The following is a 115343-nucleotide window of genomic DNA, read 5'->3' as shown; positions in this document are numbered from 1 at the left end:
GGTGTCGAACCGGTGGCGGAGGCGACGTGGACGCTGGCGCTCTGGGAGGGTCTGCGGATCCAGACGTTCTACCTGCCCATGGAGGGCGCCGCCGAACTGATCCGTACCGAGATCAACCGGGCGCTGGTGCCGTCGCGGCACCTCACCTGACCACGAGACAACATTTTCTCGACCAGGTATTAACTTTGTGGTCGAACCTTGCTACATTCACGAGGCAAGCTCGATTAGACGGGGTGTAGGGGCCGCGGAGATCGAGTGACGGCCGATTCGGGTTCGGCCGTCGCACCCGCACAACTGCAAGGCCCGCCGTCTAGTTCGGGGACGACGGGCCTTCTGCGTGCGAGGCCGGTTCGGCGTCAGTCGGCGTTGCCGACGGCCTCGGCCTCGGCGAGGTGCTCCTCTTCGGCGGTGGCGGGCAGCGCCTCCTCGCCGCGGTCGGCTGCGGTGAGCGCCTTGTGCGCCGTGCTCAGGACGATCGCCGCGGCCACCAGGGTCGCCGTGCCCAGCAGGAAGGGGACGTGCTCGCTGAACGCGGCAGCCAGGATGCCGGCGACGAACGGCGCCATGCCGCCGCCGATGAAGCGGACGAAGCCGTAGGTCGCGCTCGCGACCGGGCGCTCGACCGGCGAGATGCTCATCACGGCCGTGGTCACGAGCGTGTTGTTCACGCCGATGAACGCGCCGGCGATGATCACGCAGACGATTACCGCGACGTGGTTCGACGGGACGATGCCGATGACCGCGAGGTCGACGGCCATCAGCACGAAGTTGACGTAGAGCGTCTTCGGGGTGCCGAACCGGCGCTGCAGCCAGGGCGCGCCCCAGACGGCGAAGACGGCGACGAGGATGCCCCAGCCGCAGAAGACGAAGCCGAGCTTGATCGGGCTGTCGATGCCCATCAGGAAGGGCGAGTAGCCGAGCAGCGTGAAGAAGGCCCAGTTGTAGAGGAAGCCCACGATGCTCGTGGTGCGCAGGGCCTTGTGCTTGAGGGCCGTGAGCGGCTCGGAGAGCTTCTGCTTGCGCGCCGGTCTCGGGAGCGGCGGCAGGAGGAAGACCGTCGCGAGGAGGGCGATGAACATCAGGGCCGAGACGCCGAAGAACGGCCCGCGCCAGCTGATCGAGCCGAGCACGCCGCCGATCAGCGGGCCGAGCGCGATGCCGACGCCGAGGGCGCTCTCGTAGAGGACGATCGCTCCGGCGAAGCCGCCGCTCGCCGAGCCGACGATGACCGACAGCGAGGTCGCGATGAAGAGCGCGTTGCCGAGGCCCCAGCCGGCTCGGAAGCCGACGATCTCGCCGATCGAGCCGCTGGCTCCGGCGAGGGCGGCGAAGACGACGATGATCGAGAGGCCGCCGATGAGGGTGCGCTTTGCGCCGATTCGGCTCGAGATCCAGCCGGTGCCGAGCATGCAGACGGCAGTGACGACGAGGTAGCTGGTGAAGAGCAGCTCGACCTGCGACGGGGTCGCGCTCAGCTGGCCGGCGAGGGTCTTGAGGATGGGGTCGACGAGGCCGATTCCCATGAACGAGACCACGCAGGCGAACGCGACGGCCCACACCGCTCGCGGCTGCTTGAAGGGGCTCGGCGCCTTCTCGTGGGGGCCGGCGGGGGAGTGGTGCGACATGTGATCAGTCCTGTTCTGTGACGAATCGGCGCAGGGCGTCGGTTGCCTGGGTGAGTGCGAGCTGCGACTCGGGGTCGAGGCGCTCGAGTCGCGCCGCGATCGTGGCGGTCCGCGAGACGCGGTACTCGGTCAGCCGCGCGACGCCGGCTCCGGTCAGAGCGACGAGCACAGCCCGGCCGTCGTCGGGGTCCGAGAGGCGCTCGGCGAGACCCTGGCCGACGATTCGATTGACGAGCGTGGTCATGCCCGGCTGCGTGATGCCCTCGCGCACGGCGAGGTCCGTGATGCGAAGCGGGCCGAGCGCGTCGAGGCGCGCCAGGACGCTGAGGGCGCTCTTCGACATGTCGGCGGGCTCGCGCGAGTCGCGGAGCCAGGTGATGACCGCCTCGAGGGCGTGCGCCGTGTCCTGGGTGGTGACGGGGCTAGGCATAAGCCAACTATATAACCGGCCTATGCAAAGCGTCCAGACTCTCGCGAAGGATCACGGTTGGATAACCGGTTCGCCAATTTGTGCGAAAACCTATGTACCGCTCGGTTTTTGTGTTAGCTTCCTCGATCAGAGTCGCTCCAACGGTGGAACGACCCGACCAGCGAGGATCAAAGATGTTCCGATGGAAGACGCTGACGGCGATCGCCGTTGTCGCCGGGCTGGCCCTGACGGGCTGCTCGTCGAACTCAGGCAGCACTGACAGCAGCAACTCCGGCAGCGGCACTCTCACGCTCGGCGTTCTCGCCCCGGCGACGAGCTTCGCCGCCCAGAGCATGAGCTGGGCGAACGAGTCGCCCTACGGCCAGGCCGTCTACGACGGACTCGTCCACGCCGACCCCGACGGCACGGTCGTGCCGTGGCTGGCGACCAAGTGGAGCTACGACTCCTCCAAGACCAAGCTCACGATGGACCTCCGTACCGACGTGAAGTTCTCGGACGGCACCAAGTTCGACGCCTCTGCCGCCGCGCAGAACGTGCTTCGGTTCCGTGACGGCGACTCGGCGAACAAGTCGCTCCTGGCGCTCGTGAAAGACGCGAAGGCGGTCGACTCCTCGACCCTCGAGATCGACCTCACGGCTCCCGATCCGGCTCTGCTCACGTCGCTGACGCAGAACGCCGGCCAGATCGAGTCGCCCGCGGCCTTCACGAGCTCGACGCTCAAGACCGTTCCGGTGGGCTCGGGCCCCTACACGATGGACGTGAAGAACACCGTCGTCGGCTCCAGCTACGCGTTCACCAAGAACCCCGACTACTGGGCTCCCCAGGACCAGCACTACGCCAAGCTCGTGCTGAAGTACTTCGCGACGCCGACCGCCCTGCTCAACGCCATCCGCGGTGGCCAGGTCAACGGCGCCAACGTCTCGGACATCACCACCGTCGACCAGATCAAGGCGGCCGGCTGGACGCTGAACGACCAGGAGTACAACTGGGCCGGTCTGATCCTGTTCGACCGCGGCGGCACCGTCGACAAGCCCCTCGGAAACGTCAAGGTCCGTCAGGCGATCAACTACGCGTTCGACACCAAGGCGCTCCTCAAGACGGTCGGCTACGGCTACGGCACGACGACGACCCAGATCTTCCCGACCTCGTCGCCCGGATACGACAAGTCGCTCGACTCCGCCTACGCGTACAACCCCACGAAGGCCAAGGAGCTCATGAAGGAGGCCGGTTACGCCGACGGCTTCACGCTCTCGCAGCCGAGCTCGGCGCTCCTCGGAACGGCCACCTACACGCTGCTCGCGCAGCAGCTCAAGGCCATCGGCATCACCGTGAAGTTCACCGACCCCGGCAACAACTTCATCGCCGACGTTCTCGCCCCGAAGTACACGTCCTCCTACTTCCAGCTGCAGCAGGATCCCACGGCGTGGCAGATCCTGAACTTCGAGCTGCTTCCGACCGCCACGTTCAACCCCTACAAGTACAACGACCCCAAGGTCGTCGCGTGGGGCAAGACCATCCAGAGCGGCTCCGAGTCCGAGGCCGCCGCGGCCACCAAGGAGCTGAACGCCTACATCGTCCAGCAGGCCTGGTTCGCTCCCTGGTTCCGCCCGAAGGGCGAGTACGTCACCGACGCCAAGACGAGCGCGATCGTCCAGGTCGGAAACGCGTACCCGTACCTCTACAACATCAAGCCGAAGTCCTAGCGGGCCGACGCCGCACCGCACCTCGGCGAGCCGGCGGGACTCCCCGCCGGCTCGCCACCCCCTCCGCACTTTCTCGAGTCACAAGGGAACCAACGATGCTGACCTTCATCATCCGGCGTCTTCTCGCCGGCGCCGTCCTGGTCGTGGTGATCACGACGGTGGCCTTCTTCCTCCTCTATGCCGGCAGCGGCAACGTGGCCAGGAAGATCCTCGGCAACAGCGCCACACAGGCGGGCGTCGCTGAGAAGAACCACCAGCTCGGCCTGGACCGGCCGATCCTCGTCCAGTTCGGCGACTGGCTGACCAATGCGCTCCACGGCAGCTTCGGCGACTCGTGGTTCACCGGCCAGCCCGTCAACGACGCCATCGCCAGCCGCCTCGGCGTGACGCTCACCCTCGTCATCGGCGCCACCGTCATCACTGCGGTGTTCGCCGTGGTCCTCGGCGTCTGGGCGGCCACGCGCCGCGGCTGGGTGGACCGCATCGTGCAGTTCCTCTCCGTCCTCGGGTTCGGCATCCCCGGCTTCCTCATCGCGCTGGCGCTCGTCCTGGTGCTCGCGATCAACCTCAAGCTCTTCGCTCCGACGGGATACACCTCGTTCTCGGACTCCCCGTCCGAGTGGATCAAGACCGTGACCCTGCCGGTCATCGCCCTCGCGATCGGCGGCGTGGCGGGCGTCACGCAGCAGGTGCGCGGCTCGGTGATCGACGCCCTGCGTCAGGACTACGTCCGCACGCTCCGCTCGCGCGGCCTCTCCACCACGAGCGTCGTCTTCAAGCACGTGCTCAGGAACGCCGGCGCTCCGGCCCTCGCGGTCCTGGCAGTGCAGTTCGTCGGCCTCCTCGGCGGCGCGGTCATCGTCGAGCAGGTCTTCGCCATCCCCGGCGTCGGGCAGGTGGCGGTCACCGCCACCAGCCAGGGCGACATCCCCCTGGTGATGGGCCTCGTCCTCGCCACCGCAGTCATCGTCGTCATCGTGAACCTGGTCATCGACCTGGCTCAGGGCGCTATCAACCCGAAGGTGCGTCTGTCGTGATCGAGCTTCCCACCGTCCTCGCCGACGAGGCCCCCAAGGCCACCGGCACATCGCTCTTCCGTCGCCTCACGAAGAACCCGGTCGGCCTCGGCTCGCTGATCTGGCTGGCACTCCTCGTCCTGACGGCGATCTTCGCGAACGTCATCGCGCCGATGGACCCGAATGCGGCCGACATCAACGCCGTGCTCGCGAAGCCGGGCGGCGCCCACCCGCTGGGTGCGGACAGCGCCGGGCAGGACGTGCTGTCGCGCCTGTTCTTCGCCAGCCGCTACAGCCTCCTCGGCGCCATGCTGGCCCTCGCCGTGGCCGCGGTGTTCGGAATCATCGGCGGCCTCATCGCCGGCTACTACGGCAAGTGGTTCAACGCCGTGTCGTCCTGGCTCACCGGCCTGCTGATGGCCCTCCCCGGCATCGTCGTCCTGCTCGCAGCCCGGTCCGTCCTCGGCCCGTCGCTCTGGGGCTCGATGGCCATCTTCGGCGTGCTTCTCAGCCCGGCCTTCTTCCGCCTCGTCTTCGCCGCGGTCTCGGCCGTGCGAAACGAGCTCTACGTCGACGCGGCACGCGTCTCCGGTCTGTCGGACGCCCGCATCATCGGCCGCCACATCCTGACCGTCGTCCGGGCGCCCGTCATCATCCAGGCCGCCATGATCACCGGAATCGCGATCGCCATCCAGGCGGGCCTCGACTTCCTCGGCCTCGGCGACACCTCGATCCCCACCTGGGGCTCGATGCTGTCGGACGGCTTCCAGCAGATCTACTCGAACCCGCTGCTCATGATCTGGCCCAGCCTCGCGATCGCACTCACGTGCGTCGCCCTCACGCTGCTCGCCAACGCGATGCGCGACGAGCTCGAGCGCTCGGGCGGCAGGAAGCGCCGTCGTCGCGGCGCCGTGGAGCTCTCCCCGGCCGAGGCCGAGCCGATCATCGTCCACGACGAGATCCCCGACACCGAGGGTCGCTTCGGCGAGGAGCTCCTCCGCGTCGACCGGCTCGCAGTCGGCTACGACCAGCCCGACGGGTCGGTCAAGCGCGTGGTCCACGACGTGTCGCTGGTCGTCAAGCGCGGCGAGGTCCACGGCCTGATCGGCGAGTCCGGATCCGGCAAGACCCAGACGGCCTGGTCCGTCCTGCGCCTGCTCCCCGAGGGCGGCCGTGTCGTCGGCGGCGCCATCTCGTTCGAGGGCGTCGACCTCGCCGATGCCAGCGAGAGGAAGCTCCTCGGGATCCGCGGAAAGAAGATCGCGTACATCCCGCAGGAGCCCATGTCGAACCTCGACCCGTCGTTCACGATCGGGTACCAGCTCGTCGAGCCGATCCGCAACAGCCTCGGGCTGTCGAAAGACGAGGCGAAGGCCAAGGCGATCGGCCTCCTCACCCGGGTCGGGATCCCCAACCCGGAGCGCACTTTCACGGCGTACCCGCACGAGGTGTCGGGCGGCATGGCCCAGCGGGTCCTCATCGCGGGAGCGATCTCATGCGATCCCGACCTCCTGATCGCCGACGAGCCGACCACGGCTCTCGACGTGACGGTGCAGGCCGAGGTGCTCGACCTCCTGCGCGACCTGCAGCGGGAGCTCCAGATGGGCGTCATCCTGGTCACGCACAACTTCGGCGTCGTCGCCGACCTGTGCGACCGCGTCTCGGTGATGCGGAACGGCCGGATCGTCGAGACCGGGCCCGTCCGCTCCCTCTTCGCGAACCCGCAGCACGAGTACACCCGGGCCCTGTTCGATGCGATCCTCGAGGAGGGACCGCCCCGAGGTGAGCTCAAGGAGCCCGACCTCGTTCCGATCATGACCGAATCGGTATTCCTGCCGTCGAACATCAACAAAGGAGTCGTCCTATGAGCACCTCAGCCGTGTCGGAGAAGCCCCTCGTCTCCACCCTGCTCGACGTCAAGGACGTCACGGTCGACTACCCGATCAAGGGCTTCCGCAAGGAGCCGTTCCGGGCGCTGAAGGGCGTGTCGCTCGACATCCGACCCGGTGAGACCGTCGGCCTCGTCGGCGAGTCGGGCTCGGGCAAGACCACCCTGGGTCGCGCTGTGCTCGGGCTCGCCCCGGTCACCGGCGGCAGCATCACCTACCGCTCGCAGGAGATCTCGCAGCTCGGCCGCAAGGCCCGTCGCGCTCTCTCGAGCGAGATCCAGGTCGTCTTCCAGGATCCGTACACCTCGCTCAACCCGTCGCTGACGATCGAGCAGATCCTCGCCGAGCCGCTCACCGTGCGGAACGTTCCGGCCAAGGAGGCCGGGAAGCGTGTCCGCGAACTGCTCGACCAGGTCGGCCTGCCGAGCGGCTCCGTCGACCGCCTTCCCCGCGAGTTCTCGGGCGGTCAGCGCCAGCGCATCGCGATCGCCCGCGCTCTCGCCCTCGACCCGCGCCTCATCGTCTGCGACGAGCCCGTCTCGGCGCTCGACCTGTCGACCCAGGCCCGCGTGCTCGAGCTGTTCAAGGAGATCCAGGAACGCACCGGCGTCGCCTACCTCTTCGTCTCGCACGACCTCGAGGTCGTGCGTCACCTGAGCCACCGCGTCGCGGTCATGTACCACGGCGAGATCGTGGAATGGGGCGACGGCGATCAGGTCACAGCCCGCCCGGAGCACCCCTACACGCAGCGCCTCTTCCTCGCGGCACCCGTGCCGGACCCCGTGCGACAGGAGCAGCGCCGCGCCGAGCGACGACGGCTCGAGCTGGAGCAGCGCGAGGCCGACCTGCAGGCCGGCGCCGTGGCGTAGCCGTTCCTCTCACCTCACCTCTTCCCGAACACCACCAGAACGGCTCAACGATGACGGACACCCTGGCGACCATCGACGCACGGCTCCAGCCCCTGCTCGATTCGCTCACCCTCGAAGAGAAGGTCCAGCTCCTCACGGGGCGCGACTTCTGGACCACCTGGCCGATCCAGAAGATCGGGCTGCGTCGCCTGCTCATGTCGGACGGCCCGTCGGGCGTCCGCGGCGAGGTGTGGGACGAGCGCTCGCCGTCGCTGAACCTGCCGTCGGCCACCGTGGTCTCTTCGTCGTGGGACACCGCGATCGCCGCGCGCTACGGTGCCGCCGCCGCCGTCGAGGCCCGCCGCAAGGGCGTCGACGTGGTGCTCGGACCCACCATCAACCTGCACCGCTCGCCCCTCGGCGGCCGGCACTTCGAGGCGTTCTCGGAAGACCCGGTGCTGACGGCCGAGCTCGCCGCCTCGTATGTCGACGGCATGCAGGAGAACGGCGTCGCCGCGACCCCCAAGCACTACGTCGCCAACGACTCCGAGACCGACCGCTTCACCGTCGATGTGAACGTCGCCGAGCGTCCGCTCCGCGAGCTCTACTTGCTCGCCTTCGAGAAGGCCGTCACCGAGTCGAAGACCTGGGCGATCATGAGCGCCTACAACTCGATCAACGGAGTCACCGCCACCGAGAACGAGCTGCTCGAGACCCCGCTCGCCACCGAGTGGGGCTTCGACGGAGCGGTCATCAGCGACTGGACCGCCGTGCGCAGCCTCGAGAGCGCGAAGGCGTCGCAGGACATCGTCATGCCCGGGCCCGACGGCCCGTGGGGCGAAGCGCTGGTCGCCGCGGTCCGAGCCGGCGAGATCGCGGAGGAGGCGGTGGATCGCAAGGTCCTGCGGATCCTGCGCCTCGCCCAGCGGGTCGGCGCCCTCGAGGGCTTCGACCCGGCGGTGGCCGAGCCCGCCCTCGTCGAAGACGGCATCGCCTTCGCCCGCGAGGCGGCGGCGGCCGGCAGCGTGCTGCTCGTCAACCGTGACGAGCTGCCCTGGGCCGACGCGGTCCCCGCCAGCATCGCCGTCATCGGCCACAACGCCGAGTTCGCCCGGAGCCAGGGCGGCGGCAGCGCGACCGTGCTGCCCGAGCACGTGGTGTCGCCGCTCGAGGGGCTCCGGAGCCGCTTCGGCGCCGACCGCATCACCTACTCCGTCGGCGCGGTCGTGCAGGAGGGCATCGCCGAGCTCGCCCGCGAGACCATCGCCAACCCCGTCTCGGGTGGTCCGGGCCTCCGTGCGGCCTTCCTCGACGCCGACGACGTCGAGCTCTTCGGCGAGGACCGCCTGGCGACGGCGCTGGTCTGGTTCGGCGGCGACGCCCCGATCGCGGAGTCGTCCACGCTCCAGCTGTCGACGGTCTACACGCCGACCGCCACCGGCACCATCAAGCTCGGCTTCGCCGCGGCCGGCACCGCCACGATCGTCGTCGACGGCGTCGAGGTGCTCCACGCCACCGTCGTGCCCGAGGGCACCGACCTGGGCGCGGCCTTCCTGTCGCCGCCGACGCGCTCGGTGCCCGTCGCGGTCACCGAGGGCGAGAGCATCGCCGTCACGATCCGCGTCGACCTGACCCAGCGCGACGCCGGCGCCCTCGGCAACGCCATGTCGTTCGCCTTCGGCATCGAGCCGAACGACGACGACCCCGAGGCCCTGATCGCCGAGGCAGCGGAAGCGGCCGCCGCGGCCGAGGTTGCCGTGGTCGTCGTCGGCACCAACTCGCGCGTGGAGTCCGAGGGCTACGACCGATCGAACCTCGACCTTCCGGGCCGTCAGGACGACCTCGTCCGCGCCGTCGTCGCGGCGAACCCGCGCACCGTCGTGGTCGTGAACTCGGGCGCCCCGGTGCTCCTGCCGTGGCGCGACGAGGTCGCCGCCGTCGTGATCGGCTACTTCGGCGGCCAGGAGATCGGCAACGCCCTGGCCGACGTGCTCTCGGGCGACTCCGAGCCCGGCGGTCGCCTCCCCACCACCTGGCCGGCCGCGCTCGCGGACGTCCCCGTGATCGACGTCACCCCCGAGGCCGGCGCGCTCCACTACGACGAGGGCATTCACATCGGCTACCGCGCCTGGCTCCGCGCTGGCACGGAGCCCGCCTTCCCGTTCGGGTTCGGCCTCGGCTACACGACGTTCGAGCTCTCGAATGCGGCGGCCACCTCGACCGCTGCCGTCGGCGACACCGTCACGGTCACCGTCGACGTCGCGAACACGGGGGAGCGCCGCGGCAAGCAGGTCGTCCAGGTCTACGCCTCGAAGACCGATTCGGCGATCGAGCGCCCGGTGCGCTGGCTCGTCGGCTTCGCTCCCGTCGTCGTCGACGCGGGCGCCACCGAGACGGCCACGGTCGAGTTCCCGGTGCGCCTCCTCGCCGACTGGCAGGGCGGCTGGCACCAGGAGCCCGGCGAGTTCGAGCTGCACGTGGGCGCGTCGGTCGTCGACCTGCCCCTGACGCAGACGCTCGTCATCTCCTCCTGAGACACCGCCCCGGACGCGCCGATCGGCCGTCCGGGGCGGTGGGCCCCCTCTCTTCTCGCATAGGATCACGACATGTCCGTCCCCGGGGCGCAGCGCGGCGCATACGCGAAGACGGCCCAGCGTCGCCGAGAGATCCTGATGGCAGGATTCGCGGTGTTCGCGAGCTCCGGCTACCGCTCCGGCTCCATCCGCGAGATCTCCGACCGGGTCGGCATGAGCCAGGCCGGCCTGCTCCACCACTTCCCCTCGAAGAGCGACCTGCTCGCCGGTGTCCTCGAGCTCCGAGACGAGGACGCCCGGAGTCGCGTGCCGCTCGACGTCGACGCCGGGATCGAGACGATCCGCGGCCTCGCCGAGCTGACCGACTACAACGCCACGATCCGGGGCCTCGTCGAGCTGCACTGCGTGCTGTCGGCGGAGGCGACCTCCGCCGAGCATCCCGCGCACGCGTACTTCGTGAACCGCTATCAGTGGAGCGTCGGCATGGTCACGACCTCCCTCGAAGTCATGCAGCGCACCGGGCAGCTCGTCGACGGCGTCGACCCTGCGGGGTCGGCTCGTGCGCTCATCGCCCTGATGGACGGCCTCCAGGTGCAGTGGCTGCTCGACTCGGACTCGGTCGACATGGGCGTCGAGGTGCGCCGCTACCTGCAGTCGCTCATGACAGTGCCGCTGGAGCCGTAGCCCTACGCCGTGCTGTCCCGCACCACCAGCTCCGGCTGGAACACGATCGCCTGCCGGTCGGCCGGGTCGCCTGACGCCGCCTCGGCGAGCACCAGGTCGATGGCGGTGCGGCCGATGAGCGCGCTCGGCTGGCTGATCGACGACAGCGGCACGACGGCCGTCGCGGCGAAGCCGATGTCGTCGTAGCCGATCACGGCGATGTCACGCGGCACAGCCACCCCGGCGGCGAAGAACGTCTGCAGAAGGCCGATGGCCACGAGGTCGTTGGCGGCGAAGACCGCGTCGGGGCGCCGGGCCGGCTCGCGGACGAGGAGCTCCGACGCGACGCGGCGCCCCTCCGGGATCGACAGCGCGTCGGTGGCGATGATCTCGAGGGGGACGCCGAGTTCCTGCGCCACAGTCGAGGCGCCGGCCGCACGGTCGGAGACCTGCCGGATGCCGAAGGGCCCGCCGACGAAGGCCACCCGGCTCGCCCCCTGCTCGATGAGGTGCCGCACCGCGAGGCGGCCCCCGGCGACGTCGTCGACCGACACAGAGCTCGCCACGGCATCGGGGATGATCCGGTCGACGAGGACGGCCGGGATGCCCCGCGACCGCAGCCGCTCGAGCCGGGACGTCACCTCGCCGACGGGGGAGAGGAGCACGCCCAGCACCCGCTGCTCTTCGAAGAGGTCGAGGTACGAGCGCTCGAGGTCGGGCTTCTCGTCGCTGGAGCCGAGGATCACGGACTTGCCGAACGAGGCGGCGTGCTGCTGGGCACCGCGGGCGACGTCGGTGAAGAACGGGTTGGTGACGTCGAGGATCACGAGGCCGATCGCGTTGCTGTGGCCGGCGCGGAGCTGGCGCGCGGCGTCGTTGCGGATGAAGCCGAGCTCGCGGATCGCGCTCTGCACTCGGGACACCGTGGTCTCGGACACCTTCTCGGGGTGGTTGAGCACGTTCGAGACCGTGCCGACGGAGACCTGCGCGAGCGCGGCCACGTCGCGGACGCTCGCGGACTCCATCATGGCTGTGAGCGTAGGGCACGATTCGCGATTGCGGCGAACCCTGTCGGCGGCTATGGTTATGAAACGATTCAACTGCCGTCGTGAACAGCAGCGGATCGAACCCGAGCTCCCGGGGCGACCGCCCCGGGCCACAACCCGTGAACTGTCAACGACGATGGACGGAGGGGCCGATGACGGTCCGAATCGGAAGCACCAGTACCACCGGCTGGAAGGCGACCGTCTCGGTCGCCATGTCGAACTACATCGAGTCGGGGTCGATCATCGCGATCGCGACCAGCCTCGCGCTCTGGCAGGCCCAGTTCCACATCGGCGACCTCGCGGTCGGCCTGCTCGCGAGCCTCAGCGCCAACGCGTTCGGCGCGGCCGCCGGCGCCATCATCGGCGGGCCGCTCTGCGACCGCTACGGCCGCAAGTTCATCTACACCTACGACCTGCTGCTCTACATGCTCGGCATCGTGCTGGCCGTCTTCGCCGGCAGCTACGCCATGCTGCTGATCGGCTTCATCCTCACCGGCATCGCCGTCGGCGCCGGTGTCCCGGCGTCATGGACCTACATCGCCGAGCAGGCCCCTCCCGGCAAGCGCGCCGCCCACGTCGGCACCGCCCAGCTCGCCTGGTCGGTCGGCCCGATGGTCGGCTTCGCCCTCGCCATCGCGGCGGCGCCCCTCGGCCTCCTCGGCAGCCGCCTGATCTTCGCGCACCTCTTCGTCGTCGCGGCCGTCGTCTGGTGGCTGCGACGAGGCCTCCCCGAGTCGACCCTCTGGAAGGAGGAGCGAGCGAAGACGACCGCCACCGCCCCCTTCTTCAGCGGGTTCAAGCTGCTCTTCACCAACAGGAAGAACCTCACGGCGCTCCTCTTCCTCTTCGGCGTCTACGCGCTCTGGAACACCGTGGCGGGCCAGGCGGGCATCTTCCAGCCCCGCGTCTACAGCGCCACCGGCGTCACGAGCGTGACCGAGCAGTACCTCCTGCAGATCCTCGTCTGGGCGTGCACGGTCGCCGTCACCTACTTCGGCTTCATGCGGTTCGCCGACCGGATGAGCCGCCGGGTGCTCTTCGCCATCGGAGCCGCTCTCGCGATCATCGCCTGGGCCGCCCTCATCTACGCACCCGCGAACCTCGGCACGCTCCTCTTCTTCGCCATCGCCTGGGGCATCTCGTCGGGCATCGGCGCGCAGGCCTTCTACGGTCTCTGGACGAGCGAGCTCTTCGCCACCCGCTACCGCGCCAGCGCGCAGGGCGTGCTGTTCCTCGCCGCCCGCGTCGCCGTGGGCCTGCTCAGCATCTGGTTCCCGCTGCTGCTCGCCGACATCGGCCTCCAGGCGCTCGGCGGCCTCATCATCGGCCTGCTCGCCGTGTCGTTCCTCGTCGGCACGATCTGGGCGCCGGACACCCGCGGCAAGACGCTGGACGAGATCGAGGCCGAGCGCTACGGCACGGCGACCACCGAGACCGGCACCGTCCGCCCGATCCGCGACCGCGCCGGGAGCCGACGATGACCCGCGTGTGCTTCCGGCTGCGGGTCGCACCCGAGCGCATCCCCGAGTACCGCGCTCGGCACGAGGCGGTGTGGCCCGACATGCTCCGTGAGATCGAGCGTGCCGGCCGCCGCAACTACTCGCTCTTCCTCGACCCGGACGGCCTGCTCGTCGGCTACTACGAGGTCGACTCGGTGCTCGAGGCCGACCGCTACCTCGCGCACTCCGAGGTCGCCGCGACCTGGGAGCGCCACATGGGCGACCTCTTCGACGGCCTCGACGGCCGTGCCGACCAGACCGCCACCGAACTCGCCGAGGTCTTCCACCTCGAAGACCAGCTCGCCGCACTCATCCCATCCACCCCGTCTTCGCACCAAGGAGAAAGCGCATGACAACCTTCGCTGACATCACCTCCACCCTCGAGCGGCAGGCCATCGAGCTGCCGTCCTGGGCGTTCGGCAACTCGGGCACGCGCTTCAAGGTCTTCGGCACGCCGGGCACCCCGCGCAGCCCCGAGGAGAAGATCGCCGACGCCGCCACCGTGAACGAGCTCACCGGACTCGCGCCGAGCGTGGCGCTGCACATCCCGTGGGACCTCGTCGACGACTGGTCGGCACTCAAGGCGCACGCCGAGTCGCTGGGCGTCAGCCTCGGCACGGTCAACTCGAACACCTTCCAAGACGAGGAGTACAAGTTCGGCTCCCTCGCGCACTCCGACCCGGCAGTCCGCCGCCGTGCGATCGACCACCACCTCCGCTGCCTCGAGATCATGACCGAGACAGGATCGCGCGACCTGAAGATCTGGCTGGCCGACGGCACCAACTACCCCGGCCAGGACAGCCTCCGCACCCGCCAGGACAACCTCGCCGCAAGCCTCGCCGAGATCTACTCGCAGCTCGGCGACGAGCAGCGCCTCGTGCTCGAGTACAAGTTCTTCGAGCCGGCGTTCTATCACACCGACGTTCCCGACTGGGGCACCAGCTTCGCCCAGGTGAGCGCCCTCGGCCCGAAGGCCTACACCTGCCTCGACACGGGCCACCACGCGCCCGGTACCAACATCGAGTTCATCGTCATGCAGCTGCTGCGCCTCGGCAAGCTCGGCTCGTTCGACTTCAACTCGCGCTTCTACGCCGACGACGACCTGATCGTGGGCGCCGCCGACCCGTTCCAGCTCTTCCGGATCCTGTTCGAGGTGATCCAGGGCGGCGGCCTCGAGCCCGACTCGCCCGTCGCGTTCATGCTCGACCAGTGCCACAACGTCGAAGACAAGATCCCCGGCCAGATGCGCTCCGTGCTCAACGTCCAGGAGATGACGGCCCGCGCCCTGCTCGTCGACCGCGTCGCCCTCGCCGCAGCGCAGGCATCGCACGACGTGCTCGGCGCCAATGGCATCCTGATGGACGCCTTCTACACCGACGTCCGCCCGGCACTCGCCGAGTGGCGTGAATCGCGAGGCCTGCCCGCCAACCCGATGAGGGCGTACGCCGAGTCCGGCCACGCCGAGAAGATCGCCGCCGAGCGCGTCGGCGGCAAGCAGCTGAGCTGGAGCGCCTGAGGCCATGACGACGACCACACCCGACAGCACGACGGGCACCACCACGACCGCCGCCGACCTGATCGCGCGCTCCAACCGCCTGGGCTCCGACCCGGCGAACACCAACTACGCCGGCGGCAACACCTCTGCCAAGGGCACGGCCGTCGACCCGGTCACGGGCGAGCCGGTCGAGCTGCTCTGGGTGAAGGGCTCGGGCGGCGACCTCGGCACCCTCGCCGAGAAGGGCCTGGCGGTGCTCCGGCTCGACCGGCTGCGCTCGCTCCGCTCCGTCTATCGAGGCGTGGACTCCGAAGACGACATGGTCGCCGCCTTCGACTACGCCCTCCATGGCAAGGGCGGCGCGGCGCCGTCGATCGACACGGCCATGCACGGCCTGGTCGACGCGGCGCACGTCGACCACCTCCACCCCGACTCGGGGATCGCCATCGCGACCTCCGCCGACGGCGAGGCGCTCACGAAGCAGATCTTCGGCGACCGGGTCGTCTGGGTGCCGTGGCGTCGGCCGGGGTGGCAGCTCGGCGAAGACATCGCCGCCATCAAGGAGGCCAACCCGCAGGCGATCGGCACGATCCTCGGCGGCCACGGCATCACGGCCTGGGCCGACACCTCCGACGAGGCCGAGGCGAACTCGCTCTGGATCATCGAGACCGCCGCCGCCTACATCGCCGAGCACGGACGCCCCGAGCCGTTCGGCCCCGAGCTCGACGGCTACGCCGATCTGGCGCAGGAACTCCGCCGAACCCGTGCGGCCGCCCTCGCGCCGGCCCTCCGCGGTCTCGTCTCAACCGACCACCCGCAGGTCGGCCACTTCACCGATGCTCCCGAGGTGCTCGAGTTCCTGCGCTCCTCGGAGCACCCGCGTCTCGCCGCCCTCGGCACGTCGTGCCCCGACCACTTCCTCCGCACCAAGGTCAAGCCGCTCGTGCTCGACCTCCCGGCGTCCGCGACGCTCGACGAGTCGTTCGCGCGCCTGAAGGAGCTGCACGCCGAGTACCGCGCCGACTACCAGGCCTACTACGACCGTCACGCGACGCCGGACTCGCCGGCGATCCGCGGGCAGGATCCTGCGATCGTCCTGATCCCGGGCGTCGGGATGTTCTCGTACGGCGCCGACAAGCAGACCGCCCGCGTAGCGGGGGAGTTCTACCTCAACGCGATCAACGTGATGCGCGGAGCCGAGGCGATCTCGACGTACGCCCCGATCGACGAGTCCGAGAAGTTCCGGATCGAGTACTGGGCTCTGGAAGAGGCGAAGCTGCAGCGCCGCCCGGCGCCCAAGCCGCTGGCCACCCGTATCGCGCTGGTCACCGGCGCGGCGTCCGGCATCGGCAAGGCGATCGCGACCCGACTGGCCGAGGAGGGCGCCTGCGTCGTCATCGCCGACCTCGACCTCGCCAAGGCCCAGGCCGCGGCCGCCGAGCTCGGATCGACCGACGTCGCGATCGGAGTCCAGGCGAACGTGACCTCCGAGCACGACATCGCGGCCGGCATCCAGGAGGTCCTCCTGGCCTTCGGCGGCCTCGACCTCGTCGTCAACAACGCCGGCCTCTCGCTGTCGAAGTCGCTGCTCGAGACGACGGTCGCCGACTGGGACCTCCAGCACGACGTGATGGCGAAGGGGTCGTTCCTCGTCTCCCGGGCGGCGGCGAAGGTGCTGATCGACCAGGAGCTCGGCGGCGACATCATCTACATCTCGTCGAAGAACTCGGTGTTCGCCGGCCCGAACAACATCGCGTACTCCGCGACGAAGGCCGACCAGGCGCATCAGGTGCGCCTGCTCGCGGCCGAGCTCGGCGAGTACGGGGTCAAGGTCAACGGCATCAACCCCGACGGCGTCGTCCGCGGCTCGGGCATCTTCGCCGGCGGCTGGGGCGCCAAGCGCGCAGCGGTCTACGGCGTGCCCGAAGAGGAGCTCGGCGCCTACTACGCGCAGCGCACCCTGCTGAAGCGCGAGGTCCTGCCCGAGCACGTCGCCAACGCCGTGTTCGTGCTCACCGCCGGCGACCTGTCGCACACGACCGGCCTGCACATCCCGGTCGACGCCGGGGTGGCCGCAGCCTTCCTGAGATGACGACGCGGTCGGGGATGACGACCCCCTCGGGCGGCTCGGTGGCCGCGGTCGACCTCGGTGCGACCAGCGGCCGGGTCATCCTCGGGCACATCGGGGCGCACGGGCTGCGGCTGCAGCACGTCGCGCGCTTCCCCAACCGCCCGGTGCGCCTCACCGAAGGCCCCGGCGCGGCGTCGCTCCACTGGGATGTGCTCGGGCTGTGGGCGGCCATCGAGGAGGGGCTCGCGAAGGCGGTGGCCGGAGTTCCTGCGCTCGCCTCCATCGGGGTGGACTCGTGGGCGGTCGACTACGGCCTGCAGCGCGGGGGACGCCTGCTGGGCGTGCCGTACCACTACCGCGACGCGCGCTCGGAAGCGGGCGTCGCGGCGGTGCACCGGGCCGTGCCGGCCGACGAGCTGTACCGGCGGACGGGCCTCGCGCACCTTCCGTTCAACACGGTCTTCCAGCTGGCGGCAGACCGGGAGGCAGGGGTGCTGCCGCTCGCCGATCGGGCGCTGCTGGTGCCCGACCTGATCGGGCACTGGCTGACCGGCGTCGACGTGACCGAGCGCACCAACGCGTCGACGACGGGGCTCCTCGCCGCCGAGACCGGCGAGTGGGATGCCGAGCTGTTCGACACGCTGGGGCTGCCGACGTCGCTGTTCGCGCCGCTGGTCGACCCGGGCACGGCGATCGGCGCCCTCACACCGGAGCTCGCGGCGTCGATGGCCGGCGGCCGGGAGATCCCGGTCACAGCCGTCGGCTCGCACGACACCGCCTCGGCGGTCGTCGGGGTGCCGCTCGCCGACGAGCACGCGGCCTACATCTCGAGCGGCACCTGGTCGCTCGTCGGGCTGGAGCTCGAGCGGCCCGTCATCACGGAGGCCGCGCGTGCCGCGAACTTCACGAACGAGGGCGGCGCCTTCGGGCGGATCCGCTTCTTGAAGAACATCTCGGGGCTCTGGCTGCTGAGCGAGTCGATGCGCACCTGGGATGCCGCCGCGGGCACGGACGCCACGCGGTCGAGCGACCTCGCGTCGCTCCTCGCCGCCGCGGCCGAGGTCACCGGGCCGGTCGCCGTGTTCGACGCGTCGGACGACCGCTTCACCGCGCCCGGCGACATGCCGGCGCGGATCCGAGGCTGGTGCGAGGAGCACGGAATCGCGGCGCCGACCACGCGCGCCGAGGTGGTCCGCAGCATCCTCGAGTCGCTGGCGGCTGCGTATGCGGCGACGCTCGATGAGGCGGAACGGCTCTCGGGGCGCACCATCACGACGGTGCACGTCGTGGGCGGCGGCTCGCAGAACGAGCTGCTCTGCCGGCTGACCGCCGACCGCACCGGACGCACGGTACTCGCCGGGCCCGTCGAGGCCACCGCTATCGGCAACGTGCTGGTGCAGGCGCTGGCTGCCGGGCTGGTGCCGGCAGGGTCGTCGTTGGAGGCGCTGCGTGACCTCGTGCGGCAGGCGTTCCCGCCGGTGCGGTACGAGCCGTCGGCTGCGGCTGCGGCTGCTGCTGCTGCGGCTGCCCGCTGAAGCCTCTGGCGGCTGAACCCTCCGTGTCGGCCTATCCGTCAGTCCGCGGGCTGTCGGATAGGACGATCGCGGGGGTCGAGCCGGCGCCGCCCCGGCGTCAGCTGCGCGCGCGGGGCGCCAAGCGCTCGAGCTGCGTCACGTGCGCGGGCGTGAGCTCCTCGAGCGAGTGCGCCCCGAGCAGCTTCATCGTGCGGCGGATCTCGTCGGAGAGGATCGCGATCATGCGGTCGACCCCGGCGCGGCCGCCGGCCATGAGGCCGTAGAGGTAGGCGCGCCCGACGAGCGTGAAGCTGGCGCCGAGCGCGATCGACGCCACGATGTCGGCGCCGTTCATGATGCCGGTGTCGACGACGACCTCGACGTCGCTCCCGACCTCCTTCACGACCTCGGGCAGCAGGTGGAACGGGATCGGCGCGCGGTCGAGCTGACGCCCGCCGTGGTTGGACAGCACGATGCCGTCGACCCCGAAGTCGGCGAACTTCTTCGCGTCCTCCACGCTCTGCACGCCCTTGATCGCGAGCTTGCCCGGCCACATGTCGCGGATGATCTTGAGGTCGTCGAAGTCGATCGTGGGGTCCATCGCCGAGTCGAGCAGCTCGCCGACGGTGCCGCCGGTGGAGGCGAGCGAGGCGAACTCCAGCTTGGGCGTGGTGAGGAAGTCGAACCACCACCACGGGCGGGGGATCGCATTCAGGACGGTGCCGGGCGTGAGCTGGGGTGGGATCGAGAAGCCGTTGCGCTTGTCGCGGAGGCGGGCACCGGCCACGGGAGTGTCGACGGTGAAGAAGAGGGTGCCGAAGCCGGAGGCGGCGGCGCGCTCGACCAGGCCGTACGAGATCTCGCGCTGGCGCATCACGTAGAGCTGGAACCAGTTGGTGCCGGTCGGGTTGGCGGCCTTGACGTTCTCGATCGAGGTCGTGCCGAGGGTCGACAGGGTGAAGGGGATGCCGGCGGCACCCGCGGCCCCGGCCCCGGCGGTCTCGCCCTCGGTCTGCATCAGGCGGGTGAAGCCCGTCGGGGCGATGCCGAACGGCAGCGCGGAGGCGGCGCCGAAGGTGGTCGTCGTGGTGTCGACGTCGGCGACGTCGCGGAGCACCTGCGGGTGGAACTCCACGTCTTCGAACGCCTGCCGGGCGCGGCTGATCGAGATCTCGCCCTCGGCCGAGCCGTCGGTGTAGTCGAACGCCGCCTTCGGGGTGCGGCGCTTCGCGATCGTGCGGAGATCGGCGATCGTCAGAGCCGACTGCAGGCGGCTGCGCTTGAAGTCGAGGTCGGGCTTCTTGAACTGCATGTACTCGAGGAGCTCTCTGGGCTTCGGAACTTGTCGCTGCGTCATTGCGGTGCCTCCAGGGTGTGGGTGGTGTCAGCGGGTGCGGTCGACGTGATCGATGAGGCGATCGCGCGAGGTCAGGATGTGCTCGCGCACGAGGCGGGAGGCGAGCTCGGGGTCGCCGGCCACGACGGCGTCGAGCACCCGGGCGTGCTGGGCCGCGATGTCGGCCGGGCGCCAGAGGGAGTTCGCGGCGACCTGCCCGATGCAGAGCTCGATCTCGCCCATGAGGCTCTCGTGCATGCGGCTCAGTCGCGGGCTCGACTGTCCCGTGACGAGCGCCCGATGAAAGGCGATGTCGTCGGCGGCGAACGGCGCCTCGTCAGGAGCGTCCGCGAGGGCGCGGTTGTGGAAGACCGCATCGGCAGGAACTGCCCCACCCTCGGCGAGCGCCCGAAGAGCGGCGCCCTCCACGAGCGCGCGGTTGTCGTACAGGTCGACGATGTCGGCGCGGCTCAGTGCCGGCACGCGCGCGCCGCGGTTGGCCTCGCGGCGCAGCAGGCCCGCGTTCACGAGCTGGTCGATGGCCAGCCTCGCCGTGGGCCGCGAGACGTCGAACCGGCTCGCGACGGACGCCTCGGTCACGGCGTCGCCGGGTCGGATGCGCACGGCGAGCACTTCGGAGCGCAGCGACTCGGCCACCGAGGCCGGTACGCGCGCGATCGATACGTCTCTGTCCATTGCCAGGCAATCTAGCAGATTGCTAGACAATCTGCGGGCGGTGACCGCCTCGAGTTCCTGCGCCCTCTTTTGCGGCTCGAACACGCCAGAAAGGCGGCGGGGCCGAGCCGATTCGGCGGGCCTGGCGGTGTCTGGCATCCGGCAGCTGACAGCCGGCAGCGGGCGCCGTCAGCCCCAGCGCAGGCTCGACCCGGCGAAGCTCGCCACGACGGCGCCCGACGAGCGGTCGACGACGAGGGTGGTCGCTCCCACCGGCGCCGGATCGATCGTGGAGCGGTCGGAGGCGGCGCTCGCGGGGGCGCTGACGACCGTGACGAACTGCCCGTTCGGCGACGACCCGAGCTGCGACAGCCGGGCGCCCTTCGGGGCCGTGTAGACGGTCCGCCCGCTCACGACGACGGAGCGCGAGTCGGCCGCCAGGCTCGGCGCCGCGCCCTGGCTCGCGTCGTCCGCGGGCAGCGTCGAGCCCTCGTAGGGCGCCGACGTGTGGACTCCGGTGAGCGAGATCGTGTACAGCTTCGTCGCCGTGCCCCGCGCCGTGAACCGGAACACGAGCACTCCCGTGGGCGCGTCGAGCGCGAATCCGGTGACCAGCCCCGGGCCGGGCAGCAGGAGGTCTTCGGTCGTCCCGTCGCTCGAGACGACGGTGATCCGCGACGTGCGGCGGTCGTCTGAGACGACGACCAGGTCGGAGCCGATCGGCGCGTACGCCTGGATCCGCCGCGCCTGGTAGACGACCGAGCGGCCGACGGCGTTCACGGAGGCGCGGACGATGCGATCCTGCCCCGCCGGATTCCGGTCGAGTGTCAGCACCTGAGCCCTGCCGGTCGTGAACTCCGTCGAGATCGTCGTCGCGCGCGAGCCGAACACGCTCGTGACGCCGCGGATGGTCACCCGGTACCGGGTGTCGTAGTCCAACCGGTGCAGGAACTGCACGGCCACCACCGTGCCCTGCGTGGTCACGGCGAAGCGGGCCGCCGGCGACACGGCCACCTGCTCCGCCCTCACCGTCGCGACCGACTCGTCGAGGAAGACCCGCGCCTGCTGGTCGGCCCGCAGCGTGACGGCCCGGCCGTCGACGATCGTCTCGCTCAGCCTCGGCCCCTGGCTGTGCGCGACGGCGACGAGGCCCGCGCAGAGCAGGGCGAGCACGGCGATCGTGACCGCGAAGGTCCGCACGAACGAGCGGTTCGACGGAGCCTCGTCGGTGCGCGGCTCAGTAGAGGTACGGGTCATGCGGCTGGTCGATCTTCGAGACGGCGCGCGGGACGAGCGCGATCGTGGCCGACGACGCGGCGCTCGGGTTCGTGGCGAACGCCCCCTGGATGCGCACCCACTGGTTCGCCTCGAGGGAGTCCTTCCAGGCCGGCGCGTACACGGGCACGCCGACCGGCTGCGCGTCGACGGCGCAGCAGGTGATGACGAAGCGGGTCACGTAGAAGGTGTCGTCGGGATCGTCGGGCGACGGGCTCACGAACCCGGTGACGTCGACGCTCTCGTTCTCGTACGACCCGATGTCGGTCGAGGCGCGGAGCTTCGACGCCCAGTCGAGCACGGTGTACTTCGTCGTGGCGCCGTCGGTGCGGACGCTCCCGGTCGTCGTGACGGCGGCGCCCAGGCCGCGGGTGGAGGCGGTGGCGCTGCTCAGGACGGCGGGCGGCAGGACCACGAGGGCGACGGCGACGAGGGTGACGACGAGGGCGGCGCCGAGTGCGACGGGGGAGGGGCGGCGGGATCTCGGGAGGTCGGCGGCGCCGGCCCCGCCGCCGTCGGCTGCGGCGTGCTCGTCCTGCTCGTCGGAGTCGCCGCTGCGGGCCAGCGCCACGAGGGCGAGCCCCATGCCGCAGAGCGTCATGACGACGGTGAAGACGACGTAGCGCGGGTGGATGTAGAGGACGAGCTGACCGGTGGCGGCGAGCCACAGGGTCGCAGTGCCGATCACGAGGGTGAGGGCGAGGCCGGGCCAGTTCCTGCGGCTACGCAATCTGGTTCACCACCAGGCCGAGCACCGCTGCCACGAGCCCCACGACCACGCCGATCTGCGCCAGCACCGCCGGGCGGTACGTGGTGCGCAGCAGCGTCAGCATCTTGATGTCGACGATCGGCCCGAACACCAGGAAGGCGACGATCGAGCCCGGCAGGAAGGTCGAGGCGAACGGCAGCACGAAGAAGGCGTCGACGTTCGAGCAGATCGAGATCACGAACGCGAGCGCCATCATCGCCAGGATCGACCACACCGGATTCGATCCGAGGGTCAGGAGGACGCTGCGAGGCACCAGGGTCTGCACGCCTCCGGCTACCGCCGCGCCGACGAGGAGCGCCGGCAGCATGGTCGTCATCTCGCGCCGGAACAGCCCCGCCGACGACCCCACCCGCGAGTGCGAGTGGCCGTCGTGGCTCCCGGCGGGCATCCGGCACTCGCGCGCGAACGCCGTCGTCAGCAGGGCGTCCTGGTCGCGGTGCTTCGAGTACAGCCAGCCGAGCAGGTTCGCGACCAGGAAGCCGCCGACGATGCGCGACACCAGGATCCCGTCGCTCCAGCCGAACGCCTGGTACGTCGTCACGATGGTGATCGGGTTGACGATCGGAGCCGCGATCAAGAAGGTCATCGAATCGGACACCGAGAACCCCTTGGCGACCAGCCCCCTCGCCAGCGGCACGTTGCCGCACTCGCATACCGGCAGGAGCACCCCCAGCAGCGACACGACTGCCCGACGCGCCATCGGGTTGCGGGGCAGCCACGCGGCGAAGAACCCCGCCGGCAGCCACACCTGGACGACGATCGACAGCAGGATCCCGAGCACGACGAACGGCATCGACTCCACGACGACGCTCACCGTCAGCGTCACGAAGTCCTGCAGGCGGTCGGGCAGGATCCCGGCCGGAAGCGTCGCCGTCCCGATCCGCGCCAGCGCGATGACGACGATCGCGCCCACCCCCGCCACCAGCAGCCGCCCGCCGGCCGCGCGGGTGCCGTGCGCGTGCTCGCGGTGCGCCTCGGTGGTGGTCACGCCCCGACGGTAGCCGTCAGCGCCGCTCGGCCCCGGTCGCAACACGCGGCTCACTTTCGCCTGGTGCGGCGCGGTGGGGCGGGGCCGGGTCCGCACATGTGCGGACTCCCCTAGTGGGGATTGATCGACACCTGTCGTGGCGAGGACAGTGTGAACCGTGCAGTCGATCCTTCATCACGCGGTCCTCCCGTTCCTCCGCAGCCGCTACGGCGCCGTCGGCGGACGCCTCTCCATGCCGCGACCCGACGATGCGCCTCGCGCGCACGCCCCCGGAATCGACCCCGACCGCATCCTCGTCTTCGGTAACGGCGCCGCCGTCGGCTGGGGCGTCCGCAGCCACGACCTCGCGCTGCCCGGCCAGCTCGCGCGGAAGATCTCGGCGCACACCGGCCGCGGCGTCGACGTCGACGCGGTCGCCGACCCGAAGCTCACCATCGAGTCGGCGGCGTCGGCCCTCCCCACCGAGCGCCTCGGAATCTACGATGCGATCGTCGTGATCCTCGGCGTGAGCGACGCCCTCCGCCTGGTGTCGCCGACCCGCTGGAAGCGCGGCCTCGCCGAGCTGCTCGACACGATCCAGGCGCACGCGCACGAGAACGCCGAGATTCTCGTCGTCGGAATCCACCGCCCCAGCTCCATCCCCGCCTTCAGCGTCAGGGAGGGCGGCATCGTCGATCGTCACGCCGCGCAGCTCGACCGCGTGTCGCGCCACCTGTGCGAGGAGCGCGAGCGCATCCACTTCGTGGTGCCGCCCGAGCTGCCCGTGTTCGACGGGCCGGCGCACGGCACCGGGGCCGGCAGTCGTGCCGCAGCCGGGTTCCGGCTGTGGGCCGCCGCGCACGCCGACCTGCTCGCGCCGCTCCTCGACCAGCACGTCGTGCGAGGCCGCACGGCTCGCGGCAACCGCAACCAGCCGCAGAGCGACGACCTGCGCCTCGCCGCGATCCGCTCGCTCGGAATCCTCGACACCCCGCCCGAGAAGCGCTTCGACGACATCACCGAGCGCGCCCGCATCCTGCTCGGAACGGCCGGCGCGGCGTTCTCGATCGTCGACGAGGACCGCCTCTTCAACAAGTCGTACTCGGGCGTCGGCATGACCGAGGTCCCGCTCCGGGGGGCCATGTGCGCCGTGACCATCACCAGCGGCGTGCCGTTCGTGGTGCCCGATGTCTGGCACGACGACCGCTTCGTCACGCACCCGGCCGTGCGCTTCTACGCGGGGCACCCCGTCGAGACTCCCGACGGCGTCCGCATCGGCGCCCTGTGCGTCACCGACCCGAATCCGCGCACCGCCGACAGCGTCGACCTCGTGCTGCTGCGCGAGCTCGCCCTGTCGGTGCAGCGTGAGCTGGCGATGCCGGAGCCCGTCGGGGTGTGAGCCGTGGGCGGGCCCGCGGCGAGATGGCCCAGGGCGTCGCGGCGGCGGCTCGGACCCGACGGCGCGGGCCACCTCGCGAGAGGTGCCGCCCGCGCCCGCACCGCCCCGACTCCACGAGATGGCCCGGGGCGTCGCGGCGGCGGCTCGGACCCGACGGCGCGGGCCACCTCGCGACTCGGGGCCAGGCGCGCGACCCGCGACCTCTACGAAGCCGCCGCCCGCTCCGCGATGATCGCCTTGAGCGCCACGTCGAGGTACGGGTACTCGAACCGGTACCCGGCCTGCTGAAGCCTCTCCGGGACGACCCACCGGCTCTTCAGCACGAGCTCCACCTCGGTGCGGATCGCGGCAGACCCGAGTTCCAGCATCCATCGCGTCGCCGGCAGGCCGAGGCGCACGCCCAGCGCGTGGCGGAGATCGCGCATCATCGAGCGGTTGTCGCTGGGGTTCGGCGACGACACGTTGACGACCCCGTCGATGTCGGCGTGGTCGCGAACGAAGTCGATGCTCCCGACGACGTCGTCGATGTGCACCCAGCTGAACTTCTGGCGGCCCCGGCTCGCGCCGAACGCGTGGTGGGTGCCGGCCTTCGTCCGCGCCGCCGACGCGGGCCAGCGGCCGTCGATCTGCGGGCCGCCGAGGCCGAACCGGGCGAGGTTGATCAGGGGCACGAGCGCGCTGCCGTCGCCGAGCACGATGGCCATGCGCAGGGCGACGCGTCTGGTGCCCGGCAGGTCACCCGAGAAGAACGCGGACTCCCAGGTCGTGGCGATCGACACCGAGAAGCCTGATCCGATGTCTCCGGTCGCCTCGGTCATCGGGCGGTCTTCGGCATGGCGGTAGATCGTGGCGGTCGACGAGTTCAGCCAGAGGGGCGGAGGCGTGGCGGCGGCGCGGATCGCCTCAGCGAGCTCGAGGGTGGTGTCGATTCGCGACTGCAGGATCTCGCTCCGGTTCTCCTCGTCGTACCGGCAGTTGACGCTCTTGCCGGCCATGTTGACGACGAGGTCGGCACCGTCGACGAGCCGCGTGATGGCCGCCGTGTCGCCCCAGCGCGCATCCGGACCGGATCGGCCGATCAGCTTCACGTCGGCGCCGCGGCTGCGGTACACCTCGGCGAGGTGCCGCCCGATGAAGCCCGACGCGCCCGCGATGACGATACGTTCTCGATATGTGCTCATGTAAATAGATCCCCCGTTGCTATGACGTTTCCGGTACCACGGCGTACTCGAAATACCCGCTGTACTCGTAGATCTTTCCGATGATCGGCATCGTCAGCACGATCGACACGTGCTGCTGCTCGCGGTCGTCGTCGAAGCGCTCGGTCAGCACCACCGTCGGTGCAAGAGGGCGCAGGAACTCGAGGCGCGCGCGTCCCCCTCCGACCCCCACGCCGACGCTGCGCATCGTCAGCGCGCCATCCCGCACGCCGGCCTCCAGGTCGGCACTCACCAGGCCGTGCGGGCCGAGGTGGTCGACGAGCCCACGCGCCTCGGCCGTGATCGCGTCGACCATGCGCCGCGTGCGGCCGGGCAGGTGGAACGTCCGCACGGCAGCCACCCCGATCGTGCCGTCGGCCAGCCGGATCGGCCGGTTCTCGACATCGAACGGGACGTCCGTCGCCCAGACCGGGAAGGCGACGCCCTCGAGGCCGAGCAGCGCCAGCACGGGCCACAGCCACCGCCGCGGCGTCCCGACGGCGTCGAACACCCCGTGGCCGCGCCCGACGGACCCGTCCGGGATCGCGCCGAAGTACGCCCGAAGCCGCGGGTGCAGCGCACCGAGCTCGGCTCCCAGGACCATCTCGTAGGGCGACGCCATGCCCCGACGGTAGCGCTGCGGGAGCTCGAGTGGCGCAGGCGTCCTTCGGCGTCGAGAGTCAGCGGTCAGAAGCCGCTCAGTTCGACCCGGTCTGGTCATCGACGATGGCGTCGGCGGCCGCCCGGCGTACCGAGTCGATGCCGTTCTGAGCGCCGCCCTTCGTCGAGTACATCTCTGACGACGCGATGACCTCGCCGTTGGAGGCCACGAGGGTGAAGTGGAACGCGCCGGAGTCGGATCTGGTGAGGACGAACTTGCTGGCCATGGCGCACCTCTCGGACGATCTCACCGACCGCCGTGGCCGGCTGGCCTCAGCCTAGGGCCGGCGGGGGTGCATCGGAAGGAGCAGAACTACTCCGAGAGCAGGACGGCCAGAGCGCTCTTGAGAGTCTCGCGATCGCGGCGGAGCTTGGCGACCTCGGCCTCGAGCTCGGCCACCCGGGAGTCGGCAGCCGCGCTGGCCGGCGGACGGCCGCGGCGCACGGGCGCCTCGGGCGCGGCGACAGCTTCGGGAGCAGGCTCGTCGGCAGCGGCGGCCGCCTCCGGAGCAGCCTCGGGCTCCGGCGTCGTCAACTTCTCGTGGACCCGGATCCAGCCGCGGAGCGACTGCTCGCCGACCTCGAACTCCTCGGCGGTCTCGCGGATGATCGCGCGGTTGCCCGGCTCGGCCTCGCGGCGCTCGAGGACGCGGGCCAGCGAAGCCTCGCGCGTCTCCGGCGTGTACTTCTGTTCGAACGGCATGGGACTCCAAGTCATCTACATGTACGGGGCGAAGTCGGGTTTATATGCGCATATTAGCCTACGAATCGATATGTAAACGATCACCGTCGTGTGCTCGTCGGGCTCGGCCTGGCAGAAACCCGCCCGTCCTCCCGGCATTCCCCAGCGCGACGCCTTAAGGTCGAGGTGTGTGGCGTGCTGACAGTGAGCAGGATGGCGGCGACGGAGAAGAGTCCGGTGCGCCGTCCGCTGGTCCTGCCACGATGCCCCACACCCTGAGCCTCGGCGACCCGACGCTGTCGGTCGGCAACGTCGCCCAGCCCACGTGGGACTCCTGGCGGTCGCGCCTCGCCGACGTCGGCGGCGAGTCCACGCTCCTCCACTTCCGCGACGCCCCGCGCACCCGCATCGAGCTGAGCACGACGCACCCCGGCGGCCTCGCCCAGTTCATCACCGGCAAGAAGACCTTCCTGTCGAGCCTGATCCGCGACGACCTCGCGCTCCGCTCCGCCCGCGTCGCCGCCGGCGAGATCGCGGCGAAGGGGCTCGAGCTCTCCACCGTCCGCGGCATCGACTCGGTGCACCTCGCCATCGGCATCGCGCAGTGGGTGTTCGCGGGGGAGTCGTACCGGGCCCCGCTGCTCCTGCGTCCGCTCGCGATCCGCCGATCCGGCCGCGACTTCGAGGTCAAGCTGCTCGGCTCGCCCTTCCTCAACCCGGCGCTGGCCGACGCGCTCCACGACCAGTTCGGCATCTCGCTCGACGCCGGAGCGTTCGTCGCGCTCGCCGACCGCGAGGGCTCGTTCACGCCGAACCCGGTCATCGACCGCCTCCGAGGCCTCACCGCCCACATCGACGACTTCACCGTGCAGCCCCGCCTGGTCGTCTCGTCGTTCGCCGCCGTCGCCGACCTCATGGTCGAGGACGCCCGCGAGCTCAGCCACCCCGTGCTCGACGCGCTCGCCGGCAACCCGACCGCGCAGCAGCAGATCCGCTCGTCGTACCGCCCCGTGTCGCCGACGCCGCAGGACGAACGCAGCCCCGAGACCGACACGCTCCTGCTCGACGCCGACCCCGAGCAGGAGAGCGTGGTCGCGCAGATCACCGCCGGCAACTCCGTCGTCGTGAAGACGCTGCCCGGCACCGGCGGCACCCAGACCATCGTCAACACCATCGGCACGCTCGTCGCGCAGAACAAGCGCGTGCTCGTGGTCAGCGCCCGCCGCGCCACCCTGCGCGGCATCGGCTCGCGCCTCACCGAGATCGGCCTGCCGGGCGTCGCCGTGTCGCCGGCCACGCTCCGTCGCGACGTGATCCGCGCCATCGGCCGCAACGAGAAGGCGAAGCAGGCCGGCATGGCCGAGGTCGACGACGCCCTCGTGCGCCTTCGCCGCGTGCTCGTCGACTACCGCGGCGCCCTCTCGCGCCAGGACCCCGTGCTCGGCGTCTCGGTGCTGGACTGCCTCACGGAGCTCGCGCGCCTCGCGCTCCTGCCCGCGGCGCCGGCCACGACGGCGCGCCTGAGCCGCCACAGCGTGGAGTCGATGGTGGAGGGCCGAGGCCGGGTCGCCGAGACCATGGTGGGTGCGGCGAACCTCGGCGAGTTCCTGTACGGACCGGGCGACTCGCCCTGGTACGGCGCGCGCTTCGACGACGGCAGCTCCGGCGGAGTCACGGCCGGGCAGGCGCACCAGCTCGCCAAGAACCTCTACCACCGCGACGTGCCGCACCTGCTCGAGCGCGCCAACGAGGTCGTCGGGTCGACGCGGATGCGGCCCTACGTCAGCATCCACGAGCTCGGAATCTACCTGCGACTGCTGGCCGACGTGCGCGACACCCTCGACAAGTTCCTGCCCGTGGTCTTCGAGCGAAGCGTCACCGAGCTGATCGAGGCGACCAGCGGCCGCACATCGTCCGACCGGATGTCGGGCGGCGATCGCCGACGCCTCAAGAAGCTCGCCCGCGAGTACGTCCGCCCGGGAATGCACGTGCCCGACCTCCACGAGGCCCTCCAGAAGGTGCAGCAGCAGCGGATCCTCTGGCAGCGCTACGTCGCCGCGGGCACGCCGCCCGAGGTGCCGACCGGCGTCACCGACACCATCGCGCTCTACAAGCACGTCGCCGACGATCTCGCCCAGCTCGACAAGCCGCTCGGCCTCTCCGGCGAAGACCTGCTCGAGGCCATCGGCATCGACGAGCTGCGACAGAAGCTCGAGGTGCTCGCCGCCGACAGCGACGTTCTGAACAACCTGCAGGAGCGCACGGAGCTGATGACGACGCTCCGCGACCTGGAGCTCGCGCCGCTCGTCACCGACCTCGCCAACCGCCACGTGCCCGAGACGCAGGTCGCGGCCGAGCTCGAGCTCGCCTGGTGGCGCTCCGCCCTCGAGTCGCTGCTCGAGGCCGACCGGGCCCTGCTCGGCGCCAACACCGCGATGCTCGACCGCCTCGAGGCCGACTTCCGTCTGGTCGACGAGGCCCACGCCGCCGGCAGCGCGCAGCAGCTCGGGTGGCAGCTCGCCGAGAACTGGAAGCTCGGCCTGGTCGACTGGCCCGAGGAGGCCACCCAGCTCAAGCAGCTCCTGCGACACGACCACGTCACCAGCCGCCTGCTGCAGGACGCCGCGCCGCACCTCGCGCGCTCGGTCGCGCCGGTCTGGCTGGCCTCGCCGTACGAGGTGCACCACATCGCCGACACGGTCCCGTTCGACACGGTGATCCTGGTCGACGCCGGAGCCACGACCCTGGCCGAGAACGTCGGGGCCATCCGCCGCGGCCGGCAGACGGTGGCCTTCGGCGACCCGGTGACCGAGACGCCCTCCGACTTCTCGATCGCGATCCCGCCGTTCGTCGACGAGGCTCCCGTGGCGCGCAAGCCGCACGCCGCCGACTCGGCCGACGACTTCGACGCCGTCGCCACCGCCGAGTCGCGACTCGAGCGCCTCCACGAAGAATCGGCGCTCGCCCGCCTCTCGACCCTGCTGCCCACGCTGTCGCTCACCCGCAGCTACCGCGCCGGCGGCGAAGACCTCGCCGAGCTCGTCAACCGCCGCTTCTACGGCGGACGCATCGAGTCGCTTCCCTGGGCCGGCAGCTTCCTCGGCCACGGCAGCATCTCGCTCGACTACGTCAGCGGCGGCACCGCCGTGCCCGACCCCGAGTCCGGAGCCGTCGAGAGCGTCGAAGCCGAGGTCGACCGCGTCGTCGCCCTCGTCGTCGATCACGCCCGCACGCGCCCTGCCGAGTCGCTCATGGTCATCACCGCCAGCGCCAAGCACGCCATCCGCGTGCAGCAGGCCGTGCTGTCGGCGATCTCGGGTCACAAAGACCTCACGGAGTTCGTCATCGGAGAGCGCCGCGAGCCGTTCACGATCGCGACCCTCGAGCAGAGCGTCGCCCAGAGCCGCGACCACGTGATCTTCTCGATCGGCTACGGCCGCACCCCGCACGGCCGCGTGCTCAGCGACTTCGGCTCGCTCGGCCAGCCCGGCGGCGAACGGCTCCTCGCCGTCGCCATGACGCGGGCCCGCCGGTCGATGGTCATCGTCACCTGCTTCCAGCCGAGCGACATCGACGCCGGGCGCATGGGCCACGGAACCGTCGCCCTCGCCGAGATCCTGACCGAGGTCCAGGTGCGCACGTCGGCCGAGCACGTGCCCGACGACTCCGACCCGATGCTCGTCGACCTGGCCCGCCGCCTCGAGGCCAAGGGCATCCCGGTCGCCCTCGGGCACCGTGGCAAGCTCGGCCTCGTCTGCGCCAACGACGGAGTCTGCGTCACCATCGAGACCGACTCCACCCTCGTCGAGTCGAGCCTCCGCGAGTCGCTGCGCGAGCGACCCGAGATCCTGCGCCGCCTCGGCTGGCACTACGTGCGCGTGCACGCCTTCCAGCTGTTCACCGATCCCGACGCGGTCGCCACACGGATCGCGGACGTCCTCGGCATCGGCGCCACGCACACCCAGCCCGTCCCCGTCGTGTCGGCTCGCGGGCACGTCAACCACGCCTGAGCCCGTGTCACCCGACGAGAGGCCTGCCGAGGGCGATCGGGCGCAGGAACTCCCCGCCCCCGCCGTCCACGGCCTCCGCCGGCGCGGCCGCCGCGTCACGACCCAGCCCGCCCCGGGCACCGACCCCACGCCCGCGCCGTCCGACCGCCGCGTCGACAGCTCGGCCAACGACGAGCGCTTGAAGGCGGACAAGCCTCCCCACTGGTAGTCCTGGCGGCTGGCGCCGCGGGGTCGGCCTCAGTGCCTGCCGCTCGTGAGATCTGTCCTGCGGACGGTCGCACCCACGGGGGACGCGGCGAGATGGCCCTGCGCGTCACGTCGCCGGCAGTGAGGCGACGGCGGGAGCCATCTCGAGGCGTTCCGCACCGACGAAAAGCCCCGATCGGGGCGTTCTCGGGGTCGAGAACGCCCCGATCGGGGCATTTGGCGCGAAGGGGCGTGGCTATGCCGACGGCATCCCGGGGACTCCGGTGGTGCCGGTCGCCGTGGGCGGCGTCACCTCGGCGGCGTGCGTGCCGTGCGTGTCGCTGAGCGACGTGTTCTGCGCGCGGAGCAGGTCGCGGATCTCGCTGAGGATCTCGACGTCGGTCGGCGGGGTGTCCTGAGGCTTGCCCTCCTCCTGCTGCTGCTTCGCGAAGGCCCGCTTCAGAAGCGAGTTGACCGGCAGGACGAGGCAGAAGTAGACGACCGCCGCGATGATGATGAAGTTGATCGCCGAGCCGATGACCGCGCCGAACATCAGCGTCGCCGGCTTTCCGCCGGCGACGGTGGGGATGTCGACCTTGAGGGCCTCGTCGAGCATCGACGCATTGAAGAGCGCGCCGATCAGCGGATTGAAGATGTTCGTCACGAGCGAGGTGACGATGGCGGTGAACGCAGCGCCGATGACCACGGCGACGGCCAGGTCGATGACGTTGCCGCGCAGGATGAACTCTTTGAAGCCCTTCACGGGTGCTCCTTCGGGTCGGGGATCAGGACGCGAATCTCCGTCGACTCAACCACGAGGAGCGTATCGGTGTCAGGACGACGAAGTCGAACCGCCGGAGGAGGAGGCCGAGCCCGAGGGCTTGGAGGCCGGGGCGGCGGGGGTGCTCGAGGAGGAACCGGACGTTCCTGCGCCCTTGGACTCGGAAGACGAGCCCGACGACGACGAACCGCCCGACGAGCTCGATGAGCCCGACGAGTTCGATGAGCCCGACGACTCCGACCCTCCCGCCGGCTTGGCGCGCGAGTCGGTGCGGTAGAAGCCGGAGCCGTTGAACGTCACGCCGACGGCTGAGAAGATCTTGCGCAGCTTGCCGCCGCAGACGGGGCACTCGGTCAGGGAGTCGTCGGAGAAGGACTGCTGGATGTCGAACGCGTTGCCGCACTCGGTGCAGCGGTAGCTATAGGTGGGCACAGGGTCCTCAGGGAGAGAAGGGGGTCAGAACCGGTGGACGGCCAAGGGGGTGACGACGCCGTCGACGGGCTGGTCGTGCCGCTCGCTGGGCACCGACTCGACGTATTCGGAGTCGAACACCACAGCATAAACCGGCGGGCGCCGGGCCATCGACCCGAGGGTCTTGTCGAAGTACCCCTTTCCCCAGCCCATCCGCATGCCGGAGTGGTCGATCTGGGCGGCCGGCACGATGATGAGGTCGACGTCGTTGATGGCCATGGGGCTCAGGATCTCGCCGACGGGCTCGGGCAGACCGAACAGCCCCTCCGTCTCGGACTCGAAGTCGGTCGAGACGGCCCAGTCGAGGAGTCCGTCGGCCCGGGTGATGGGGAAGAGCACGCGAATGCCCTGCTCGTTGGCCCAGTTCAGGAAGGGCCGGGTGTTCGGCTCGTTGATCGCCGAGAGGTAGGCGGCCATCGACGACACCCCCAGTTCGGAGGCCAAGCCGACCAGGTGCGTCGTGAGCGCCTCAGTTGCTGAGACCCCCTCGGATTCAGTCATTGCGCGGCGTCGGGAGCGTAATTCCTTGCGAAGCACGCGCTTGGCATCGCCTACGGGATCGGTCATGCCCGCAATCTTAACCGCCACGTAACGTGACGAATAGATACGCTGAGCGGCATGGGATTCACCATTTCAAAAGCCGTCATTCCCGCAGCAGGGCTGGGAACACGATTCCTTCCCGCAACCAAGGCCATCCCGAAGGAGATGCTCGCGGTCGTCGACAAGCCGGCCATCCAGTACGTGGTCGAGGAGGCCGTCGCGGCCGGACTCACCGACGTGCTCATGATCACGGGGCGTAACAAGAACGCCCTCGAGAACCACTTCGACCACGTGTCCGAGCTCGAGGAGACCCTTCGCAAGAAGGGCGACCACGAGAAGCTCGCCAAGGTCAACCAGTCCACCGACCTCGCCGACATGCACTACGTGCGCCAGGGCGACCCGCTCGGCCTCGGCCACGCCGTGCTCCGCGCCTCCATGCACGTCGGCCGCGAGCCGTTCGCCGTGCTCCTCGGCGACGACATCATCGACGCCCGCGACCCGCTCCTCAGCCGCATGATCGAGGTGCAGGGCAAGAAGAACGCCTCCGTCGTCGCGCTGCTCGAGGTCCCCGACAACATGACCCACCTCTACGGCGTGGCCACAGTCGAGGCGACCGACGAGGACGACGTGGTGAAGATCACCGGACTCGTCGAGAAGCCCCCGCAGGGCGAGGCCCCGTCGAACCTGGCCATCATCGGCCGCTACGTGCTGCGCCCCGAGGTCTTCGACGTGCTCGAGAAGCAGGCCCCCGGCAAGGGCGGCGAGATCCAGCTGACCGACGCCCTCGAGAAGATGGCGGCGGCCGACGAGTGGACCGGCGGCGTGTACGGAGTCGTCTTCCGTGGACGCCGATACGACACGGGTGACAAACTCGACTACATCAAGGCGATCATCCAGCTCGCCAGCGACCGCGAGGACCTCGGCGAAGACCTGAAGGCGTGGATCCTCGAGTTCGCCTCGGGCCTGGAGAAGTAGCCGTAGCGGCCCTGCGCGATCGCAGGGCCGTCCACCCTTCCTGAAGTTGGCAATCACAAGTGACCACCATCCCCACGCTGGTGTCGGGGCGGGTCGGCATCCGACCCCTGCGGCTGCGTGACACGCGCGATCTCGATCGTGCCCTCGCGGCCAACCGCTCCTGGCTCCGGCAGTGGGAGGCCACCAACCCCCACGGCTTCACCACGATCGACGTGAGATCGAGCATCCGCTCGCTGCAGACCAATGCGCGCGCGGGGCTCGGCCTCCCGTTCGCGATCGAGCTCGACCAGCAGTTCGTCGGGCAGCTGAACGTCTCGGGGATCACCTACGGGTCTCTCGCCTCGGCCACCATCGGCTACTGGGTCACCCAGCAGGCCGCCGGCAACGATGCGACCCCGACGGCCGTCGCCCTCGCGACCGACCACTGCTTCCAGCGCCTGGGTCTCCACCGCATGGAGATCTGCATCCGGCCTGAGAACCACCCCAGCCTCCGAGTCGTCGAGAAGCTCGGGTTCCGGTACGAGGGCCTCCGTCGCCGCTACATCCACATCAACGGCGACTGGCGCGACCACTTCTGCTTCGCGCTCGTGGCCGAGGAGGTGCCCGAGGGCGTCCTGCGCCGCTGGCACGAAGGCCGTGTGCCGCCCGGCCAGGGCAGCGTCCCGCCGTCCGCGCTCGAAGAAAGCCAACACACCCCGCGATAGCCGCGGGTCGGAGGCGAGTGGCTCCTACCCTGTCCCACATGGGAATCGGGTCATGGGGTGGAGGCATCGTCCTCGGGCTGGTCGCCGTGCTCTGGCTCGTCTACCTGATCCCGTCATGGGCCCGTCGTCAGCAGTACCTCGCGACCGAGCGCAACGCGATCCGCCTCCAGCAGACGCTCCGCATCCTCGCGCAGACCGCCGAGGTGCCCGAGGAGTTCCAGGTCGAGGCCAACGCGAAGTCCGTCGCCACGGCCCAGCGCATCCTCCGCACCGAGGAGGCCAAGCGCGAGGCTATCCGCCGTGCTCACGAGGCCGCCCGGCAGCGGGCCATCACCCGCGAGCTCGCCGCCACCGGTCCTGCCCTGCGCGCCGCCGACAGCGACCCCGCCCTGGCCGCGCGTCGGCTCCGGCGCACCCGTCTCGCCACCACCCTCCTGCTCGTGCTCGGCCTCGTAGCCGTCGTCGCGGGTGCGGTGCAGATCGCCTCGGCGTGGCCGCTGATGGTCGCAGGAACTCTGGCCACCGCCGGCTCCCTCCTCGTCCTCGGCCAGCTCGCCCAGGTCTCGCGGGCCCGCGCCCGCCGGACGATCGCCGCCCCGGGGGTCAGCGACGCGGCCCCTGTCGCCCAGCCCTTCCAGGACTTCGCGCCGCGGCAGACCGTCGAGGCTCCCGCCGCAGAGTCGCCGATCGCGGCTGAACGCGAGTGGACGCCCGTGCCGCTTCCGCGCCCGCTGTACATGCGCCGTGGCGCCGGTCGCGCGCTGGCACGCTCCTCCGCCGTCGCCGGGTCGCCGACGACGTCCGCCGATGCCGAGGCCCTTCGCGAGGCCGCCGCCGAGCAGGTCCGCCAGGGCCAGGAGGCCGCGCGCCTCGAGGCCCAGCGCGAGGCGCTCCTCGAGGTCGCCCGGGCCGAGGCGGCCCTGCAGAGCCACCGCGAGCCCGCTGCGCCGGCCGCTCCCGTCGTCCGGGCCGCCCCTGCGTCGGCCCCCGCGCCCGTGGAGCCGCCCGCCCCCGCGAGCCCCTTCGCCCGCATGGGCTACGTCGACGAAGAGGCTCTCGAAGAGCTCCGGCTCGATGAGGTGCTCCGGCGCCGTCGCGCCGTCTGACGACGACAGCCCGTGGTGTCACGAGCGATCCCGACGGTCTGATATCGTTGAAAAGCAGTTGGGGGCCTTGGCGCAGTTGGTAGCGCGTCTCGTTCGCAATGAGAAGGTCAGGGGTTCGAATCCCCTAGGCTCCACGATGCAAATGGCTCTCCCTCTCGGGAGGGCCATTTTGCGTGGTGGTCCTGGACGTGCTTCTCCTGGGCGTCGGTGCTCGTCTGGGCGCCGGCGTAACGAAGCGGCAACGTTCGATGAGCCGGGGTGAAATGCGCCGGGGTTAGCGTCGAAGACATGACGACACCGACGGTCACGAAGCACTACGTCGACCTCGAGCACGGGCAGCTTCACGTCCGGCTCGCCGGCCCGGACGACGGCCCCGCCCTGCTGCTGATCCACCAGGTGCCGAGCTCGTCGCAGATGTGGGAGGCGGTGATCCCGCGGTTCGCCGACCGCGGGCACCGAGTCATCGCCGTCGACCTGCCCGGGTACGGGATGTCCGATCCGATGCCGACGGCCCCGGAGCTCGAGGACTACGCCGCCGTCCTCTTCGCCGCCCTCGACCAGCTCGGCGTCGTCCGGGTCGCGATCGTCGGACACCACACCGGCTCGTCGGTCGGCGTCGCCATGTCGGTCGCCGACCCGTCGCGGGTCACGGCCGTCGCCGTCTGGGGCTACGCCATGGTCGACCCGGAGCACGCCGCCGTCCTCGCGAGCGAGCAGCCTCCCGTCTTCGACGACACCTACGTCGACGACGTGGCCGACTGGTGGCACCGCCGCAAGAGGTGGGCGACGCCGGGTAATGACGGCTGGGTCATGGCCCGCTCGCTGATGGAGTACGTCGTCGCCGGGCACCACCGCCCCGACGGGCACAACGCCGTCGGCCGTGCCGACCACCGCGCCCTCCTCGACGCCGTGACCGTGCCGGTGCTCTTCCTCACCGGCGACCGCGAGATGCTCGACGCCGACACCCGCTCGGCGTTCGAGGTCGCGCCGCCCAGCGTCGAGCTGTACGGCTTCGGCGACGAGGGCATCGACATCGCCGACGACATCCCCGAGCGCTTCGCCGCCGTCGTGCACGAGTTCGTGGCGAAGGCGGCCGCGCCGGTCGCCTGATCACCGTGCGGGAGCCCTGGTGCGTGCCGGTAGCCTGAACCGGTGACCGCCGCAGACGCCGCTCGCATCGAGCTCACCCTGACCAAGCCGCCCGTGGGCTGGTTCCCGAAGCCGACCGTGGTCGTCGGCGGGCGGGGGCATCCTGCGCAGTGGGGCACCGGTACGTGGCAGGTGGAGCCCGGGGCCATCGTGGGCGTCTACCTCTTCAACCGGGTGTGGCGGTTCGGCGCCGCCGAGATCGCCGTCGACGGCCGGCCGCTGCGGTATCGGGCGCCGCTGCTGCCGTTCCTCCGGGGTCGCCTGGTGCCGTCTGAGTGACCTCGCTCGGCGTGACTCCACGCGAGCCTGAAGCGGTCGCGCATGACCTCGACCACGCGTGAAGTCACGGGACGGTGAAGTGGTCTGGAGAGACTTTCCCTGGGCGTGAATTCAGGCCCAGGGAAAGCGGCTCCAGACGAAAGCCCGGGCCCCGGCCCGCCGTGCGGCAGGATGGTCGCGTGCCTCCCGCTTCGCGCCCCGCCCTGCTCGCCCGCCTCCGATCCGACCTCGGCTCGTCGCTCTTCACCGTCGCCCGCCTGAGCGGCGCCGGAGCGTGGGGTGCGTCGGGCGGCGCGGCGCTGTTCCGGGGCGAGCGCGTGGCCGCCCGCCGTGCCCTCGCGAGCCGCACGCCCGCGTCGGAAGCCGAGCGCCGATCCGACACGCTGGCCCTGCTCTTCGTGCTCGGCTACCCGCAGCCCGCCGCCGACGTGGCGGCAGCCCTCCCCGAGCTGGGCCTCGCGGGAGCCACCGAGCTCGGCCTCGTCGCCGAAGACGACGACCGCCAGGTGCGCGCCCTCGTCGACCTCCGGCCCTACTCGTTCACCGACTCCGCAGGCGAGGCCAACTGGTGGATCGCCTCCGACCTCGGCGAGCTCGCCTTGCAGGGGCCTCTGCGCGAAGACCACGTGCTGGGCATCGGCGGCGCCTCGGCCACCCTGAGCTCGCTCATGATCCCGCGCCCCGTCGACCGGGCCCTCGACCTCGGCACCGGCTGCGGCATCCAGGCGCTGCACGCGGCCCGCCATGCCCGTCACGTGGTCGCCACCGACATCTCGCAGCGCGCCCTCGACTTCGCGGCCTTCAACGCCGAGCTCAACCTGGTCGACGGGATCGAGTTCCGCCTCGGCAGCCTGTTCGAGCCGGTCGCCGGCGAGACGTTCGACCACATCGTGTCGAACCCCCCGTTCGTCATCACGCCGCGCACCGAGGGCGTGCCCGCCTACGAGTACCGCGACGGCGGCATGGTCGGCGACGCCCTCGTGGCGCGCGTGGTGGCCGAGGCAGGGCGCCACTTGACGCCGGGCGGGGTGGGCCAGTTCCTGGGCAACTGGGAGACGGGGCAGGGGGCGAAGCGGGGTGCGTACTCGGTGGCCGACTGGGCGGAGCAGGGTGGCGTGCCCCTCGACGTCTGGGTGGTCGAGCGCGAGACTCAAGACCCGGCGGCATATGCCGAGACGTGGATCCGCGACGGTGGCACCCGTCCGGGCACGCCCGACTTCGAGCGGCTCTACGGCGCATGGCTCGACGACTTCGACGAGCGGGGCGTCAGCGAGATCGGCTTCGGCTACATCACCCTCAGACGACCGCAGGAACTCCACGCCGCCGCCCCACCGCGCATCGAACGGCTCCTCGCCCCCGTCGCCGCCGGCCTCGCGCCGCACATCCTGGAGTGTCTGGCCGCCCAGGACGCCCTCCGCGACCTCCCCGACGACGCTCTGGCAGCCGCGACACTGCGCGTCGCCGGCGACGTCACCGAGGAGCGCCACTACTGGCCGGGCAACGACGACCCGACGGTGATCACCCTCAAGCAGGGCGGCGGGTTCGCGCGCTCGGTCGACTCGGGCACGGCGCTCAGCGCGCTCGTCGGCGCCTGCGACGGCGACCTGAGCGTCGGGGCCATCGTGGGTGCGTTGGCGCAGCTGCTCGACGCACCCGAGGCCGACCTGCGGGCCGAGCTCCTGCCTCAGGTGCGCGAGCTCGTCGCGACGGGCATGCTGCGGTTGTGACGCGCCTCAGGGCGGGGCGGCCTAGCGGCCGACCCGCTCCCCCCAGCCGCGCCAGGAGAACTGCGGCACGAAGCCGAGCAGGTCGCGGGCCTTGTCGCTCGACAGCAGCGGCATGGTGCCCTCGATCGACGCGCGGCGCTCGACGTGGGGGAGGAACTCCTCGGCCAGCACGGCGGTGTCCGTCGTCATCACGGTGTCCGAGGCGGCGATGACGAACGCCTCGAACCCGGTCAGGTCGGACTCCAGGGCGAGACGGACGGCCAGCGCGCCATCGCGGGCGTCGATGTACGACCAGAGGTTGAACGAGCGCGACGCGGCGTCGTCGTCGAACGGGAACGCGCCGTAGTCGCCGTCGTCCATCACGTTCGAGAAGCGGAGGCCGAACATCTTGAGCTGAGGGTCCCAGCGGGTGAAGTGGCGGGCCATCTCCTCGTCGACGGCCTTGCCGAGCGAGTACGACGACTCGGGGCGAACGGCGTACTTCTCGTCGACGGGGATGTACGGCGGGTCGACCTCGAACGGCAGCCCCAGCAGGGTCTCGCTCGACGCCCAGACGACATTGCGGATGCCCGCGGCCTTGGCTGCGGCGAACACGTTGTACGACGAGGTCACGTTGTTGGTGAACAGCGCGGCGTTCGGCACCTGGCCCGGCGCGGGGATCGCCCCCAGGTGCACGACGGCGTCGACGTGGTCGTACCGGTCGTCGATCGCGGTGAGCGACTGCAGCACCTGGCCGAAGTCGGTCAGGTCGACCCGAGTGAACTGCACGCCGGGGACCGGCTCGGGCGAGGGGATGCGATCGAGCAGGACGACGTCGTAGCCGTGCTCGGCGAGGTCGCGCACGACAGCGCGGCCGAGCTTGCCGGAGCCTCCGGTGACGGCGACGCGGACGGGGTTTTCGGGTGACGGCATTGTCGGTCCTTCGAGCTCGGTGGGGGAGTGCGGTGGGTACCGCGGCATCGTCTTCACCGTAGCGGAGGCGTGCTCTTGTGGTTCGACGACCACCGGGTAGAGCACGAGAAGACCGATCCTGTGCCCCAAATGGCTGATTACGTACCCCGCGTAGGCAGTTATGCCCGTGGACCGAGTTGTCTATCACCCGGTTTTCACCCGCACTTCGCATGCGTTGGCATATAGGTTGATAAAGCTCTCGGCTGGTTACCGAGGCAACACGTCCACCATCTGGCTCCATGTGCGCGGCAGTCACCTGATCCGATTCCGCTCGCATGGCATCACCAGGGGCGTGCGATGCGCCCTCCGTTCCGAAACTTGTTTCGTCGAGCAGGGGGCGCATCCCTCTGTATTGCCTCGGCGGCTTTGCCGCGGGGTCGGCCGCCGACGCTGCCGCTCGTGAGATCCGTGCCTTCGGCACCGTCCGACCGAGGGATCTCTCGTGCTGAAGAGGCGGCTGGCGCCGCGCGCTCCGAGTAGGCCTGCGAGGATAGGGGGATCATGCCGACGTACCCCCTTGCCGCGCTGCTGTCCCAGTACTACGGGCCGAACGACACCAAGGGCGACGGCGAGTTCGACGCCGACACCGTCTACATGGACTTCGCCACCTGGGCCGAGTCGTCGGGCCGCCCCCTCTACCCCGCCCAAGACGAGGCCATGATCGAGCTCGTGTCGGGCGCCTCGGTGATCCTCTCGACCCCGACCGGAACCGGCAAGTCGCTCGTCGCGGCCGGCGCGCACTTCGTCGCCCTGGCCACGGGCAAGCGCAGCTACTACACGGCACCGATCAAGGCCCTGGTGAGCGAGAAGTTCTTTCAGCTCGTCGACCTCTTCGGCCCGGAGAACGTCGGCATGGTCACCGGCGACTCGTCGGTCAACTCCGACGCCCCGATCATCTGCTGCACGGCCGAGATCCTCGCCAACCTGGCTCTGCGCCACGGCCCGGCCGCCGAGGTGGGGCAGGTCGTCATGGACGAGTTCCACTTCTACGCCGACCCGAGCCGCGGGTGGGCGTGGCAGGTCCCGCTGCTTCTGCTGCCGGAGGTCCAGTTCCTGCTCATGTCGGCCACGTTGGGCAACGTCGAGGCCATCAGCGACGACCTCGGCCGACGGACGGGTCGGCCGGTCGCCCTGGTCACCGGGGTCGAGCGACCGGTGCCGCTGCACTACTTCTACGCGACCACCCCGGTGCACGAGACGGTCGAGGAGCTGCTGTCGACCGGCGAGGCCCCGATCTACGTCGTGCACTTCTCGCAGGCCGCAGCGCTCGAACGGGCGCAGGCGCTGTCGAGCATCAAGGTCGCCACGCGCGAGCAGCGCGACGAGATCGCCGAGCTGATCGCGGGGTTCCGCTTCTCGACCAGCTTCGGCAAGACCCTTAACCGCCTGGTGCGGGCAGGGATCGGCGTCCACCACGCGGGCATGCTCCCCAAGTACCGCCGCCTCGTCGAGCAGCTCGCTCAGCGCGGGCTCCTGCGGGTGATCTGCGGCACCGACACGCTCGGCGTGGGCATCAACGTGCCGATCCGCACCGTGCTGCTCACGGCGCTCACCAAGTTCGACGGCACGCGCATGCGCCAGCTGAGCGCGCGGGAGTTCCACCAGGTCGCCGGTCGCGCGGGGCGTGCGGGCTACGACACGGCCGGCACTGTCACCCTGCAGGCTCCCGAGCACGAGATCGACAACCTGCAGCAGATCAAGAAGGCCGGCGACGACGCCAAGAAGAAGCGCAAGATCGTGCGCAAGAAGGCGCCCGAGGGCTTCGTCTCGTGGGGCGAGCCGTCGTTCTTCAAGCTCGTCGAGGCCGAGCCGGAGCCCCTGTCGTCGAGCATGCAGATCACGCACGCGATGATGCTGAACGTGATCGCGCGCGGCGGCGACGTCTTCGGCAACGTGCGGTCGCTGGTGTTCGAGAACCACTCGACGCGCGCCCAGAAGTACGCGCTGGCGCGGCAGGCCATCTCGCTGTACCGCAGCCTCCGCGAGTCGGGGGTGGTCGAGCAGATCCCCGATCCCGCAGGAACGGGCAGCCCCACCATCCGCCTCACCGTTGACCTGCAGCCCAACTTCGCCCTCAACCAGCCGCTGTCTCCGTTCGCGCTCGCCGCCTTCGAGGTGCTCGACCCCGAGTCCGACACCTACGCGCTCGACATGGTGTCCGTCGTCGAGTCCACCCTCGACGACCCGCGGCCGATCCTGTCGCAGCAGCAGTTCAAGGCGCGGGGCGAGGCGGTCGCCACGATGAAGCAGGAGGGCATCGAGTACGAGGAGCGCATGGAGCTGCTCGAGGAGGTCACCTGGCCGAAGCCGCTCGACGAGCTGCTCGGCGCCCTGTTCGAGACGTACAAGGCGTCGCAGCCGTGGATCGGCGACTTCGAGCTGTCGCCCAAGGCCGTCGTTCGCGATCTGTTCGAGCGCGCCATGACGTTCGGCGACTACGTGAACTTCTACGGGCTGGCGCGCTCGGAGGGGCTCGTCCTGCGCTATCTCTCCGACGCCTACCGGGCGCTGCGCCAGACGATCCCGAACGAGGCCAAGACCGACGAGCTGCTCGACATCATCGAGTGGCTCGGCGAGCTGGTGCGGCAGGTCGACTCGTCGCTGCTCGACGAGTGGGAGGAGATGGTCAATCCGACCGAGGTCGCCTCGCACGACGCCATCGTGCCGCCCACCCTCCGCACGCTCACGGCCAACCACCGGGCCTTCACAGTGCTCGTGCGCAACGAGCTGTTCCGTCGCGTGCAGCTCGCGGCCCGCGACGACGCCGAAGCACTGGGCGAGCTCGACGCTGCCGCCGGCTTCGACGCCGACGCGTGGGGCGCGGCCCTCGACCGCTACTACGACGAGTACGACACGATCGGAACGAGCCCGGCCGCTCGAGGCGCGTCCCTCCTGGTCATCGACGAGGGCGCGACCGCATGGACCGTGCGGCAGATCCTCGACGACCCCGAGGGCGACCACGACTGGGGCATCTCGGGCACCGTCGACCTGGCGGAGTCGAACGAGCAGGGCCAGGCGGTGCTGCGGGTCACGGCCGTCGGGCCGGTCGGCGCCTAGAAGAGCGTCGCGGGCGGCGCCGGGTCGACGGCGGCAGCGTCGCTGACCGTCGTCACGGGCTTGTCAGGCCAGCCGGGTCCGTGCGGCACGGCGGTCTTGCGCTGGAACGCCTCGGCGGCCGTCCGCGCCCGGATGTCGGCGGCCTCGTTCATGACGTGGCCCACGTGCCCGCGCACCCATTCGAACTTCACCCGTCGACCCTGCAGAGCCTCGTCGAGCTCCTTGATGATCTCGACGTTCATCACCGGCTTGCCGTCGGCCTTGCGCCAGCCCTTGCGCTTCCAGCCGGCGAGCCACTCGGTGCACGCCTTGATGGCGTACTGGCTGTCGCACAGGATCAGCAGGTCGTCGTCTTCATCGGCCGTCGCCCGCAGCAGCTCCAGCACGGCCGTGAGCTCGCCCACGTTGTTGGTGTTGCGCGGCCAGCCGCCGGCCGCCCAGCGCTCGTCGTCGACGTACCAGGCCCAGCCGGCGGGCCCGGGGTTGCCGAGGGCGGATCCGTCTGCGGCGGCTCTGATCGTCATGGTGCTCCTAGCTCTCGGGGTGCCCCACAACGGTACCGGGCTCGAGCCGATGCTCCGATCAGAGGGCAGCGCCGTCGACCGGCTAGCCCACCTCGTCCGGGTGCGACCCGACGCGCTCGCCCGAGTCGAGACCCGCGATCGTCGCCATCTCGTCGTCAGAGAGCTCGAACCCGAACACGTCGAGATTCTCGGCGATGCGCGACGGCGTCACCGACTTCGGGATCACCACGAGCCCCGACTGGAGGTGCCAGCGGATCACGAGCTGAGCGGTCGAGACGCCGTGCTTCTCGGCGAGGCCGGTGAGGAGGGGCTCGTCGAGGATCCGCCCGCGTGCCAGCGGCGACCACGCCTCCGTCGCGATGTGGCGGGCGTCACCGAAGGCCCGAAGCTCGGTCTGCTGCAGCCACGGCTGCACCTCGATCTGGTTCAGCACCGGCACGACGTCGGTCTCGCCGAGGAGGCGCTCGAGGTGATGCACCTGGAAGTTCGAGACGCCGATCGAGCGGGCTCGTCCCTCCTCGCGGATGCGCTCGAGGGCGCGGTACGTCTCGACGTAGAGGTCCTGGCGGGGGGCGGGCCAGTGGATGAGGTAGAGGTCGACGAAGTCGACGCCGAGCTTGTCGAGGCTCCGGTCGAACGAGTGGAGGGTGGAGTCGAATCCCTGCTGATCGTTCCACACCTTGGTGGTGACGTAGACGTCGTCGCGAGGGAGGCCCGAGGCCGCCAGGGCGCGGCCCACGCCGGCTTCGTTCGCGTAGTACTCGGCCGTGTCGAGGTGGCGGTAGCCGGCGTCGAGGGCCGTGGCGACCGTCCGCTCGGCGGTGTCGTCGTCGACCTTGTAGACCCCCAGCCCGAGCTGCGGGATCGAGTTGCCGTCGTTGAGTCGGATCCGAGGGACCACGTCGTTCGCCATGTGTCGATTATCGCCGACGCGACGTCAGCTCGCCTGGATCGGCACCGGCTCCGTGTCGGCGAGGGGCCCGGCATCCGTGCCGCGGAGGTCGGGCAGCACGCGCTGGAAGAGCGTCGGCACGAGGACGCCCAGCAGCGCGAAGCCCGCAGCGACGTAGAGCCCGCCGACGGTGCCCGTCTGGTCGATCAGGGCGCCGGCGATGGCGGAGCCGATCGCCGCTCCGATGAGCTGGCCGGTACCGGCCCAGCCGTAGGCCTCGGCCGTGTCGCTGAAGCGCACGCTCGACGAGATGATCGCGAACATCACGGCCAGGGCGGGGGCGATGCCGACGCCGGCGATGAGCAGGGTCACGCACAGCCAGACGAACGACGTCGGGATGAAGATCGTGAGCGCGATGCCCGCGAACACGATCACCATGCGGATCGGCAGCGACCACGGACCGACCGGGAGATGGCCGAGCAGGAGGCCGCCGGCGAGCGAGCCGATCGCGAAGACGGCGAGTACGAAGCCGGAGTTCGGGCTGCCGTCGCCGAACGCCGAGATGACGCCGGCCTCGACGGCGGCGCAGGTTCCGATGAGGAGGAAGCCGGTGATCGTCGACAGGAGCACCGTCGGTCGGGCCAGCACCTTGCCGAATGAGCGCTTGCTCTTCGGAATCCGCACCTGGCCGACCTCGGGCGAGGCGATGAACCAGATGCCGCCGCCGATGAGGAAGGCGGCCGCGGTCAGGATCGCGTAGGTCGTGCCGATCTGCGTGCCGACGAAGGTGGTGATGACGGGGCCGGCGACCCAGATGATCTCCTGCGCGGAGGCGTCGAGCGAGAAGAGCGGCGTCAGCTGCTTCGAGTTGACCATCTTCGGGTAGATCGTGCGCACGGCCGGCTGGACCGGGGGCACGCTCAGGCCCGCCACGAAGCCGACCACCATGTACAGGGGGAGCGTCAGCGGGGCGAGCGCGAAGACGATGAGGCTCGCGAAGCAGACGGCCAGCGTGAGCAGCAGCACCGGGCGCATGCCCCAGATGCCCATCCACCGGCTGGTGAGCGGACCCGAGATCGCCTGGCCCACGCTCGTGGCGGCGAGGACGATTCCCGCGGCGCCGTACGAGTGCGTCACGTGCTCGACGTGGAGCAGGAAGGCGAGCGAGAGCATGCCGAACGGGAACCGGGCGGTCAGCTGCGCGGCGATGATCCGCGCGACCCCCGGCGTCTTCAGAAGATTGGAATAGGCGCCCACGAGGTGACCAGTCTACGGAAGGGGGGCCACGCTCTGCGAGACTCACCTTGGTCCTTGATATGTTGATCTGATGCACAGAATGCTTAGTTGTGTCTGAGATCTGGATCTATCTCGATGAGTCGGGAACGGTGGATTTCGAGCCGACCAAATCGAAGTCGCCGTACTTCGCGTTCGGCAGCGCCTCGATTCGAGGGTCTCAAGCACAATTCCTTGAAGAGTCTGTCCTGGCGCGAGCGTCTCGAGAAGCACTTACGGCCGGTTTTCACGCCTACAACGACTCTCCCGGCACCAGGCAGGCCTTCTTTGAAGTCTTGGGTCGCACCGATGTCCGATTCGCGTCGACGTTCATGGCCAAGTCGAATGCATTCCCTCGGGTGCGCGAACGTCCCAAGATCTGGCTCTACAAATACACGCTCTACGTGCATCTCAAGGCCGCGGTTCCCCGTTTGTCTGCACCGGGCGACACAGTGCATGTGGTCGCAGCCCACATTGACATGGGGGCCAGGCAGGAAGCGGTATGGAATGCCCTCGCGGATGTGTGCGCGCAGTTCGCCGACAAGCGGGATATGCGACCGCATATCTGGCGGAGCTCCTCGTCAGCGGGCTTGCAGATGGCTGACTACGCGCTGTGGGCTATCCAGCGGAGCGTCGTCCAAGGCAAGGATTGCCATCACCTCGAGCAGGTCGTTCTTCCGCGGCAGGAGTTCCGCCATTTTCCTTGGGCAGCCGACGTGTCCTTGCTCGCCTTCGCCAAGCAGGTCCGGTGATCTCGGGCAGTCGATTCCGGGCAGGTAAAAGGTCGGCTATCCCGAAGGGAAGAACACCCGTGGCGTTCTTGTCACCGACCCGTATATGCATCCTAGATGCCTCCTGGTCCGGTGTCGAGGCGTTGACGGATCTCACGGCTCGAGCCGATGCCCGAGAAGGTCGGAGGGGCGATTCACGCGACACGCCGCACCCCCGAAATGGGGGCGCGACGGGTTATCCACAGTTTCGAGTGTCGGGGGTGGGGAGGAGGCTGTGGAGAAAGCCGATTTTCCGGGGATAAGCGCTCCCAACTGTGCACAACCCCTGTGGATAATCCGGCGGTCGTAATTACAGCCGTGTAACACCGGATCTAGTGGTGCCTTCCAATGTCGGCCCCTAGATGTAGTATCGATCCGCAGCACCAACCACACCCCGCAGAAGCCCTTGCAGGCATTCGCGGGTCCGCGAACCGTCGTTTTTCTAGGGGAGAACATGGCCATCACCGTCTACACGAAGCCGTCCTGCGTCCAGTGCACGGCCACCTACCGCGCTCTCGACAACAAGGGCATCGAGTACGAGGTCTTCGACGTCTCCGTCGACGACAAGGCCCTCGAGACGGTCAAGGCCCTGGGCTACCTGCAGGCTCCCGTCGTCGTCACCGACGAAGACCACTGGAGCGGCTTCCGCCCCGACAAGATCGCCGGCCTCGCTGCCGCCATCGCGTAGTTCTGAAACCACCCCGAGGAGGAGTGTCGTGACTCACCTCATCTACTTCTCGAGCGTGTCGGGCAACACTGCGCGCTTCGTCGAGAAGCTGGGCCTCCCGGCCGAGCGGATCCCGCTCTTCCCGACCGACGAGCCGCTCCACGCCCGTGACCCCTTCGTCCTCGTCCTCCCCACCTACGGCGGAGGCGAAGGGCGAGGCGCCGTCCCCAAGCAGGTCATCCGCTTTCTGAACGACGAGGTCAACAGAGACCTCATCCGCGGAGTCATAGCGACGGGCAACACCAACTTCGGAGAGGGCTACTGCCTGGCCGGCGAGATCGTCAGCGCCAAGTGCGGAGTGCCCCTCCTCTACCGTGCCGAGGTCTTCGGCACCCCGGACGACGTACGAGCAGTACAAGAAGGATTGGACCAATTTTGGACGCAGCAGTCGATGACCTCGAGGTAATCGCGGGGCCAAACGCGGGTATGGACTACCACGCGCTGAACGCCATGCTCAACCTCTACGGGAGCAACGGCGAGATCCAGTTCGACAGGGATCGCGAGGCGGCCAAGCAGTACTTCCTGCAGCACGTCAACCAGAACACGGTCTTCTTCCACAACCTCAAGGAGCGTCTCGACTACCTGGTCGAGAACGACTACTACGAGCAGGCGACGATCGACATGTACTCGTTCGAGTTCATCGAGAAGCTCAACGACCTCGCGTACTCGAAGAAGTTCCGCTTCCAGACGTTCCTCGGCGCGTTCAAGTACTACACCTCCTACACGCTCAAGACCTTCGACGGAAAGCGCTACCTCGAGCGCTTCGAGGACCGCGTCGTCATGACCGCCCTCGGCCTCGCCCAGGGCGACGAGCAGCTCGCGATCGACCTCGTCGAGGAGATCATCGCCGGCCGCTTCCAGCCGGCCACCCCGACCTTCCTCAACACGGCCAAGGCCCAGCGCGGCGAGCTCGTCAGCTGCTTCCTCCTGCGCATCGAAGACAACATGGAGTCGATCTCGCGCGGCATCAACTCGTCGCTCCAGCTGTCGAAGCGCGGCGGCGGCGTCGCCCTGTCGCTCTCGAACATCCGCGAGGCCGGCGCGCCGATCAAGCAGATCGAGAACCAGTCCTCGGGCATCATCCCCGTCATGAAGCTCCTCGAAGACAGCTTCAGCTACGCCAACCAGCTCGGCGCACGCCAGGGGGCCGGCGCGGTCTACCTGTCGGCGCACCACCCCGACATCCTGCGATTCCTCGACACGAAGCGTGAGAACGCCGACGAGAAGATCCGCATCAAGACGCTGTCACTCGGTGTCGTCGTGCCCGACATCACGTTCGAGCTCGCGAAGAAGGACGAGGACATGTACCTGTTCTCGCCCTACGACGTGGAGCGCGTCTACGGCGTCCCCTTCGGCGACATCTCGATCACCGACAAGTACCGCGAGATGGTCGACGACGCTCGCATCAAGAAGACGAAGATCAACGCTCGCGAGTTCTTCCAGACCATCGCCGAGATCCAGTTCGAGTCGGGCTACCCCTACATCGTGTTCGAGGACACGGTGAACAAGGCCAACCCGATCAAGGGCCGGATCAACATGTCGAACCTCTGCTCCGAGATCCTGCAGGTCAACACGCCGACCACCTTCAACGAAGACCTCTCGTACGACGAGATCGGCAAGGACATCTCCTGCAACCTCGGGTCGATGAACATCGCCCTCTCGATGGACAGCGACAACTTCGGCCGCACCGTCGAGACCGCCATCCGCGGGCTCAGCGCCGTCAGCGACATGAGCCACATCACGTCGGTCCGCTCCATCGAGGTCGGCAACGACTCCTCGCACGCCATCGGCCTCGGGCAGATGAACCTCCACGGCTACCTGGCCCGTGAGCGCGTGCACTACGGCACCGAAGAGGCCATCGACTTCACGAACATCTACTTCTACACGGTGCTGTTCCACGCGCTGCGCGCCTCGAACAAGATCGCGATCGAGCGCAAGGTGAAGTTCGGCGGCTTCGACGACTCGAAGTACGCGTCGGGCGAGTTCTTCGACAAGTACACCGAGTCCGAGTGGGTCCCGTCGACCGAGCGCGCTGCGAAGCTGTTCGCCGACGCGAACGTGGAGATCCCGACGCAGGACGACTGGCGCGCGCTCAAGGCCAGCGTCATGGAGCACGGCATCTACAACCAGAACCTCCAGGCCGTCCCGCCGACCGGTTCGATCTCGTACATCAACCACTCCACCTCGTCGATCCACCCGATCGCGTCGAAGATCGAGATCCGCAAGGAGGGCAAGCTGGGCCGCGTCTACTACCCCGCGCCCTTCATGACCAACGACAACCTCGACTACTACACCGACGCGTACGAGATCGGCCCCGAGAAGATCATCGACACCTATGCCGCGGCCACGCAGCACGTCGACCAGGGCCTCTCGCTCACGCTGTTCTTCAAAGACACGGCGACCACCCGCGACATCAACAAGGCCCAGATCTACGCATGGCGCAAGGGCATCAAGACGATCTACTACATCCGTCTCCGTCAGATGGCGCTCGAGGGCACCGAGGTCGACGGCTGCGTCTCGTGCATGCTGTGACAACTTAAAAAGCTGGAGGCCGAACCCTTGCAGGGGTTCGGCCTCCAAAGCCCCGGTAGAGGGGACTTCCAACTGGTGAGCTGGATTGTCAACTTTACATGAGTTACCACCGGTCGCCAGGCCGGGCTCAACCGGGGCGTGGAGCCCTGGGAGGGGGTGGAAATCATGGGCAAGACCGTGAATCGAAGTGCAGGTTCGGGTCGATTCGTCAGTAAAGCGGCCGCCGCACGTTGGCCAAGCAAAACAACGACGGAACGAGTTGGAACAGGTACGAGTAACAACACATCGGTGAACCGTTCAGCAGCAACAGGTCGTTTCGTAACGCAGGCGGCTGCGACGCGGAACCCGGGCGGAACTATCACGCAACGCGTGTAGGCCGTGGCTGGGGCGAACGGGCCAACCCCGGGCGCCCCAGCTCTCCAACACATCTATCAAAAAACTCGGAGCAGGATCCAGATGACGACAACGTCCAATTCGACCGATACAAACCTGTCGACAGACCCGGCCCACGCCCTCGGCAAGAGCATCCCGCTCGTGCGCGCCGTGAGCGCGATCAACTGGAACCGCATCCACGACGACAAAGACGTCGAGGTCTGGAACCGGCTCGTCAACAACTTCTGGCTCCCCGAGAAGATCCCGCTGTCGAACGACGTCCAGTCGTGGAACACGCTGACTCCCGAAGAGCAGCAGCTGACGATGCGCGTCTTCACGGGCCTCACCCTGCTCGACACGATCCAGGGCACCGTCGGGGCTATCAGCCTGATTCCCGATGCGATCACCCCGCACGAGGAGTCCGTCTACACGAACATCGCGTTCATGGAGTCGGTGCACGCGAAGAGCTACTCGTCGATCTTCTCGACGCTCGCGTCGACGCCCGAGATCGACGACGCGTTCCGCTGGTCGGAGGAGAACGTCAACCTTCAGAAGAAGGCCCAGATCGTCCTCGACTACTACACGGGCGACGACCCCCTGAAGCGCAAGGTCGCCTCGACGCTGCTCGAGTCGTTCCTCTTCTACTCGGGCTTCTACCTGCCGATGTACTGGTCGTCGCGTGCCAAGCTGACGAACACCGCCGACATGATCCGCCTCATCATCCGCGACGAGGCCGTTCACGGGTACTACATCGGCTACAAGTTCCAGAAGGGGCTCGAGGGCGCCAGCGAGGAGCGCAAGCAGGAGATCAAGGACTACACGTTCAACCTCCTGTTCGAGCTCTACGACAACGAGGTGCAGTACACGCAAGACCTCTACGACTCGGTCGGGCTGACCGAGGACGTCAAGAAGTTCCTCCACTACAACGCCAACAAGGCGCTGATGAACCTCGGCTACGAGCCGATGTTCCCAAAGGACGTCACCGACGTGAACCCCGCGATCCTCTCGGCGCTCTCCCCGAACGCCGACGAGAACCACGACTTCTTCTCCGGCTCCGGCTCGTCCTACGTCATCGGCAAGGCGGAGACCACCGAAGACGAGGACTGGGACTTCTAGAACCGTCTCGTTCAGGCCGAACACAAGCCCCTGAGGGAGCCCAGACACTTGGGATCAGGGAAGAGCCGCTTACCCGGGCGGCGAAGTATCACCTAGCAGGGAAGGGCGTCGGCACAGCCGGCGCCCTTCTTGCGTACCCAGACGACTCGGCGCGGGCCGAATACCATTCCGAATCCGTCAGAGCCCCTTCTTCATCTGCACGGACGTCGTCTCGTAGCCGAGCGACTCGTAGAGCTTTCGGGCGATGGTGTTGTAGCCGAACACGTTGAGTCCGATGGAGGCTGCGCCGAGTTCCTGCGCCGTCGTCTCTGCGAGCTCCATCGCGGCCCGGCCGTAGCCGCGACCGCGTTCCGACTCGGAGATCTCGACGTCGAAGACCCACCAGTCGTTCGAGGCGGAGTCCATGACGCCGATCCACAGGATGCCGACCGGCGCACCGTCGGCGACGACGTCAAACACGTGCTGGCCCGCCGCTGGTACGCCCTGGGGAAAGTACGTCTTGAACGACCTGTCGGCGTTCGCCGTGGCCTGTCCGAGCGTCTCGCCGGCCTTCTGCCGTGATTCGATGTACTCGGACCGCGACCGGTCGAGCCACGCGGTGCGGCGGTCGGCGGGCATGGGCTCGAGCGTGACGGTCATGCCCCTAGGGTGCCACCGTCGACGTCGGCGTGGGGGAGGGGGTGCTGGCCTGGCGGGACAGCTCGTGTCCCGCGAAAAGCCCCGCGACCACGACCGCCGCGACGAAGACGACGAGGATCCCGACGATCGCGGCGACGGCGAGCGGCTTCCGCGGCGAACCCACCCCGCTCATCGGAGCGCCCCCGTGAGCGTCATCGTGGCGAGGGTCGTGGCGGCGACCAGCACCCACAAGATCGCGCCCAGCGCCAGCGGCTTCCATCCAGCCGAGCGCAGCCCCTTCACGTCGGTACTCAGACCAATGCCGGCGAGGGCCATCGCGATCAGGAACGTGCTCACCTGCACGAGCCCGCTCAGGCTGCCGGCCGACATCGGCACGAACGACTTGACGATCGCGATCACGACGAACCCGACGAGGAACCAGGGGACGAGACCGGCCACGCGGCGTGCGGTCATGGGGCGAGCGGCGGCGGGCGAGTTCCTGCCGTCCAAGCCGGCCGACGCCTCTCGGCGCCCCTCGATCACGGCCAGGCCGACGCTGATCGGGATGATCATCAACGTGCGCACGAGCTTGACCACGACGGCGAAGCCGAGGGCCGACGCGCTGAACACGCTGGCCGCGGCGACGACCGAGCTGGTGTCGTTGACGGCGGTGCCGGCGAAGAGGCCGAACGCGTGCGGCGACAGGCCGAGTGCGTGCCCGACGAGGGGGAACACGACGACCGCCGTCACGTTGAACAAGAAGATCGTCGACACGGCGTAGGCGATCTCGGCCGACGCCGCACCGATCACGGGTGAGACGGCGGCGATGGCGGAGGCGCCGCAGATGCCGGTCCCGACGCCGATCAGGGTGCGCAGCCGGCGCTCGACCCCGAAGGCGCGGCCGAGCAGCGCCGCCGCGACGAGGCAGACGACGAGCGACGTGAGCATGACGGGAAGCGACTCGAGGCCGACGGTCGCGATCGTCCCGAGCGACAGCTGAAAGCCGAGCAGCACGACTGCGCACTGGAGCAGGAACTTGCCCGAGTACGCGATCCCCGGCGCCACCCGGGCCGTCGGCCGCCGCACGAGGGCGACGACGACGCCGATCACGACCGCCGGTACCGCCGACCCCACGAGAGGCACGACTCGGCCCACCAGCGTTGCAACGACGGCGATGACGAAGGCGACCGCCACACCCGGCGCCACCTCGACGGCCCGATCGCTCAGGCGGTGCGGGAGGGTCGAGACCGGGGCGATGTCCATGAGACCACTATGCAGGAACCCGGGTCGGTTATTCGGCCGCGAGCGTGGCCTTCGAGCACCGCGTCACGTACGGGACGCCCACTGTTGCCCGGCCTGCCGTGTCGGGGTGCGTCGCCAGCAGGGTCCGCACCCGTTCGAGCTGCTCGAGCCGTTCGCCCTCCGGGAGGGTCAGGATGTAGCTGCGCGAGGCGACCATGTCGATCACCTCGTCGGGCGTGATCTCGTTGACCCACTCGAAGTCGCGGCGCTCGATCTCCGAGAACGGCGGGCCGACGCGAGGGCTCTCGGACTCGGCGTCGCTCTCGCTGGCCGGGGCGATGATCTCGTCGAGGGCGATCATCCACGGGTCGGTGACGATGCGGATGTTCCAGAGCAGAGCGAGCACGCCGCCCGGCCGGAGCACTCGGGCAGCCTCGGGCACAGCCCGGTCGACGTCGACCCAGTGCCAGGCCTGCGCCGCGAAGATCGCGTCGACGCTCTCGCCGTCGAGGGGCAGGCGCTCGGCAGAACCCGGCAGCGCCTGGGCGCCCGGGACCGACCGCACCAGCTGCTCGCGCATGCCCTCGGAGGGCTCGACAGCCGTCACCAGGGGTACGCGGTCGACGAGCATCCGCGTAAGCTTGCCGGTTCCGGCGCCGAGGTCGAGCACGTGGTGTGCGCCCTCGGGCAGCAACCAGTCGACGGCCGTGGCCGGGTAGGACGGCCGCCCGCGCTCGTACACCTCGGCCGCGGCCCCGAACGAGGTGGCGTTGGCGGCGTAGCGCTGGTCGGGTTCGAAGGCGTCTCCGGTGGTCATGAGTCCACCCTGGCACGGTGATTTGGGCGCGTGCACAGGTCTGTGTAGTGTGTGGAATTTCGGTATTTACATTCGTTTGGAGAACTATGAAAATTAATTCCATCGCCCTTGTCGTCGGACTCGCCGCGGCGTCGCTCCTGGCCGCACCCGAGGTTGCGTCCGCAGAGACACCGGCTCCTTCGGCAGCGTCGGGCTCTGTCAACTTCGATGACAGCAGGGTTTCGATCAACTACGTCGTCACGCCGGAGGGCGGTGGCACCTGGACGTACGGAACAAACAACGAGGCCTACTCGAATTTCTTCCACAAAACGCGCAAGCACGGATCGACTGTCAAGAACGGAACCGGAAAGACATTCAGGACCGACGACACGAATAAGGGTCAGACGTCGAAGGCCACAGTCAAGAAGACGTGGAGCGGGAACTCCGCGTATTACCGATTCGTCAAGTGAACATGAGCCGGCCGCCATCCGAGGCGGCCGGCTCTCGGAGAAGGGTTGGGATGGCTCTGCGAATCAGCGTCGGGGCGGCAATCGTGCTCGCCTTGCTTATGGCGTTCTTCTTCGTGCGGACGAGCGACGAGCTCGCGCCGCGCGGCACTCAGACGGTCGTGACCGTCTGGGACAAGGGCGACGGTCGGACCCGGTCCGAGGCCCGACAGCTCATGATCGACGAGGCGCGGCGCCAGCACCTGACGCTCTACAAGAGCGTGACAGCCGCCACTGATGGTGCGACCTCGCGAAAGCTCTTCATCATCAACTCGGAACCAGCAACGGCCCTGGCTACGGCATCGACTGACGGTTATCCCGACTTCAGCCGATCGCAGAGGACGGTGTTCGCCGACGGCAGAGAACTCCCCGATGCCGAGCTCGACGGTATGTACGTGACTGACGCGGGTGAAGAGGGCGCTGACGCCTACGCCCTCGCGCTCAACGCCCGGGGCATGTCGGTCTCGACGCTTCCCTTCGGGGTGGTGGGTATCGGGTTCTGGATTGCCGACGAGGTCCCGATCGTCTCAGTCAGCCTTGCCGCTGTTCTCATGCTCGCCCTGGGCTGCATTTTCGACGCCGTCTCCAGCCGTCGGCGAGCCGCCATTGCACGTCTGGCAGGGCGGTCCCGATCCGTCATCGTCATTCACGAGAGTCTTATCACCGGGCTGACGGGCGCGGTGTCAGCCGTCGGCGCCTGCGTTCTGGGATTCGTCGCCATCGTCGCCTACAACGGGGGTGCCCAGATCGGGCGACTAGGTGTGGCAGCCGGAGTGGCATGCGGCGCCATCTGCATTGTGTCAATGGCATTCACCGCCGCCGCGGTTGTCACCACGACGGGATCCGGTCTCGCCTCGGTCCTAGCGGTCAGGGCGCCGTCCCGACGGATCGTGGTCGGAGCGGCCGGCGTGCACGCGAGCATTCTTCCTCTTGTCCTGACGACCCTGAGCCCCACGGTTCTTGCGGCCGGCACGGTTGCGGCGAACACGCGCGAGCGGCAGCAGTGGGATTCGGTCAGCGACTACTTCGCGCTGTCGTTTCGCTCACAACCAGCCGAATTCGACGAAAGCGAGTCGGTCGTCGCCCGGATTATTCGAACGGAACTCGATGGTGGACGCGCCATGATCACCTTCACTCCGATGGACCCCGACGACGGTTATTCACCAGGTAGGGGGAACAGCCTCATCGTCACGGACCGCTACCTCGACGAAGTAAGAGTCAATCGATCCGACGGTTCGGCAGTGGTCGCGTCGGATCTGCCCGACACCTCATTGACGCTACTCATCCCCGAAACCCTTGTGGAACAGAGCGCCCAGATCGTGGCCGAGTACAGAAGCTGGATCAGCTATCAGGTCGGCTCCGAGGCAGGTGACGGCCGCGAGGCACCGGCTATAGACGTGATTCCGATCGCGTCAGACCAGGAAATCTTCTCATTCCAGACATGGGTCGTGTCTCGCAGTTCGCTCACCGAGCCAGTGATCGCCGTGCTGCCGTCTGAGGCCTCGCTCCTCTCCGACAACTGGCTCAGCTCGACAGTCACCTCGGCGGAGATCCTCTTCGACGACCCCGCCTCCATTCAGGCGGCGATCGACGCGGCGGGCCTCACCGACCAGATCGGCGCCATCGAATCCGTGAAAGATCTCGCCGCCGTCCGGCTGGCCGAGCAGTCCGTGACAGTGAGAGCAAGCCTCTTCATCGGAGGCGTGGCGATCGTCTCGCTCGTCCTGTCCGCCCTGGTCCTGGCGACAATCGTCGCTCAGCGGAGCCGGCGTGCGGTCGCTCTTCGGTTCATCCACGGCGTCACGCTTTTCCGTGTCATGACACCGGCACTCGTCTGCCTGGCCGTGCTCAGCGCGGCGATCCTGGTCGCTGCTTTCTCCCGTGGCTCGAGTGCAGACGGCGTCCGGTGGGCGATGACCCTCTGCGTGGTCGCCGATGCCGCGATCGTGGCTCTGGCGCTGGGCGCGCAACGCCGCACCGAAAGGAATCTCCGATGACCGACCCAGCCCTCTCCGTCTCCGGAGTCTCGAAGGCGCGCGGCGCGAACACCCTGTGGAGCGACCTGTCCTTCGACGTCGCCGCGGGGCAGAGCATCGCCATCTGGGGCCGAAGCGGCTCCGGCAAGTCGACCCTGCTCGACTGTCTCGGCCTGGTCGACCGCTTCGACGCGGGGAGCCTTCGAGTCGAGGGCGACGACGTCACTCGCCCCCACGAGAGCCGACGCCGCGCTCTGTTTCGAGGGGTCGTCGCTCACCTCCGCCAGGACTACGGGCTCGAGGGCTCGTGGACCGTTGATCGCAACCTCGACCTGGGGCTGATCGGCAGCAGGATCAGCCGCTCCGAGCGCGCTCGGCGACGGTCGGCAGCGCTCGACCGCGTCGGGCTCGCCGGCGCGAACCGACGGCGAGCGCACACGATGAGCGGCGGCGAGCAGCAGCGGGTCGCTCTCGCGCGACTGCTCCTGCGCCGCCCGCGGATCGTCCTCGCGGACGAGCCGTCCTCGGCGCTCGATGCGGAGAACGCAGGCCGAGCCGTCGACGTGCTCGACGAGCTGCGCAATGCCGGGGCAGCGATCGTCGTGGTCACGCACGACGTCGATCTTGCGTCGTGGTGCGACTCGCGGATCGACCTGGGAGGCGAGGGCGTGACCTGCCGCTGAGGCACGTCGAGCCTCGCGAGATGGCCGTGGCCGTCGGCGGGACTGGGCGCTGGCGACGACGAGGGCCATCTCGCGCCGCCGAGCGCAGCAGCCCGTGGCCTTCAGGCCGCGCCCGAGGCGAGCGCCTCGCGCACCGCCGCAACGCCCGCCTCCACCTCGGCGAACGACGTCGAGAGCGGCGAGAGCCCGAGGCGCAGGGCGTCAGGGTTGCGGAAGTCGGGGATCACGCCGGCGTCCCAGAGGCGGGGGAGGAGCGCCTTGAAGTCGGGGTGGCGGAGGGTCACGTGGCTGCCGCGCACCGCAGGGTCGCGCGGAGTGGCGGTGACGACGCCGAGCGGGGCGAGGTGCTCGTCGGCCAGGGCGAACGCGTGATCGGTCAGCGCCAGCGACTTGGTGCGCACCGCGTCGATGCCGACCTCCTCGATCAGGTCGAGCATGTCCTGCATGGGCAGCATGCCGAGGACGGGCGGGGTGCCGCTGATGAACCGGCGGATGCCCGGCGCCGGCTCGTAGGACGCCGCCATCGCGAAGACGTCGGCTGCGCCCATCCATCCCTGGATCGGCTGCTCGAGTCGCGCCTGCAGATCGGCCCGCGCGAAGAGGAACGCCGGGGCTCCTGGTCCGCCGTTCAGGAACTTGTACGTGCAGCCCACCGCGAGGTCGGCGCCCGCCTCGTCGAGCGACATCGGCACGACGCCGGCCGAATGGCAGAGGTCCCACACGACGAGAGCCCCGGCGTCGTGCACGATCGCGGTGATCGCCGGCAGATCGGCCAGGAACCCCGACCGGTACGACACGTGATTGAGCAGCACGACCGCCGTGCCGGGTCCGACGGCGTCGCCGACGAGTGCGGGCGTGACGCCGGCATCCGGGTCGACGTGGATCCAGCGCACCGTCGCACCTCGCTCGCGGGCGATGCCCTCGACGACGAAGCGGTCGGTCGGGAACTGGTCGTCGTCCAGCACGATCTCGTGTCGTCCGGCGCGCTGCCCGATCTCGAGAGCGGCGCGGAGGGCCTTGTAGAGCAGCACCGTCGTGGAGTCGCCGACCACGGTCTGGCCGGCGGCCGAGCCGAGGGCGAGCGCGCCGATGCGGTCGCCGACGACGGTGGGGAGGTCCATCCACCGGTCGTCCCACGAGCGGATGAGGCGGGTGCCCCAGTCGTGCGCGACGAAGCCGGCGATCCGGTCGGCGGTCGCGCGCAGCGGTCGGCCGAGCGAGTTGCCGTCCAAGTAGGCGGTCACTCCGACGGCGGGCACGAAGCGATCGACGTACGCGGCGAGGGGGTCGGTGGTGTCGAGATCGGTCATTCGGCGAGCTCCTGTTCGTCTGCCAGTGAGAGGAGGGCGGGTGGGGACAGGACGGCGGCTCGGGCGAGGTCCTCGAGCCGGGTCGGCCGCGCCGGCAGCCAGGTGACGAGACGCGTGTCGAACCCGGTCTCGCCGCTCCCCGGCGTCAGCGCGCGCACGACGTCGTCGAGCCCAAGGCCGGCGGCGGCGAGGGCGGCGATCTCGCGGCCGTCGAGGCCGGGCGGCAGCGCTCCGTTGCCGAGGTCCGTCCCGTACAGCACGGCCCCGCCGAGGCGATGGAACCGGGCCAGGTTGTCGACGGCGATGTCCTGAGCCGCGGTGCCCCGGTGGATGTCGAGCGTCGAGATCCACGCCATCGAGCGCGCGAGGTCGGCGATCAGGTCGTCGTCGAGGCGCTCCGAGAACGGCGTGTGCGCGAGGGCGTCGACCCCGGCGCGTGCGGCGCGCCGCACCTGGCCGAGGCCCTGCGCGTGCGCGAAGACCGGCAGCCCTCGCGCGTGCGCGGCGGTCACCACGGCATCGAGCGTGGCGTCGTCCCACACCGGCCCGGCGTCCGTGTTCAGTGCGATCTTGACGAGCGAGGCGGCGGCCCTGGCCACGCCCTCGACCACCGCATCGGCGTCGTCGGGAGCCGCCACGGCCACGGAGGCGGTGTCGGGCGCCCAGCCCGAGCGCGATGGGTAGCCGTTCGGCGCCGTGAGGAGGGGCCCGGCGACCGACACCTCCGGCCACGCGCTCGCCGGGTCGCGCGTGAGGGAGGGCCACGTTCCTGCGACCTCGGGGTCCCAGCCCAGGTCGACGACCCGGCCGATACCTCCCGCGACGAGCGCCCCCGCGTCGACGAGGCCGAGGTGCACGTGCGAGTCGGTGAAGGGCGCGAGCACGACGCCCGGGATGTGGGCCTCGGGCTCTGACGCGGCAGAGGGCGCAGGAACTACCGGCCCCCCGAACTCCACCCGCCCGCCGGTGACCACGAGGGTGCTGGGCCCGCGCCAGCCGCCGAACCAGACGTCGTCGCAGGTGAGGAGCATGCGTCCATCCTGCCGTGCCCGGGCGGCGCCCGGCCGCGCCGCTACGCTCGGAGCATGCGCATCCGCCTCGCGTCCGAAGCCGATTGGCCCGCGATCTGGCCCTTCTACCGCGTCATCGCCGAGGCGGGCGAGACGTACTCGCTCCCGGACGAGCCGATGGAGACGGCGATCGCGCAGTGGTTCGCACCCGGCCACACGGTCGTCGTCGCGGTGGAGGACGACGGCACCGCACCACGCGACGACGGCGTGCCGGGCCGTGACGGTGTACCGGCCGGCGACACCGTGCTGGGCTCGGCGCACTACGGGCCGAACCGCCCGGCGCGAGGGTCGCACGTGTCGACCGCGAGCTTCATGGTCGCGCCCGAGGCGGCGGGCCGGGGCATCGGCCGCGCGCTCGGCGAGCACGTGGTCGCCGCGGCGGCCGCCGACGGCTACCGGAGCATGCAGTTCAACGCCGTCGTCGAGACGAACACCGCCGCAGTGAAGCTCTGGACGAGCCTCGGCTTCCGCATCATCGGCACGGTGCCCGAGGCCTTCGATCACGCGACCGAAGGCCTCGTCGGCCTGCACATCATGCTCAAGCCGTTCGAGCGGGCCGACAGCTAGGCCCGCGAGACCTCGACCTCGACGACCGCCCACGACAGGGCCGGCAGCGAGAGGCTCACGCCCGAGCCGTCGACGCTCACGCCCTCGAGCGGCACCAGACCCACGGAGTCCTGAGCCTCGAGCGTGTTCGCCGTGTGGCGCGAGCCGCCCTGGGGCACCTCGAGCAGCTCGGCGCGCACGACCCGTCCGCCAGCGAAGCCGTTGAGCGCGATGTCGACGGACGCCGACTCGTCGAGCCCGCGGTTGGCGAGGAAGAACGCGACCTTGCCCGACTCCTCGTCATAGGTCGCCGAGACGTCGACCGCGTCGGCGTCGCCGAACGTTCCTGCCGCCACCTTGTCGCTGATGACGGACGTGCGCAGGATCTCGCCCCGCGCCAGTGCGGCCATCCGGGCGAAGGGCCAGAAGATCGTCTGCTTCCACGCCGGGCCGTTCTCTTCGGAGCGGATCGGCGCGATCACGTTGACGAGCTGCGCCTGGTTCGCGATCGACACGCGGTCGCCGTGGCGGAGGAGCGAGTTGAGGAGGGTGCCCACCACGACCGCGTCGGTGACGCTGTAGGCGTCCTCGATGAGGCGGGGGTGCTCGCGCCACGACTGCGAGACGGCGTCGGGCTGGTCGTCGGTGTCGAGGCCCGACTGGTACCAGACGTTCCACTCGTCGAACGAGAGGTTGATGTACTTCTTGGCCTTGCGCTTGGCGCGCACCGCGTCGCAGGTCGCGACGACCGACTCGATGAAGTAGTCCATGTCGACCGACGAGGCCAGGAAGGACGCGGCGTCGCCGTCGTGCTCCTGGTAGTAGGCGTGCATCGACATGTAGTCGACCTCGTCGTACGCGTGCGACAGGACGGTGTGCTCCCACGAGCCGAAGGTCGGCATGCCCGAGTTCGACGAGCCGACCGCGACGAGCTCGATCGACGGGTCGACGAAGCGCATGGCCTTGCCGGCCTCCTGCGCGAGGCGGCCGTACTCGTCGGCGGTCTTGTGGCCGATCTGCCAGGGGCCGTCGAGCTCGTTGCCGAGGCACCAGAGCTTGATGTCGAACGGGTCCTTGGCGCCGTTCGCGATGCGGCGGTCCGAGAGCGCGGTGCCGCCGGGGTGGTTGGCGTACTCGACGAGCTCGCGGGCCGCGTCGACGCCGCGGGTGCCGAGGTTGATCGCCTCCATGACCTCGACGTCGGCCTCCTTGGACCACTCGACGAACTCGTGCAGGCCGAAGGCGTTGGTCTCGACGGTGTGCCAGGCGCCGTCGAGGCGGCGCGGGCGGTCTTCGACCGGGCCGACGCCGTCTTCCCAGTTGTAGCCCGAGACGAAGTTGCCGCCGGGGTAGCGGACGACCGTCGGGCCGAGCTCCTTGACGAGCTCCAGGACGTCCTGGCGGAAGCCGCGGTCGTCGGCCTCGGCGTGGCCGGGCTCGTAGATGCCGGTGTAGACGCAGCGGCCCATGTGCTCGACGAACGAGCCGAAGAGGCGGCGGGGCACCGGACCGATCGTGAAGTCGCGGTCGATGACAATGCGGGCGGAGGGCATGGGAATCCTTACGTGTGGGGGTGTGGAAGAGGGGCGCGGTCGCCCGCGCCCCTCTCGAATCGGTGGAGCGGCGCAGGTCAGCCCTTGAGGCCCGACCCGGTGACGCCTTCGACGATCTGACGCTGGAAGGCCAGGTACAGGATGATCAGCGGCAGGGCGGCCAGGAGGGCGCCGGCCTGGATGTCGGCGTAGCGCTGGCCGAAGCTGCCCTGGACGGTCGCGAGACCGACGGGAATGGTCATCAGGTTCGGGTTCGAGAGCACGAACAGGGGCAGGAGCAGGTTGTTCCAGACCCCGACGAAGGTGAGGATCACGACGGCCGCGACGACGGGACGCGACAGCGGCATGATGACCGACCAGTAGACCTTCCACAGGCCGGCGCCGTCGATGCGCGCCGCCTCCTCGAGCTCGCGGGGGATGCCGTCGAAGAACTGCTTGAAGATGAAGACGGCGATGGCTGCGGGCACCTGCGGGAAGATGACCGACCAGTAGGTGTTCAGCAGGTTGACCGCGCCGAGCTCCTGGAAGATCGGGATGATCAGCACCTGGGTCGGGATCATGATTCCGAACAGGATCGCCAGGAGCGCGAGGTTCGAGCCGCGGAACTTCAGCCGCGACAGCGCGAACGCGGCCATCGAGGCGAAGAGCACGGTCAGGGCGGCGGTGATGACCGACGTGATCCCCGAGGCGAGGTACCAGTTCCAGATGTCTCCGGCCTGGAACAGCGACGCGTACGAGTGCAGCGTCGGGTTCCAGTTCTTCAGGATCTCGGGGGCTCCGAGCGCGGCCACGCCGTTGTCCGAGAGCGAGGTCTTCAGGGCGAAGAGGCTCGGGATCAGCCAGATGATGGCGAAGACGGTGAGGACGATCGCCGAGACGATGCCGAACGTCTTGCCGCTGGTGCCGACGCGGGCGCCGGTCGGGCGGGGTGCGGGAGCTGCGCCCGAGATCGGGGACTTCGGCCGGCGGGGTGCGTCGGTGATCGCCATGATCAGGCCGCCTTTCGTTCTGCTGCGCGCTCGATGAGCTGGCGGATCACGGCGATGGCCACGATCACGATGAGAAGGAGGACGGAGGCGGCGCTGGCCGCTCCGAGCCGGTTGTCGGTGAAGCCGGTGTTGGTGACCAGGCCGAGTGCGACCTGCGTCGAGATACCGGGCCCTCCCGAGGTCATCAGGTACACCTGGTCGAAGATCTTGAGGCTGGCGATGATCTGAAGCAGGATCACGAGGGTCGTCGTGCGGTTGAGGAGGGGAAGGGTGATGTAGCGGATCTGCTCCCAGTTCGATGCGCCGTCGACGGCCGCGGCCTCGTACAGCTCGCGCGGGATCTCCTGGAGGCCGGCGAGGTAGAGCACGAAGTTGAATCCGAGGGTCCACCACACCGTCGCGATCGCAATGCCGATCATGGCGGTCTTCGGGTCGGCGAGGACTCCGCTGCCGGCCGTGATGCCGACCCAGCCCTGCGCCGTCGCCCAGAGGCCGGAGCCCGGCGTGAAGATGAACAGCCAGATCAGCGAGATCGTCGCCGACGGGAGGATGTAGGGCAGGAAGAACGCCAGACGGAAGAACCACTGACCGCGACGCACCCGGTTCGTCAGGATCGCGAACACGAACGCGATGATGACCAGCGGCGGCACGGTGTAGAGCGTGAACTGGAGCGTGTGCCACATGGCGCTCCAGAAGTCGGCCCGGGTCAGCATCTCGGCGTAGTTCGAGAAGCCGGCGAACGAGCCGAGTCCGGTCCGCACGGTCGACGTGTTGAAGAAGCTCGAGATGAGCATCCACACGGCGGGTCCGAGCAGGAAGGCGATGTAGAACAGGCCGAACGGGGCGAGGAAGAGCCAGGCTCCTCGTCCCTCGCCTCGGGCCAGGGCAGACCCGATGCTGCGTCGGGCCTTCGGTGCGGCCGCTTGCGAGCGGCGGGTGAGAGCAGGTGCGGCGGTCACGTCGTTGTACCTCCAGGGTCGGGAAGAGAGAGGGGGATCAGAGCGGGCTGGGGGTGTTCGTGTAGACCTTGAGCTGGCCCTTGATGGCCGAGAGCGCGCCCTGCGGCGAGACGGCGAGCTGCTGCACGAGGCCCAGCTGCGCGCCGACCGTGTTCTCGAAGGTCGAGCCCGACCCGCCGTACCAGGCCGGATCGTCGTAGATCGCGTAGCCGGCAGCCGACGCGTAGTCGGCCTGCGGCTCGAGCGCCTTGTACGCCGAGCTGTCGAGGGTGGGGAGGTACGCAGGAACGTGGCCGCCCATCGCCCAGGTCTGGCTCTGGTCCAGCATCGACTTGATGAAGGTCATCGCCTGCTTGCGCTGCTCGGGCGTCCGGTCTTTGCGGGGCAGCACGAACGTGTGCGAGTCGGCTTGCGCAGCCGGCTTGTCGAACAGGTTCGGGATCGGCACCATGCCGAACTTCAGGCCCTTGATCGACTGCGCGGTGGTGATCTCCCACTCGCCCTCGAGGTAGAAGCCGGCCTTGCCGGTGAACATCTGCGTCTGGGCGCCGGCGTAGTCGAGGCCCTTGTTCAGCCAGCCCTTCTTGACCCACTCCTGGATCTTGGTGAGGACCTTGACGAAGGCGTCCTCGTCGACCGAGATCTTCGCGCCGTTGTCCGAGAGGAAGGGCGAGACGCCGTTGATCTGGTGGTAGAGGGTCGTGAAGACGCGCCACGGGGTGGCGTTCTCGTTGACGTTTCCGACCGTTATCGCTGTTCCGCCGGTGACCTTGGCGATGGCGGCGAGGGCCGACTCGAAGGCGTCGAGCCCGGTGAGGTCTTTCAGCTTGCCGTCGGAGTCGAGGAGGCCCGCTTTGCCGACGACGTCGGAGTTGAAGAACATCACGAGCGGGTGCGTGTCGAGGGGGATGGCGATGTTCTTGCCGTCGGTCTTCTGGGCGTCCCACGAGGCCTGGTTGAAGTCGGTCGACGACAGGCCGACCGACGCGAGGTCGGCCTCGGTGATCGGGTCGAGGATCCCGCCGTCCCACAGCGGCTTCGCGCGGGTGAGGTGCGCGACCGCGACGTCCGGCGGCTTGTTGCCGACGGTGGCGAGCGTCAGCTTCGAGTAGTACGGGTTGCCCCAGGCGAAGACCGTGGCCTGGAGCGCGCCGGAGCCGCCGTGCTGCTTCTCGTAGCCGGCCTCCATGGTCTGCATGCGGCTGCCGTCGCCGCCGCCGAACAGGTTCCAGAAGATCAGCTGGTCGGGGTTGAGCGGGCTGCCGACCAGGCCGGCGCCGATGGGGCTGGTCGCGCAGCCTGCCAATGCGACCGTGCCTGCGGCAGCGAGTGCGCCGCCCAGGAATGCTCGTCGTGAAAATGCGTTCGCTGTCGCCATTTCGACCTCCTCGTCGGTGTGACAGTGCAAGTGATTGCACGATGCCGCGGTCGGGTGGCCGGGCTTCGTAGAAGATGACTATTACATCGTTGTAACGCGGCGTCAAGACCTTCTTGACGGAAGTATGCGCGTCTTCACGCCGAAACGGTCGATGCGCGGATCACGATCTGATGCGGAATGTAGATCCGACGGGGCGCGAGAGCGCGGTCGGCGATGCGATCGGAGAGAAGCGACAGCGTGGTCTCGGCGAAGGCCCGCTTGTCGAAGGACACCGTCGTCAGCGGCGGGGATGCGAACCGGCCGCTGTGCACGTCGTCGAACCCGGCGACGGCGATCTGCTCGGGAACCCGGATCCGGCGTTCGAATAGAGCGCTCAGCACGCCGTTGGCCATCGAGTCGGTGAAGCAGAACACGGCGTCCATCTCGAGGCCCGCATCGAGGGCCCGCACGATCGCCGCTTCGGCGACACCCGGTACCCAGTCGTCGGCGACGAGCTCGAGAGCGGGGTCGTGCGGAACGCCCGCCTCGGCGAGAGCCTCCCGGTAGCCGCGGGTCCGGGCGCGGGCCGAGGCGGTGTCGAAATCGGGTCCGTCGGCTCCGACCACGGCGATCCGGCGGTGGCCGAGCGAGAGCAGGTGAGCGGTCATGTCGCGTGCCGCGGCCACGCTGTCGACGGCGACCCGGTCGACGAGATCCTGCTCGACCTCGCCGATCAGCACCACGGGAGGCAGGTCGTCGGTGCCGACGATCGCGCTCGACTCCAGGTTGACCGGGTTCAGCACCAGGCCGTCGATCAGGTGCTCGCGACCCCGCGACAGGAGCTCCCTCTCGCGCTCGGGCCGCTTGCCGGTCTGCTCGAGCTGCACCGACCAGCCCTGCTCGTGGGCCACCTCGACGAACTGGTCGAGCATCTCGGCGCTGTACTCCATGCTGAGGTCGGGGAAGGCGAGCGCGATCGCGCCCGTTCGCCCGTTCCGGAGACCTCGCGCGCTGAGGTTCGGAACGTACTGGAGCTCGGCGACCGCGAGCTCGACCCGTTCGCGCGTCTCGGGGCGCACGAAGACGACGCCGTTTATCACGTTGGAGACGGTCTTCGGGCTCACCCCGGCCAGGGTCGCCACGTCTCGGACGGTTGCGCGCATCGCCTCACAGTAGCGCGGCGGGTGTCGCCGGCTCGCGGGGGTGCTTGTACCTACGCCGACGCGGCTCGTCGGGTGAGGGGTCGCTGCTTGCTCGCTGATGGCCGCGGGCGGACAACGAGCGACTCCTCACCGGCGCGGCGCGGGCCGGCGCGGGGCGGCGCGGGCCGGCGCGGGGCGGCGCGGGCCGGCGCGGGCCGGCGCGGGGCGGGCCGGGCCGGCGCGCCGGCGAGGGCCGGCCAGAGGGGCGCGACAGGTTTGTCTGTCCCGCGAAATGCGCCCTTCATGCTGAATGTGAAATCGATATATTGATGACGTCATCATGGAAGGGATGTATCGAGAACACATGCACGAGGTCGATCATCCCCTCCGCCACTTGGCGACGAGCATCAGCCGAGCGCCCGCGGGCTGCCATCCCGCACTCCTGGACAGAGCTGAGATCGCATCGCTCGCCCGCTCACCGGTCTCCCGACCGTCGGCAGCCCCGAACTACATCAGCGATCTCGGCCTTCGGCGCTCGCCGGATCCGGCCGACTTCCTCACCCATGCTCTCGCCGGACGCCACGACATCGTCTCGTTCGCTGGGGCATGGCAGGCCTCGGTGACAGCTGCCCGCGCAATCATCAGATCTGGGCGTCCTGCGACGACCTGTCGTCTTCTCACGTACCTCGGTTCGATCTTGTCCCACGACGAGTCGTCCGACGCCGGTGCCCTCTTCCTCCGGGCGGGTGTCGCGCCGGATGCCGGAGAAGTGGACGCGGCGATGGCGAAGATTCGATTCTCGGCCTGGTCGATAAAGCGTCGGTCGGACTTCGACACCGGTCTCACGACGCTGCGAGCGGTCCGGAGAGATCTCACGCAAGCGATGCTCGACCGACGGGTGTCCGACGGCGACGCCCGAGTCCTCGAGGCCATCACGGTCAACCTCGAGGCTCTCGTCGCGGTGAGGCGCCGGGAGCTCGACTCGGCCGGCTTCCTGATGGATCGTGCGGCTCGGGCCGTGGAAGGCTCGCGGGTCGTCATGGTCGGCGACAGCGAGCGTCGCCGATACTCAGCGCAGATCGAGGTCAATCGCGCTCAACTGCTCGTCGGCGCGGGCAAATACGGGGCGGCTCTCAACCGGCTCGAGACGGTCGTCGCGGGAGAACGCGGCGGTGATTCCGCGTCGCTGTCCGAGGCGCTCGCCTTGAGCGGCTATGTCCATTACCGGTGCGGCGGCTTCCAGCGCGCGAGCGAGCTGCTCAGCGAAGCCGAGTCGCTCATCGCTCGAGAAGGAGCGCCAAGTCGACTGGCCCTGGTCCGGAAGAACCTCGCAGCGGCGACGGCTCTGAGTGGCGATGACGAGGGTGCGGGCGATGTCCTTCGCAGGATCGCCGACGACCCGATCGGCTCGTCCCTTGTGGCGGAGGCAGCGGCATGAGCGAACCGATGCTCGTCCTCTCGGATGTCACCCGTGACTTCGGTCGCGGTCCGGCGCGACGCCGCGCCGTCGACGGGGTGTCGCTGCAGATCGGACCCGGCGAGGTCCTCGGCGTGCTCGGGCCCAACGGCGCAGGTAAGACGACCACCATCAAGATGGCGGCCACCCTCCTCGAACCCGGCTCCGGCGGCGTCCAGGTGGCAGGCGTCGATGCCGTCCGGCGTCCCCGGGAGGCCCGCCGGTCAATCGGCCTCGTCCTCGGCGGCGACCGCGGCTTCTACCTGCGCGCGACCGCGACCGACAACCTCCGCTTCTTCGCCGACTTGAGCGGGGCCGCCTCTCCGCGCGACTCCCGGGTCGCAGCGGTGCTCGAGCGGGTCGGGCTGGGTGACCGAGGCTCGTCCCGGGTCGAGACGTTCTCGCGCGGAATGCGGCAGCGACTCCACGTGGCCCGGGCGCTCCTGGCCGATCCACCGCTCATCCTGCTCGACGAGCCGTCGATCGGGCTCGATCCCGAAGGCGCGCAGGAACTCCGCCAGCTCGTCCGCGAGTTGAGGTCCGAGGGGCGCGGCATCCTCCTCACGACCCACTACCTCGACGAGGCCGACCAGCTCGCAGACCGACTCGTCGTGATCGTCGGCGGCCGGGCCGTCGTCACTGGCTCGTCAGCGGACATCGCCGCGCACGCCGGGATCTCGACCGTCACCGGATTCATGGTCGAGTCGGCGTCCGACCCGGCCGACCTCGTGGCGTCCGACCCGGATGTCGCGACGACGTTCTCCGCGCGCGGGCTCTGGTCGCTCGACGTCCTCTGGGGAGCACGCGGCTACCGGGAGGAGATCGCAGCGGATCTCCGGTCGCGCCTCGTCGTGGTGTCCGAGCACACCCGCGGCGCGACCCTAGAGGAGTCCTACCTGGCGCTCCTCCGCGGTCAGTCGTCACCCAACGCGTTCTCGTGATGCGGCTCTTCATTCGGTTGGCCGCGTTCCACACCCGCCAGCTCCTCCGCACGTCGTTCTTCGTCCAGCAGGCCGTCACCGCGCCGCTCGCATTCCTCCTCCTCGGCACTCTCGGCGGCCTCGCCTCCGGGCACATCGTTGCACCGAACGCCTGGTTCACGGCGTCCGTCGCAGGGCTGTGGGCCACCACCACGACGGCGGTCGGCATGATCGGCTTCCAGCGATTCCAGGGGACGCTCGAGCACCTGGTGATGTCGACCGCCCCGCCGTCCATCGTCTTCGGGGGGCTCTGCGCCGGCGCGGCGCTCATCGGCCTCGTGGGTGTTCCGGTCGCAGTTCTCGGGCAGCTGCTGTTGGGCGGCGGTGTCGTCGTCCGCGACGTGCAGGTGCTGGCCGTCCTCCTCACGGTCGCCGCGTGCGTGGCATCCTCGGCGGTCCTCGCCTCGCTCTTCGTGGTCGTCCGCGGGGGAACGGTCGTCGAATCCCTCCTGGTGACTCCGATGTGGCTCCTGTGCGGCCTGGTGATCCCCGTCTCGCATCTTCCAGCGTGGGCGCTCCCCCTCGCTGCACTCCATCCGCTCACCGGTGCCGTCGCGCTCGGTCGATCCGCCTCGATCGCCGAGTCCTGGGGGTGGGCGATCCAGGCCCTCGCCCTCTCCGCCGTCTGGACCCTCGTCGCCCGGAGGCTGCTGTCCGTTGCGGTCCATCGGGCTCGCGTGGCCGGAACACTGGCCCTGTCATGACGGCGAGCCTGCGCACCGCTGTCCGGATCGCCTGGGCGAGCCTGCCCGAGTCCCGCGATCGGCGTCTGCTGGCAGTCCGGTTCGTTGGAACCCCGCTGGCCGCCGCGCTGTTCTACTTCGCGATGTCAGCGGCGGGAGGCGGTGCCCGCGACGCGGGCGATGCGGTCGCCGCGGCTATCGGCGCGGGAGCCTCGGGTGCCGCGGTCTCCGTCGCGGTGCTCCTCGCGAGCGACCGGTTCGAAGGAACCCTCCCCTTCCTGCTGATGGCCTCCCGTGGCACCGTCGTCGCCTGGTTGGGCCGAGCGTCCGTCCTGCTGACGGTCGGCATCGGAATGGCCTCGGTCGGCGCGGTCGTCCCGCTCGCGCTCGTCGGCGGAGTCGGCGGGCTGGATCGAGTCGCGGGGGTCGCGCTGGCGTTCGTGGCCGTGGCACCGGCATCGGCCGGAGTCGGGTTCCTGGTGGGGTCCGTCGGGCTTCGAATGCGCGATTCGCTGTTCCTGGCCAACGCCGCCGAGTTCCTGCTGCCCCTCGTCACGGGCGTCGTCGCGCCGCTGTCGACGCTCCCGGTCGGCATGGCCGGCGTGCTCCGGCTCATTCCGATCGCGGATGTCATCGATGCTGCGAGAGTCGCCGCGACCGCAGGAACGACGCCCGCCTACTGGTCGGACCTCGGGCTCGCGGCCCTCGCTTCGGTCGCGTGGGGTGCCGCCGCGGTGGCGTCGTGGGTGTTCTTCGGCCGGCTCGCTCGACGGACGGGCTCGGCGGACGGCTTCGCCGGCGGCTGAGGCAGCCGATCGCCGTCGGGAACGCGCCGCTGGCGTCGACGTAGCGCTGCTTCCTCCCTGACCAGACCGAACGATGAGGCTCTCGCTGATGAACACGGTCGGTCCATAGCGGTGATCGGGTCATGGCCAGCGTCTTTTCCCTCGGAGGATCTGTCTGATCGCGCCCGGCACTGAGGCGTCGGCGCGAGTCGCCCGACGGTCGGGGTTCGTCCACGAGGGAGCGGCACGTCAGGCCGGTTTTCTGCCAGAGGGTCAGGTCATCGATCTCGAGATCTGGTCGCGGATTCAAGCTGAGGTCGGGTGAGGGGTCGCTGCTTGCTCGCTAATGGCCGCGGGCGGACAACGAGCGACTCCTCACCGGGCGGCGCGGGCCGGCGCGGGGCGGGCCGGCGGGGGCCGAGGCTAGGCCGTCGCGAGCACCTTCGCGATGCGCTGCAGCGAGACCGACTCGCTCGGGCGCAGATCTTGCGCGAAGAGCGAGAGGCGGAACTCCTCGAGCATCCACCGGGCGCGGACGAGCGGCGCGGCGGCACCGATCGCCGGCGGGAACGCGCCGCCGGCGTCGACGTAGCGCTGCGTCGCCTGCTGCACCTCGACCATCCAGGCGCGGTCGCGCGCCGGATTCTCGAGGAGCTTGACGATGCGGCGCTGGATGCCGACGAGGTACACGGGAACGCGCTGCATCTGCGCCAGGCCGGTGCGCGACACGAAGCCCGGGTAGATCAGGCGCTCGCGCTGCTCGCGCGCGTCGGTCAGGGCGGGAAGCAGCGACATGTTGGTCGCCTGCTTCAGCGCCTTGTCTGCGTCACGCGCCGCCGTCAGCGTGCGGGCGACGAGCGACACCGTCTGGAACATGCTGTCCATGACGGCGGCCGAGACGCGGTCGCGGACCGTCTCGAACTCCTTCTTCGTCAGCACCATGCCGTCGGGCTTCACGCGGAACAGAACGTCGTCGACGACCGCCGTCAGGCAGTCCGCGAAGAGCGCCGCCGTGTTCTGGTACGGACTGGTCGCGAGGATCAGCTTCTCGGGGCTGGTCAGGTGCTGCTGCACGTACGCGACCGGCGACGGCGTGCCGAGCATCAGGAGTCGCCGCACGCCCTTCGGGGTCGCGAGGGCCTGGTCGGCCGCCGTCGCCATGAGCTGGATGGACACGCTGGTGCCGTCGTCGACGAGGGCGGGATAGGCGCGAATCGTCGTCTCGCCGTGCCGGGTGTCGACGGATGCGGGGAGATCGTCGAAGTCCCACTTCGCGATGCCGTCGCGCTGGATCGTCGTCTGGGCGCGCGGCGTCTCGGTGGCGCGTGCAACGCTGCGGCGGGTGTCGGCGGCGAGCGACGTCTGCAGGGCGCCGAGGTCTTTGTCGATGCCGACCACGCGCCCCCGCTCGTCGACCACGGCGAAGGTCATGCGGAGGTGCGCTGGGAGGCGAGAGACATCGAAGTCGTCGCCCGTGATCGGCGCGTACGTGAGGCGCTTGATCACCGACGCGACGGTGGTCGTGAACGGATCGGGGAGTTCCTGCGCGGGGGTCGCGGGGAGCTCGGCGGTGATCTTCGCCGCCCAGTCGGCGGCCGGCACGACGTTCTTGCGGATCTGCTTCGGCAGCGACTTGATGAGCGCCGTCACGAGCTCGTCGCGGAAGGCGGGCACCTGCCAGTCGAACCCGGCGGGCGAGAGGGTCGCGAGCAGGGGCAGCGGCACGAGCACGGTCACCCCGTCGTCGTGCGAGCCCGGCTCGAAGCGGTAGCGGAGGGTGAGCTGCTGGTCGCCCTGCTGCCAGATCGACGGGTAGGCGGTCTCGTCGACCTCGGCCTCCTCGTCGCCGAGGAGGTCCTCGGCCTTCATCGTCAGGAGATCGGGCGTCTCGGCGCGGGCCTTGCGCCACCAGCCCTCGAAGCCGCGCGTCGTCGACACGTCGGCCGGCACCCGGCGGTGGTAGAACTCGAACGCCGCGTCGCCGTCGACGAGCACGTCGCGACGGCGCGTGCGCTCCTCGAGCTCGGTCAGCTCGTCGATGAGGGCGTCGTTCGCGTCTTGGAAGCGCTGATGCGACTCCCAGTCGCCCTCGACCAGGGCGTGCCGGATGAAGAGCTCGCGAGCGTAGACCGGGTCGATCCTGTTGAACTGGACCCGCTGCCTCGGGATGATCGGCACGCCGTAGAGCGTGACGCGCTCGAACGCGACGACGGCGCCCTGCTTCTTCTCCCAGTGCGGCTCGGAGTGGCTGCGCTTGACGAGATCGCCGGCGATCGGGGCCGCCCACGCCGGATCGATCGAGCCGTTGACGCGAGCGAAGAGGCGGCTGGTCTCGACGAGCTCGGCGCTCATGATCGCATTCGGCTGCTTCTTCGCCAGCGCCGACCCCGGGAAGATCACGAAGCGCGACTGGCGAGCGCCCACATAGTCTTTCTTCTGCAGGTCCTTCAGGCCGATCTGGCTGAGCAGGCCCGCGAGCAGCGACTTGTGCACGCCGTCGGGGTTGGCGCTCGGCTCGCCGACGTGAAGGCCCAACGTCTTCGATGCCCGGACCAGCTGCCGGTAGACGTCCTGCCACTCGCGGATCCGCAGGTAGTTGAGGTACTCGGCCTTGCACAGGCGGCGGAAGGCGCTCGAGCCGAGCTCCTTCTGCTTCTCCTCGAGGTAGTTCCAGAGGTTCAGGAAGGTTAGGAAGTCGCCGCTCGGGTCGGCGAACCGCGCGTGCTGCTGATCGGCCTGCGCGCGGCGCTCGAGGGGGCGCTCTCGCGGGTCCTGGATGCTGAGCGCGGCGACGATGGCCATGACCTCGCGGGTCGTCGCGTGCTGCTTCGACTCGAGCACCATGCGGGCGAGCCGCGGGTCGATCGGCAGCCGCGTGATCTGGCGGCCGATGCGGGTGATGTCGCCCTTTTCGTTCACCGCGCTCAGCTCGCGGAGCAGGTCGAGGCCGTCTTTGATGCCGCGCGAGTCGGGCGGCTGCAAGAACGGGAAGCCGGCGATGTCGCCCAGTCCGAGCGAGATCATCTGGAGGATCACGGCCGCCAGATTCGTGCGCAGGATCTCGGGCTCGGTGAATTCAGGACGCTTGGCGAAGTCGTCCTCGCTGTAGAGGCGGATCGCGATGCCGTCGCTGGTGCGGCCGGAGCGGCCCGAGCGCTGGTTGGCGCTCGCCTGCGAGATGGCCTCGATCGGCAAGCGCTGCACCTTGGCCCGCGTCGAGTAGCGGCTGATGCGCGCCGTGCCGGCGTCGATGACGTAGCGGATGCCGGGGACCGTGAGGCTGGTCTCGGCGACGTTGGTGGCCAGGACGATCCTTCTGCGGGTGCCCGGCGTGCGGCTCGTCTCGAACACCCGGTGCTGGTCGGCGGCGCTCAGACGGCCGTAGAGGGGAAGCACCTCGGTGTGCGGGAGGTTGCGGCCGCGGATCGACTCCTCGGCGTCGCGGATCTCGTTCTCGCCCGATAAGAAGACGAGCACGTCGCCGGACGACTCGCGCGCCAGCTCGTCGAGGGCGTCGTTGATGCCCTGGAGCACGTCTCGATCGCCGCCAGGCGGTCGAGGCGTCATGGGCACAGCGTCACGGTCGTCGAGAAGGCCGTCGGCGACGAAGTCGTCGTCCTCGCCTTGGTCGCTCGCACCCGCGTCGTCGGCTACCAGCGGGCGGTAGCGGACCTCGACCGGGAACGTGCGGCCCGAGACCTCGATGATCGGGGCGCCGTCGAAGTGCTTCGAGAACGACTCGGGGTCGATCGTCGCGCTCGTGATGATGAGCTTGAGCTCCGGGCGCCGCGGCAGGAGCTGCTTCAGGTAGCCGATCAGGAAGTCGATGGTGAGGCTGCGCTCGTGCGCCTCGTCGATGATGATCGTGTCGTACTTCGTCAGGTCGCGGTCGAAGTGGATCTCGTTGAGCAGGATGCCGTCGGTCATCAGCTTGACGCGCGTGTCGTCGCTCACGTGGTCGGTGAATCGCACCTGGTAGCCGACGAGGCCGCCCATCTCGACGCCGAGCTCGTCGGCGATCCGCTCGGCGACCGTGCGGGCGGCGATGCGGCGGGGCTGGGTGTGGCCGATCATCTCGCGCCCGAGCTCGAGGCAGATCTTCGGAAGCTGCGTCGTCTTGCCCGAGCCGGTCGCGCCCGCCACGATGACGACCTGGTTGTCGCGGATGGCCGCGGCGATGTCGTCGCGGCGCTGCGAGACGGGCAGCTCCGGGGGGAAGGTGATGGCGGGGATCATGAGCCTCTCATTCTACGTCGGCTACTGGCGTCCCGGAGGCGACGGGGTCTTCCGGGAATGTGAAATGCATGGCATTCTCGATGGATGAGCACCAAGCTGCGCGACACCGACGTCGACCACATCACCGCGGGTCTCGGGGGAGGCGCGATCGCCCTGTCGGCCCTCCTCCAGCTGACTCCGACGCTCGGTCCGCCGGCGGTCGTGCTGCACCTGCTCGCCGCCCTCCTGCTGGCCGGCGGCCTCGTGGCCCTCGCTCTCGGCATCCCTGCCGTCGACGGCCACGCGCGTCGGCCCGGCGTGCTGGGATCGTCGATCGCCGTGCGGTACCTCGTCGTGGTCTCTGCCGGCTTCGCCCTGCTGCTGTATCTGGTCTCGGCACTGCCGTACTCGTGGGGCATCGTGTTTCCGGGGCCGGGCTACACGACGTACCTGCCGCTGGTGCTGCTGGTAGTCGCGGCGGTGCTCCTGGTGCGGGACACCCGTTCGACGCGGTATCCGGTCGTCGGCATCGGCGTCCTGGCTGCGCTCGGGCTCCTGCACGTCGTCCTCGACGTCGTGATCGTGGCCTTCGCCGGCGTGCTGTCCGCGCTCGCGGTCGACGGACTGCAGGTCGTCGCGACGCCGCTGTACCTCTTCAGCCGCGTGAGCACCCTCGCCACGGTCGCCGTCGGCGTCTGGTTCGCGTGGCCGTGGCTGGCGCCTCACGTCGATGCGGCCACCGCCGCGGCCCGCCGGGCGCGCCAGAGCCACGTCGACTCCACCCCCTGAGGTCCCGGTCCGAGCGAATCACGCGGTGCTGACCGACAGAGCGGTCGGCGGTGCGGGCGGGCAAGCGGGTGGGCGGCGGGCGAGGCTGAAGTACACCTGTGGTCTGCGGCGGGGCTCGGACGTATGATTCCCTCACCGCTCGAACCCGAGTCGTCAACGAAGACGAAGAGGACCACCGATGAGTACTCAGCACCATGATCAGGCCGCCGCTCCGATCACCCGCGCCAGCGCATCCGTCGCCGCCATCCTGAAGGAGTCCGCCGACCGGTATGCCGACGCGGTAGCCGTCACAGTCGGTCAGCAGAAGACGACGTACGCCGAGCTGTGGGCCCAGACGAGGGCCTATGCCGGAGCGCTCCGGGCCAAGGGAGTCGGGGAAGGCGACAAGGTGGCCATGCTGGTGCCCAACGTCGCCGACTTCCCGCGGGTCTACTACGCGGTCCTGTCGCTCGGAGCGGTCGCCGTTCCCATCCACGCGCTCCTGAAGCAGCACGAGATCGAGTACGTCCTGCGCGACAGCGGCTCGACGATGCTCGTGTGCGCGGCGCCGCTGCTCGGCGAGGGCGGGCCGGGCGCCGGTCTGGCCGGAGTGGACGTCGTGACGGTCCTGGCGCCCGCCGACCTGCAGACCGGGTTCGACCGGCTGGAGGCGCTCGCGGAGGCGGCCGAGCCGATCGACACCTACGTGCCGCGCGACCCGTTCGACACCGCGACGATCCTCTACACGAGCGGCACGACGGGCAAGCCGAAGGGCGCCGAGGGGTCGCACTTCGCTCTTCTGGAGCAGACGAGCACGCTGCTGCTGAGCACGTTCAAGATCACGACGGGCGACCGCCTGCTGGGGGCGCTCCCGCTGTTCCACACGTTCGGGCAGACGTGCACGATGAACGTGGCATTCCGCGCGGGAGCGACGGTCGTGATGGTCCCGAAGTTCGACGGCGACACGGCGCTGAAGGTCATGGTCGACGAGGGCTGCGACATCTTCATGGGCGTCCCGACGATGTACATGGCGCTGCTCGACGCCGCGACGCGCACCGAGGCTCGGCCGAAGCTGAAATACGCGATCTCCGGCGGCGCAGCGTTGCCGGTGGCGATCATCGACCGGTTCCGCGACGTCTACGGTGCCGACATCCTCGAGGGCTACGGCCTGACCGAGACGTCGCCGGTGGCGACCTTCAACCACGTCGGGGTGCCGCCCCGGCCGGGAACGATCGGCACGGCGATCTGGGGCGTCGACGTCGAGATCGCCGACTCGGCGGTCGAGGACTTCATCGTTCTCATGCCGAACGGCTCGATCGGCGAGATCGTCATCCGCGGCCACAACATCATGAACGGATACCTGAACCGCCCGGAGGACACCGCGAAGGCGATCGTCGACGGCTGGTTCCGCACGGGCGACCTGGGCACGAAGGACGACGACGGCTACCTCACGATCGTCGACCGCACCAAGGACATGATCATCCGCAACGGCTACAACGTGTACCCGCGTCAGGTGGAGGAGGTGCTGGCGGCGCACCCCGACGTCACCATGGCGGCGGTGTTCGGCGTGCCGCACGAGACCCACGGCCAGGAGATCGAGGCCGCTGTCGTGCTGCGGCCGGGAAGCACCGCGACGCCCGAGGAGCTCGTCGCCTTCGTCTCGGACGAGATTGCGGCCTACAAGTACCCGCGCATCGTCCACGTCCTCGACGCCCTGCCGCTCGGCCCGAGCGGCAAGGTCCTCAAGCGCGAGCTGGTCACGCGGTTCGCCCCGCAGCACGCATGACGGAAGCCGTCGAGGTCCGGGTCCACGCGAGCGGCGACGGCCTGCCCCGGGAGGAGGAGCTCGCCTGGCACCTCGCCCGGGTGGCGGCCGACCCGGTGCCGGTCGACGACGACGTCACCGAGATGGTGATCAACCGGATCATCGACAACGCCGCCGTCGCGACCGCATCCCTGCGGCGCGCCCCGGTCGCCGCCGCGCGCTCGCAGGCCGAGGCGCATCCGATCGACGGACGCCGTGACGACCGGCACCGCGGCTCGACCGTGTTCGGCACGGCGCAGCACCTCCGGTTCACCCCGGAGTGGGCGGCGTGGGCCAACGGAGTCGCCGTGCGCGAGCTCGACTTCCACGACACGTTCCTGGCGGCGGAGTACTCGCACCCGGGCGACAACATCCCGCCGATCCTCGCGGTGGCCCAGCACGCCGGCCGCTCGGGCGCCGAGCTGATCCGCGGCATCGCCACGGGCTACGAGATCCAGGTCGACCTGGCGCGGGCGATCAGCCTGCATCGGCACACGATCGACCACGTCGCCCACCTGGGTCCGAGCGCCGCGGCGGGCATCGGCACGCTGCTCTCGCTCGATCCCGAGGTGATCTACCAGTCGATCGGGCAGGCGCTCCACACGACCACCGCCACCCGGCAGTCGCGCAAGGGCCTGATCTCGACGTGGAAGGCGTACGCGCCCGCGTTCGCCGGCAAGCAGGCCGTCGAGGCGATCGACCGGGCGATGCGCGGCCAGACCAGCCCGTCGCCGATCTACGAGGGTGAAGACGGAGTCATCGCCACGCTGCTCGACGGCCCGGAGGCGTCGTACTCCGTTCCGCTGCCGCTGCCCGGCGAGCCGAAGCGGGCGATCCTCGACACGTTCACGAAGGAGCACTCGGCCGAGTACCAGGCGCAGGCCTGGATCGACCTCGCCCGGCGGCTCGGCCGCGAGCGCCCCGAGCTCCGCGATCCGGACGCCGTCGAGAGCATCGTCCTGCACACGAGCCACCACACGCACCGGGTGATCGGCTCGGGAGCGAACGACCCGCAGAAGTACGACCCGACCGCCAGCCGCGAGACGCTCGACCACTCGATCCCGTACATCGTGGCCGTCGCGCTCCAAGACGGCGAGTGGCACCACGAGCGCAGCTACCTCCCGGAGCGCGCCGGCCGCCCTGACACGGTGAGGCTCTGGCGCTCCATCTCGACCGTCGAGGATCCCGAGTGGACCCGCCGCTACCACTCCCTCGATCCGGCCGAGCAGGCGTTCGGCGGGCGAATCGAGATCCGGCTCAGGAACTCCGAGACCGTCGTCGACGAGATCGCCGTCGCGGACGCCCACCCGCTCGGTGCCCGCCCCTTCGGGAGGGCGGACTACGTCGCGAAGTTCCGGTCGCTGGCCGACGGGGTGCTCGAGCCGGCGACGGTCGACGCGTTCCTCGACCTGGCCCAGCGGCTCCCCGAGCTGAGCGCCGACGACTTGTCCGGGCTCAGCGTCACGCCCCCGCCCGCGCACCTGGCGCAGGTCGCCCCGACCGAAGGGCTGCTCTAGTGCTGTACTCCACCGTCGCCGCTGCCGACAAACGGCTCGGCCTCAGGCGCGCTCTCGACGGTCCGGGCCTCCTCCGGCTGCCGGGTGCCTTCAATCCGCTCAGCGCCCGCCTGATTCAGCGTCACGGGTTCGACGGGGTCTACGTCTCGGGAGCCGTGATCAGCGCCGACCTGGGCCTGCCCGACATCGGCCTCACCACCCTGACCGAGGTCGCGACCCGGGCCGGGCAGATCGCCCGCATGACCGACCTGCCCGCGCTGGTCGATGCCGACACCGGCTTCGGCGAGCCGATGAACGTCGCCCGGTCGGTGCAGACGCTCGAGGACGCCGGGGTCGCCGGCCTCCATATCGAGGACCAGGTCAATCCGAAGCGCTGCGGACACCTCGACGGCAAGAGCGTCGTCGATACCGAGACCGCGGTGAAGCGGATCCGGGCGGCAGTCGATGCGCGGCGCGACCCGAACCTCCTCATCATGGCCCGGACCGACGTCCGGTCGGTCGACGGGATGGCGGCGGCGGTCTACCGTGCGAAGGCGCTGGTCGACGCGGGCGCCGACGCGGTCTTCCCGGAGGCGCTGGACGGCCTCGCCGAGTTCGAGGCGATGGCCGACGCGCTCGACGTGCCGATCCTCGCCAACATGACCGAGTTCGGCAAGGGCCGCCTGCACACTGCCGACGAGCTCGAGGGCGCCGGCGTCAAGATCGTCATCTACCCGGTGACCCTGCTGCGCCTCGCCATGGGCGAGGCCGACCGCGGACTCGCCGAGATCGCGGCGGCGGGCACGCAGGAGTCGCTCCTGCACCGCATGCAGCACCGCGCCGACCTCTACGACCTGCTCGACTACGAGGGCTACTCGCAGTTCGACGATCAGGTCTTCACGTTCACCGTCACGAAGGAGTGATCATGTCCGACACCGAGATCCACAAGGGACTCAACGGAGTCGTCGTCGACGAGACCACCGTCTCGAAGGTCGACGCCGCCTCGAACTCCCTGCTGTACCGCGGCTACCCCGTCCAGCAGCTCGCGGGGCACGTCCCGTTCGAGGACGTCGTGCAGCTGCTCTGGCGCGGAGAGCTTCCCTCTGACGGCGAGAGGGCCGAGTTCCTGCGCTCGGAGCGAGGCGCCAGGGCGCTCGACCCGCACGTGCGCGCGGCGGTCGACTCGCTGCCCCGGTCGGCGCACCCGATGGACGTGCTGCGCACCGCCATCAGCGCGATCGGCGCCCACGACTCGGAGCCGGCGTCGCCCACTCCCGACCAGACGTACGAGCGGGCGCTGCGGGTTCTGGCGCAGACTCCGGCGGTCATCGCGTACGACCAGCGCCGGCGTCGGGGCCAGGAGCCGCTCGAGTCGCGCGACGACCTCGGCTACTCGGCGAACTTCCTCTGGCTGGTGTTCGGCGAGGAGCCCGACCCGGCCGACGTGCATGCGTTCGACGTGTCGATGACGCTCTACGCGGAGCACTCGTTCAACGCGTCGACCTTTACGGCGCGGGTGATCGCGTCCACCCTGTCCGACCTGCACAGCGCTCTCGTCGGGGCCGTAGGAGCCCTGCGAGGGCCGTTGCACGGCGGCGCGAACGAGATGGCGCTGGCGCTGCTCGACGAGATCCACGATGCCGACCGGGTCGACGCCTGGCTCGGCGAGGCCCTCGCGCAGAAGCGAACGCTGATGGGGTTCGGGCACCGCGTCTACAAGAACGGCGACAGCCGCGTTCCGACGATGGAGGAGGCGCTCGGGCGCCTGCTCGAGGCGCGGCCGGGGTCGGAGAGCGACCGGCTCGGCGAGCTGTACGAGGCGCTGCAGCGCGGCGTGCTCGAGCGGAAGAACCTCAAGCCGAACGTCGACTACCCGTCGGGGCTCGCGTACCACCTGCTCGGCTTCGACACCCCGGTGTTCACGCCGCTGTTCGTGGCGGCGCGCATCGCCGGCTGGACGGCCCACGTCGTCGAGCAGCGGTCGGCCAACGCGCTGATCCGGCCGCTGAGCGAGTACGTCGGCGAGCCGTACCGCGAGGTGGAGGTAACGACAGTCGACGCCTGAGCGGGCCGACGCGCGTAGCGTGAGCGCGTGCCGAACCGCCTCGCGAACGCCATCAGTCCCTACCTCCGCAGCCACGCCGACAACCCCGTCGACTGGCGCGAGTGGGGTGCCGACGCGTTCGACGAGGCAGCGCGGCGCGATGTTCCGGTGCTGGTCTCGATCGGGTACTCGACCTGCCACTGGTGCCACGTCATGGCGCGCGAGACCTTCTCCGACGAGGTCGTCGCGGCGTTCGTGAACGAGCGCTTCGTCGCCGTCAAGGTCGACCGCGAGGAGCACCCCGACGTCGACGCGGCCTACCTCGCGGCGGCCGGCGCTTTCACCGAGAGCCTCGGCTGGCCGCTCACGGTCTTCGTGACGCCGACCGGCCGCGCCTTCTACGCGGGCACCTACTACCCGCCTGTCCCGGTGCAGGGGCACCCGTCGTTCCGGCAGGTGCTCGACGCCGTGCTCGACGCCTGGACCGACCGCCGCGACGAGGTCGACCGGAATGCGGCCGACATCGCCGCCGCGCTCCGAGCCGCTTCAGCGCCCCAGGGTGCAGGAACTCCGCCCACCCCCGCCGACCTCGACCGGGTCGTGGCGCAGCTGGCCGCCGCCCAGGACCCCGTCAGCGGGGGATTCGGGCGTGCTCCGAAGTTCCCCATCGCCCCGGTGCAGCTGCTGCTGCTCGATCTCGCCGCCGGGGGCAGCGCCGAGGCAGGCGCCCTCGTGTCGCGGACCCTCGGGGCGATGGCGGCGTCGCCGCTCCGAGACGCCGTCGAGGGCGGCTTCTTCCGGTACGCGGTGCGGCACGACTGGCACGAGCCCCACTACGAGCGGATGCTCTACGACAACGCGCTGCTGCTCGACGCGTACTCGCGGCTCGGCGACGTGGCAACGGCGGCGGGAGTCGCCGAGTTCCTGCGCGCCGTGCTCCAAAGGGAGGAGGGCGGCTTCGGCTCGGCCCAGGACAGCGAGAGCCCGCTGGGGGAGGGCGGCTACTACGCGCTGTCGGCCGCTGAGCGAGCGAAGGAGGTGGCCCCGAAGGTCGACGAGAAGGTGCTCGCCGGCTGGAACGGTCTCGCGATCGGCGCGCTCGCCGAGGCGGGGGCTCTGCACGGGCGGACGGACTGGGTCGAGCTGGCGAGGCGAGCCGCCGACCGCATGCTGCGGACGCACCGGCAAAACGACGGGACGCTCCGCCGGGTCGCGACCGAGCGGGGTGCGTCTGACGCCGTGGCGACCCTGGAGGACTACGGGATGCTCGCCGACGGGCTGCTGCGGCTCGCGCTGGCGTCGGGCCAGGAGTCGTACGCGGTGGCGGGGCGCGGCCTCGTCGAGGCGTGCCTGGTCGACGACGACCGGGTGTTCGCGGCTCCCGGAGAGGGCGACCCCGTGCTGGCCGCCCAGGGGCTCGGGCTGCGGGCCGATCCGTCGGAGGGCGCCTACCCGTCGGGCCTCAGCGCCGCGGCGTCGGCGGCCCTGACCCTGTCTCAGCTGTCGCACTCGCCGCGGCTGCGCGAGGCTGCCGCTCGAGCGATCGGGTCGATCGCCGCGCAGGCGGTGCAGAATCCGGCCGCGTTCGGTGCGTCGCTCTCGGTCGCGGCAGCTCTCGCAGCGCCTGCCGAGCAGCTCGTCGTCGTGGCGGACGCCCTCGGCGAGGTCGCGGCCGTCGCGCGCGATGCTCGCCGCCCGGGCCGCGTCGTCGGTGTCGTCACTCCCGCGCAGTCCGCCAGGTGGGCCGCCGCCGGGTTCGACCTGTTCGAGAGCCGTGATGCGCGGCCGGGTGCCGACGAGACCGCGTACCTGTGCCGCGACTTCGTGTGCGCCCTCCCCGTCACCACGGCTGCGGCTCTTGCGGCCGACCTCGCTACTTCCAGCTCGGGATCCAGTAGTGCAGTGAGATGAACGACCAGTTCTCCTGGATCGCGGTCCACATCGGGTAGTAGAAGACGCTGAGCACGATCGACAGGATCACCACGATCCCCACGACCCGGATGCCGCTGAGTCGCCGGTCGATGTCGTCGGTCCGCCGGCCGAGGATCACCCCGAGCGCGGCGGCCAGCCCCATGATCAGGTAGGGCTCGAAAGCGATCGTGTAGAACTGGAAGACCGTCCGGTCGAGGTACATCAGCCACGGCAGGAAGCCCGCGCCCGCCCCGATCAGGATCGCCCCGACGTGCCACTCGCGGTAGCGCACCAGGCGGTAGCAGAGGTAGAGGCACGCGGCGACGGCGGCGTACCAGATGAGAGGGTTCGCGATGCCGGTGATCGCCTGGCCGCAGCGGTCCGACGCGCAGCCGTCCTGGCCGGCCGAGAGCCCCAGGTAGTACATGCTCGTCGGGCGCTGCATCAGAAGCCACAGCAGCGGGTTCGCCTGGTACGGGTGCGGCGTCGAGAGCCCGACGTTGAACGCGTAGATGCCGGCCTGGTAGTGCCAGAAGTTCTGCACGACGTCGGGCACCCACGCGAGCGCGCCCTTCCAGCGATCGCCTCCGTCCTCCACCCAGGTGCGGTAGTAGCCGCCCTTCGTGGCGAACCAGCCGGTCCAGCTCGCAATGTACGTGGCGGCGGCGATCGGCACCATCAGCAGGAACGACACCGGACCCTGCCGGAAGATCGTGCCCGTGCCCCAGAACTCGACGCCGATGCGTCGGCGGGCGGCCATGTCGACGGCGATCGTGTAGACGGCGAAGATGGCGAGGAAGAACGCGCCGTTCCACTTCACGCCCGTTGCGGCTCCGAGCATCAGCCCCGCGACGACCAGCCACGGCCGGTTCCAGAGCGCCGGGCCCCACGCGAGATCGCGCCCCTGCGAGTCCCGCTTCGCGACCCACGCGTCGAGCCGCCGCTGGGTTCGATGCCGGTCGAGCAGGATCGCGCCGAACGCCAGCAGCGCGAAGAACATCACGAAGTTGTCGAGCAGCGACACCCGCGACAGCACGATGGCCTGGCCGTCGATCGCCATGAAGAAGCCGGCCAGCACGCCGAGCACCGTCGACTTGAGCAGGTGGGTCGTGATCAGCGTGACGAGCAGCACCGCGATGATGCCGACCACCGCCGTGCTGAGGCGCCAGCCCGCCGGGTTGTCCGGCCCCGTGACCGCCATGCCCAGCGAGATGATCCACTTGCCGAGCGGCGGGTGCGCGATGAACTCCGCCGACCGCAGGAAGACGTCGGTCTGACCGGCCGCGAACTTGGCGTCGACGTCGCCCGGCCACGATGCCTCATAGCCGAGATTATGGAGGGTCCAGGCGTCCTTGACGTAGTAGGTCTCGTCGAACACCAGCGAGTCGGGGTGGCCGAGATGCCACAGGCGCAGGAACGCGGCGACCAGCGTGACGAGGAACGGCCCGCCCCACCGCCAGGCCCGCTGCCGCGCGGGCGTCGCGAGCACGCGACCCCACCACGCATCCAGGGGCGCGAGCCGGGCCACCCGCACCGGAGAGTGCTGCGGCGCGCGCGCAGGCGCCTCGACCGGAGCCGTCGCGTGACCGACGAGCTCGTCGAAGTCGTTCACGGGCCGATCGGTCATCCGGGCAGTCTAAATGGCCGAGCCATGGAGAATGGGCAGGTGATCGTTCTCGCGGCAACACCCATCGGCAACCTCGGCGACGCCTCCACGCGCCTCGTGCAGGCGCTCGAGAACGCCGAGGTGATCGCCGCCGAAGACACCCGCACCGCGATCCACCTCATGCGCGCCCTCGGCGTCGAGAACCGGCCCCGCCTCATCGCCCTGCACGAGCACAACGAGCGCGAGAAGGCGCATGAGGTCGTCGAGCTCGCGCGCGCCGGCGACGTGCTGGTACTCACCGACGCCGGCATGCCCGCGATCAGCGACCCCGGGTTCCCGCTCGTCGAGGCGGCGTCGGCGGCCGGGGTCACCGTGACGGCGATCCCGGGGCCGAGCGCGGTGCTGACGGCGCTCGCCGTGTCGGGACTGCCGACGGACCGGTTCACCTTCGAGGGCTTTCTGCCGCGCAAGGGGGGTGACCGGAGGAAGTTCCTGCGATCGATCTCCACGGAGCGCCGCACGATGGTCTTCTTCGAGTCGCCGCACCGGCTCGCCGACTCGCTGGTCGACCTGGCCGCGGAGTTCGGGGCCGAGCGCCGCGTCGTGGTCTGCCGCGAGCTCACGAAGCTGCACGAGGAGGTCAAGCGCGGCACGGCCGCCGAGCTCGCCGCCTGGGCCGCCGACGGGGTGCGCGGCGAGATCTGCGTCGTCGCGGAGGGTGCCGAAGAGACCGAGGTCGACCTGGCCGCCGGCGTCGCGCTCGTGCTCGCCGCCGTCGCGTCGGGCGATCGGCTCAAGGACACCGCCGCCGACGTGGCCAGCGCCACCGGGCTGTCGAAGCGCGACCTGTACGAGGGCGCGCTCGCCGCGCGCTGACCGGGCGGGCCGCGCCCCGCGCTGGCCTCGTGCTCGGTTCGGCGGGAGTTCGTCGGAGCCGGCGGGTCTCCGGGGAGGCGCCCACTGCGACCAGACCCCGCCGAAGCGAACGAGCCGGTTCACGCTAGGCAAGCGGGACACCCGCCCCGTCTTCGCGGCGCTTCTCCTTCCACGCGGCGTCGGCATCGCCTGATCCGTCGGCGCGCGCGTACTTGAGGAAGCCGTCGAACTCGCCGATGAGGTCGACCTCCTCCCAGTAGAAGTCGACGAATGCGTTGGTGCCGTCGGGCAATTGGAATTCGCGCTGCAGATCGGGCGCCGCAAGACCTGCCTCGAGGATCACGGCCCGGCTCAGGGACTCGCCGGCGTTCGCCGCTCGGCCGTCCGCCCATTCGATCGCGCGACGCACACGGGCGTGGGCCCGGATCGGCGGGCCGTCTTCGAGGAGGGCGATCAGGTCGGCTGCGGTCACCCACTCCCGGCGGATCGCCTCGTCGAGCATCGGCAGCGATCGACCGAGACGGGATGTCGCAGCGACGTCCACGAGCGTCTGCGCGACAGACGTGACGACGAGGCCGTCAGCGTCTGCCAGATCGGGCGCGACCGCCCGCCGGTGAGCGAGCAGCCCCGGCTCGGAGCGGCCTCCCGACGCACCGACCATCAGCACGTCGACGCGCGAAGGCAGCGGGCCCACGAGCGGAAGCCCGAGCAGGACCGCGGCCGTCACGTGGCTGAATATGAGGGGCTTCCGGCGGTTGAGAGCGGTCGCCCGGGCGAGCGCAGCGAATCGGTCACGGGCTGGTCGCGCGGCCCAGGCGGCGCCATCGGCGTAGACGCCGCGGCGGACGCGGTGAAGGTGAGCGCGGTCGACGGCTCGCGACTGCTGCCAGCGGGCGACGCCGGCGCCCGCGAGGTTCGCGCTCGTGCGAAGGGGGATGGGCTCCATGCCCGCAATCGTGGTCGGCGTACCGCGCGCGAATCCTGCGCCTCGAGCATCTGTGGAGAGTGCGCACCCTGTGGACAGCCGGATGGGCGGGAGCTCGTCGGGTAGGGCGGGTCTCCGGCGCCCCGCCCGAGCCGACCAGCACCCGCCGACACCACGGGCGGGCGCCACAGGGGGAGCGGGCGCTTTAGGATGGACGACATGCCCGCCGGCGAGTCCTTCTACATCACCACTCCCATCTTCTACGTCAACGATGTCCCGCACATCGGTCACGCCTACACGGAGGTGGCCTCCGACGTGCTCGCACGCTGGCACCGCCAGCGCGGCGACGACACCTGGCTGCTCACGGGCACCGACGAGCACGGGCAGAAGATCCTGCGCACGGCCACCAGCCACGACGTCACTCCCAAGGAGTGGGCCGACAAGCTCGTCGAGGAGTCGTGGATCCCGCTGCTCGAGACCGTCAACATCCGCAACGACGACTTCATCCGCACCACCGACGCGCGCCATGAGACCGGCGTGCAGCTCTTCCTGCAGAAGCTCTACGACGACGGCCTGATCTACCAGGGCGAGTTCGAGGGCTTCTACTGCGTGGGCTGCGAAGAGTACAAGCAGGCGTCCGACCTCGTCGACGGCACCGGTCCGTTCGAGGGGCAGCAGGTCTGCGCGATCCACTCGAAGCCCGTCGAGCTTCTCAAGGAGAGCAACTACTTCTTCCGCATGAGCGACTTCGAGCAGCCGCTCCTCGACCTGTACGAGTCGCAGCCCGACTTCATCCAGCCCGAGAGCGTGCGCAACGAGATCGTCCAGTTCGTCAAGCAGGGCCTCCGCGACCTCTCGATCTCGCGCGCCTCGTTCGACTGGGGCATCAAGGTCCCGTGGGACGACAAGCACGTCGTCTACGTCTGGTTCGACGCCCTCCTCAACTACGTCACCGCCGTGGGCTACGGCGTCGACGACGAGAACTTCGACCGGCGCTGGCCCGCGACCCACATCGTCGGCAAAGACATCGCGCGCTTCCACGCCGTCATCTGGCCCGCCATGCTCATGGCGGCCGGACTACCCGTGCCGAAGCACGTCTTCGGCCACGGCTGGCTGCTCGTCGGCGGCGAGAAGATGTCGAAGTCGAAGCTGACCGGCATCGCACCGCAGCAGATCACCGAGACGTTCGGCGTCGACGCGTTCCGCTACTACTTCATGCGCGCCATCACCTTCGGCCAGGACGGCAACTTCTCGTGGGAAGACATCTCGGCCCGCTACCAGGCCGAGCTCGCCAACGGCTTCGGCAACCTGGCATCGCGCATCATCGCGATGATCACGCGCTACTTCGACGGCACCGTGCCGGTGATCGGCGACCTCACCGAGGCCGACCTCGCCATCCGCGAGACCGAGCTCCGCGTCACGGCCGACGCCGACGCCGCGATCGACCGCTTCGCCATCAACGAGGCCGTCAGCACGGTCTGGGAGCTCGTCGACGCGCTCAACGGCTACATCACCGAGCAGGAGCCCTGGGTCCTCGCCAAAAACGAAGCGACCCGCGACCGTCTGGCGACCGTGCTCGGCACGGCCCTCCGAGGTCTCGGCACGCTGACGGTGCTGCTCAGCCCGTTCATCCCGGACGCCGCCCACAAGCTCTGGGAGTCCATCGGCCAGGGCGAGCTGACGAGCCAGAACATCGACCGCGCGGCCGAGTGGTCGGCGGCGCCCGCCGTCGTGCCGCTGCCGTCGACGCTGTTCCCGCGCATCGAGCAGCCTGAGGTCGCGACCGCGTGAGCGACGACGGCACCTTCATCCGGAGGCGGACGGACGAATCGGGTGGCCAGAAGCGCGATCTGACCTATCCGCCGCTGCCCCAGGCTCTGACCGTGCCGGTGTACGACAACCACACGCACCTCGAGATCGAAGACGGAGAGGGGCTCGACCACCGCGAGCACCTCGACCGGGCTTCGAGCGTCGGCATCCGCGGCGTGGTGCAGGTCGGCAACGACGTCGCCACCTCCGTCTGGTCGGCCGAGATCGCCGCACGGGAGCCGCGTGTGCTCGCCGCCGTGGCTCTGCACCCCAACGAGGCGCCGCGTCTGGCATCTCGCGGCGAGCTGCACGATGCCCTGGCCGTCATCGACGAGCTCGCGGGTCGGCCGCGGGTGCGGGCTGTCGGCGAGACCGGGCTCGACTGGTTCCGCCTCGGCGAGAGTGGGATTCCCGTCGAGCAGGGCCGGGCGGCCCAGATCGAGTCGTTCGAGGCGCACATCGAGATCGCGAAGAAGCACGGCCTCGCGCTGCAGATCCACGACCGCGACGCGCACGACGACGTCGTCGCGACGCTCAAGCGCGTCGGCGCCCCTGAGCGCACCGTGTTCCACTGCTTCTCGGGCGGGCCCGAGCTCGCCGCGGTGTGCACCGAGAACGGCTGGTACATGTCGTTCGCCGGGACCGTGACGTTCAAGAACGCGCAGCCGCTGCGCGACGCACTGGTGGCCGCGCCCCGCAACCTGATCATGGTCGAGACCGATGCGCCGTTCCTGACCCCGTCGCCCTTCAGAGGCCGACCCAACTCGCCGTACCTGATACCGCACACGCTCCGCTCGATGGCCGAGACGCTCGGCACCGACGTCGGGCTGCTCGCCGCCCAGATCACCTCCACCACCGAGCTGGTGTACGGCACGTGGGAGTCCGAGCCCATCACGATCGAGGCCTGACGTGGCGTCCACCCTCCTCGGGCCGGCGGAGATCCGCGACCTCGCCGACCTGCTCGGCATCCAGCCGACCAAGAAGCTCGGCCAGAACTTCGTGCACGACGGCAATACCGTGCGCCGAATCGTCCAGGCGGCCACGGTGCCGAGCGGCACGGCCGTCGTCGAGATCGGCCCGGGACTCGGGTCGCTGACGCTCGGCCTGCTCGAGGCAGGGGCGGTCGTGACGGCCGTCGAGATCGACAAGCGCCTCGCCGAGCAGCTGCCCGAGACGGTCCGGCTGCTCCAGCCCGGCGCCGACCTGACGGTGGTCGTCGCCGACGCCATGAAGGTCACGGAGCTCCCGTCGTCGCCCACCCACCTCGTGGCCAACCTGCCCTACAACATCTCGGTGCCCGTGCTGCTGCACTTCCTCGAGTTCTTCCCCTCACTCGAGCGCGGGCTCGTCATGGTCCAGGCCGAGGTCGGCCTGCGGCTCGCAGCCACCCCCGGTTCGAAGGTCTACGGCTCGCCCAGCATCAAGGCCGCCTGGTACGGAGCGTGGTCGACCGCCGGGCAGGTGAGCCGCCAGGTGTTCTGGCCGGTGCCGAACGTCGACAGCATCCTCGTCGCCTACGACCGGCGCGAGCCGAAGGGCACGGAGGCGGAGCGCGCGGTCACGTTCGAGCTCGTCGACGCCGCGTTCCAGCAGCGCCGCAAGATGCTGCGTCAGTCGCTCTCGGTCGTGTTCGGGTCGTCGGCCGAGGCGTCTGACGCGATCGAGCGCGCTGGGCTCCCGGCGACCGGCCGGGGCGAAGAGCTGACCGTCGACGACTTCCTGGCCATCGCCCGAGTGCGGCTGGCCGACGCGGGCGAGTAGCCGTGTCTCCCAAGCGCCGCCGTGAGTCCGGCGCGCCCCGAGCGGATCGTGCGGCCGAGTCGGCGCGGGCCGAGGGCGTCGCCGGCACGACCAGCGACGCCAAGCTGGCGGCGCGGAGCGGGCGCGGCGTCGCCGAGTGGTTCGAGATCCTCGACGCCGAGGCCGCCACCCGCCTCTCGCACGACCAGATCGTGGCGCTGCTCGTCGACGTCTACGAGGCGCCGGAGTGGGGCGCCGAGTCGGTCGCGGTTCGCTATCAGCGCGAGCGCGGCATCCGTCTTCCGGGCGAGCAGGATGACGGGACGTTCGCCGTGTCCGTGAGCCGCAGCGTGCGCGGCGCCCAGGTGGCCCTCCTCGATGAGGCGCTCGTGCGCGTGGCGGCGTTCGCGAAGTCGGAGCCCGTCGAGGTGCACCGCCTGCCGGAGCGCTGCCAGGCCGTCTGGGAGCTCGCCGCGGGGGACCGCCTCGAGCTGCGCGTCGGCGTTCCTCGCGATTCGCGGTGCGCCGTGACGATCGCGCAGAGCGGCATCCGCCTGCCGGAGCGCGTCGCCGACGTGCGGCGGGCGCTCGAGCGGGTCGTCGTCGCCCTGTCCTGATCGGCCGCCCGCCCCGATCGGGGCGGCGTGGCCGTCGAGTCGCCCCGATCGGGGAGTGTCGCGCGGCTCGCGACTAGGGGGTCGCGGCCTTCCACGCCGTGAACTTCAGGGTCTGGGCGCCGTTGGTCGCGGATCCGGACTCGTAGGCGACGATGCCCACCGCTCCCGGGACCTGCAGGCCGGCCGCCGAGTTCGTCGCCGAGACCGTCCACGCCGTCGGCTCGGCCTGGCCGGTGAGCCAGACCTTGGCCCGGACGGTCGTCGGCGCGGTGCCGGTGACCTGCAGGCGGGCGCTGAGCCCGGTACCGGCGGCGAGAGTGCCGGGCACCGTCACCGGCGCGGCGATCGTCGTCCCGGCGCCGACCAGCGAGACGGTCGCCGCACCGCCGGCCTTGAGCGCGATCGTGGCGCGGTAGTCGGTCGACGAGTCGATCCGGCGGCCCTGCAGCGTGACCTGGGTGCCTCCGCCCGTGGCGACCTTGTCGAGTGAGAACTGCGTGGTCAGGTCGACGTTCGTCTGCGCCACGGAGCCGAGGTAGACGCCCATCTGCTGGCCGGGTCCGGTGAGCAGGATCGAGCCCGCTCCGCCGCCGACGGACAGGTTGGAGTTGGTTCCGGCGCGCGTCCAGTCGCCACCGACGTCAGCCGTGCCCCAGCCGGCGGTGAGCGTCCGGGCGAACGTGTCCTGGGCGATCGGCTGGGTGCCGCCGCCGGTCGGCGCAGTCACCGCGATGCTCTTCGAGGTGGTGCCTGTGGCGCCCTGGTTGTCGGTGACCTTGAGGGTGACCGTGTAGGTGCCGGCGGCGGTGTACGTGTGCGACGCCGTGGAGCCGGTCGCGGTGCCGCCGTCGCCGAAGGTCCAGGCGAAGGATGCGATCGATCCGTCGGGGTCGGACGACCCGGTCCCGTTGACCGAGGTTGTCAGAGCCGACGAGGTGCTCGTGAACGACGCCGTCGGCGAGACGTTGGCCGGGGTTCCGCCGGCCCCGGTCTTGGCGGCCGCGTACTGCGCCGAGACCTGCGCGCCCGTCAACGCGCTCGGATACACCGAGACGTCGTCGATGGAGCCTGTGAAGAACTGCGACCCCGACCACGTCGAGTCGCCGCCCACCCGCCAGAAGCCGTCATACGACTGAGCGGTGCCGATGCCGGTCTTCGTGCCGACGAGGGCGCCGTCGACGTAGAGCGCCATGCTCCCCGAGCCGAAGGTGCCGACGGCCTGATGCCACGCGCCGTCGGTGACGGTCCCGCCCGTCGAGATGGTCCGGCTGCTCCCGTCGTAGACGCCGAAGGTCAGCTGGCCCGACGAGTTCACGGAGAGCTGCCGGTCGTAGTTGAGCGACGTGCCGACGTTGAGGTCGCCGAACCCCACGATCCTGCCTGACTTGGTCGTCTTGAACCAGGCTTCGAGCGAGAACGTCTGCGGCGCGGCCACCTTGGCCTGAGTCGCCGAGTAGCCGGTGGAGCTGCCGTCGAACGTGGCCGCGGTGTCGCCGTCGATCGTCGCGCCGGCGGTGCCCTTCGTCACGCCGGACTGAGCCACCTGGTCGGAGTAGCCGATGAAGTCGCGGACCTTCGCGCCCGACTCGTCGAAGCGCCAGTAGTTCGAAGCGCCGTCCGAGACCACACGGGCCTGGTACCCCGTGGGCGAGCTCGACGCGACGGTCACGGAGACGCTGTCGCCGAGGACCGTGTTGCCGAAGGGGTCGGTGGCGCGCAGGCGATAGCTGTGCGTCGAGCCGGCGGCGAGGCCGTTGTCGGTGAAGCCCATCTGCGGCTTCGACCACGTCGTCGAGTACTGCGTCGTCGTGAAGACCGGGGTGGCTCCGCCGTCGCGGTGGAGGCTGTAGGTCAGCGTGCCGTTGTCGCGGTCGGAGTTCGCGAGCCACGAGGCCTTGACCTTGCCGGGCGCCGTCGAGATGAGGTTCGGCGTGAAGCTCGATCCGGTGGCCAGCGGGCCGGCCTTGTTCGGAGCGATGGACGGAACTGCGAAACGCACGAGCCCCTGCTGGGCGACGCCGTTGACCGTGGGGAACTCACCGCCGTAGAGCACGTACCTGCTGTTCGCCGCGACGCTCCAGGCCGCCTGCGTCTGGCCCGTGAACGAGCCGGCGACGAGGTCGGGGTTCCAGTTCAGGAGCGACGGGGCGGGCTTGCCGGCGAAGTTGGCGTAGCCGCCGATCGGGTTGGCAGCGAGGGTCTGCGTGGCGGCCTTGCTGAAGGCGGTGCCGCGGTGGAAGACCCACGTCGACGAGGGGTTGTTCTGCGGGAAGCCGCCGAGGTCGCCGCAGAAGTGCTCGTGGCTGGCCACGTACACGGCATTGTCGGTCGGAGCGACCGAGTAGGTGTCGCCGTGGCAGTCCTCGAGCCAGATGAGGTTGCCGTTCCAGTCGGTGCGGAAGGCTCCCTCGACGTTGCCGCCGGCTCCGAAGACGTAGCCGCTGCCGTACACGCCGTCGGCGTCGGACGTGATGCTGGTGATGCCGGACTGGGCGCCGCCGTCGCGGACGACCGAGTTGACGGCCCAGGGCAGGAGGGAGCCGCTGACGGCGTCGACGGCGCCGAGGCCGTAGCCGGGGTTGCTGGAGCCGTTGAGCGTCGTGAACGCGCCGCCGACGACGACCTTGCCGCCGTCGGGCGAGACGGCGAGCCCGGTGACCTGGCCGCCGGATGCCGACGGCGCCCACGACTTCACGGCACCGGTCGTGGCGTCCACGGCGGCGAGGTCGGAGCGGGTCTGGCCGCCGACGGCGGTGAAGCCGCCGCCGAGGTAGAGGGTGTTGCCCGAGAGCGCGAGCGCGTTCACCGTGTAGGCGGCGTTCGGGTTGAACGCCGTGACGACGGCCCCGGTCGTGGCGTCGAGCTTGGCGATGCGGTTGCGCGTCACGCCGTTGATGCTGGTGAACGATCCGCCCACATAGACGTACTTGCCGTCGGCGGAGGCGATGACCGACTTGACCTGGCCGTTGGCGGAGGGCGCGAAGCCGGTGCCCAGGACCCCGGTCGTGATGTCGTACGACAGCAGGTAGTTCCTGCTCACCGTGTTGACTCCCGCCGCGGAGCCGGCGGGTCGGGCGTTCGTGAAGTTGCCGCCGACGAAGACCGTGCTGCCCGAGATGACCTGCGTCCAGACGACGCCGTTGATCTGAGGCGTCGCGAGCACGTCGGCGGTGACGGTGGTCGGCGTCGTCGGATCGGTCGGCGACACCGGTGCCGAGTCGGCGAGGGCCGGTGACGCCACGGCGAGGCCGGCGAAGACGAGAGCGGCGGTCGCGATGACGGCGGACGCGGGGGCAGGACGAAGCAGACGGCGCATGGGTGGCCTCGGGTGTGATCGAGTGGTGTGGTGCCTGTGCGGTGGTGCTGGCGGGTTTCGGGCCCCGGACGCTGTGCTCAGCGTTCGTCGTGACACGCTCCTCAGTGAGCGTGGTCTGGTGGTTGCCGCGATCCCAGGCTCTGAACCGCGTCGAGCGCGACCCTTAGCCGAAGAAATCTCAGGAATTCACGTCCGCTGCGGCGTAGTGAGCGGCGACGCGATCGGCGGAGAGCGTCGAGGAGTACACCGACACGTCGCGGATGCTCCCGACGAAGAACCGCGGCCCCGGCCATGCCGAGTCTCCGCCGACCCGCCAGTAGCCCCACGCCTTCGACATGGCGAACGTGCCGCTCTTGCCGGTCACCTGCGTGCCGTCGACGTAGAGGCGCATCGACGTCGTCGACACGGTGACCACCGCCTGGTGCCACTTGCCGTCGGCGTACGACTTCGAGGTCGCGACGGCGACGCGGCCCGGGTTGCGGACGCCGAACGTCAGCGTGCCGTTGGACTGCAGCACCAGGCTGCGGTCGACGACGCTCGACAGGAACGTCGCGTTGTTGCCGAAGTCCACGATCGTGCCGGAGCCGCCCTTGGCGGCCTTGAACCAGGCCTCGATGGTCAGCGACTTCATGGCGGGAGTCGATTCGTCGCGCGAGTGCCCGTAGCTCGAACCGGTGCCGATGATCGGGGGAGTCGCCGTCTCGACGGAGCGCCCGCTGGACGAGACCGCCGACACGACCAGCGGAGACCTGCTCGTCGAGTCGGTCGCCTGTGCGGTCGCGCCCTCGCCGAGGCGCCAGAAATCGACCGGGGCGTCTTGCAAGACCGCCCCCTCGTACCCGGTCGTCGTCGCGCTCGCCACCGTCACGCTGATCGCGTCGCCGAGCACGCTGTTGCCGAACGGATCGGTCGCCCGGACGCGGTACGAGTACGTCTGCCCGGCGGTGACCCCGGTGTCGACGAACTGCAGCGAGGGCCGGTAGTAGAAGGTCGAGTTCGACGTCATCGACGTGACCGGGTGGTCGTAGTCGCTGTCGCGGTAGAGCGTGTACGTGAGAGTCGAGTTGTCGGGGTCGGAGTTGCTGGGCCAGCTGACGGTGACCTGGCCGGCGCGCGACGAGACCGCGGAGGGCACGAACGTCGCCCCCGACGCCTGGGGGCCTGCGGAGTTCGATGCGAGCGATGACACCGCGAACCGGGCCAGGCCCTCCTGGGCGACGCCGTTGACGGTCGGGAACTCTCCGCCGTAGACGACGTACTTCGAGTTGCCGGTCACGCTCCAGGCCGCCTGGCTCTGACCGGTGTAGGTGCCGATCGACATGGTCGGGAACCAGTCGAGCAGCGTCGGGGCGGGCTTGCCCGAGAAGTCGGCGTAGTTCTTCGAGCCGTTGTTCGTGAGCTTCTGCGTCGCGGCCATCGTGAAGGCCAGGGCGGGGTAGTGCATGGTCGGAGTGCTCTCGCGGAACCCGCCGAGATTGCCGCAGTAGTGCGCGTGGCCTGCCGTGTAGACGATGCTCCCGACGATCACCGACGAGTAGGTGTCGCCGTGGCAGTCCTCGAGCCAGACGAGGTTGCCGTTCCAGTCGGCGCGGAAGGCGCCCTCGAGGTTCCCGCCGACGCCGTACACGTAGCCGCTTCCGACCACTCCCGCCGACGACGAGCTCAAGCTGGTGATGGCGGCGTTCAGGCCGCCGTCCTGCACGAGCTTGCTCACCGGCCACGGCATCGACTTGCCGGTGGAGCGCGAGACGGCCGACATGCCGTAGCCGCTGTAGGAGCTCTTGATGCTGCGTCCGTAGCCGTTCGTCGACGTGAACTTGCCGCCGAGCACGACCTTCTTGCCGTCGGGCGAGATCGCGATCGACGTGACCTGGCCGCCGGCCAGCTTCGGCGCCCATGACGACGGCGACCCCGACTTCGGGCTCACCGCGGCGATCTGCGTGCGGACCTTGCCCTTGATCTTCGCGAACGAGCCGCCGAGGTAGAGGTAGCTGCCGCGCAGCACGATCGAGCGGACGGTCCCGCTCGCCGCCGGGTCGAACCCGCCGACGAGGTTTCCGGTGGTGCCGCCGATCTCGGCGACGCGGCTCCGCTTCGCCGTGCCGATCTTCGTGAAGTCGCCGCCGATGTAGAGGTGCTTCTTGTCGGCCGTTGCCGCGATGGCCAGGACCTGGCCGTTGACCTTGGGCGCGAACGCCGGAAGCAGCACGCCGGTGCGCACGTCGTAGGCCAGCATGTTCGAGCGCGCGACCTCGTTCACGCCCGCGGGTGATCCGGAGGGGCGGGCCTTGGTGAAGGAGCCGCCGACGTACACGGTGTTGCCCACGATCAGCTGCGTCCAGACGACGCCGTTGATCTGCGGCGCTGTCAGAGAGTCCGCGGTGACGGTGGCGGGGGTCGTGGAGCTCGGGGTGGTGGGAGCGGAGTCCGCATGCGCGGCACCCGCAGAGAGGAGGCTGCCGGCGACGAGCGCTACGGCGGCCACGACTGCGGGCAATCTCCTGTTTCGGGACAGGAAAGACAAGTGTGCCTCAGAGATGTGTATTCGGTTGACTCGTTCGCCCCGCCGGGCACGCCTGGGTAAGGGGCGGTCCGTCGGGAAGCGGGTCGAAGCGAGGGCGGCTCGGGTAGCCGTTTCTGCGACAGTACTTCGCTTTCGGGCGGAATGCGACCCTCGAACAGGGGTGATCTGTCCCCCGGAGGTGGGTCGAAGGGCGGACAGGGCCCGGAGCTAGAAGTCGAGCAGGTTCGAGCGCAGCCCGCCTCCGCCCAACTCGCGCCGCAGGATCCCGCGCTGCCGCAGCTCCGGAACGAGCGCATCGAGGGTCCGGTGCACCGTCGCCGGGTGAAGGTCGCCGTTGAAGATGAAGCCGTCGTTGTCGGCGTCGTCTCCGAGCTCCTCGATGAAGTCGGCGATCTCGCCGACCGTCCCGACGAAGCCCGTGCCGTCGCTGATGCGTCCCTTGCGGTACTTCGCGGTGAACAGCTCGCGCAGCGGAGTCGCCGGATCTGCGTTGCCCACGAGCCCGCCGATGCTGCCCTTCGACACGTGCTGCCCGAACACGGCCAGGTCGAGCGGCCTGTCGAGGTCGAGGCCGGTCAGGTCGGTCTCGGTGATGATCGACTGCCGCTCGATCACCTCGTGCAGGTCGGAGTCGCTCGGGTGCGCGCTCGCCGCGACCAGTCGATCGGCTTCCTCCGTCGAGGCGACGATCTCGGGCGTCAGCACGAAGAGAATTCGCAGAGACGCAGGAACTCGCCCCTGCGCCCGCGCGGCCTCATGGATCCGGGCCCGGTAGGCCCGAACCGTCTCCACGTCGAGCCGTGCGAGTGCGAGTTGCACGTCGCTGTTGCGCCCGGCGAACTCCAGCCCGCGCCCCGAGCCGCCGGGCGACACGATGACAGGGTCGCCATCGGCCTTGCCGCCCTCGTTCCCGTCGAAGGGCGGGGCGTTGAGCGGGCCGTCGAGCGAGAAGTACTCGCCGCGGTGCTCGAACGCGTCGAGCTTCGCGCCGTCGGCGTAGCGCCACGTCTCGGTGTCCTCCACCACGGCGCCGTCGGCCCAGCTGTGCCAGAGGCGGCGCACGACATGCATCCACTCCTCGGCGCGGTCGTACGAGGCGTCGTGGTCGAGCTCGGGGATGCCGAAGTGGCGGCTGCCCTTGACGTCGGTGACGACGTTGATGCCGACGCGGTAGTCGCTCAGGTGCTGTAGGGTCGCGAAGCTGCGGGCGGCGAGGTACGGCGGGAGCACCCCGGCGTTCACCGTGGGGGCCACGCCGAGGTGCTCCGTCGCTGCGAACAGCCACGGTGTCAGCTGCAGCGGGTCGAGCTTCGGGGCGCCGAGCGCCCCGCGCACGCGGAGGTCGAGCTGCTCCTTCGGGCCGGGGGAGAGGCTGTCCTCGATGATCAGCAGGTCGAGGCCGGCGCGCTCGAGCTCCGTGGCCGACTGCTGATAGAGCCCCGGGCGGTCCCACCGCAGGTTCCAGTGCCAGTCCGGCCGGAGCCATCCCTGCGGCCCGAAGCCGCGGCCGAAGAACCATCCGAAATGCTGGAGACGTGCCATGCCGTCAGTCTGCCCGTCGCGCCTCCGAGAGCGACGGGCGACGCGTAGCGCGGCGAAACACTTCTGCGGTTCTCGGGGGGAGTGCCTAGGCTGAGCGGGTGACCGATCAGCCCACCGTGTACGTGATCCACGAGAACCCCGAGTGGTTCCCGCCGCTGGCCCGAGCCTTCGAGCTCGAGGGAGTCCCCGTCGAGCAGCTGCTGCTCACCGACGGCGCCATCGACCTCACCGTCGAGCCCGCCCCCGGCATCTACTGGTCGCGCATGTCGGCCAGCGCCCACACGCGCGGCAACGAGTTCTCGAAGGAGTACACGCGGGCCACCCTGTCGTGGCTCGAGGCCGCCGGTCGCCGCGTCGTCAACGGGCGGAAGGTCATCGACATCGAGGTCAGCAAGGTGCAGCAGCACCTCGCCCTCCAGCGTCTCGGCTTCGATGTGCCGAAGACCAAGGCCGTGTTCGGCACCCGCGACCTCGCGGCCACCGCCGAGTCGTTCGCCACCCCCTTCATCTCGAAGCACAACCAGGGCGGCAAGGGCCTGGGCGTGCGGCGCTGGGACGACCAGGCCGAGTTCGCCGCCTGGGTCGAGTCCGACGACTTCGAGTCGTCTCCCGATGGCATCACTCTCATTCAGGAACTCCTGGTCGGCGCCGAGTCCTTCGTCACGAGGGCTGAATTCGTCGACTCGCAGTTCGTCTACGCCGTCCGCGTCGACACCTCCGGCGGCACCTTCGAGTTCTGCCCCGCCGACGCGTGCGCGCTGCCCGGACAGGCGCCGCTCTTCGCGCTGCGGGAGAGGACCGCCGGCGGCGAGCCGATCGCCGAGCACCCGCTGGTCCGGCGGCTTCCCGAGTTCCTGCGCGATCAGGGCATCGAGATCGCCGGCATCGAGTTCATCGAGACGACCGACGGCCGCACGGTGGTCTACGACGTCAACACGAACACGAACTACAACCCGGAGGTCGAGGCCGCGGCGACGCTGTCCGGGCCGCGCGAGATCGCACGCTTCCTCGGGCGCGAGCTGGCGGCCGCCTACCCGGAGACGGCCCCCGTCGAGGTCCTCGCGTGAGGTTCGGCTTCTGGACCCCGATCTTCGGCGGCTGGCTCCGCAACGTCGACGACGAGCAGATGCCAGTCACCTTCGACTACGTCAAGAAGGTCGTGCAGACGGCTGAGCGAGTCGGGTTCGACCTGACACTCATCCCCGAGCTCAACCTCAACGACATCAAGGGCGTCGCCGCCCCCTCGCTCGAGGCGTGGGCGCTGACGGCGTCGATCGCCGCCGTGACCGAGAAGCTCGAGCTGATGGTCGCGGTGCGCCCTGGCTACCATCTGCCGGCCGTCACCGCCAAGCAGGCGGCGACCATCGACGAGGTGTCGAACGGCCGCTTCACGCTGAACGTCGTCTCGGCGTGGTGGGCCGAGGAGGCCCGGCAGTACGGCGGCATCTTCTCGGAGCACGACGATCGCTACGCTCGCACGTCGGAGTTCGTCTCGATCCTCAAGGGCCTGTGGAACGAGACGCCCTTCGACTTCCACGGCGACTACTACGACCTCGAGCGCTCCCACCTCGAGCCGAAGCCCCACGTTCAGCCGCGTATCTACGCCGGTGGCGAGAGCCCGGCCGGCAAGGCCGCGATCGTCGGGTTCGCCGACGCCTACCTGACGCACGGCGGAACCGTCGACGAGCTCCGCGCCAAGGTCGACGACATGAAGGCCAAGCGCGCCGAGGCCGGCGCGACGCCGTTCGAGGCGTTCGGCATGGCTGCGTACGCGATCGTCCGCGACACGGAGGCGGAGGCGGAGCAGGAGCTCGCGCGCATCACCGACGTGAGTCACGGCGCCGCGTACGAGTCGTACCAGGACTTCGTCGCCCAGTCGCACCTCGAGCACGAGCCCGACCTGCGCGACTACTCGGTGTCGAATCGCGGACTCCGCCCGGGCTTCATCGGCACGCCGCGTCAGGTCGCCGACCGGATCCTCGAGTTCGAGGCCGCCGGCGTCGACACGCTGCTGCTGCAGTTCTCGCCCCAGGTCGAGGAGATGGAGCGGTTCGCCCGCGACGTCATCCCGCTGGTGCGTGCGGAGTCGCCGTCGGCACGAGAGGCCTCCGTCTCCCGGTAGGTTGGACGTATGACGTCCGTGGGGAGCCCGACTGTGGTCCACACTCGTGCGCCAGGCAAGATCAACGTCTACCTGCGCGTCGGCGACCTGCAAGACGACGGCTATCACGAGCTGGCGACGGCCTATCAGGCCGTCTCGCTGTACGAAGACGTGCGCGCCGCCGAGGCCGACGCCTTCACGGTGCGGTTCACGTCGGTGCACGCCGGCATCGACCTGTCAGGCGTGCCGGTCGACGACACCAACCTGGCGATCCGCGCGGCCAAGCTGCTGGCGAAGGCGACCGGCCATCGCGGCGGCGTCGAGCTCGTCATCGACAAGAACGTCCCCGTCGCCGGAGGCATGGGCGGGGGGTCCGCCGACGCGGCCGCGACGCTGCTCGCCTGCGACACCCTGTGGGGCACGGGGCTTTCGCGCGACGAGCTCCTCCGTCTCGGCGCCCAGCTCGGGGCCGACGTTCCCTTCGCCCTGATGGGTGGCACTGCCATCGGAACCGGGCGCGGCGACGAGCTCAGCCCGGCGCTGGCGCAGGGCAGCTTCCAGTGGGTGCTCGCCCTGGCCGACTTCGGCCTCTCGACGCCCGCCGTCTACCGCGAGCTCGACGAGCACCGCAACCGACACCGCGCCGACATCAGCCCGGTCGTTCGTACGCCGCGGGTGGAGTCGGGCGTGCTCCAGGCCCTCCGCGCCGGCGACCCCGCGCTTCTGGCCGACGTCCTGCACAACGACCTCCAGGCGCCCGCGTTGCACCTCGAGCCCGGTCTCGCCGACGTGCTCGAGCTCGGCGAGCAGAACGGCGCCCTCGCCGGCGTCGTCTCGGGGTCGGGGCCGACCGTCGCCTTCCTGGCGCCCGACCTCGACGGGGCCCTCGAGCTGCAGATCGCGCTCAGCGCCTCCGGGCTCGACGTCGTGCGGGCGACAGGGCCGGTGCACGGCGCGCGGGTCGTGGCCGACTAGCTCGGCTCGGCGTCCCACAGCCGCGGGCGGCACGAACACCCGCGATCGGCACCGACACCCGCGATCAGCCGAGCTGGTACCGCACGATGTTGACGTAGGTCAGGTGCCACTGCTTCTCGACGCGGAACCCTTCATCGGCCAGCGCCTGCGTCACGGCCGGCCGGATGTCGCGCTTGTCGCTGGTGACGAGCCACACGTACTCGTGGCCGTCGACCCGCTCGATCGTGTCGGCGAGCGCGAACCGGTCTTCCCAGAGCTTGCCGGTCTCGGCGGCGGGCTTCTTCAGGGTGACGTCGGTGAGGCCGGCGAACGCGTCGGGGTAGGTGTACGCGATGTTGCGCGCCGACGCGGCCGCATGGCGTCGCAGGTGGCCGTAGATGATGGCGTCGTCGCCGCCCGAGGGCTCGAGCGACCGCTCATGCGCGATGAGGTCGGCCACCTCGGCCCATGACGAGTTGTCTTTCGCCTCGGGCTGGCGCTGGCTCACGTAGCTCGGGGCGGTCAGGGCGATCAGCACGACGAGGCCGGCCGCGATGAAGCGGCGGCGGCTGAGAGCCGTGAGCCCGACGGCGATCAGGATCGCGACGGCCGGAGCGCCGAACGTCACGTAACGCGGCGAGTACACCGGGTTCGAGACCATCGAAACGGCGATGAGCCCCACCGTCGGCACAGCCATCCACGGCACGACGACCTGGAGCACGTTGGGCGCGTTATGACGCGCACCCCGGCGCAGCACCGACACGACTCCGACCACGACGAGCGCCCAGGCGACGGCGGTGAGCTGCCAGTTGGCCATGAACCACTGCCAGCCGAGCACGTTCGGGAAGACGTTCCAGCCGGGCCGCAGGATCCAGTTGATCTGGCGCGACTGCGAGCTGGCGAGGTGAGCGAGAGGGATCAGCGCGAGCGCCGCGGTCGCCGAGGCGATCACCCAGCCGCCGAGGGCCTGGCGCCACGGTGTCTCCCGGTCGTGCAGACGGCTGCGGAGAGCCCAGAGCGCGAGGGTGAGACCGTGCGCGACGACGACGAGCGCGACGTAAAGGAAGACCATGCCGGCCGCCAGGGCGAGAACGCCGTAGAGCACCCAGAGCCGCTTCGACGGCCGCGGCCTCGTCGTGGCGTGCATCAGCACCAGCGACAGCGCGACGGCGAGCAGGGTCGCGGTCGCGTACGAACGACCTTCGGCGCCCATCCACGTCACGCGGGGGAGCACGGCGAACACGAGGCCCGCGACGAGGCCCGTGCGCTTGTCGGTCAACCGCGCGGCGAGCAGCACCACCAGCGCCGCGGCGAGTCCCGTGGCGACAGCACTCGGAAATCTCAGCGTGAACGGCGTGTAGCCGACGAGGTCGAACCACCCGTGCATCAGCCCGTAGTACGTGGCGTGCACAGCGTCGACCGTCTGCACCTCGGCCCCGAGCTGCTTGTACGAACGCGTCGCCGACACGACCGTGGCCGATTCGTCGAACCACACCGACGGCACCCACGAGAAGGCCACCGAGAGCAGGAACGCGAACGCCCCCGCGATCCCGGCGTCTCCGAACCGGCGCGCTCGCACGTCGCGGTACCACCCAGCAGGACGCAACGACCGGCGTCGTACAGTGGGTGTCGCAGCGGTCCGCGAGTCGAGGAGGTCGGTCATGGTGCGGCTTCCTCCCCTGGTGGGTGCTGGCGGTGACGGCGCGAGCGCTGATGATGGACGTTCGGAGCAGACGAGCCCCTCGGCGGGCGGCCTGCCAGAGGTCGAACGCTACACGCGCACATCACGACTGGCTGAGATCGGTCTCGACGGCCAGCAGCGCATCGGCCGGGCGCGCGTCCTGGTCGTGGGCGCAGGCGGCCTCGGCTCTCCGGTCATCCAGTATCTCGCGATGTCAGGTGTCAGAACTCTGGGAATCGTCGACCACGACGTCGTCGACGTCTCGAACCTGCAGCGGCAGGTGCTGTACCGGCCCGACCAGGTGGGGCTCCCGAAGGCGAGGGCGGCGGCCGACTGGGTGCGTGCCGCGAACGGCTCGGTCGACGTGCGCGTGCACGCGTTCCTGCTCGAGAAGAGAACTGCGAGCATCTTCGACGACTACGACATCGTCGTCGACGGGAGCGACTCGTTCGACACCTGCTACGTCGTCGCCGATGCCGCCGCCGAGCGCGGGCTCCCGGTCGTCTGGGCCAGCGTCTCGCGGTTCGACGGCCAGGTCGGCGTCTTCTGGGACGCCGCCCCCGACGGCCGCGGCGTCGACTACCGCGACCTGCACCCCGAGCCCCCGGCGGACGGGTTCGACGAGTCGTGCTCCGACGTCGGGGTCCTCGGCCCCCTCTGCGGCACTGTGGGGTCTGTGATGGCGTCCGAGGTGCTCAAGCTCGTGACCGGAGCGGGTGAACCGCTGCTGGGCCGGATCGCGACGATCGACGCGCTCACCGGCACCTGGCGCGAGAGCCGCCTCGTGCGCTCGCCCGAGCGACAGGCGATCAGGGCGCAGGAACTCGGCACCCCGCGTCACGCCGCCCCGCAGCCCGAGGCGCAGGTGCGCGTGATCGCTGCCGACGCCCTCGAGTCGCGCCTGGCCGCCCGAGCGGCCGGCACCGACGACTTCGCGCTCGTCGACGTGCGCGAGCGGCAGGAGCACGACGTCGAGGCGATCCCCGGCTCGGTGCTCGCCGCCGGCTTCGGCTCGACCACGCCGGTGCGGCCCGAGCTCGATCCGGCTGTTCCCGTCGTCGTGTACTGCGCGCGCGAGCCGCGCTCGCGCGCCGCCGCCCGGCTCCTCGCTCAGGAGGGGTACGACGTCACGGTGCTCACCCGCGGCATGCTCGGCTGGACCCTGCGGCCGTCCGCCCTCGCCGGTGCCGCCTCGCCCACCGCCGGGACGGGCCGCGTGCCGTTGCCGCTCGGCGACATCGACCCCGACGGGTTCAGGCCCAACCTGCGCGGCTGAGGGGCCGGTGCCGGTCTAGTGTTCGTCTGTTTCAGCCTCCGGCACTGTGTTCGTCTACTTCAGCCTCCGGCACTGTGTTCGTCTACTTCAGCCTCCGGCACTGTGTTCGTCTACTTCAGCCTCCGGCGAAGGGCGGCATGACATCGACGACGGCACCGCCGGGGACGCGCTGCGCCCGATCTCGCGTCGTCGCGCCGTCGACCAGGAACGAGCACCGCGTGAAGATGCGCTCCAGCTCGTCGGGGTCGGTACCGGCCGCGGGCAGGATCGCGTCGACGAGCTCGCCCAGCGTCGGGACCTCCGCCGACACGCACTCGATCTCGTCGAGCCCGGTCGCTCCCTTGGCCGCGGCGAAGAACCGCAGGGTCACCGTCACTGCCACGCTCAGCCGCCGATCGCGCTCATCGAGCGGGCCGGCTGCACGAACGAGGGGTCGTCCAACCCGTGCCCGGCCGGCTTCTGCCACATCGCGCCTCGCCACAGCTCGGCGATCGCCGCGTCGTCGGCGCCGGAGCGCAGCGACTCGCGGAGGTCGGTCTCGGTGTGCGAGAACAGGCAGCTGCGGACGCTGCCCTCGGCCGTGAGCCGCGTGCGGCGGCAGTCGACGCAGAAGGGCTCGGTCACCGAGGCGATGATGCCGACGGTGCCGGTCAGGCCCGAGCCGTCGGTCGCCGTCGCGGTGAAGCGCTCGGCGGGTGCGCCGTCGCGCGGCGCTTCGACGGGGGCGAGGCCGAAGTGCGGTGCCAGCAGCGCGCGGACGTCGGCCGCCGTCACCATGCTGGAGCGGCTCCAGGTGTGGTCGGCGTCGAGGGGCATCTGCTCGATGTAGCGCAGCTCGTGGCCCTGCTCGAGCGCCCAGCGCAGCAGCGCCGGCGCCTCGTGGTCGTTGACGCCCGGCAGCAGGACGGCGTTGATCTTGATGGGGCCGAGGCCTGCGGCGGCAGCGGCGTCGACGCCCTCGAGGACGCGCTCGAGGAACGGCCTCCTCGTCACCTTCATGAACGTCTCGGCGTGGAGCGAGTCGAGCGACACGTTGATCCGGTCGAGACCGGCGGCCGCGAGCGACTCCGCACGCGACGCGAGGCCGATCGCGTTGGTGGTCAGCGAGAGCTCGGGGCGGGGCTCGAGGGCGGCGCACCGGGCGATGATGTCGACGAGGTCGGCGCGGAGCAGCGGCTCGCCGCCGGTGAACCGCACCTGGCGCACACCGAGGTCGCGCACGCCGATCTCGACGAGGCGGACGATCTCGTCGGCGCTGAGCGCCTGCTCGCGATCGAGCCAGGGCAGGCCGTCAGCGGGCATGCAGTAGGTGCAGCGCAGGTTGCAGCGATCGGTCAGGGAGACGCGGAGATCCGTCGCTGTGCGGCCGAAGCGGTCGACGAGGCCGGGAGTCGCGGGGCGGCCGTCGGTCGCGCCGTGCACCCGCCCGGGGAGGGTGGGGATTCCGAGAGAGACGACCATTGGATGAGCCTAAACGAGGCGGGTCGAAGTTCCTGCGCCCTGGGGATCTTTGTCACGAGGTCGTAAGAGACGGCACCCCGTCGACGAGCAACGCCCGGGGACCGCAACGCGAGTTGTTCGCTGCGGGCCGCCGGGCGTTCATTGATCCGGTGTGGTGCTGGTGGAGCGGTCTTACTGGTGATTCCGTGATGCTGGTGGTTCCGTACTGCTGGGATGGTCAGCCGGCTTCGGGTCTCTCGCCGGCAGAGAGGGGTGCGATCTGATCAGTGATTCGCAGTGATGAGTTCGACACCCGCCCCAGAACGGTTTGGTCGCCCGGCTAGTTTTTCTGCGGCGGGGTCTCGACGATGACCGTCGTCGCCTTCACCACGGCTATCGCGACGGAGCCGAGCTCGAGGCCGAGCTCGCGGACGGCCTCGCTGCTCATCAGCGAGACGACGCGGAACGGCCCGCACTGCAGCTCGACCTGAGCCATGACGGTGTCCATGACGATGTTCGTCACCAGGCCCATGAAGCGGTTGCGCGCGGAGCGGCCGATGTCGGAGGTGTCTTCGGGCAGGACGGCGTTCTTCTGAGCGAGCTTCGCCAGCGCGAGGCCGTCGACGACGGTGCGGCCGTTCGGGCCTTTCTCGGCGTCGAGCGTGCCGTTGTCGATCCAGCGGCGGACGGTGTCGTCGCTCACGCCGAGATAGCGGGCGGCCTCGGAGATCCTGATCTGTGGCATGGCCCGACCTTAGCGGCGCTGGAGTCGCGCGGGCAGGAGCAGGTGCCACTCGTCGCGCGCACGATCGCGGATACGGCCCCGCCAGCCCGGGCCGGATCGCCAGATCGCCATCGCCACGATGATGACGAGAGCTGCGCCGAGAGTCCACGCGCGCACGTACGCGTACGGCCAGAACTGCCGGATCGAGATCGCCAGCGCGATGCCGAGCCACTCGAAGCGGCCCGTCATCGCGACGAACGGCACGAGCAGCAGGGCGTACCAGGGGTAGCGCGGGCTCAGCACCAGCAGGAACGCGCCGATCATGACGAGCTGGCCGAGCCACGGGTTGTCGGGGTCGGTCGTGCGCCAGACGATCAGCGCCACCACGAGGAGGATCAGCACGGCCGCGACGGTCGTCGCCTTGCCGTGGACGAAGAGGAACACGAGGGCGAAGCGGGAGCCGTCGTCGACGCCCTCCTCCATGAGGTAGCCGGGCAGGAAGCCGATGACCTTCGGGCCGGTCGAGATGACGTAGGGCACGTAGAGGAGTGCGAAAGCGGCGATCGCGCCGACGACGACGCCGACCGGCCTGCGCCGCAGCAGGGCCGGCGCGGCCACGACGGGGAACAGCTTGACCGCGATCGCCACCCCGAGGACGGCTCCGCCGCGCCATCGCCTGTTGCTCGCGACGAGCGCGGTCGCCCCCAGCCCCGCCACGGCCGCCAGCAGGTCGACGTGCGAGTTGGTCACGGCCTCGGACGCGACCAGGGGGCACCAGGCCCAGAGGGCGGCCCAGCGCGGGTCGAGGCCCCGGCGGCGCAGGAGCGCCAGGAGCAGGACGGTGACGCCGAGGCTCAGGATCAGGCCCGCGAGCTGGAACGGCCAGTACTCCGCGGTCACCGGGACGACGGCCCGGACGGCAGCGAAGTACAGCTCGGCCGCTGCCGGGTAGATGGTGAACACGCGGGGTCGGTTGATCGTCGTGCAGAGGAGGTCGTGCGTGCCCTTCTCGTGCGTCGTGAAGACACGGGTGCCGGTGCACTCCTGCGTCCCGTCGGCGGCCGTCGTCGGGGCGGGGAAGAGCCAGTCGGGCTTGAGGTCGCGCGTCACCGCCGAGTTGGGAGCGTGCGCGAAGGGGGAGATGCCGTGGCCCTGAACGATTCCGTCCCACGCGTAGCGGGCGGAGTCGGTGCTCGTGTTCGGCGGGCCGGCGATCGCCGCACCGCCGATGAGGGCGGCGCCGACGAGGACGACCGCGGTGGCGGCCCGGGCCGGAACGCGTCGAAGGAGGAGGAGGGCCGCGGCGAAGAGCGCCCAGCACGCCAGCGTCCAGACCTGGAAGGTATGGCCGACGCCGGCGACGTAGAAGCCGAGGTGGGTGACGCCCCAGCCGACGGTCGCCGCGAGGACCGCAGAGGCCAGGACGGCGAGGAAGGTGCGCACGGCGACAACTCTGCCCTACCGAGTCCGACCGCGGGTCCGAACTCCTTACGCGACGGTGACGTTTCGAGCAGATCGGCTCGACGAGAGGACCGTTCGTGGTGAGATACAGCATGCGCGAATTGATGTACGGCCTCCGGCGGTCGATGACCTCGCCGAACCGCAACGCGCGGACGGCCGTGGCTGTCGGTCGACTCCTGGGCCTCGCCTTCCTGATCTGCCTGCTGACGGGGCTGTACAGCCACTTCCTGCAAGAGCCGGCGTCGTGGATGCGCTTCCCGACGCGTCCCGTCTCGCTCTACCGCTGGACCCAGGGCATCCACATCACCGCCGGCATCGCCTGCTTCCCCCTGCTCTTCGCCAAGCTCTACGCCGTCTTCCCTCAGTTGTTCCAGTGGCCGCCGATCAAGACGCCCCTGCAGGTGCTCGAGCGCGCGTCGATCGCTCTGTTCGTCGCCGCCTCGCTCGTGCAGATCTTCACCGGCCTGCTCAACACCTTCCAGTACTACCCGTGGCCGTTCCCGTTCAAGCAGGTGCACTACGCGCTCGCCTACGTGATCATCGGCTCGCTGGCCGTTCACATCGGCGTCAAGCTGCCGGTCATCCAGCGCTACTGGCGGGCCCGCGACAGCTACGACGAGAACGGCGACTTCATCCCGCTCGCCGACGACATCGTGCCGCCATCGCGCGGGCACGTCGCCCGCGAGCGCCTCGCCGCCCTCGACTACGACGCCGACGCGCTTCGCGACCCCGATGTCGTGTTCCCGGCCGAGATCTCGAGCGCCGTCGTCGAGTCCCGGCCCCCGCGCGGCTTCGTCGGGCGCATCTTCGACTGGATCGACCGCACCCCGGAGGTCGAGAAGAAGACTTCCCGGCGTGGCTTCATCGCCGCCGTCGGCGGCACGACCGTGGGGCTCGTCGCTCTGACGGGCGGCCAGTCCATCACCGCCCTCGGCCCGATCAACGTCTTCGCGCCCCGCAAGAACGGCATCGGTCCGAACGACCTGCCCGTGAATCGCACCGCAAAGGCGGCGCAGGTGCTCGAGACGGCGACCGACCCGAGCTGGGTGCTCACGCTCATGCGCAACGGCGAGGCCACGACCTTCTCTCTCGACGACCTCGAGGCCATGCCGCAGTCCGCCGAGTCGCTTCCGATCTCCTGCGTCGAGGGCTGGAGTCAGATGGGCCACTGGACGGGCGTCCGCCTCCGCGACCTGGTCGCTGCGGTCGGGGCGACCGAGACCGAGAGCCTGCGCATCACCAGCCTCGAGAAGAAGGGCGGCTACCGCGTGACGCTGATGGGTCGCGAATACGTCAACGACCCCACGACGCTCGTGGCGCTCCAGCTCAACGGCAAGCGGCTCGACATCGACCACGGGTATCCCGCACGCATGATCGCGCCCGGCCGCCCGGGCGTCCTGCAGACCAAATGGCTGAGCTCGATCGAGGTGATCGCATGACCGCCGCACCGTCCGACGGCGTCGAGCTGAGGGTGGGCCGCGGCACCCGCGTCGTGCGCACGGTGCTCATCATCGCCGGAGCCCTGGCGATCCTGCTGGGGGCCTGGGTCATGGTCGACACCGTGAAGCCCAAGAGCATCTGGGGGCTGCTGACCTGGTTGATTGGCGCCGTGATCATCCACGACGGCATCATCTCTCCGGCGGTCGTCGCGATCAGCGTGGTCATGAGGCGAGCCGGGCGCAAGGTCCCGGGCGGAGTCCTCGCGATCATCCAGGCGGGCGTGGTGGTCGGATCGATCTTCACCCTCGTCGTCGTACCGGAGATCATCCGCAAGGCCAAGATCCCGAAGAACCCGACAGTGCTGCCCTTCGACTATGCGCCTCGGCTGGCGCTGCTCTGGGCCGCCATCGCCGTCATCGTCGGGCTGAGCGTCATCGTGTACCTGCGGGTGCGCGCGCGGCGTGCGAGCAAGCTGGCCTGACGTCGCGTCGTGGCGTGGCGCGCGCAACGCCTCGCGCCCCTTCGCGGCGCCCCCCGCCCCGCCACCGGCGGTGAGGGGTCGCTCGTTGTCGGCGAGCACCGCCTCGAGAGCAAGCAGCGACCCCTCACCAGCCCGGGCGGGCCTGGCCCGGGCCGGGCGGGCCCGGGCGGGGCAGGCGCGCCTGCGTCAGCGGCGGGTCGGCGTGAGGCGGCAGAAGACGCGGCCGTCGGCACGCCACACGTCGTCGAGCTCGAGGCCCGCGCGGTGGGCGTGGCGGGTGAGCGCCTCGGAGCCGACCTCGGCCCACGGGAAAGTCGAGCTCGTGCGGCCCTCGTCGTCTCGGACCGACGCGGTGAACACGTCGTCGACGGAGTCGTCGGACTGCGCCTCGACCACGACCGCGCCTCGGCGGTCGAGCAGTTCGGCGCAGCGTGCCAGGAGGGCGGCGGGGTCGCCGCCGATGCCGATGTTGCCGTCGATCAGAAGGGCCGTCTTCCAGTGGCCCTCGCGGGGCAGGCGGTCGAAGACGCTCCGGGCCAGCACGGGAAGCCCCGCGCGGCGTGCGACCTTGACGGCTGCACGCGACACGTCGACGCCGAGGGCGACGAAGCCGAGGTCGACGGCCGCGGCGACCATGCGCCCGGGGCCGCAGCCGATGTCGAGCACGGGCCCGGCCTCGGCGGCCAGCAGTGCGCGGTCGACGGCATCGGCGTCGGCCATCCAGCGGCCGAGGTCGTACGAGTCGATGACGGCGCCGGCGTCGCGCACCAGCTGAAGCCGGCCCTCGCGGCGCAGGGCGTGCGCGTAGGGCTCGGAGCCACCTGCCCCGAAGGTGGCCTCGCGGCCGATCTCGGCGATGCTCACAGGGTGGCTCGACCGTCGGTCGAGGCGTCGGCGAAGGCCAGGGGCGCAGGAACTGCGGTGGTCGCCAGATCGCGGAAGGTGCCTGCGAAGCGGGTGGTGGGCGCCGCCGCGGACACGGCCCGGGCGTCATCGATCGTGTCGACGTCCGTGAGTTCCTGCAGGAAGCCCACTCCGAGACCGGACTCGGCGAGCCGGGCCAGCTGGTGGCGGCCGGTGTCGTCTTGCGACATGGGCACGCCGCGGACGAGGTCGCCGGTCGGCTCGCGCAGGGCGATGCCCCAGAAGCCGCCGTCGTTGGCGGGGCCGAACCACGCGTCGACTTCGTCGGGCCACGGCTCGAACACGGGCGCGAGCATCGACGGGGTGAGCTGCGGGGTGTCCATGCCGACCAGCAGCAGGGGGCCGTCGACGAGGTCGAAGACCGCGGCGAGGCGCTCGTCGAGACCGCCGGAAGCCTGCGGGACGACGTCGAAGCCGTGGGCGTCGGGCGGGGGAGTGACGCCGTCGAAGAGGAGGATGCGTCGGGCCGCCGGCAGCGCGGCCACCGTCTGGAGCGTGTCGGAGAGGCTGGCCGAGGCGAGGACGGCTGCCTCCTCCAGGCTGAGCGGCGGGTGCAGGCGGGTCTTGACGCGGCCTGGCAGGCATTCCTTGGCGATCACGACGACCGTGATGAGTGGTGCCGCGCTCATCGGAGGGCTCCTTCGCGGGACTCGGCACGGACCGGCGCCGTGGCGACGGGGCGCTGCTCGCGCAAGAGCGCAGACATGTCCTGGACGGCCCGGATCGTTCCGCGCAGCGTGCCGGTCACCTTGCTGCGGCCCACGCGCGGCGAGTAGGGGGCGTCGAGCTCCAGAACGGTCAGGCCGGACCCGGTCGCCCGCAGCACCATCTCGAGCGGGTAGCCGCTGCGGCGGTCGCGGAGGTCGAGGGCGAGGAGGTCGTCGCGGCGGGCGGCCCGCATCGGGCCGAGGTCGTGCAGGCGGAGCCCGGAGGCGCGGCGCATGAGCCGGGCGAGGACGAAGTTGGCGAGGCGGGCGTGGACGGGCCAGGCACCGCGCCGGGTCGGGCGCCGACGGCCCAGAGTGAGGTCTGCGGCACCGGTGACGACGGGCGCGACGAGCGCGGGCAGGTCGGCGGGGTCCATGGAGGCGTCGGCGTCGCAGAAGGCGACGTAGGGCGCGGTCGCGGCAGTCAGCCCGGCGTGGGCGGCGGCGCCGAAGCCGCGGCGGGGCTCGTGGACGACGGTGGCGCCGAGTTCCTGCGCCACAGCCGCTGAGCGGTCGGTCGACCCGTTGTCGACGACGATCGCGCGGTAGCCCTCGGGCAGCCGCGACAGCACCCATGGCAGCGCCGCTTCTTCGTCGAGACAGGGCAGGATGACGTCGACCTGGATGGTGCTCATGGGAACTCCGGTTCTTCTCGGCCCCCCAGTGGCGCCGTGGTGGTAGTTCGGAGCCGTCCCGCTTCCGGTGGGAATGGTGGACATTCCCTGACAGTAGGTGTCTCGTCGAGCCGAAGGCCGCCGGAATCATTACAGAACCTGGACATCTGCGGAAATCGGCTTTCCTCTCGGGAAGCGGACGTAAAATATCAGACGTGTCCTTCTCTGCTCCGAGTCCCGTCGCGGCCGTCACCCCTGCTCCGGGCCGGAGTGTGCTCGTCGTCGAAGACGATCCGATCGTCGCGGAGGTCGTCGTCTCGTACCTCCGGTCGCGCGGACACGCTGCCGCCCTTGTCGCCGACGGGTTGTCCGCCGTGGCCCGGGTCCGCGACAACCGGCCCGATCTGATCCTGCTCGACCGCATGCTGCCCGGCGTCGACGGGCTCGAGGTGTGCCGTCGCATCCGCGCGTTCACCGACGTGCCGGTGATCATCCTCACCGCTCTCGGCGAAGAGGCCGACCGCATCGACGGGCTCGAGGCCGGGGCCGACGACTACCTCGTGAAGCCGTTCTCGCCACGCGAGCTGATGCTCCGGGTCGATGCCGTGCTGCGCCGCACGACTGCGCCCTTCGAGCCTCAGGCCGTGGTCGTGGAGGGCGTCTTCCGGCTCGACGTGTCGCAGCGCGAGATCTCGGTCGAGGGGCGGCGGCTCGTGCTCACCGTGCGGGAGTTCGACCTGCTGGCGTTCTTGATCCGACATCCCGACCAGGTGTTCCGCCGCGAGGAGCTGCTCAAGGCGGTGTGGGAGTGGGAGGTCGGCGACCTGTCCACCGTCACCGTCCACGTGCGGCGCCTGCGCGAGAAGGTCGAGGCCGACCCTGCTGCACCCGTGCACCTGCTTACTGTGTGGGGCGTCGGCTACCGATTCGTGCCCGACGCGGCGGTCGCGGCGTGACCGCTCTCGACTTCGTCCACCTCGCCGCCTGGGCTCTGGGCGCCGCCCTCGTCGTCGGCATCGTCGCGCTCCTCGTGCTGCGGCTGCTCCGACGCGTCTCGCTCGTGGCGCAGATCGCGATCGTCGCGGTGGCCGCCATCGGATCCCTCGTCGGCGGCATGGTCGTAGCCGCCGACCAGATGTACCTCTCGGCGCATGATTTCCACCTCTTCCTGTGGGTGGCGGCCGTGGCGGGCGTCGTCTCGGTGGGGCTGGCCCTGGTGCTCGGGTTCACGCTGGTCCGCAACAGCCGCGAGCTGATCGCGCAGGCGAAGCGAGTCGGGTCCGGCTCGGTCGACTCCCTCGAGCCGGCGTCCGCCCCGGTAGCCAACGAGTTCGCGGCCCTCGCTCGCGAGCTCGCCGCCTCCGACTCCCGACTCCGCGAGTCGCGCGATCGCGAGGCCCGCGCCGAGTCCGCGCGGCGCGAGCTCGTCGCGTGGATCTCGCACGACCTCCGCACCCCGCTCGCCGGGCTCCGCGCCATGGCCGAGGCCCTCCAGGACGGAATCGTCGCCGACCCGGCGCGATACCACCAGCAGATGCTCGCCCAGGTCGACAAGCTGGGCGGCATGGTCGACGACCTCTTCCAGCTGTCGACCATCCACGCCGGCGCTCTCAAGCTCACGGTGCAGAAGGTGCGGACGAGCGAGCTGCTCGACGACATCGTGACCGAGCTCGAACCCGTGTCCAGCGCGCGCGGCGTCGTGCTCGTGGCGCGCGACGTCGCCGACGTCACCCTCGACGCCGACCCCGACGAGCTCACCCGGGCGATGGCCAACCTGATCATGAACAGCGTGCGGCTATCGCCCGTCGGCGCTGAGATCGAGCTGGCGGTCGCGGTCGACGGCGACGACGTCGTGCTGTCGGTCAGCGACGCCGCCGGCGGCATCAACGAGGCCGACCTCGGGCGGGTCTTCGAGCCCGGCTGGCAGGCCGGCAAGGCTCGGACGCCCGGGGCCTCCGGCGGTGCCGGGCTCGGCCTCGCGATCGTCGAGGGAATCATCACCGCGCATCGCGGTCGTGTGCGGGTGCAGAACACGGGCGCCGGCTGTCGCTTCGACCTCATCGTGCCGCAGCGGGTCGTCGGCTAGCTCGCTGCTGTGGGGCAACTCGTCGGCAGCGTCGGCGGCCGACTCCGCGGCGAAGCCGCCACGACGACTCCGGGCTAGGGGCGCAGGCTCGCGGACGCGAACTCGCGCATCCCCTCGTCGAAGCTAACCGCCGGTGCCCAGCCGAGCTCGCGACGGAGGCGAGCCGACGACGCCGTGATGTGGCGGACGTCGCCGGCGCGGTACTCACCTGTGGTGACCGGCGGGAGCCCTCCGCTGTGCCGCGACAGGGCGGCTGCCATCTCTCCGATCGTGTGGACGTCGCCTGATCCCACGTTGTAGGCACGGAAGGTCCGCGGCTCCTGGGCCTTCGTGGCGTCGAGCGCGGCGAGGTTGGCGGAGGCGACGTCGCGGACGTGCACGAAGTCGCGGCGCTGTGCTCCGTCTTCGAAGACGCGCGGTGCCTCACCGCGCTCGATGGCGGAGCGGAAGAGGCTGGCCACGCCGGCATACGGCGTGTTCTGCGGCATGCCGGGCCCGTAGACGTTGTGGTAGCGGAGGGCGATGGCTCGCCCGCCGGTGGAGCGGGACCAGGCGGTGGCGAGGTGCTCCTGCGCCAGCTTGGTCGTCGCGTAGACGTTGCGGGGGTCGAGGGGGGCGTCCTCGCTGATGAGCTCGGGCGTCAGGAGGTCTCCGGCCGCGTCTCGGGGGTCGAAGACGCCGGCGTCGAGGTCGTCGATACGGCGGGCTGCCGGTCGCACGATGCCGGACGGGCCGCGGTAGGCGCCCTCGCCGTAGACGACCATCGACGACGCGATGACGAGGCGGTCGATGCGGGCGCGATCCATGGCGGCGAGCACGACGGCCGTGCCGACGTCGTTCGAGGACACGTAGTCGGGGGCGTCCTGGAAGTCGACGCCGAGCCCGACCTTCGCAGCCTGGTGGCAGACGGCGTCGATGCTGTCGAGGGCGGCGTCGACCACGGCGTGGTCGCGGACGTCTCCCTCGACGAAGTCGACGCGCGGGTCGGGTTCGGGCTTCGCGCCGTGAACGTCGGAGCGCAGGCTGTCGAGCACGCGGACGCTGTGCCCCGCGGCGAGGGCCGCCTCGACGATGGTGCTGCCGATGAACCCGGCGCCGCCGGTGACGAGCAGCATCAGCGCGTGACCGGCCGAGCCAGCACCTCGGCGACAGCGGCCGGTGCGATCAGCTCGCCCGACGCGTAGTCGGCGGGGATCGACGAGACGATCCGCTCGATGGCGGCGACGATGCGCGGCTGCGCCTCGGCGAGCCGGGAGAAGACGAGCTCGGCGCTGACCGCATCGCCGTCGGTCTCGTCGTCGTCGGACGGCGCCAGACCCGCGTCGCTGTCCGTGACGAACGAGAGGTTGACGGTGCCGATGTTGAGCTCTGCCGCCAGCGGGACCTCCGGCGCCATCGTCATGTTGACGGTGTGGGCGCCGAGCTGCCGCCACATCACCGACTCGGCGCGCGTCGAGAACCGGGGTCCCTGGATCACGACGCAGGTGCCCGAGGGAGCGAACGAGCCCAGTTCGGCGGCGAGCGCGTCGACCGCGAGCGACCGGAGCATCGGGTCGAACGGGTCGGCCGCCGCGAGATGCTGCACCGACCCCTCGTCGTAGAAGGTGTCGGCGCGTCCCCAGGTGCGGTCGATGAACTGGTCGGTGACGACCAGCGTTCCCGGCGGGTAGTCGGGGTGGACGCCGCCGACGGCGGACGACGAGACGATCGCCCTGGCGCCGAGCGACGCGAGCGCCCAGATGTTGGCGCGATAGCCGATGCGGTGCGGCGGCACCGAGTGGTCGCCGCCGTGCCGGGTCAGGAACGCGACACGCCTGCCGCCGATCTCGCCGATCGTGACGGGGCTCGAGGTCGGCCCGTACGGGGTGTCGATCACGTGCGACTCGGCCTCGGGGAACAGCGAGTACAACCCCGATCCGCCGATCACGGCGATGTCGACGCGCGGCGCGGAGCCGCTCGCCGGGGCGTCTGTGGATAACTCACGAGGCACCGATGTCATGGATGCGAGACTATCGGGAGCAGCCCGGCCGAAGATGAAAGAGAGGCGCGAGTGCGCACTATCGAAGAGCACGCCGAGGCCGTCGCCGGGCTGGTGGCGCGGGTGTTCGAGGGGCTTTCCACCGAGACCCTGAGCGTCGACTCACGCCTGCTGGCCCGCGGCGACAGCTCCACTC

At 70.0% G+C, this 115343-nt stretch carries 101 protein-coding genes and 1 tRNA gene (2 of these 102 running past the window's edge); 56 read left to right on the top strand and 46 right to left on the bottom strand.

Going from position 1 to position 115343, the window contains the following annotated elements; all coding sequences use genetic code 11:
* Positions 1–150, top strand: the 3' end of a protein-coding gene (locus EDF46_RS11435; RefSeq protein ID WP_123506385.1) for a TetR/AcrR family transcriptional regulator. It extends 1053 nt beyond the left edge of the window; only the last 150 of its 1203 coding nucleotides appear in the window; its start codon lies beyond the left edge, outside the window; it ends in the stop codon at positions 148–150.
* A 206-nt stretch (positions 151–356) separates the two neighbouring features.
* Here EDF46_RS11435 and EDF46_RS11430 read toward each other — a convergent pair whose 3' ends face one another.
* Positions 357–1625: an MFS transporter gene (locus tag EDF46_RS11430; RefSeq protein WP_123506384.1), complete on the bottom strand. Its 1269-nt coding sequence runs from the start codon at positions 1623–1625 to the stop codon at positions 357–359.
* A gap of 4 nt (positions 1626–1629) precedes the next feature.
* Positions 1630–2055, bottom strand: coding sequence for a MarR family winged helix-turn-helix transcriptional regulator (locus EDF46_RS11425; protein ID WP_123506383.1), 426 nt, complete (start codon positions 2053–2055; stop codon positions 1630–1632).
* Between the two features lie 173 nt (positions 2056–2228).
* Here EDF46_RS11425 and EDF46_RS11420 point away from each other — a divergent pair, with 173 nt between their 5' ends.
* The 6 genes from EDF46_RS11420 to EDF46_RS11395 all read left to right on the top strand — a co-directional run bounded on the left by EDF46_RS11420 (position 2229) and on the right by EDF46_RS11395 (position 10729).
* Positions 2229–3758, top strand: a complete 1530-nt coding sequence (locus EDF46_RS11420) for an ABC transporter substrate-binding protein (RefSeq protein WP_158614225.1) — start codon at positions 2229–2231, stop codon at positions 3756–3758.
* A gap of 95 nt (positions 3759–3853) precedes the next feature.
* A complete protein-coding gene (locus EDF46_RS11415; RefSeq protein ID WP_123506381.1) occupies positions 3854–4795 on the top strand; it encodes an ABC transporter permease in 942 nt (313 codons plus the stop codon).
* Positions 4792–6642 carry a dipeptide/oligopeptide/nickel ABC transporter permease/ATP-binding protein gene (locus EDF46_RS11410; protein WP_233579999.1) on the top strand — a complete coding sequence of 617 codons (1851 nt, stop codon included), beginning with the start codon at positions 4792–4794 and terminating at the stop codon, positions 6640–6642. Before EDF46_RS11415 ends, EDF46_RS11410 begins: the two co-directional genes overlap by 4 nt.
* Positions 6639–7532 carry an ABC transporter ATP-binding protein gene (locus EDF46_RS11405; RefSeq protein ID WP_123506380.1) on the top strand — a complete coding sequence of 298 codons (894 nt, stop codon included), beginning with the start codon at positions 6639–6641 and terminating at the stop codon, positions 7530–7532. Before EDF46_RS11410 ends, EDF46_RS11405 begins: the two co-directional genes overlap by 4 nt.
* Positions 7533–7582: 50 nt before the next feature.
* The gene (locus tag EDF46_RS11400; protein WP_123506379.1) at positions 7583–10045 is read left to right on the top strand and encodes a beta-glucosidase; all 2463 of its coding nucleotides are present in this window, start codon (positions 7583–7585) and stop codon (positions 10043–10045) included.
* 72 nt (positions 10046–10117) lie between these two features.
* Positions 10118–10729 carry a TetR/AcrR family transcriptional regulator gene (locus EDF46_RS11395; protein ID WP_123506378.1) on the top strand — a complete coding sequence of 204 codons (612 nt, stop codon included), beginning with the start codon at positions 10118–10120 and terminating at the stop codon, positions 10727–10729.
* A 2-nt stretch (positions 10730–10731) separates the two neighbouring features.
* Here the strand turns inward: EDF46_RS11395 and EDF46_RS11390 are convergent, their stop codons facing one another.
* Complete coding sequence (locus EDF46_RS11390) at positions 10732–11736, bottom strand: LacI family DNA-binding transcriptional regulator (protein ID WP_370454092.1); 1005 nt, start codon at positions 11734–11736, stop codon at positions 10732–10734.
* A 170-nt stretch (positions 11737–11906) separates the two neighbouring features.
* On the opposite strand from EDF46_RS11390, the gene EDF46_RS11385 reads away from it, so the two are divergent.
* Genes EDF46_RS11385 through EDF46_RS11365 form a run of 5 tightly spaced genes read left to right on the top strand, consistent with a single transcriptional unit; the run spans position 11907 to position 18354 of the window.
* Positions 11907–13235: an MFS transporter gene (locus EDF46_RS11385; protein WP_199738264.1), complete on the top strand. Its 1329-nt coding sequence runs from the start codon at positions 11907–11909 to the stop codon at positions 13233–13235.
* Positions 13232–13606, top strand: a complete 375-nt coding sequence (locus tag EDF46_RS11380) for an L-rhamnose mutarotase (protein WP_123506377.1) — start codon at positions 13232–13234, stop codon at positions 13604–13606. The genes EDF46_RS11385 and EDF46_RS11380 overlap by 4 nt, the downstream gene beginning before the upstream one ends.
* On the top strand, positions 13603–14769 hold the full coding sequence (rhaI, locus tag EDF46_RS11375; RefSeq protein ID WP_123506376.1) for an L-rhamnose isomerase: 1167 nt from the start codon (positions 13603–13605) through the stop codon (positions 14767–14769). Before EDF46_RS11380 ends, rhaI begins: the two co-directional genes overlap by 4 nt.
* A 4-nt stretch (positions 14770–14773) precedes the next feature.
* On the top strand, positions 14774–16840 hold the full coding sequence (locus EDF46_RS11370; RefSeq protein ID WP_123506375.1) for a bifunctional aldolase/short-chain dehydrogenase: 2067 nt from the start codon (positions 14774–14776) through the stop codon (positions 16838–16840).
* Positions 16841–16854: 14 nt separating this feature from the next.
* Complete coding sequence (locus EDF46_RS11365; protein WP_123506552.1) at positions 16855–18354, top strand: rhamnulokinase family protein; 1500 nt, start codon at positions 16855–16857, stop codon at positions 18352–18354.
* A 97-nt stretch (positions 18355–18451) separates the two neighbouring features.
* On the opposite strand, the gene EDF46_RS11360 is transcribed toward EDF46_RS11365, so the two are convergent.
* From EDF46_RS11360 to EDF46_RS11340, 5 genes are all read right to left on the bottom strand, one after another.
* Positions 18452–19690, bottom strand: coding sequence for an alpha-hydroxy acid oxidase (locus tag EDF46_RS11360; RefSeq protein ID WP_123506374.1), 1239 nt, complete (start codon positions 19688–19690; stop codon positions 18452–18454).
* A gap of 27 nt (positions 19691–19717) precedes the next feature.
* Positions 19718–20365, bottom strand: coding sequence for a GntR family transcriptional regulator (locus EDF46_RS11355; protein ID WP_123506373.1), 648 nt, complete (start codon positions 20363–20365; stop codon positions 19718–19720).
* 168 nt (positions 20366–20533) lie between these two features.
* Entirely contained in the window at positions 20534–21601 is a 1068-nt protein-coding gene (locus tag EDF46_RS11350) for a hypothetical protein (protein ID WP_123506372.1), read from the bottom strand.
* Entirely contained in the window at positions 21582–22349 is a 768-nt protein-coding gene (locus tag EDF46_RS11345; RefSeq protein ID WP_123506371.1) for a TIGR03943 family protein, read from the bottom strand. Before EDF46_RS11345 ends, EDF46_RS11350 begins: the two co-directional genes overlap by 20 nt.
* On the bottom strand, positions 22342–23376 hold the full coding sequence (locus EDF46_RS11340; RefSeq protein ID WP_123506370.1) for a permease: 1035 nt from the start codon (positions 23374–23376) through the stop codon (positions 22342–22344). Before EDF46_RS11340 ends, EDF46_RS11345 begins: the two co-directional genes overlap by 8 nt.
* A 157-nt stretch (positions 23377–23533) precedes the next feature.
* Here EDF46_RS11340 and EDF46_RS11335 point away from each other — a divergent pair, with 157 nt between their 5' ends.
* Positions 23534–24754 (top strand): GAF domain-containing protein, encoded by a 1221-nt coding sequence (locus EDF46_RS11335; RefSeq protein WP_123506369.1) that lies wholly within the window; start codon positions 23534–23536, stop codon positions 24752–24754.
* A 203-nt stretch (positions 24755–24957) separates the two neighbouring features.
* On the opposite strand, the gene EDF46_RS11330 is transcribed toward EDF46_RS11335, so the two are convergent.
* The 4 genes from EDF46_RS11330 to EDF46_RS18545 all read right to left on the bottom strand — a co-directional run bounded on the left by EDF46_RS11330 (position 24958) and on the right by EDF46_RS18545 (position 27316).
* A complete protein-coding gene (locus EDF46_RS11330; protein WP_123506368.1) occupies positions 24958–25935 on the bottom strand; it encodes an epimerase in 978 nt (325 codons plus the stop codon).
* 19 nt (positions 25936–25954) lie between these two features.
* Positions 25955–26575, bottom strand: coding sequence for a DUF4166 domain-containing protein (locus tag EDF46_RS11325; RefSeq protein WP_123506367.1), 621 nt, complete (start codon positions 26573–26575; stop codon positions 25955–25957).
* Positions 26576–26651: 76 nt separating this feature from the next.
* Positions 26652–26840 (bottom strand): DUF1508 domain-containing protein, encoded by a 189-nt coding sequence (locus EDF46_RS11320; RefSeq protein ID WP_123506366.1) that lies wholly within the window; start codon positions 26838–26840, stop codon positions 26652–26654.
* 86 nt (positions 26841–26926) lie between these two features.
* Positions 26927–27316, bottom strand: coding sequence for a hypothetical protein (locus EDF46_RS18545; RefSeq protein ID WP_199738263.1), 390 nt, complete (start codon positions 27314–27316; stop codon positions 26927–26929).
* A 167-nt stretch (positions 27317–27483) separates the two neighbouring features.
* Between EDF46_RS18545 and EDF46_RS11310 the strand changes: the two genes are divergently transcribed.
* Complete coding sequence (locus EDF46_RS11310) at positions 27484–31305, top strand: AAA family ATPase (protein WP_370454091.1); 3822 nt, start codon at positions 27484–27486, stop codon at positions 31303–31305.
* A gap of 4 nt (positions 31306–31309) precedes the next feature.
* The gene (locus EDF46_RS11305; protein WP_123506364.1) at positions 31310–31513 is read left to right on the top strand and encodes a hypothetical protein; all 204 of its coding nucleotides are present in this window, start codon (positions 31310–31312) and stop codon (positions 31511–31513) included.
* Between the two features lie 234 nt (positions 31514–31747).
* On the opposite strand, the gene mscL is transcribed toward EDF46_RS11305, so the two are convergent.
* The 3 genes from mscL to EDF46_RS11290 form a co-directional block, all read right to left on the bottom strand.
* The gene (mscL, locus tag EDF46_RS11300) at positions 31748–32254 is read right to left on the bottom strand and encodes a large conductance mechanosensitive channel protein MscL (protein ID WP_123506363.1); all 507 of its coding nucleotides are present in this window, start codon (positions 32252–32254) and stop codon (positions 31748–31750) included.
* Positions 32255–32323: 69 nt separating this feature from the next.
* Positions 32324–32704, bottom strand: coding sequence for an FmdB family zinc ribbon protein (locus EDF46_RS11295; RefSeq protein ID WP_123506362.1), 381 nt, complete (start codon positions 32702–32704; stop codon positions 32324–32326).
* A gap of 24 nt (positions 32705–32728) precedes the next feature.
* On the bottom strand, positions 32729–33310 hold the full coding sequence (locus EDF46_RS11290) for a 5-formyltetrahydrofolate cyclo-ligase (protein WP_123506361.1): 582 nt from the start codon (positions 33308–33310) through the stop codon (positions 32729–32731).
* Between the two features lie 51 nt (positions 33311–33361).
* Here EDF46_RS11290 and galU point away from each other — a divergent pair, with 51 nt between their 5' ends.
* The 7 genes from galU (at position 33362) to EDF46_RS11255 (ending at position 39223) form a co-directional block, all read left to right on the top strand.
* Complete coding sequence (galU, locus tag EDF46_RS11285; protein ID WP_123506360.1) at positions 33362–34258, top strand: UTP--glucose-1-phosphate uridylyltransferase GalU; 897 nt, start codon at positions 33362–33364, stop codon at positions 34256–34258.
* Between the two features lie 59 nt (positions 34259–34317).
* The gene (locus EDF46_RS11280) at positions 34318–34962 is read left to right on the top strand and encodes a GNAT family N-acetyltransferase (protein ID WP_233579998.1); all 645 of its coding nucleotides are present in this window, start codon (positions 34318–34320) and stop codon (positions 34960–34962) included.
* A 38-nt stretch (positions 34963–35000) separates the two neighbouring features.
* Entirely contained in the window at positions 35001–36068 is a 1068-nt protein-coding gene (locus EDF46_RS11275) for a DUF3040 domain-containing protein (protein WP_123506359.1), read from the top strand.
* 61 nt (positions 36069–36129) lie between these two features.
* Positions 36130–36202: transfer RNA gene (locus EDF46_RS11270), tRNA-Ala, on the top strand.
* Positions 36203–36356: 154 nt separating this feature from the next.
* Positions 36357–37178, top strand: coding sequence for an alpha/beta fold hydrolase (locus EDF46_RS11265; RefSeq protein ID WP_123506358.1), 822 nt, complete (start codon positions 36357–36359; stop codon positions 37176–37178).
* Positions 37179–37220: 42 nt separating this feature from the next.
* Positions 37221–37496: a hypothetical protein gene (locus tag EDF46_RS11260; protein WP_123506357.1), complete on the top strand. Its 276-nt coding sequence runs from the start codon at positions 37221–37223 to the stop codon at positions 37494–37496.
* A gap of 179 nt (positions 37497–37675) precedes the next feature.
* Positions 37676–39223, top strand: a complete 1548-nt coding sequence (locus EDF46_RS11255; RefSeq protein ID WP_123506356.1) for a methyltransferase — start codon at positions 37676–37678, stop codon at positions 39221–39223.
* A 21-nt stretch (positions 39224–39244) separates the two neighbouring features.
* On the opposite strand, the gene EDF46_RS11250 is transcribed toward EDF46_RS11255, so the two are convergent.
* A complete protein-coding gene (locus EDF46_RS11250; RefSeq protein WP_123506355.1) occupies positions 39245–40135 on the bottom strand; it encodes an NAD(P)-dependent oxidoreductase in 891 nt (296 codons plus the stop codon).
* Positions 40136–40768: 633 nt separating this feature from the next.
* Between EDF46_RS11250 and EDF46_RS11245 the strand changes: the two genes are divergently transcribed.
* On the top strand, positions 40769–43231 hold the full coding sequence (locus EDF46_RS11245; protein ID WP_233580018.1) for an RNA helicase: 2463 nt from the start codon (positions 40769–40771) through the stop codon (positions 43229–43231).
* Here the strand turns inward: EDF46_RS11245 and EDF46_RS11240 are convergent.
* The 3 genes from EDF46_RS11240 to EDF46_RS11230 all read right to left on the bottom strand — a co-directional run bounded on the left by EDF46_RS11240 (position 43228) and on the right by EDF46_RS11230 (position 45904).
* Positions 43228–43755 carry an RNase H family protein gene (locus EDF46_RS11240; protein WP_123506353.1) on the bottom strand — a complete coding sequence of 176 codons (528 nt, stop codon included), beginning with the start codon at positions 43753–43755 and terminating at the stop codon, positions 43228–43230. The genes EDF46_RS11245 and EDF46_RS11240 overlap by 4 nt on opposite strands.
* An 82-nt stretch (positions 43756–43837) precedes the next feature.
* A complete protein-coding gene (locus tag EDF46_RS11235) occupies positions 43838–44668 on the bottom strand; it encodes an aldo/keto reductase (protein ID WP_123506352.1) in 831 nt (276 codons plus the stop codon).
* Between the two features lie 24 nt (positions 44669–44692).
* Positions 44693–45904 (bottom strand): MFS transporter, encoded by a 1212-nt coding sequence (locus EDF46_RS11230; RefSeq protein WP_123506351.1) that lies wholly within the window; start codon positions 45902–45904, stop codon positions 44693–44695.
* Between the two features lie 89 nt (positions 45905–45993).
* Between EDF46_RS11230 and EDF46_RS11225 the strand changes: the two genes are divergently transcribed.
* From EDF46_RS11225 to nrdF, 5 genes are all read left to right on the top strand, one after another.
* Positions 45994–46671, top strand: a complete 678-nt coding sequence (locus tag EDF46_RS11225) for a DUF3800 domain-containing protein (protein WP_123506350.1) — start codon at positions 45994–45996, stop codon at positions 46669–46671.
* A gap of 472 nt (positions 46672–47143) precedes the next feature.
* Entirely contained in the window at positions 47144–47377 is a 234-nt protein-coding gene (nrdH, locus tag EDF46_RS11220; RefSeq protein WP_123506349.1) for a glutaredoxin-like protein NrdH, read from the top strand.
* Between the two features lie 28 nt (positions 47378–47405).
* Complete coding sequence (gene nrdI / locus EDF46_RS11215; protein WP_123506348.1) at positions 47406–47822, top strand: class Ib ribonucleoside-diphosphate reductase assembly flavoprotein NrdI; 417 nt, start codon at positions 47406–47408, stop codon at positions 47820–47822.
* A 20-nt stretch (positions 47823–47842) separates the two neighbouring features.
* Positions 47843–49948 (top strand): class 1b ribonucleoside-diphosphate reductase subunit alpha, encoded by a 2106-nt coding sequence (nrdE, locus tag EDF46_RS11210; RefSeq protein WP_123506347.1) that lies wholly within the window; start codon positions 47843–47845, stop codon positions 49946–49948.
* Between the two features lie 456 nt (positions 49949–50404).
* A complete protein-coding gene (gene nrdF / locus EDF46_RS11200; RefSeq protein WP_123506346.1) occupies positions 50405–51436 on the top strand; it encodes a class 1b ribonucleoside-diphosphate reductase subunit beta in 1032 nt (343 codons plus the stop codon).
* Between the two features lie 177 nt (positions 51437–51613).
* Here nrdF and EDF46_RS11195 read toward each other — a convergent pair whose 3' ends face one another.
* The 4 genes from EDF46_RS11195 to EDF46_RS11185 are packed head-to-tail and all read right to left on the bottom strand — an operon-like array spanning position 51614 to position 54113.
* Positions 51614–52075, bottom strand: a complete 462-nt coding sequence (locus EDF46_RS11195; RefSeq protein ID WP_123506345.1) for a GNAT family N-acetyltransferase — start codon at positions 52073–52075, stop codon at positions 51614–51616.
* Positions 52076–52079: 4 nt separating this feature from the next.
* Entirely contained in the window at positions 52080–52247 is a 168-nt protein-coding gene (locus tag EDF46_RS18345; protein WP_158614224.1) for a hypothetical protein, read from the bottom strand.
* Entirely contained in the window at positions 52244–53317 is a 1074-nt protein-coding gene (locus EDF46_RS11190; RefSeq protein ID WP_123506344.1) for a YeiH family protein, read from the bottom strand. Before EDF46_RS11190 ends, EDF46_RS18345 begins: the two co-directional genes overlap by 4 nt.
* Positions 53318–53345: 28 nt before the next feature.
* A complete protein-coding gene (locus tag EDF46_RS11185; RefSeq protein WP_123506343.1) occupies positions 53346–54113 on the bottom strand; it encodes a class I SAM-dependent methyltransferase in 768 nt (255 codons plus the stop codon).
* 86 nt (positions 54114–54199) lie between these two features.
* On the opposite strand from EDF46_RS11185, the gene EDF46_RS11180 reads away from it, so the two are divergent.
* Genes EDF46_RS11180 through EDF46_RS11170 form a run of 3 tightly spaced genes read left to right on the top strand, consistent with a single transcriptional unit; the run spans position 54200 to position 57257 of the window.
* A complete protein-coding gene (locus EDF46_RS11180; protein ID WP_123506342.1) occupies positions 54200–54562 on the top strand; it encodes a lactococcin 972 family bacteriocin in 363 nt (120 codons plus the stop codon).
* A 50-nt stretch (positions 54563–54612) separates the two neighbouring features.
* Positions 54613–56595: a hypothetical protein gene (locus EDF46_RS11175; RefSeq protein ID WP_123506341.1), complete on the top strand. Its 1983-nt coding sequence runs from the start codon at positions 54613–54615 to the stop codon at positions 56593–56595.
* On the top strand, positions 56592–57257 hold the full coding sequence (locus tag EDF46_RS11170; RefSeq protein ID WP_123506340.1) for an ATP-binding cassette domain-containing protein: 666 nt from the start codon (positions 56592–56594) through the stop codon (positions 57255–57257). Before EDF46_RS11175 ends, EDF46_RS11170 begins: the two co-directional genes overlap by 4 nt.
* 101 nt (positions 57258–57358) lie before the next feature.
* Here the strand turns inward: EDF46_RS11170 and EDF46_RS11165 are convergent, their stop codons facing one another.
* Together EDF46_RS11165 and EDF46_RS11160 are read right to left on the bottom strand one after the other, a co-directional pair.
* Positions 57359–58567, bottom strand: a complete 1209-nt coding sequence (locus EDF46_RS11165) for a kynureninase (protein WP_123506339.1) — start codon at positions 58565–58567, stop codon at positions 57359–57361.
* Positions 58564–59598: an amidohydrolase gene (locus tag EDF46_RS11160; protein ID WP_123506338.1), complete on the bottom strand. Its 1035-nt coding sequence runs from the start codon at positions 59596–59598 to the stop codon at positions 58564–58566. The genes EDF46_RS11165 and EDF46_RS11160 overlap by 4 nt, the downstream gene beginning before the upstream one ends.
* A gap of 54 nt (positions 59599–59652) precedes the next feature.
* On the opposite strand from EDF46_RS11160, the gene EDF46_RS11155 reads away from it, so the two are divergent.
* Positions 59653–60204 carry a GNAT family N-acetyltransferase gene (locus tag EDF46_RS11155; protein ID WP_123506337.1) on the top strand — a complete coding sequence of 184 codons (552 nt, stop codon included), beginning with the start codon at positions 59653–59655 and terminating at the stop codon, positions 60202–60204.
* Here the strand turns inward: EDF46_RS11155 and EDF46_RS11150 are convergent.
* From EDF46_RS11150 to EDF46_RS11130, 5 genes are all read right to left on the bottom strand, one after another.
* A complete protein-coding gene (locus EDF46_RS11150) occupies positions 60201–61736 on the bottom strand; it encodes an alpha-N-arabinofuranosidase (protein WP_123506336.1) in 1536 nt (511 codons plus the stop codon). The genes EDF46_RS11155 and EDF46_RS11150 overlap by 4 nt on opposite strands.
* Positions 61737–61813: 77 nt before the next feature.
* On the bottom strand, positions 61814–62725 hold the full coding sequence (locus EDF46_RS11145) for a carbohydrate ABC transporter permease (RefSeq protein ID WP_123506335.1): 912 nt from the start codon (positions 62723–62725) through the stop codon (positions 61814–61816).
* Positions 62726–62727: 2 nt separating this feature from the next.
* Complete coding sequence (locus EDF46_RS11140) at positions 62728–63684, bottom strand: carbohydrate ABC transporter permease (protein ID WP_158614223.1); 957 nt, start codon at positions 63682–63684, stop codon at positions 62728–62730.
* Between the two features lie 37 nt (positions 63685–63721).
* Positions 63722–65062, bottom strand: coding sequence for a sugar ABC transporter substrate-binding protein (locus EDF46_RS11135; protein WP_123506334.1), 1341 nt, complete (start codon positions 65060–65062; stop codon positions 63722–63724).
* Between the two features lie 134 nt (positions 65063–65196).
* Positions 65197–66204, bottom strand: a complete 1008-nt coding sequence (locus EDF46_RS11130) for a LacI family DNA-binding transcriptional regulator (RefSeq protein ID WP_123506333.1) — start codon at positions 66202–66204, stop codon at positions 65197–65199.
* Between the two features lie 676 nt (positions 66205–66880).
* On the opposite strand from EDF46_RS11130, the gene EDF46_RS11120 reads away from it, so the two are divergent.
* Genes EDF46_RS11120 through EDF46_RS11105 form a run of 4 tightly spaced genes read left to right on the top strand, consistent with a single transcriptional unit; the run spans position 66881 to position 70108 of the window.
* A complete protein-coding gene (locus EDF46_RS11120) occupies positions 66881–67621 on the top strand; it encodes a hypothetical protein (protein WP_148061194.1) in 741 nt (246 codons plus the stop codon).
* Positions 67618–68580: an ABC transporter ATP-binding protein gene (locus tag EDF46_RS11115; protein WP_123506330.1), complete on the top strand. Its 963-nt coding sequence runs from the start codon at positions 67618–67620 to the stop codon at positions 68578–68580. The genes EDF46_RS11120 and EDF46_RS11115 overlap by 4 nt, the downstream gene beginning before the upstream one ends.
* The gene (locus EDF46_RS11110) at positions 68580–69323 is read left to right on the top strand and encodes an ABC transporter permease (RefSeq protein WP_123506329.1); all 744 of its coding nucleotides are present in this window, start codon (positions 68580–68582) and stop codon (positions 69321–69323) included. Before EDF46_RS11115 ends, EDF46_RS11110 begins: the two co-directional genes overlap by 1 nt.
* On the top strand, positions 69320–70108 hold the full coding sequence (locus tag EDF46_RS11105) for a hypothetical protein (RefSeq protein WP_123506328.1): 789 nt from the start codon (positions 69320–69322) through the stop codon (positions 70106–70108). The genes EDF46_RS11110 and EDF46_RS11105 overlap by 4 nt, the downstream gene beginning before the upstream one ends.
* 402 nt (positions 70109–70510) lie before the next feature.
* Here EDF46_RS11105 and hrpA read toward each other — a convergent pair whose 3' ends face one another.
* On the bottom strand, positions 70511–74323 hold the full coding sequence (gene hrpA / locus EDF46_RS11100) for an ATP-dependent RNA helicase HrpA (RefSeq protein ID WP_123506327.1): 3813 nt from the start codon (positions 74321–74323) through the stop codon (positions 70511–70513).
* Positions 74324–74407: 84 nt separating this feature from the next.
* On the opposite strand from hrpA, the gene EDF46_RS11095 reads away from it, so the two are divergent.
* The 6 genes from EDF46_RS11095 to EDF46_RS11070 all read left to right on the top strand — a co-directional run bounded on the left by EDF46_RS11095 (position 74408) and on the right by EDF46_RS11070 (position 82325).
* The gene (locus EDF46_RS11095) at positions 74408–75091 is read left to right on the top strand and encodes a hypothetical protein (protein ID WP_123506326.1); all 684 of its coding nucleotides are present in this window, start codon (positions 74408–74410) and stop codon (positions 75089–75091) included.
* 178 nt (positions 75092–75269) lie between these two features.
* On the top strand, positions 75270–76856 hold the full coding sequence (locus EDF46_RS11090) for a long-chain fatty acid--CoA ligase (RefSeq protein WP_123506325.1): 1587 nt from the start codon (positions 75270–75272) through the stop codon (positions 76854–76856).
* Entirely contained in the window at positions 76853–78391 is a 1539-nt protein-coding gene (locus tag EDF46_RS11085; protein WP_123506324.1) for an MmgE/PrpD family protein, read from the top strand. The genes EDF46_RS11090 and EDF46_RS11085 overlap by 4 nt, the downstream gene beginning before the upstream one ends.
* Positions 78391–79293 (top strand): methylisocitrate lyase, encoded by a 903-nt coding sequence (prpB, locus tag EDF46_RS11080; protein ID WP_123506323.1) that lies wholly within the window; start codon positions 78391–78393, stop codon positions 79291–79293. Before EDF46_RS11085 ends, prpB begins: the two co-directional genes overlap by 1 nt.
* Positions 79294–79295: 2 nt before the next feature.
* On the top strand, positions 79296–80435 hold the full coding sequence (locus EDF46_RS11075; RefSeq protein WP_123506322.1) for a bifunctional 2-methylcitrate synthase/citrate synthase: 1140 nt from the start codon (positions 79296–79298) through the stop codon (positions 80433–80435).
* A 27-nt stretch (positions 80436–80462) separates the two neighbouring features.
* On the top strand, positions 80463–82325 hold the full coding sequence (locus EDF46_RS11070; protein WP_123506321.1) for a thioredoxin domain-containing protein: 1863 nt from the start codon (positions 80463–80465) through the stop codon (positions 82323–82325).
* Here EDF46_RS11070 and EDF46_RS11065 read toward each other — a convergent pair.
* Positions 82288–83952, bottom strand: coding sequence for a dolichyl-phosphate-mannose--protein mannosyltransferase (locus EDF46_RS11065; protein WP_123506320.1), 1665 nt, complete (start codon positions 83950–83952; stop codon positions 82288–82290). The two genes, EDF46_RS11070 and EDF46_RS11065, sit on opposite strands and share 38 nt — an antisense overlap.
* A gap of 39 nt (positions 83953–83991) precedes the next feature.
* Here EDF46_RS11065 and rsmI point away from each other — a divergent pair, with 39 nt between their 5' ends.
* A complete protein-coding gene (gene rsmI / locus EDF46_RS11060) occupies positions 83992–84807 on the top strand; it encodes a 16S rRNA (cytidine(1402)-2'-O)-methyltransferase (RefSeq protein WP_123506319.1) in 816 nt (271 codons plus the stop codon).
* Between the two features lie 124 nt (positions 84808–84931).
* On the opposite strand, the gene EDF46_RS11055 is transcribed toward rsmI, so the two are convergent.
* The gene (locus tag EDF46_RS11055; protein WP_123506318.1) at positions 84932–85753 is read right to left on the bottom strand and encodes a hypothetical protein; all 822 of its coding nucleotides are present in this window, start codon (positions 85751–85753) and stop codon (positions 84932–84934) included.
* A 198-nt stretch (positions 85754–85951) separates the two neighbouring features.
* Here EDF46_RS11055 and metG point away from each other — a divergent pair, with 198 nt between their 5' ends.
* The 4 genes from metG to EDF46_RS11035 are packed head-to-tail and all read left to right on the top strand — an operon-like array spanning position 85952 to position 89898.
* Complete coding sequence (metG, locus tag EDF46_RS11050) at positions 85952–87523, top strand: methionine--tRNA ligase (protein WP_123506317.1); 1572 nt, start codon at positions 85952–85954, stop codon at positions 87521–87523.
* On the top strand, positions 87520–88449 hold the full coding sequence (locus tag EDF46_RS11045; RefSeq protein ID WP_123506316.1) for a TatD family hydrolase: 930 nt from the start codon (positions 87520–87522) through the stop codon (positions 88447–88449). The genes metG and EDF46_RS11045 overlap by 4 nt, the downstream gene beginning before the upstream one ends.
* Before the next feature lies 1 nt (position 88450).
* Complete coding sequence (rsmA, locus tag EDF46_RS11040; RefSeq protein ID WP_123506315.1) at positions 88451–89302, top strand: 16S rRNA (adenine(1518)-N(6)/adenine(1519)-N(6))-dimethyltransferase RsmA; 852 nt, start codon at positions 88451–88453, stop codon at positions 89300–89302.
* 2 nt (positions 89303–89304) lie between these two features.
* Positions 89305–89898: a hypothetical protein gene (locus EDF46_RS11035; RefSeq protein ID WP_123506314.1), complete on the top strand. Its 594-nt coding sequence runs from the start codon at positions 89305–89307 to the stop codon at positions 89896–89898.
* 73 nt (positions 89899–89971) lie between these two features.
* Here the strand turns inward: EDF46_RS11035 and EDF46_RS11030 are convergent, their stop codons facing one another.
* From EDF46_RS11030 to EDF46_RS11020, 3 genes are all read right to left on the bottom strand, one after another.
* Positions 89972–93214 carry a LamG-like jellyroll fold domain-containing protein gene (locus EDF46_RS11030; RefSeq protein ID WP_123506313.1) on the bottom strand — a complete coding sequence of 1081 codons (3243 nt, stop codon included), beginning with the start codon at positions 93212–93214 and terminating at the stop codon, positions 89972–89974.
* A gap of 178 nt (positions 93215–93392) precedes the next feature.
* Positions 93393–95699, bottom strand: coding sequence for a LamG-like jellyroll fold domain-containing protein (locus tag EDF46_RS11025; RefSeq protein ID WP_123506312.1), 2307 nt, complete (start codon positions 95697–95699; stop codon positions 93393–93395).
* A 246-nt stretch (positions 95700–95945) separates the two neighbouring features.
* Positions 95946–97280 carry an LLM class flavin-dependent oxidoreductase gene (locus tag EDF46_RS11020; RefSeq protein ID WP_123506311.1) on the bottom strand — a complete coding sequence of 445 codons (1335 nt, stop codon included), beginning with the start codon at positions 97278–97280 and terminating at the stop codon, positions 95946–95948.
* Between the two features lie 98 nt (positions 97281–97378).
* On the opposite strand from EDF46_RS11020, the gene EDF46_RS11015 reads away from it, so the two are divergent.
* From EDF46_RS11015 to EDF46_RS11005, 3 genes are read left to right on the top strand one after another with little or no spacing between them, the layout of a single operon-like run.
* Positions 97379–98347 (top strand): RimK family alpha-L-glutamate ligase, encoded by a 969-nt coding sequence (locus EDF46_RS11015; protein WP_123506310.1) that lies wholly within the window; start codon positions 97379–97381, stop codon positions 98345–98347.
* Positions 98344–99402 carry an LLM class flavin-dependent oxidoreductase gene (locus tag EDF46_RS11010; protein ID WP_123506309.1) on the top strand — a complete coding sequence of 353 codons (1059 nt, stop codon included), beginning with the start codon at positions 98344–98346 and terminating at the stop codon, positions 99400–99402. The genes EDF46_RS11015 and EDF46_RS11010 overlap by 4 nt, the downstream gene beginning before the upstream one ends.
* Positions 99403–99411: 9 nt before the next feature.
* Positions 99412–100356 (top strand): 4-(cytidine 5'-diphospho)-2-C-methyl-D-erythritol kinase, encoded by a 945-nt coding sequence (locus EDF46_RS11005; RefSeq protein ID WP_123506308.1) that lies wholly within the window; start codon positions 99412–99414, stop codon positions 100354–100356.
* 64 nt (positions 100357–100420) lie between these two features.
* On the opposite strand, the gene EDF46_RS11000 is transcribed toward EDF46_RS11005, so the two are convergent.
* Positions 100421–101998, bottom strand: coding sequence for a glycosyltransferase family 39 protein (locus EDF46_RS11000; protein ID WP_123506307.1), 1578 nt, complete (start codon positions 101996–101998; stop codon positions 100421–100423).
* Between EDF46_RS11000 and EDF46_RS10995 the strand changes: the two genes are divergently transcribed.
* Positions 101997–103292: a ThiF family adenylyltransferase gene (locus tag EDF46_RS10995; protein ID WP_123506306.1), complete on the top strand. Its 1296-nt coding sequence runs from the start codon at positions 101997–101999 to the stop codon at positions 103290–103292. The two genes, EDF46_RS11000 and EDF46_RS10995, sit on opposite strands and share 2 nt — an antisense overlap.
* Before the next feature lie 115 nt (positions 103293–103407).
* Here EDF46_RS10995 and EDF46_RS10990 read toward each other — a convergent pair whose 3' ends face one another.
* The 4 genes from EDF46_RS10990 to EDF46_RS10975 all read right to left on the bottom strand — a co-directional run bounded on the left by EDF46_RS10990 (position 103408) and on the right by EDF46_RS10975 (position 106899).
* The gene (locus tag EDF46_RS10990) at positions 103408–103674 is read right to left on the bottom strand and encodes a MoaD/ThiS family protein (protein WP_123506305.1); all 267 of its coding nucleotides are present in this window, start codon (positions 103672–103674) and stop codon (positions 103408–103410) included.
* Positions 103675–103676: 2 nt separating this feature from the next.
* The gene (gene moaA / locus EDF46_RS10985; protein WP_123506304.1) at positions 103677–104753 is read right to left on the bottom strand and encodes a GTP 3',8-cyclase MoaA; all 1077 of its coding nucleotides are present in this window, start codon (positions 104751–104753) and stop codon (positions 103677–103679) included.
* 319 nt (positions 104754–105072) lie between these two features.
* Positions 105073–105477, bottom strand: a complete 405-nt coding sequence (locus EDF46_RS10980; protein WP_123506303.1) for a molybdopterin-binding protein — start codon at positions 105475–105477, stop codon at positions 105073–105075.
* Positions 105478–105486: 9 nt separating this feature from the next.
* On the bottom strand, positions 105487–106899 hold the full coding sequence (locus EDF46_RS10975; RefSeq protein WP_123506302.1) for a glycosyltransferase family 87 protein: 1413 nt from the start codon (positions 106897–106899) through the stop codon (positions 105487–105489).
* Positions 106900–107009: 110 nt separating this feature from the next.
* On the opposite strand from EDF46_RS10975, the gene EDF46_RS10970 reads away from it, so the two are divergent.
* Positions 107010–108356, top strand: coding sequence for a molybdopterin-dependent oxidoreductase (locus tag EDF46_RS10970; protein WP_123506301.1), 1347 nt, complete (start codon positions 107010–107012; stop codon positions 108354–108356).
* Complete coding sequence (locus EDF46_RS10965; RefSeq protein WP_123506300.1) at positions 108353–108838, top strand: hypothetical protein; 486 nt, start codon at positions 108353–108355, stop codon at positions 108836–108838. Before EDF46_RS10970 ends, EDF46_RS10965 begins: the two co-directional genes overlap by 4 nt.
* Before the next feature lie 186 nt (positions 108839–109024).
* Here the strand turns inward: EDF46_RS10965 and EDF46_RS10960 are convergent, their stop codons facing one another.
* Genes EDF46_RS10960 through EDF46_RS10950 form a run of 3 tightly spaced genes read right to left on the bottom strand, consistent with a single transcriptional unit; the run spans position 109025 to position 111104 of the window.
* The gene (locus EDF46_RS10960) at positions 109025–109702 is read right to left on the bottom strand and encodes a bifunctional 2-polyprenyl-6-hydroxyphenol methylase/3-demethylubiquinol 3-O-methyltransferase UbiG (protein WP_123506299.1); all 678 of its coding nucleotides are present in this window, start codon (positions 109700–109702) and stop codon (positions 109025–109027) included.
* On the bottom strand, positions 109699–110391 hold the full coding sequence (locus EDF46_RS10955; RefSeq protein ID WP_123506298.1) for a DUF2064 domain-containing protein: 693 nt from the start codon (positions 110389–110391) through the stop codon (positions 109699–109701). The genes EDF46_RS10960 and EDF46_RS10955 overlap by 4 nt, the downstream gene beginning before the upstream one ends.
* Complete coding sequence (locus tag EDF46_RS10950) at positions 110388–111104, bottom strand: glycosyltransferase family 2 protein (RefSeq protein WP_123506297.1); 717 nt, start codon at positions 111102–111104, stop codon at positions 110388–110390. The genes EDF46_RS10955 and EDF46_RS10950 overlap by 4 nt, the downstream gene beginning before the upstream one ends.
* A 194-nt stretch (positions 111105–111298) precedes the next feature.
* Between EDF46_RS10950 and EDF46_RS10945 the strand changes: the two genes are divergently transcribed.
* Positions 111299–112039: a response regulator transcription factor gene (locus EDF46_RS10945; protein ID WP_123506296.1), complete on the top strand. Its 741-nt coding sequence runs from the start codon at positions 111299–111301 to the stop codon at positions 112037–112039.
* The gene (locus tag EDF46_RS10940) at positions 112036–113169 is read left to right on the top strand and encodes a sensor histidine kinase KdpD (RefSeq protein WP_123506295.1); all 1134 of its coding nucleotides are present in this window, start codon (positions 112036–112038) and stop codon (positions 113167–113169) included. The genes EDF46_RS10945 and EDF46_RS10940 overlap by 4 nt, the downstream gene beginning before the upstream one ends.
* Before the next feature lie 74 nt (positions 113170–113243).
* Here EDF46_RS10940 and EDF46_RS10935 read toward each other — a convergent pair whose 3' ends face one another.
* Together EDF46_RS10935 and EDF46_RS10930 are read right to left on the bottom strand one after the other, a co-directional pair.
* Complete coding sequence (locus tag EDF46_RS10935; RefSeq protein WP_199738262.1) at positions 113244–114284, bottom strand: NAD(P)-dependent oxidoreductase; 1041 nt, start codon at positions 114282–114284, stop codon at positions 113244–113246.
* Positions 114284–115168: an MTAP family purine nucleoside phosphorylase gene (locus EDF46_RS10930; RefSeq protein ID WP_123506294.1), complete on the bottom strand. Its 885-nt coding sequence runs from the start codon at positions 115166–115168 to the stop codon at positions 114284–114286. Before EDF46_RS10930 ends, EDF46_RS10935 begins: the two co-directional genes overlap by 1 nt.
* A 51-nt stretch (positions 115169–115219) precedes the next feature.
* Between EDF46_RS10930 and glp the strand changes: the two genes are divergently transcribed.
* Positions 115220–115343 carry the 5' portion of a gephyrin-like molybdotransferase Glp gene (gene glp, locus EDF46_RS10925; protein ID WP_233579997.1) on the top strand. Its footprint extends 1202 nt past the window's final position, so the window shows 124 of its 1326 coding nt (coding positions 1–124); it begins with the start codon at positions 115220–115222; its stop codon lies off the right edge, out of view.

The sequence above is a fragment of the Frondihabitans sp. PhB188 genome, assembly GCF_003752365.1.
Classification (GTDB): Bacteria; Actinomycetota; Actinomycetes; order Actinomycetales; family Microbacteriaceae; genus Frondihabitans.
This window is presented reverse-complemented; position numbering and strand designations above follow the sequence as displayed.

Excerpts from the sequence above, each read along its gene's own strand:
- EDF46_RS11155 (WP_123506337.1), top strand. The coding sequence starts at position 59,653 with ATGCGCATCCGCCTCGCGTCCGAAGCCGATTGGCCCGCGATCTGGCCC.
- EDF46_RS11020 (WP_123506311.1), bottom strand. The coding sequence starts at position 97,280 with ATGGCACGTCTCCAGCATTTCGGATGGTTCTTCGGCCGCGGCTTCGGG.
- galU (WP_123506360.1), top strand. The coding sequence starts at position 33,362 with ATGGGATTCACCATTTCAAAAGCCGTCATTCCCGCAGCAGGGCTGGGA.
- EDF46_RS11165 (WP_123506339.1), bottom strand. The coding sequence starts at position 58,567 with ATGACCGATCTCGACACCACCGACCCCCTCGCCGCGTACGTCGATCGC.
- EDF46_RS10930 (WP_123506294.1), bottom strand. The coding sequence starts at position 115,168 with ATGACATCGGTGCCTCGTGAGTTATCCACAGACGCCCCGGCGAGCGGC.
- EDF46_RS11170 (WP_123506340.1), top strand. The coding sequence starts at position 56,592 with ATGACCGACCCAGCCCTCTCCGTCTCCGGAGTCTCGAAGGCGCGCGGC.
- EDF46_RS11350 (WP_123506372.1), bottom strand. The coding sequence starts at position 21,601 with ATGACCCGTACCTCTACTGAGCCGCGCACCGACGAGGCTCCGTCGAAC.
- EDF46_RS11150 (WP_123506336.1), bottom strand. The coding sequence starts at position 61,736 with ATGCCCTCCGCCCGCATTGTCATCGACCGCGACTTCACGATCGGTCCG.
- hrpA (WP_123506327.1), bottom strand. The coding sequence starts at position 74,323 with ATGATCCCCGCCATCACCTTCCCCCCGGAGCTGCCCGTCTCGCAGCGC.
- EDF46_RS11330 (WP_123506368.1), bottom strand. The coding sequence starts at position 25,935 with ATGAGCACATATCGAGAACGTATCGTCATCGCGGGCGCGTCGGGCTTC.
- EDF46_RS11355 (WP_123506373.1), bottom strand. The coding sequence starts at position 20,365 with ATGGACAGAGACGTATCGATCGCGCGCGTACCGGCCTCGGTGGCCGAG.
- EDF46_RS11145 (WP_123506335.1), bottom strand. The coding sequence starts at position 62,725 with ATGGCGATCACCGACGCACCCCGCCGGCCGAAGTCCCCGATCTCGGGC.
- EDF46_RS18545 (WP_199738263.1), bottom strand. The coding sequence starts at position 27,316 with ATGCCGTTCGAACAGAAGTACACGCCGGAGACGCGCGAGGCTTCGCTG.
- rhaI (WP_123506376.1), top strand. The coding sequence starts at position 13,603 with ATGACAACCTTCGCTGACATCACCTCCACCCTCGAGCGGCAGGCCATC.
- EDF46_RS11130 (WP_123506333.1), bottom strand. The coding sequence starts at position 66,204 with ATGCGCGCAACCGTCCGAGACGTGGCGACCCTGGCCGGGGTGAGCCCG.
- EDF46_RS11185 (WP_123506343.1), bottom strand. The coding sequence starts at position 54,113 with ATGACCACCGGAGACGCCTTCGAACCCGACCAGCGCTACGCCGCCAAC.
- EDF46_RS11420 (WP_158614225.1), top strand. The coding sequence starts at position 2,229 with ATGTTCCGATGGAAGACGCTGACGGCGATCGCCGTTGTCGCCGGGCTG.
- EDF46_RS11395 (WP_123506378.1), top strand. The coding sequence starts at position 10,118 with ATGTCCGTCCCCGGGGCGCAGCGCGGCGCATACGCGAAGACGGCCCAG.
- EDF46_RS11235 (WP_123506352.1), bottom strand. The coding sequence starts at position 44,668 with ATGGCGAACGACGTGGTCCCTCGGATCCGACTCAACGACGGCAACTCG.
- EDF46_RS18345 (WP_158614224.1), bottom strand. The coding sequence starts at position 52,247 with ATGAGCGGGGTGGGTTCGCCGCGGAAGCCGCTCGCCGTCGCCGCGATC.
- EDF46_RS11095 (WP_123506326.1), top strand. The coding sequence starts at position 74,408 with ATGAGCACCAAGCTGCGCGACACCGACGTCGACCACATCACCGCGGGT.
- EDF46_RS11290 (WP_123506361.1), bottom strand. The coding sequence starts at position 33,310 with ATGACCGATCCCGTAGGCGATGCCAAGCGCGTGCTTCGCAAGGAATTA.
- EDF46_RS11370 (WP_123506375.1), top strand. The coding sequence starts at position 14,774 with ATGACGACGACCACACCCGACAGCACGACGGGCACCACCACGACCGCC.
- EDF46_RS11405 (WP_123506380.1), top strand. The coding sequence starts at position 6,639 with ATGAGCACCTCAGCCGTGTCGGAGAAGCCCCTCGTCTCCACCCTGCTC.
- EDF46_RS11175 (WP_123506341.1), top strand. The coding sequence starts at position 54,613 with ATGGCTCTGCGAATCAGCGTCGGGGCGGCAATCGTGCTCGCCTTGCTT.
- EDF46_RS11000 (WP_123506307.1), bottom strand. The coding sequence starts at position 101,998 with ATGACCGACCTCCTCGACTCGCGGACCGCTGCGACACCCACTGTACGA.
- EDF46_RS11385 (WP_199738264.1), top strand. The coding sequence starts at position 11,907 with ATGACGGTCCGAATCGGAAGCACCAGTACCACCGGCTGGAAGGCGACC.
- EDF46_RS11320 (WP_123506366.1), bottom strand. The coding sequence starts at position 26,840 with ATGGCCAGCAAGTTCGTCCTCACCAGATCCGACTCCGGCGCGTTCCAC.
- EDF46_RS10950 (WP_123506297.1), bottom strand. The coding sequence starts at position 111,104 with ATGAGCACCATCCAGGTCGACGTCATCCTGCCCTGTCTCGACGAAGAA.
- EDF46_RS11430 (WP_123506384.1), bottom strand. The coding sequence starts at position 1,625 with ATGTCGCACCACTCCCCCGCCGGCCCCCACGAGAAGGCGCCGAGCCCC.
- EDF46_RS11085 (WP_123506324.1), top strand. The coding sequence starts at position 76,853 with ATGACGGAAGCCGTCGAGGTCCGGGTCCACGCGAGCGGCGACGGCCTG.
- EDF46_RS11275 (WP_123506359.1), top strand. The coding sequence starts at position 35,001 with ATGGGAATCGGGTCATGGGGTGGAGGCATCGTCCTCGGGCTGGTCGCC.
- EDF46_RS11240 (WP_123506353.1), bottom strand. The coding sequence starts at position 43,755 with ATGACGATCAGAGCCGCCGCAGACGGATCCGCCCTCGGCAACCCCGGG.
- EDF46_RS10955 (WP_123506298.1), bottom strand. The coding sequence starts at position 110,391 with ATGAGCGCGGCACCACTCATCACGGTCGTCGTGATCGCCAAGGAATGC.
- EDF46_RS11090 (WP_123506325.1), top strand. The coding sequence starts at position 75,270 with ATGAGTACTCAGCACCATGATCAGGCCGCCGCTCCGATCACCCGCGCC.
- EDF46_RS11115 (WP_123506330.1), top strand. The coding sequence starts at position 67,618 with ATGAGCGAACCGATGCTCGTCCTCTCGGATGTCACCCGTGACTTCGGT.
- nrdF (WP_123506346.1), top strand. The coding sequence starts at position 50,405 with ATGACGACAACGTCCAATTCGACCGATACAAACCTGTCGACAGACCCG.
- EDF46_RS11190 (WP_123506344.1), bottom strand. The coding sequence starts at position 53,317 with ATGGACATCGCCCCGGTCTCGACCCTCCCGCACCGCCTGAGCGATCGG.
- EDF46_RS11005 (WP_123506308.1), top strand. The coding sequence starts at position 99,412 with ATGACGTCCGTGGGGAGCCCGACTGTGGTCCACACTCGTGCGCCAGGC.
- EDF46_RS11325 (WP_123506367.1), bottom strand. The coding sequence starts at position 26,575 with ATGGCGTCGCCCTACGAGATGGTCCTGGGAGCCGAGCTCGGTGCGCTG.
- EDF46_RS11245 (WP_233580018.1), top strand. The coding sequence starts at position 40,769 with ATGGACTTCGCCACCTGGGCCGAGTCGTCGGGCCGCCCCCTCTACCCC.
- nrdE (WP_123506347.1), top strand. The coding sequence starts at position 47,843 with ATGGACTACCACGCGCTGAACGCCATGCTCAACCTCTACGGGAGCAAC.
- EDF46_RS11380 (WP_123506377.1), top strand. The coding sequence starts at position 13,232 with ATGACCCGCGTGTGCTTCCGGCTGCGGGTCGCACCCGAGCGCATCCCC.
- EDF46_RS11360 (WP_123506374.1), bottom strand. The coding sequence starts at position 19,690 with ATGACGCAGCGACAAGTTCCGAAGCCCAGAGAGCTCCTCGAGTACATG.
- EDF46_RS11135 (WP_123506334.1), bottom strand. The coding sequence starts at position 65,062 with ATGGCGACAGCGAACGCATTTTCACGACGAGCATTCCTGGGCGGCGCA.
- EDF46_RS11365 (WP_123506552.1), top strand. The coding sequence starts at position 16,855 with ATGACGACCCCCTCGGGCGGCTCGGTGGCCGCGGTCGACCTCGGTGCG.
- EDF46_RS11180 (WP_123506342.1), top strand. The coding sequence starts at position 54,200 with ATGAAAATTAATTCCATCGCCCTTGTCGTCGGACTCGCCGCGGCGTCG.
- EDF46_RS10970 (WP_123506301.1), top strand. The coding sequence starts at position 107,010 with ATGCGCGAATTGATGTACGGCCTCCGGCGGTCGATGACCTCGCCGAAC.
- EDF46_RS11390 (WP_370454092.1), bottom strand. The coding sequence starts at position 11,736 with ATGATGGAGTCCGCGAGCGTCCGCGACGTGGCCGCGCTCGCGCAGGTC.
- EDF46_RS11030 (WP_123506313.1), bottom strand. The coding sequence starts at position 93,214 with ATGCGCCGTCTGCTTCGTCCTGCCCCCGCGTCCGCCGTCATCGCGACC.
- EDF46_RS10980 (WP_123506303.1), bottom strand. The coding sequence starts at position 105,477 with ATGCCACAGATCAGGATCTCCGAGGCCGCCCGCTATCTCGGCGTGAGC.
- EDF46_RS11065 (WP_123506320.1), bottom strand. The coding sequence starts at position 83,952 with ATGACCGATCGGCCCGTGAACGACTTCGACGAGCTCGTCGGTCACGCG.
- EDF46_RS11160 (WP_123506338.1), bottom strand. The coding sequence starts at position 59,598 with ATGCTCCTCACCTGCGACGACGTCTGGTTCGGCGGCTGGCGCGGGCCC.
- moaA (WP_123506304.1), bottom strand. The coding sequence starts at position 104,753 with ATGGTCGTCTCTCTCGGAATCCCCACCCTCCCCGGGCGGGTGCACGGC.
- EDF46_RS10965 (WP_123506300.1), top strand. The coding sequence starts at position 108,353 with ATGACCGCCGCACCGTCCGACGGCGTCGAGCTGAGGGTGGGCCGCGGC.
- EDF46_RS11075 (WP_123506322.1), top strand. The coding sequence starts at position 79,296 with ATGTCCGACACCGAGATCCACAAGGGACTCAACGGAGTCGTCGTCGAC.
- EDF46_RS11415 (WP_123506381.1), top strand. The coding sequence starts at position 3,854 with ATGCTGACCTTCATCATCCGGCGTCTTCTCGCCGGCGCCGTCCTGGTC.
- EDF46_RS11425 (WP_123506383.1), bottom strand. The coding sequence starts at position 2,055 with ATGCCTAGCCCCGTCACCACCCAGGACACGGCGCACGCCCTCGAGGCG.
- nrdH (WP_123506349.1), top strand. The coding sequence starts at position 47,144 with ATGGCCATCACCGTCTACACGAAGCCGTCCTGCGTCCAGTGCACGGCC.
- EDF46_RS11250 (WP_123506355.1), bottom strand. The coding sequence starts at position 40,135 with ATGCCGTCACCCGAAAACCCCGTCCGCGTCGCCGTCACCGGAGGCTCC.
- EDF46_RS10935 (WP_199738262.1), bottom strand. The coding sequence starts at position 114,284 with ATGCTGCTCGTCACCGGCGGCGCCGGGTTCATCGGCAGCACCATCGTC.
- EDF46_RS11105 (WP_123506328.1), top strand. The coding sequence starts at position 69,320 with ATGACGGCGAGCCTGCGCACCGCTGTCCGGATCGCCTGGGCGAGCCTG.
- metG (WP_123506317.1), top strand. The coding sequence starts at position 85,952 with ATGCCCGCCGGCGAGTCCTTCTACATCACCACTCCCATCTTCTACGTC.
- EDF46_RS11265 (WP_123506358.1), top strand. The coding sequence starts at position 36,357 with ATGACGACACCGACGGTCACGAAGCACTACGTCGACCTCGAGCACGGG.
- EDF46_RS11195 (WP_123506345.1), bottom strand. The coding sequence starts at position 52,075 with ATGACCGTCACGCTCGAGCCCATGCCCGCCGACCGCCGCACCGCGTGG.
- EDF46_RS11400 (WP_123506379.1), top strand. The coding sequence starts at position 7,583 with ATGACGGACACCCTGGCGACCATCGACGCACGGCTCCAGCCCCTGCTC.
- EDF46_RS10995 (WP_123506306.1), top strand. The coding sequence starts at position 101,997 with ATGGTGCGGCTTCCTCCCCTGGTGGGTGCTGGCGGTGACGGCGCGAGC.
- EDF46_RS11110 (WP_123506329.1), top strand. The coding sequence starts at position 68,580 with ATGCGGCTCTTCATTCGGTTGGCCGCGTTCCACACCCGCCAGCTCCTC.
- EDF46_RS11055 (WP_123506318.1), bottom strand. The coding sequence starts at position 85,753 with ATGGAGCCCATCCCCCTTCGCACGAGCGCGAACCTCGCGGGCGCCGGC.